The organism is Shewanella sp. Iso12 (assembly GCF_012030025.1).
Lineage (GTDB): Bacteria > Pseudomonadota > Gammaproteobacteria > Enterobacterales > Shewanellaceae > Shewanella > Shewanella algae.
This window is the reverse complement of record NZ_JAAUHW010000014.1, coordinates 57,319-147,792: the sequence shown is the minus strand read 5'-3', so window position 1 is coordinate 147,792 and position 90,474 is coordinate 57,319. Positions and strand designations below refer to the sequence as shown.

The window sequence follows — 90,474 nt, the reverse complement described above, 5'->3', positions numbered from 1 at the left end:
GCCAAGTTGCGGGGATTTTTTTAGCTAATGCTGGGGGATTGAGAGTTGCAGCGCCTGATCCAACAGCTCACATATCTCGGCGGCCGGGCGTTCAAGGTTAGCGGGCAAACATTGCAGTACCCCGCGAGCTTTGGCCCTGAGCGGGCTGCGCTGTGCCAGCCTTGCCAGGTAACTATCTGAATCGTAGTAACCAATTAGCGGGTTTCGCTGAATATTAAACAGATGAAATTCGCTGATATCCTGCCAGTCCAGCTCCAGTGTCCGCAGCAAGGAGCGGTAGCTGATGCCATGCTGATGGATGCTGAGGGAAATCGCTGCTGGCCTTAGGCCATAGAGACACATCAAGGCCAGCCAGATCAACTGTCACTGAAGTAGAATGCGGCGGCCCGCGCCATGAAAAACAGCGCCGATTGACTCCAGTATCAAAGGCTGCTGCATCTCAGAGCTGGCGGGTATAGGCCTGGCAGATATTCTGCTCACCCGTCTGCTTGGCTCGTTTCAGCGCCACTTCGGCATTACCGAGGAACTGTTCCAGACTCTGGCCCGGCAGATAGGCGGCTATGCCTATGCTGATCCCTTCTGCCAAGCCGTTTTCGCCTAAGTTGGCCAGCGCCTTGACCGCATAGTGATGCGCCTGATTGGCATCGGTTTCCGGTAGTATGATAATCAGCTTACCCAATTGCCAATGGGACATCTGATAGCTGTTGGGCAGATCCCTGAGCAGCTGCATCTCCACCTCGTGTTGGCGGTTCTCCAGCTGGCCGATATCACTCATATGGCTGAGCATGCCCTCGGGGCTGATGTCCATCAGGAGCAGACTGGCTTGTAGCTTTTCCTCTTCGGACATGGACTTGAAGTAGCGATCCAGATCCCTGAGGTTCACTAGGATGGTGCTACGGTGTGGCACCAGATCGCCACTGGCCTCAATCTTGCCCCTTGGGGTTGCCTGCTCCAGGGTGCACACCAGATATTCAATCTCGCCATCTTCATCCAGATAGCCCTTGAGCGTGGCCTGCAGGCAACTGCCGTGGCTGTGGGTGCAGAGTATTTGCCCTTGCCACTGGCCTTGCATGCTCACCAGCTGGCTAATTCTCTGCCACTGGTTGCCAAGATCGTTTTCCAGCAAAGCCGCCAGGCTGTGGCTGAGATCACCGTTGAGTTGCATCAGCTTATCAAAGGCTTCATTGACCTTGAGCAACTGCCCTGAGGGCGTGGTCAGGGCGGTGGCCACATTGCTGCCGGTCAATAGCTTGCTAAGGAAGGCTTCCTGCTGGGCTTGTTTCAGTTCGCCGATATCTTCAAAGGTGATCAGCAAATAGGTTTGACTGCTGGCGTTGTAGCGGCGGATATGCAATCTGAGCTGGGCGTTGTCCAGGGATTCGAGCTGCACTTCGCCACGCCACTCGCCGGCATCCGCCAACTGTTGTTTCATCGAAGAATAAAGCTCGTCTTCCAGCTGCAGGATCCGTTGCAAACTGCGATCCGGCAGCTCATCCTGCTCGAGTTGCAGAGTGCGGGCGGCAGTGGCATTGGCGCTGACGATACGGCCGCTGGGGTTGACCAGCACACAACCCAGGTTGGAGCGGAACAGGCCGCGGGCCAACTCGATACTGTTTTGTCTGGCGCGCTGTTCGAGGCGGAACATATGGGTCAGCAGAATAACCGCGGTTGCCAGAATGGTCAGTATGGCGGCGCAGGCCAAAAGGATGTTGCGCCACTGAAAGAAACGGGAGGCGATGTCGTGATTGCGGATATAGGAAAGCAGCAGATATTCGCGCTTGGTATCGTTTTGCGAAGCCAGTTGTACCTTGAGATAGACGAAGGTGGCGTCTTCTCCGTGGAATTGACCAAAGTTACTTCTGGCCATCTTGCTCCACAGTGCCGGATAGCTCTGTCTTATGCTGCTGCCCATGGTTTCAGGCAGCCTGGCCAAAGGGTCCAGATCCGAAGCGCCGGCATAAAGCAGGCCCTGATTGTCAAACAGCAGCAGAGGTGAGGCATTACTGGAGAAGGCGGGCTTTATCGCTTGCAGCATCTGCAACATGGAGTTGTAGGTGACCAGATAACCGCGCACGCTCTGATCCTGATTTTCCAGCCAGGCCAACTGGTAAATGTAGGGCTCGAGGCGGCCGTCAATCGGGGCAAACTCCAATGCCGAGGTATAGATTTCCTGCCCCCCCAGATTGCGCTTGTTGCCCAGGAGTGCCGGCGGCATGGACATGCTGCCGAAGGTATTGCTGGTGGCGATACGGAACTTGCCGTCGGCATCAAACAGCGCCAGATCCAGCAGTTCTGGGGTGCTGCGCTTCAGGCTGTCCCAGCTCGTCATCAGCCGTTGATATTCTTTGTGTCCCGGATTATCCAGGTACTGGCGCAGATATTCTGACTTGGCAAACATCTGGGTGCGAAACTGCTGGAAGGAGATTTTATCGGCCAGCAGGGCACCAACGGTTTGCAGCTCGCTGTATCTTTGTACCGCCCACTCTTCCTGCAGACGTCGCTCGCCCAAGGTGATCAACACATTGGTAATGAGTATCACAGTGATCACCAGCATGCTCAGCTGACTGGCAACGGCCAGCAAGCGCTGCCGGGACCAGTGAATACCCTGAGCCGAGATAAGCAGAGGTGTGTCTTTGAGTCCGGTATTCTTTTTGAACATGGAACTGTGCTGGCTCCAGAGTGAAAATTGCGCTCATGTTAACACGAAATAACCCAGTGGGCATCGGCAGTTACCGACCGCTCACCGGGCAGTTAACACTGTGGCCCGTGAAGCAGCGAACACGTCCCTATGGGGCCTGCGCGGGTTTACAGGTCCATCTGCTTGGTGCCGTCTCTTTGCTAACCCAGCTGTCCCAGGATCCTGTGCTTGAATTGACAGCCGGCGTCTTCCACTATTTTGCGACAGGCGTCGATATCCACCCCTTCCAGGCCATCGAGTGCCGATACCTGCACCTGCTTGATGTATCGGGGAGCTTCGCGAATAAAGGCGTTGACCGCATCCCAGGAACCAGCCAGACGTGGGCGACAGTGTTTAATGTAGCCTGATTCAGTGTCGGCATTGAGTGAGACCGACAGGGCATCGACGCACTCGGCCAGCTCAGGCAATATGTTGCGCCTGTGAAACAGGTTACCCAAGCCATCGGTATTGACCCTGACCTTACCGCCGCGGCGTTTTATTTCGCGGGCCACTTCCAGCAAGGTTTCGAGATTGAGCGTCGGTTCACCATAGCCGCAGAACACATATTCATCGAAGTTAGTTACCTCGCCGAGCAGCGGAATGATATCGCTGCCGCGGGGGCGAACCTTGAGATCCAGCTGATACTCATGAATGCTCTTGCTGCCGTTATGCTTGGGACAGAAGCGGCATCTCAGGGTGCAGCGGCCGGTGATATTCAGATAGCGGCTGTTGCGTATGTCATAGACGAGTGTGGGTTGGCTTTGGGCTTTGCTGCTCATAACGACTCAATAAGGCATGCAGGAGATAACTTGGAGTCTAACCAAGAGCCGCAGTGAAAAATGCTAGCAGGATCAGAAAACACCCACTTAGGAGCCACACGAGATGCGGTAGAGTTGAATTTGTTGCCTGATAAGGGAAGGGAGCCTTTGGGCTCCCTTCAATCACTTACTCAGTGTTGCGACTCGTTTAACTGGGTCTCTGCCTCTTTCGGCCGCCACCACCAGTGATAAAACGCTCGGCTCTTGTGGCTCAGATCATCGAGAATGATATAGAGCATGGGCACCAGGATCAGGGTCACCAGGGTGGAGAACAGAATACCGAATGCCAGAGAGGTGGCCATGGGGATCACTATCTGTGCCTGCAGGCTGCGCTCCATTATGATGGGCACCAGGCCGACAAAAGTGGTCAGCGAGGTGAGGATAATCGCCCGGAAACGATAACACCCCGAATCTATGGCCGCCTTAACCACTGACTGGCCCTGCTCACGGGCGCGGTTGACGAAGTCCACCAAAATCAATGAATCATTCACCACTACCCCGGCCAGAGCAACTATGCCGCAGAGACTGAGAATGCTCATGGACAGCCCCAGAATAAAGTGACCGAACAGCGCACCTATCATACCGAAGGGGATCACCGACATGATGATCAGCGGCTGGCTGTAGGACTTGAGCGGAATGGCCATCAAGGCATAGATAGTAAATATCGCGAAGAAGAAGCCTTGTAACAAGCCGACCATGGCGGCCTGTTCATCCTGGCTGGCACCATCGAGACTGGCGGAAATATGGGGATATTTACGCTCGAGTTCGGGCATAAACTTCTCCTGGATCTCCTGCACCACCTTGGAGGGCTCCACTTTATCCTTGTTGGCGTTGGCGGTCACGGTAATCGCCCTGCGACCATCCACCCGGGTAATGGAAGAGTAAGATTCCCCCAGCTCCAGTTCGGCCACGGTAGAGAAGGGCACCGCCATGCCGTTTGGCGTGCGGATCATCATGTTCTCCAAGTGGCCTATGGTGCGGCGCTGCTCCAGCGGATAACGCACCATTACCTTGACCTCTTCCTTGTTGCGCAAAATTCGTTGCGCCTCATAGCCATAGAAGCCATAACGCACCTGGCGTGCCAGATCCGATAATGTCAGCCCCAGCGCTTCTGCCTCGGGACGAATCTTGAGGCGAATTTCATGGCTGCCGGAGGAGAAGTTATCGGCAATATCATAAACGCCTTCATAGCTGGCAAGCTTCTGTTTCAGTTCTTTGGCGGCCGCAGACAATTGTTCCAGATCGGTGGAGGTAAAGCGGAAAGAGATATCGCCGCCTGCATCATTGGTGCTGGCATTGATATTGAGTTTCTTCACTGCCACCAAGTCCGGCAGCTGTTTGCGCCAGGCCTCGGCTATGGTCACACCGTCCACGTCCCTGTCTTCACCCTTGGTCAGCTCGGCAAAGATAAATGCCGAGGTGCGGCTGCTCATATTGATGAAGCTGTGCTTCACCACAGGGTAGCCGATTTCGGACTCCATCTGCTGGTTCATGGTGTAGAGGGCATTTTCAATTTTCTGCACCACATCCAGGGTGTTGAGCTCTGAGCTGCCTTCATCCATTTCCAGATTGACCTGGATAAAGTCGGACGGAATATCCGGGAAGAACACCCAGCGCACCTTGCCACTGGTGACCATGGCGACCGACAGAATAAGCACACCGATAAAGCCCGCCACCAGGGTATATCTGTGGGGGATCATCCGCTCCATAAAGTTGCGGTAACTGTGGTGGATAAAATGCTGCACTTTTTCGTTGAAGGCGCGCTTGAAGCGGCCAAATGGCCCAGGGTTGGGATTGGGTTTACTGGGCTTCATGTGCGCCAGGTGCGCCGGCAGAATGAACTTGGACTCCACCAGCGAGAAGGCCAGGCAGAGGATCACTATCATGCCGATGGATTTCCAGATGATCCCCATGGGACCTGGCACCATCAACATGGGGATAAAGGCGGCAATTGTGGTCAACACCCCGAAAGTAGCGGGCATGGCGACCTTCTTGGCGCCGCGGATCACATTGGTGATCGAGTGGCCGTGACGCTCAACCTCTGTATGGGCACTCTCGCCTATGACTATGGCATCATCCACCACTATCCCCAGCACCAAAATAAAGGCGAACAGAGTCAACATGTTGATAGACAGGCCAAAAGGTTCCATCGGCATCAGTGCCATGGCACCGAGGAAGCACACAGGCAGCCCCAGCATGACCCAGAAGGCCAGTTTCAGATCCAGAAACAGCGCCAGGATAATGAACACCAGCAAGGCACCCATAAACATGTTGGACAGCATCATGTTGAGGCGGCCCTTGAGATAGTGGGTCAGGTCGCCCCAGTAGTCCAGCTTGGCGCCGCTGGGTAGAGTGGCCTGACGCTCGGCAATAAAACCTTTGACCTGATCGGCAATCGCCAGGGCGTTTTGATCGTCTATGCTGGTGATCTCTATGATGGCCGCCGGCATGCCGTCGAAGCGGGTGTACTCGAGCCGCTCCTCAAAGTCATCCTTGATCTCGGCCACCATGGGCAGCATCACCCGGCTGCCATCGGCGCGAGTGCTGACCACTATGTTGGCAAAGTCATCTCCCGTGTAGGCCTGGCCCTTGGTGCGCAGCAGTATGTCACCGTCCTGAGCCCGAATTGAGCCACCGGGCAGATCTATCGAAGTGTTTTGTACTGCCTGCGCCACCTGAGTGAAGGTGAGGCCGTACTCTCTGAGCTTATCTTCCGAGACTTCGATACCGATTTCATAGTCGCGCACCCCGGTCACTTCGGCACGGGTCACCGCCGGCAGGTTGGTGATCTCATCACGGATCTCCTTGGCCAGCTCTTTCATGTCGTGCAGTGTCATGTCGCCATAGACAGACACCCAAATAACGTTGTTTTCCGGCTTGATCCGGTAGATATCCGGCTTTTCGATATTGGCCGGAAAAGTCGCGATGGCATCGACCCTGAGTTTGGCCTCATCCAGCACCTCTTTGGCATCATAGCCGTCTTCCACCTCTATGGTGACAGAGCCCACGCCTTCGCTGGCAACCGAGGTAACCTTCTTGATGCCGCTGATGTCTTGAATCGCCTCTTCAATCTTGATGGTGATCCCTTCTTCAATCTCCTGCGGCGCTGCGCCTGGGTAGGCGACTGAGATCCGCAAATAGTTGAGTTCGAAGCTGGGAAAGACCTCTTTATTGATCAGAAAGGCGCTGAAGATCCCGCCGATAAGCAGGATCCACATCAAGAGGTTGGCGGCAACATTGTTGCGGGCGAACCAGGCAATGATTCCTTTTTCCTGCTCCATCAGAGTTCACCCGCCGCAGCCAGACGCTGTTCCTGAGTTTCATCCTCTTCGCTGTGGGAAGCGTCTTTATCTTTGCTGTTGGCAACTCGCACCAACTGACCATTGGTCATATTGTTGAGATTGGTCTTGGAGATTCGCTCGCCATCCTTGAGGCTGTCTTTGATGTAGATATACTCAAGATCTGTGCGTACCACGTTGACGTGACGCATCTCTATCTTGTTGTCCTTGTCTACCACGGCCACATGCTGATTACGCACCATATACCTTGGCAGTTTCACCAGGCCATCGACGGTGCGGCCCTTGATCACGGCGTTGACAAAGCTGCCGTATTTCAGCGGCAGTTGGCCGGTCTGTTTCTGCTTTCGCAGATAAGGATCCTGCACTTCGGCCACCAGATAGACCATGCGGTTATCCGGATCTATCACCCCTTCACTGCGCACTACCTTGCCGGTCCAGGTCACGGTTTTACCCGCCAGGGCGGCGCTCAGGGTTACCTGAGTCTCAGGGTTGTCCACCGACTCCAGATAGGCCAGGTCTTTGTTGGCCAGCGGCAGGCGCACTTCGGCTACAGCCGTGTCGTACAGCTCACCCAGATTGGTGCCTATGGAAACGTACTGCCCCAAATCGACACTGCGGGCGCGCACTATGGCATCGAAAGGTGCCCGGATAACGGTACGTTCCAGGTTGCGTTTGGCTCTGGCGAGTGCCGCTTCGGCATACTTGACGTTGGCTTGCTCTTTCTTCAACTGAGGAACCCGCAAGCCAAGCTCGGGTGGCATACCGTTGTCATAACCGCTGAATTCTATCTTGGCGACTTCGCCGCGAGCGATTTCTTCATCCAATGCTGCCTTGGCCTGGGCCAGGGTCGCCTGGGCCTGCATCAGGTCGGCCTCATAGTCAGAAGGTTCTATCACCGCCAGCTCATCGCCTTGATGCACCACGCCACCGGCCACAAAGGCCGGGGCTATGCTGAGGATACGGCCCTGAACTTCACTGACCAGCTGAGTCTTGTACTTGGGAGTCACAGTGCCGTAAGAGGGCAGGTTGAGTGACATTGTCTGTTGTTCGACCTGAGTCACGTCGACCACAGGCAGCGGGATCTCTTCCGCTTTTTGCTCCGGCTCCTGCTTGGTCATCATCAGGAGTTTGGCGCCGAGTACGGCGACCACTATGATGAGCAGCGGCGCTATTCTTCGGAAAAATGTCTTCATATTCTTCTGCATATCCATGCTGGAGGCTTAATCTGAGCTTAAATTACCAGACAAGCAGCGGCCAATAAATGTGTTTTTGTAAATAAAATGTGTCAAAAGCTGTCGGCGGCGGGAGGGCTGTGAGGCCGGTAACAAAAAAAGGACCCAAAGGTCCTTTTTAAACGAGAAATTAAGTCGAAGCTTATTTTTTCTTCTTCTTTTTCTTGCTGTTTTTGGCACTGGCATCCTTGGCTTTGACCTTTTTCTTGGTCGGTACCTTGGCTTCTTTGTGCTTGGGGCGCAACTCTTCGATGACTCGCCGTTTCAGCTTCTGCTCGATATAGCGCTCAACTTTGCTGAGGATCCGCATATCATGGGCTTCCACCAGAGAGATGGCTGTGCCCTTGGCGCCGGCGCGGCCGGTGCGGCCTATTCTGTGCACATAGGCATCGGCAGAGCGGGGCATATCATAGTTAATCACATGGGTGATGCCTTCGATATCTATGCCGCGAGCGGCGACATCGGTAGCCAGCAGCACTTTGACTTCCCCCTTGGTGAAACGACCCAGAGCCTGGAAACGCTTCTTTTGCTCCATATCGCCGCGCATAAAGGCGGCCGGGATCCCGGCCTGCAGCAACAAACCTTCGAGGCTGCTGACCACTTCGCGGGTCTTGCAAAAGACGATGGCGCGCTTGGTTTCTTCCTGATTGAGCAGGTGACACAAGAGAGCGAACTTGTGCTCCTTGTTGTCGGCCAGGTGGATCCATTGATGGATCTTGGCTTTCTCGCTGCGTGGCGGTTCGGCCTCCACCAACACAGGATCGTTGAGCAACTCAGTGGCAAAACGGCGAACGCCGCTGCCTTCCAGTGTGGCGGAGAACAGCATGTTCTGCTTTCGTCCCTGCGCTTCTATGGCTATGGTCTGCACAACCTGGGAGAAGCCCATATCCAGCATGCGGTCGGCTTCATCTATGATAAGCAGTTCCACTTCGGTGGCTTCAAACTTGCGCTTCTCAAGATATTCGAGCAGGCGGCCCGGGGTCGCCACCAGAATATCCAGGTTACCGGCCAGGGTTTCTTCCTGTGGGGCGTAAGGGACACCGCCTGTGATTATGCCAATCTCCAGCCCAAGACCGGTCGCCAGATGACAGGCATATCTGTGAACCTGACTGGCCAGCTCGCGGGTCGGGGTCAACACCAGTACTCTGGCCTGGCCGGGACGACGGCGGGGGAAGTCAATCAGATGTTGCAGTGCCGGCAGCAGGAAACTGGCGGTCTTACCTGTGCCGGTCGGGGCATGGGCAAGAATATCCCGTTGCTCCAGCGCCAAAGGCAGAGCCAATTGCTGAATACTGGTCGGGGTCTTGTGGCCCATGGCTTTCAGTGAATCCAAAAGCCTGTGGTCCAGATCGAAATCTTCAAATAGCATGGGGAGCATCTCAAACAATAATGCGCGGGAGTATACCTTGTCTGGGTTGCCGTGCACAGCTTGTCGCTTGGGAAGCTGAGAATAAGTCCCTTGCAACCGGCAACGGCTTAGAGTTTCAGGTAAAAATCCCGGGTCAGTTGTGCCATGGCCTCCGAATAGCGGCCGTCGGCTTCTCTTATATAGAGGGAGGAATGAGCTTTTGGCGCGGCAACCGCTTCGCCTTCCTTGGCATGTTCAAGCAGCAGTAACTCTCGGTTACTGGGCTTTTGAGGCGTGCTGCTGACACTGACCCGAGCGGCCAGTCGCAAGCCTGCCTTTATTGCGGCGCACGCAAATCTGTCCAGGCTCTGAACCGGCAGAATAAGGCTCGCCTGTCCCTGTGGCTTGAGTAATTGCTTTATCGCCACACACAGTTCGTCAAAGTTCAGATGCTCTGTGTGTCTCGCTATGGCTCGTTTGGGGTCATCCGAGCGTGGGCCGGTTTCGAAATAGGGTGGGTTGCAAAGTATATGGTCGAACAGCGCTGAGTCTATCAAGGCATGCTCATCGCAATAGGCCTGAATTGAGCCTTGATACAAAGCGAGTCTGCTCGCCCAGGGCGAAGCCTTGAAGTTGGCACGGCTTGCATGGGCCGCGCTGCTGTCGAGCTCAACCGCCAGTATCTCTGCCTCACTGCGCTGCGCCGCCATCAGACTCAGTAAGCCGCTGCCGGCCCCTATGTCCAGCACCCGCTGGGCCCCGGTTAATGGCGCCCAAGCGCCCAAGAGCACCCCATCTGTACTGACCGGCATACCGCAACCGTAATCTTCGATATGAAATGCCTTGAAACTGAATGCCATTGAGTGCTCAACCTCCCAAGCATAATGCTTGGCGGGGATTTTATCCCGAAAGAGTCATCATTCGCCAAGGCTTTGGCGCCGTTTTGTTTCGGTCTGGTTCATACTTTGGCAGGGGATGCTGCTAACTTTAGGCTGGTGATGCTGGACAAGTGTTAAAGGTCGTACCAGCAAGGGCGTTGGGGAGTCGACAAATGTTTGCAAAATGCTACGCCTGTTGCCTCAATTGGGGCTGGGTGTGACCTTGGACAACTTTTTCTCATCCTGAGTTTTGCATCTGTTGTGTTTTTAGGCTGCTGTTTGGTTGGCTTGTTGCGCACTTTAAGAGGGTCTGGTATTAGTGTTCCCCCTTAATTCGCGGCATTCTGCGAATTAGATCAAGGTAAAACAGTTTTAGGATAAGCAAAGCAGCGAAAACCCCCTGCCATTTGTTCATAAACTCGCCAAGAATAGGCCAAATTTACCACGGATATCTGTAATAAAGGCTTTACACTCGAGTAGGGCGAGCGCGACGGCTATTATTTCAGCTATAGCTAAAAATGTTGCAATCACTTAAGTTTATTAGAAAAACATAACAAGATGGGGCATACAGTGCACAAGACTCAATTGACACTTGGTGACACCCTGGGCCTGGGATTCATGACCTTTGCGTTTTTCCTGGGGGCGGGCAACCTGATTTTTCCTCCTTTTGCCGGGCAGTTGGCCGGCGAAAACATGCCAATGGCCATGATTGGCTTTTTGATTACCGCCGTGGGTTTGCCGCTGGCCGGTTTGATAGCTGTGGCCAAGGCGCAGGGCAAGGTGATGAAGCTGTTGCCGGCCTTTGCCGCGACCGCTCTGGCAGTCGCTATCTATATCATTATTGGCCCAGCATTCGCGGCGCCTCGTACCGGTCTGGTGGCCTATGAGATTGGCGCGCTGCCTTTTATTCAAGACCCTGCATCGGTAGTGAACATTCTCGGGCTTGAGCTGAACAAGCCTCAGTTGCTCTACACTCTGGGATTCTTTTTGGTGACCATGCTGCTGGCACTGTTTCCCGGCAAACTGATGGATAGCATAGGCAAGGTATTGACCCCAGTGCTGATTCTGCTGCTGATGGGGCTGGCAGTGTCCGTTATCTTGCTGCCCGGCAGCGAAGTACCGGCCGCCAGTGGTGACTATATCAAGCACCCACTGACCAAAGGCATTATCGAAGGCTACAACACCATGGATACCCTGGCATCCTTGATGTTCGGTATGCTGATTATCGATATTTTGCGCAACAAGGGCGTGTCTGAGCCTGGCTTGCAGACCCGCTATCTGGTGCGCGCTGCGCTGGTAGCCGCCGCTGGTCTGGCATTTGTGTATGTGTCGCTGTTCTTCCTCGGTGCAACCGCAGGTGATATGGCCAAGGGCGCCGAGAGCGGTGGCCAAATCCTCACCAACTATGTGACTCACGAATTCGGTGATATGGGCATTATCCTGTTGTCCACTGTTGTGACTCTGGCCTGTTTGACCACGGCTGTGGGGCTGGTGAGTGCCTGCTCCGACTTCTTCCAGGAGTTGATCCCGGGCGCCACTTATCGCTTTCTGGTGGTGCTGTTCAGCGTGATCTGTGCCGTGGTGGCCAACGTAGGCCTGACCCAGCTGTTGGCTATCAGTATTCCTGTGCTGATGACCATCTACCCTGTGGCTATCGCTTTGGTGTTGGTGACCTTCCTGACGCCTTATTTCCGCAATCCGAAATTTGCCCACAGACTTGCGCTGTCGGTGGCCTTGTTCTTCGGGATTTTTGATGCTCTTAAGGTGACAGTGGCTTCACTCAAGCCGCTGACCCAAGTGGCCGAGCCCAACAGTTTGCTGCTGGCATTTGTTTCCGGTGTTGAAAGCCTGGCCCCTGTGATGTCGGCGTTGCCTCTCTACGAAGAGGGCATGGCCTGGCTGCCACCCACCCTGACAGTGATGATTATCTGTTTGTTTGTCAGCCCCAAGGCGGCGCAGGCTGTCTGAGTTACTGGAGTCCATTTCGAGACGGCGTTATCCTTGATGACGCCGTTTTTTATTGGAGTATTGTTTGTGGCCGCGACTTCTTCATCCGCTTATGTTCAGGACCCCTTGATTGAAGGTTTTCTCGATGACCTTTGGTCCAGTAAGGGCCTGAGCGACAACACATTGGCGGCCTATCGCAATGACCTGCGCCATTTTGATCAGTACTTGCAGGGAAGAGGGCTGACACTCAACTCTGCCGGGCGCGAAGCGGTGCAGGATTACCTCGGTTTTCGTGTCGATAAAGGGGTTGCCCAGAGCAGCAGCGCCAGGTTAAAGAGTAGCTTGCGGCGCTTTTATGGTTTTTTGCTGCGTCGGCAACTGATAGCGGAAGATCCCATGGCGCGTATCGCGTCCACCAAGCTCAAGCGCAAATTGCCCGGTAGTCTCAGCGAGGCCGAGGTGGATGCCTTGCTGGCTGAGCCCATACGGGAAGACCCGGTCGAAGCCAGAGACAAGGCGATGCTTGAGCTGTTATACGCCACCGGACTCAGGGTCAGTGAACTGGTGGGGTTGACGCTGGAGCAGATGAGTCTGCGTCAGGGCCTGGTACGGATCACGGGTAAAGGCGGCAAGGAGCGCTTGGTGCCCATGGGCGAGGTCGCCGTCAGCGAAATCGAGTCTTTCCTCAAGCTGGCGCGCGCCGAGCTGCTCGGCGGTAAACAGAGTGATGTGGTGTTTCCCTCCAAGCGCGCCCAGATGATGACCCGGCAAACCTTCTGGCACAGGATCAAGCTTTATGCGTTGCGGGCCGGTATCAGCACCGAGCTGTCGCCCCATACTTTGAGACACGCCTTTGCCACTCATTTGCTCAACCATGGCGCTGACTTGCGGGTAGTGCAGTTACTGTTGGGCCACAGCTCGCTGTCCACCACCCAAATTTATACCCATGTGGCCAATGCCAGGTTGCAATCGCTGCATCAGCAGCATCATCCAAGAGGCTGAATTCGGTGATCTGGCACGCAATTAGTTGCTTTCACTGACAACAGCCTGTAACTTTTCAGCCTCTGGCCCGGTCTGATGAGAGACGAAAAAAACCAATCAGGCCCAAATAAGATAGGATTTCCAATGAAGTTAACCCGTGCATTCTCTCTGTGTCTGGCGCTGGCGGTTACACCCTTTGTCGGTGTTGCCTCTGCGGCTTCCGAACCGGGTGATCAGCTGAAGCAAAAGCTCAGTGACACCTTGGGTATTGAAGTGATCTCTATGGCAGATTCACCTATCCCAGGCCTGTATCAGGCAATCACCAACCGCGGCGTGCTCTATGTCAGTAAAGATGGTTCCAAGCTGCTGCATGGCAACCTCTATGATCTGAATCAAGGGATGAAAAACCTCACCGAGGTGGCGCTTGCAGGCCCAAGACTCGAGATGCTCAAGTCCTTCGAAGACAAGATGCTGGTCTACAAGGCCAAGAACGAAAAGCATGTGGTGACTGTCTTTACCGATATCACCTGTGGTTATTGCCGTAAGCTCCATAACCAGATGCAGGAATACAACGACCTTGGGATAACAGTGCGCTATCTGGCCTATCCCCGTCAGGGCGTGCCTTCACCCAACGCCGAAGAGATGGAAGCGGTTTGGTGTGCCAAAGACCCTCATAAGGCCATGGATGACGCCAAGGCCGGCAAGAGTATCAAGATGGCCAAGTGTGATGCCAATATCCCGGGGCAGTATCAACTGGGGATGAGTTTTGGTATCAATGGTACTCCTGCGTTGATCCTCGAAGATGGCAGCCTGATCCCGGGTTATCAGCCACCGAAAGATCTGTTGAACAACCTTGAGAGTCGTAGCCTTTAATCTCAATAGCGGCAGCGCTCAATCGAAAAATCTCACTCAAAAAGGCGAGCAACCCACTCGCCTTTTTGTTATCTTGCCCGGCAAAGCCATTTTCAAGAATAGCCCATAGTGATCCACAAAATCGTCCGTCGTCCCAGGGTGGACGACAGCCATTTACCCGCTAATCTGCATCCGCTCTTAAAACAGATTTACGCCAGTCGCGGCGTTCAGGCTCCCGAGTGCGAACTGGTGCTCAATCGTCTGCTCAGGCCGGATACCATGCTGGGTTTGCAGCAAGGTGCCGAGTTGGTGGCCGATGCCATCGCCGCCAATCGCCGCATTCTGATCATGGGTGATTTCGATGCCGATGGTGCCACCTCTACCAGTGTGTGTCTGTTGGCGCTCAGAATGATGGGAATGGAAAACTGTGATTATCTGATCCCCAATCGCTTCGATTATGGCTATGGCCTCAGCCCTGAAATAGTGGCGGTGGCGCACAGCAAGGGCGCCGAGTTACTGATCACTGTCGATAACGGTATCTCATCCATCGAAGGCGTCAGGGCCGCCAAGGCGCTGGGGATGACGGTTGTTATTACAGATCACCATTTGCCGGGCAATGAATTACCAGAGGCAGATGCCATCATTAACCCCAATCAACCCGGTTGCAGCTTTGCTTCCAAGTCGATTGCCGGGGTCGGGGTGGCTTTCTATCTGATGTTGGCACTGCGGGCTGAGCTGAGAAAACGTCACTGGTTCGCCAAACACTCGCTGGCCGAGCCCAATCTGGGGGTATTACTGGACTTGGTGGCTCTGGGCACTGTGGCCGATGTGGTGTCGCTCGATGCCAACAACCGTATTTTGGTGGATGCCGGTATCAAGCGGGTGCGAAACGGCGCCTGTCGCCCGGGGATCACCGCCTTGCTGGAGGTGGCCCGCCGCAATCCGGCGCGTTTGGTGGCCGCCGATTTCGGCTTTGCGGTTGGCCCCAGACTCAACGCCGCCGGAAGGCTGGATGAAATGGCGCTCGGGGTTGAAACTCTCCTGTGTGATGACATGCTCAAGGCAAGAAGGATGGCGGCCGAGCTTGATGGCCTCAACGCCGAGCGCCGTGAGCTGGAAACCGGCATGCAGCAAGAAGCGATGAAGAGCCTGGAGGCACTGCAGCTCAAAGAGAGTGAACAGCCCTGGGGTATTGCCCTGTATCAGCCGGACTGGCATCAGGGGGTGATAGGTATTCTGGCTTCCCGGATCAAAGACAGGTTCCACCGCCCGGTAATCGCCTTTGCTGAAGCCAGCGACACTGAAATCAAGGGCTCGGCCCGCTCCATCAAGGGGCTGCATATGCGCGATCTGCTGGAGCTTATCAATGCCCGCCATCCCGGGATGATCCTCAAGTTCGGTGGTCATGCCATGGCCGCCGGGCTCTCTTTGCGTAAGGATGCCTTCGAGCAGTTTGCCGAGGCCTTTGACACCTGTGTCCGTGAGCTGCTGACCTTGGAAGATCTCAATGGCGAGCTGTTCTCCGACGGTGAATTGCCGCTTGAGTGTTTTACCCTGGATACGGCGCAGCTGCTTAGAGATGCCGGTCCCTGGGGCCAGGCCTTCCCCGAGCCGCTATTTGACGGCCATTTCAGAATTTTGCAGCAGAGACTGGTGGCAGAGAAACACCTTAAACTGGTGCTGGAGACCGAATGCGGCCGGATCATGGCCGATGCCATCGCCTTCAATGTGGATCTCAAGACCTGGCCTGATGCCAGCATCAATCATGTGCATCTGCTGTATAAGCTGGATGTGAACGAGTTTCGCGGCAACAGTAACCTGCAGTTGCTGGTCGAGCAGCTGGAGCCCCTGTGAAGCAAGCAGTAAAACTGGCAGTAAAACCAAGTGCAAGCCGGGAGTCTATTTAAGATAGGGATAGGCTGAGTAACGGGTCATATGTCGCAGGAGAGCAAGATGAACAATCTGTTTGCCAACTTACCCAAGCAGCTTGATGCCGAGCAGTTTGACGCGCTTTTGGCCACGCCGGATCTTAAAATTGAGCGCATTCTGTCCCACGGTCAGGTGACACCCGAAGGGCAATGGTACGATCAAGCGCAGCATGAATGGGTATTGCTGCTGCAGGGCGCTGCCCGGCTGCAATATGAAGATGATTCAGAAGTGAGCCTGAACCCGGGGGACTGGCTCAATATCCCCGCTCATGTACGCCACAGAGTCAGTTGGACCGCCGAGGATCAAACTAGCGTCTGGTTGGCCATTTTTTACTCTTGAGCCGACGGTTCTTGCTCTGCAATCCGCTCAATTTCCCACAAAAAAGCCGCCTGCTGGCGGCTTTTGGCATTTAAGATTTAAGGCCTACTTGATGGTTTTAACCCCTTCTGGGGTGCCCACCAGAAGCACATCGGCGCCACGGTTGGCGAACAGACCATTGGTCACTACGCCCACTATGGCATTAATCTGCACTTCCAGCTCTTTGGGGTTCAGTATCTTCAGGTTGTAGACATCCAGAATGACGTTGCCGTTATCTGTTACCACACCTTCACGATAGACAGGATCGCCACCCAGCTTCACCAGCTCACGGGCCACGTAGGAGCGGGCCATAGGGATCACTTCCACCGGTAGCGGGAAGTTGCCCAGCACATCGACCTGCTTGGTGTTATCGACGATACAGATAAACTTGTCGGCCACGGCCGCAACTATCTTTTCCCGGGTCAGTGCGGCGCCGCCACCCTTGATCATGTCCATGTGGCCGTTGATCTCATCGGCGCCATCGACATACACAGACAACTTGTCTACCGAATTGAGATCAAACACAGGGATCCCCAACTGTTTGAGCTTGGCGGTGGAGGCTTCAGAGCTGGAAACCGCGCCTTCAATATCGGCCTTTATCGTAGCCAGAGCATCGATAAAGTGATTGACGGTAGAGCCGGTGCCCACGCCAACTATGCTGTCTTTCTCGACATATTCCAGCGCTGCCCAACCGGCCGCTTTCTTCATTTCATCTTGGGTCATAATGCCATCCTGTTGATTCTGACAAATTTACTTGAACTTGCCCTAGTATACTCCGAGTTGTTGTGAAAAGTGCCGCTCAATCTTGTCCGGAAGAATAGTTCTTGAAGTGCAACATAAGTTAAGAACTTTTTACTGCGCCCGCCTGCGCCCCTGCGCTACTATACGGCCAGGCTGATGTGGCAGTACTGCGCTGAAAAAGTGCACAGGTGCCGCTTGAATATGTCGCATACCGAACCTATTTAGAGCGCAAAATTGACCTGGTTTAAGGAGATTTAAATGGCTGGAGCGAGTCTACTGACTCTATTGGATGATATTGCCACCATCCTGGATGATGTGGCGGTAATGAGTAAGGTTGCCGCCAAGAAAACCGCCGGGGTATTGGGGGACGATCTGGCGCTGAATGCGCAGCAGGTAACAGGGATCAGCGCCGAGCGGGAGCTGCCCGTGGTATGGGCCGTTGCCAAGGGCTCTTTTCGCAACAAACTTATTTTGGTGCCGGCAGCCTTGCTGATCAGCGCCTTTATTCCCTGGGCAGTTACACCTCTGTTGATGTTCGGTGGCTTGTTTCTCTGCTTTGAAGGCTTTGAAAAACTCTGGCACAAGGCCAGTCACAGCAAGGCTTCTGCCGAAACAGATGATGAAGCCGCCGCCGAGGCCGCGATGAAAGAGGTCGAGGATATTCGCGCCTGGGAAGCGCAGAAAGTCAAAGGCGCAATACGTACCGACTTCGTGTTATCGGCAGAAATCATCGCCATCACCTTGGGGATTGTGGCGGAAAAAGCCTTTATGACCCAGTTGGCCACTCTGTCTATCATTGCCGTGGTAATGACTATCGGGGTTTACGGCTTGGTGGCCGGTATCGTTAAGCTGGATGACGCCGGGCTGTATCTCTCAAGACGTAGAGGCGAGGGTTTTTGGGCCCACAACCTCAGGCGTATTGGGCTTATGCTGGTCAGTGCTGCCCCCAAACTGATGAAGCTGCTTACCATAGTGGGCACCGCCGCCATGTTTATGGTAGGTGGCGGCATTCTCACCCATGGCCTGCATTGGGTCAGTGAGCAGATAACCCATGCCGCCAACTGGGTAAGCTCTCTGGCTGTGGCCGGCCCTGTGTTGGCAGCGCTGACACCTACCTTGCTCAACGCCCTGTTCGGCATTGTGGCCGGTGCCATCGCCGTGGCCTTGATGAGTATGGTGGAGCGTTTGAGAGGCAAGAGCGAAAGCCACTAAACGTGCCAAGCCAATAAAAGATCAAAGCTAAAAAGACATTGGCTTGAATTGGATTAAAAAACGCGGCTCTTGAGCCGCGTTTTTTGTGTTTGGTGCGGCTCAGTTAATCACGCCACAGGCCATACGGGCGCCACCGCCGCCCAGTGGCGCCGGGTGATCTGAATGGTTATCGCCTCCCATGTGGATCATCAGTGCCTTACCTTTGACGTCGGCCAGTTTCAACCTTGGTGCCAGCACAGGTGTGGAAGCCATGCCATCAGCATCGACATAGAGCGCCGGCAGATCGCCCTTGTGATTGTCATTTGTCCAGGGGTAACCGTGCTTGCCGCTGCCATCAGGGTCGAAGTGACCTCCGGCCGCGCCGCCCAATACCGTCTTACCGTCTTTACTGCTGGTGTCACAACTGCCATTTTGATGCACATGGAAGCCGTGAACGCCGGGCGTGAGTTGCTTGAGGTTGGGGGTTAACACCAGGCCGTAGGCGGAATCACTGAGACTGATGCTGCCTATGGGGCTTGGGCCATCGGCCGACAGTAATGAGATACTGACTTCTTCGGCGGCCAGTTGTGATGCGGCAAACACCAGTGACAAACAACCCGGGATCAGGATGGACTTTTTCATCGCTTGTTCTCTCCTTTGAGTGGAATTCCAAAAACGACAAGGCCGACTCGGCGGCATGATAATGAGCTGCCTATATGGCTTTCAGCATAGAAGCCGCCAGGGCAGAGTGCCAGCCGGCCTAATGTCTGGTGTTAACCTGCCCTGAGATTCAAGCCAGCGCCATAAGAGGATTCGCCAATTCACCAAGATATTTCAGCAATAGCAATAACAGCCTGGAGCCAGGTCTCAGTGTTGATCCAGCTTGGCCTGCCACAGGGCGCTTTGCTCCATGGGGCTAAGGAAGGTGCGAACAAGTCCCATGTGTGCTCTGCGTCGGCTTACGGGCTTGGATGCAAGGCGTGGTTCGCAGCAAATGGCCCTAGTCCTTTGCAAGAAGCACAACACAGCAGGCAGGCCTGTAAGCCACGCCCTTCGGGGCTTTCACAGCAACCGGCTCTCTGCGTTATCCGACTTCGACAGGCCCCGGCATGCCTTCAGTCAGATGCCTTGAACGCCAATTGCTGTGTAAGCCAGAGTGCCACGAGGACTTATTCGCACCTTCCCTGAGTGAACGGCGGGCGCAGTAAAGGCTGATGCCGCAGCAAAGCGGCACTATCAGGAGATCCGAGGCATGAAAGCGCAGTAACAACCAGAGTGCCAGGCTATAAAGCAGTAGCGTAATCAGCGGAACCGGCAGCAAAAGCTGCCACTCGAAACACTTCCCCAGCCATCTGGCCCCCAGGCCCACAGCCACCGCCGGCAGCATATACAGCCAAACCAGAGTGCTGTTGCTGCCGGCCATAAATAGAAACAGCCACATAGCAAGAATGGCGCCCAGCAAGGCGCCGAGCAGCGCCTTGGGTTGTGACTGTTGCCGGCGCATATTGTGATAGGTTTCCCGCTGCATCTGCTGCTTAACCTTGGCCCGCTGGGCACTGTCTGGTCTATCAAGGCTGCGATACTGACGTGCCATACTTGCTTACTCCGCGACTTCTCTGGCTGATGTTATACCACTTTTTCGGGTCAAGATTCAGCCGTCAGAGTGTTGAAGCTATGCAGCTTGCCCGGGGTAACGATAAAGGGCAGCGGGATATCCCAGGGGGCGAGGGGCAGGGAGTCTACCAGCTGCAGGGTATGGGCAAAGCCGACGGCCAGTAATGGCACAGTTCGGGCGCTTTGCTGCGCCGCGGCCAGTGTTCTGTCGTAGAAGCCGCCGCCCATACCCATGCGGTTGCCCTGGGCGTCGAAGGCCACCAATGGCGTGAGGATGAGATCCAGCTCAGCCAAAGGCACCAGAGTACGGATATCCAGCCTGGGCTCGGGGATACCAAAGCGGTTGGTGTGCAGTTGACTGGAGAGTTGATAGCGCAGAAACAGTAAACGCCCAGGGGCAAAGGGATGAATGATCGGCAGACAGGTGGTTATTCCCCGTTGCCATAGCGCTTCGATAAGGGGAGCCGTATCCAGCTCGCCGTCACAGCTAAAGTAGAGGGCGACTGTCTTGATTGCTCTGCCCTGGGCGCTCAGTTCATCGAGCAAGGTTAGAAACTGCTCACAACCCTTGAGGGCGGCAACATGCTGCTCGGCTTCGGGAATGGCCCTGCGGGCATGGCGAATGGCTTGCCTGAGCGTCTTGCAACGCGCATCACGGGTTTGGCTGCTTGAGTCTGTGTGAGTCATAAATGAGGATGCTCCCCAGAATGTCGATGCCGGTGTAGCCCTTGAACCGTAGGTTCAAGGCGGGTAAATGATTACATCCTAAGGCTTCTCGGTTCGCGCCGAGCATGCACAATGTCAGTAAAACATTCACCCTGAGATTAAAAATATCGGCACAGGGACATTACCAGCTGTCGCACACCCCAGGGAGCAAATTCTGGGTCGAACCTGTGAGGGTTCGTGCTATTTCAGTTTAATCCTCTCTTGCGCTTCGCTCAACCAATGCGTGCTCAAGAGTGGATTGCAGCAAACGGATTCTGTCATCCATTTGGCTCATATAATCTTGATTCTTCCGCTGCTCTTCATAGAGCTCATAGCCTATGTTGAGTGCGGCCATCAAAGCCATTTCCTCGCGGCTGATGGCGTTGGTGCGGGACTTTATCTTGCCCAGTTGCAGCTCCAATTTCTGCGCCACCGCTTGCAGAGCCTGTTCCTGACCCGGGGGACAGGCGATGGAGTAGGTGCGCCCCAACAGGGTGATATCTATGGCACTGTTACTCATCTTCCGCACGGGATCCTTTTCTTTGGCTCTGTGGCGGAATATATCTAGCTCAGCGTTAAAGTGCAAGACAAGCGCCGCTTTGTTGCGTTGGCTGCTGTTTCCCTGACCAGCTTGGTACAAATCCCGGCAGTAGATAACCGGCGAAGCCTGGATACATTGCCAAATGCACGACCTGGCTCGCAGCTTGGGTAAGATTCCAGTCTTGGTCGCCTTCCCTAACTCTGCTAGCATGACGGGGGTAAATTCAATACTTGGACAGCTTTATGGCAACCCCACCCTCATTACGTATCGAAAGCCTGCGCAGTGCGCTCGACAACGCCGACATAGGTCAGCATCCGGTTGAAGTGCATGGCGCCTTGGTGGGCCTGATTTGTGGCGGCGTGCCACAGCAGGAGCAGGCCTGGTATCAGCCACTGCTCGAGCTGATGAACGACGGCCAGCGCCTGCCCGACAAACTGACACAACTGATAACCGAACTTTTTGGTGACACAGTCAATCGACTGCAGGATCCAGACTTTGGCTTCACCCTGCTGCTGCCGGAAGAGGAAGAACCTCTGACAGTGCGGGTCGAAGCGCTCTCGCTCTGGACCCAGAGCTTCCTCACCGGCATCGCCATCATTCAACCCGGTTTGAATCAGGCATCGGAAGATGTTCGTGAAGTGATCAAAGATCTGGCGGAAATTGCCCAGGTAGAGTTCGATGTTGCCGACGATGATGAATCCGAAAGTGCATATCTCGAGCTGCTGGAGTTTGTTCGCATGGCCGCCATTCTCTGCTATTCAGAGTTCGGCCCTGAGTTGCCGGATCTCGACGCCGAAACACAAGACAATAATACGCTGCATTGACAGGGCACCCGTTTGCCCTGTCATTTCTGTGACGGCACCCATTGAGCGTGCCTGAGTAGAGGAAAGATGAACCCGCAAGTTGACGCCCAAGCTGTGAGTCAGGAATGCGCTGAGCTGGATATCGCCATTGTCGGCGGCGCCATGGCCGGTGCCACCTTGGCATTGGGGCTGGCCGACCTGGCCAGGAAACTCTCCCGTCCGCTGAAAATTGCCGTTATCGAGGCCTTCGATCTCGCCAAGCAACATCCAGGTTTCGATGCCCGCTCCATCGCCATAGCCAATGGCTCAGTGTTTGAGCTCAAGCGCCTCGGCATCTGGCCTTTGCTTGAAGATCTAGGCACAGCGATAACCGATATTCATGTCTCGGATCGCGGCCATTTCGGCATGACAGAGCTCAACGCCGGGCAGTTTGCGCTGGACTCCCTCGGCCAGGTGGTAGAACTCGAGCGGGTCGGCCAGCGGCTGTTTGGCGCCATCGCCAAACGTGATATCCAGCTTTATTGCCCGGCGCGTCTCGAGAAGCTGCAAACCTCGGCTGCGGGCCATAGTTTAACGCTCAGTAATGGTCAGCGGCTTTCCTGCCGTTTATTGCTGGCGGCAGATGGGGTTAACTCCTCGGTGCGTGCCCAGCAGCAACAGGCGTTGCAGCAGTTTGAGTTTGGTCAGAGCGCGGTTATCGCCAATGTTGCTACCGACAAGCCCCATAATGGCGTGGCCTGGGAGCGCTTCACCGAGCACGGCCCGTTGGCTCTGCTGCCTATGGGCGACAGCGACGGCCAGGCCCGGCTCTCTCTGGTGTGGGCCTTGCCCCATGAAGAGGCCGAGCGGGTGCAGGCTCTGCCGCAGGCCGAGTTTTTGCAGCAGCTGCAGCAGGCCTTCGGCTATCGAGCCGGGCGTTTTGTGGCTGTGGGGGAGCGCAACCGCTACCCACTGAGCCTCTCTTACATGCCAAGACCCATATATCACCGCACGCTTTATTTGGGCAATGCCGCCCAGACTCTGCACCCGATAGCGGGGCAGGGGTTCAATCTGGGACTCAGGGATCTGGTCACTGTACTGGAAACGCTGGAGCCGGTATTGGCCGCAGGTGGCGACCCAGGCGCAGCCCAGGTGCTGCATGCCTATCATGCCGCCCGTGAGCAGGACAGACGCCAGACCATCAACAATATTGAGTTTCTGGTGCGCGGTTTTTCCAACAACTACTGGCCGCTGGTGGCCGGACGTAATCTGGGGCTCAGGATCCTCTCCTGGTGCCCACCCCTCAAGACCCAGGTGGCCCACAGAGCCATGGGGTGGCACAGGCAATCGGCTGCTTGTTTATTTTCCAGGAGTCAGTGACGATGAATTTCCAAAGCTATGATGTGGCCGTGGTGGGCGGCGGTATGGTGGGACTGGCAACGGCCTGCGGCCTGGAACAGGCCGGGCTCAAGGTGGTGGTGATAGATGCCGCCGGTGCCGCGCCGGTCGAGGGGGCGCCACGCCTGAGGGTCAGTGCCATCAACAAGGCCAGCCAGGCGCTGCTTGAACACTTGGGTGCCTGGGCCTATCTGGACAAGTCCCGTCTCGGGCCATACAGCAAAATGGATGTCTGGGAAAAAGACGGCATGGGGCGCATCCAGTTTGATGCCCAGAGCCAGTGCGAGACTTCCCTTGGCACCATAATCGAAAACGATGCCATTCACTACGCCCTGGCCCAGCGAGCCGCAGAGCTGGAACAGCTGACACTGCTGGAACACACCCGGCTTGAGCGTATCGCCTTTGGTGAGCGTGAAGCCTGGCTGACGCTGGATAACGGCGATAACCTCAGTGCCGCCCTGGTGGTGGCTGCCGATGGCGCCAACTCCTGGGTTCGCCAACAGTGCCAGATCCCGCTGACCTTCTGGGATTACGGCCATCACGCCATAGTCGCCAGCATTCGCACTCAGTTGCCCCATGGTGACTGTGCCCGCCAGGTGTTCAGTGCCGACGGCCCACTGGCGTTTCTGCCGCTTTATGAGAGCGACCTCTGCTCCATCGTCTGGTCGGTGCCGCCGCAAAAGGCCGAAGCCTTGCAGGCTTTGGATGATGAGGCCTTCTCCCGGGCGCTGACCGCCGCCTTCGATGGCCGCCTGGGCCTGTGTCAGTTGGAGAGTGAACGCCAGAGCTTTCCGCTGCGAATGCGTTATGCGCGCCATTTCGCCCGCCATCGTTTGTTGTTGGCCGGCGATGCGGCGCACACCATACATCCGTTGGCGGGGCAGGGGGTTAACCTGGGTTTCCTTGATGCCGGCGCCATAGTGGAAACCGTGGCGGCATTGCACGGCGAAGGCAAGGATATCGGCGCTTATGGCGAGCTGCGCGCCCTTGAGCGCTGGCGCAAAGCCGAGGCGATGGAGATGATAGCTGCCATGGAGGGCTTCAAGCGGCTGTTTGCCGGCAGTAATCCTCTGAAAAAGGCGATTCGCGATCTCGGTCTCAACCTGGTGGACAATGTCGCTGGGCTGAAAACTGTGTTCATGCAACAGGCCATGGGACACAAATTCAAGCTGCCGCGTTTGTGCCGTCCTGAATAATCTTCATCCCCGGTTAGCCGTATGTGAAGGAAAACGCCCAAAAACAGTCGCTTTTGGGCGTTTTTTATACATGTACTGTGATTTGCTGTAAAAAAATTACAGGCAAACCATGAGAAAAATTAATCCATAATGGTTCGGATTAGAAAAATCACTTGTATACAAATTTGTGACGCAGGGTATAATTTCGCTGCATTTTAACTCAGTGTTGCCCCTGGGTGACACTGTAAAGCCCCGACTAGAAGGGATAACAATGGCTAATAAAACTGTACTCTTTAACAAGCACTTGGAAGCCAATGCCAAGATGGTTGATTTTCATGGTTGGGATATGCCACTCAACTATGGTTCGCAGATAGAAGAACATCACGCAGTGCGTCAGGACGCCGGTATGTTCGACGTCTCCCATATGACGGTTGTTGATGTCACCGGCAGCGACGCCAAAGCCTTCCTGCGTAAACTGCTGGCCAACGATATCGCCAAACTCAAGGTCTCCGGCAAGGCGCTGTACAGCGGCATGCTGAACCATGAAGCCGGGGTGATTGACGATCTGATCACTTATTATCTCGATGACACCCATTACCGGGTTGTCGTCAACTCAGCCACCCGCGACAAAGATCTCGCCTGGATTGCCGAGCAGTCCAAGCCCTATGATGTCACAGTGACCGAGCGCCCTGAGCTGGCGATGATTGCCGTGCAGGGCCCCAATGCCAAAGCCAAAACCGCCACTGTGTTCACTGCCGAGCAAAACGCGGCCGTTGAAGGCATGAAGCCTTTCTTCGGTGTGCAGGCGGGCAGCCTGTTTGTGGCTACCACAGGTTACACAGGTGAAGCTGGCTATGAAATCATAGTGCCTGCCGAAGAAGCCGAAGCCCTGTGGCAAGCGTTGCTCGAGGCCGGTGTTAAGCCATGTGGTCTGGGTGCCCGCGATACGCTGCGCCTGGAAGCCGGGATGAACCTCTATGGTCAGGACATGGATGAAACCGTTAACCCATTGGCCGCCAACATGGGCTGGACCATTGCCTGGGAACCGAGCGATCGTGACTTTATCGGTCGTGAAGCCCTGAGCGCCATCAAAGAGGCCGGAGCCGACAAGTTTATCGGCCTGGTGATGGAGCAAAAAGGCGTGCTGCGCCACGGCATGCCGGTATTCTTTACCGACGCCAACGGCCAAGAGCAGGAAGGCGTGATCACCAGCGGTACATTCTCACCGACATTGGGCTATTCTATTGCGATGGCCCGGGTACCGAACTCCATTGGGGATACGGCCGAAGTCGAAATGCGCAAGAAGCGCGTCGCTGTTAAAGTAGTGGCGCCAGGCTTTGTGCGTAACGGTAAACAAGCATTCTAAAACACGGGAAAGGAACAAGAATAATGAGCAATATTCCAAGCGAACTGAAGTACGCTTCTTCTCACGAATGGATCCGCAAGGAAGAAGACGGTAGCTACACAGTCGGTATCACTGAACATGCGCAGGAGCTGCTGGGTGATATGGTTTTCGTTGAATTGCCGGAAGTAGGCGACACTGTCAGCGCCTCTGAGGATTGCGCTGTGGCCGAATCTGTTAAGGCCGCTTCAGATATCTATGCCCCTCTGTCCGGTGAAGTGATTGCCATCAACGAAGCGCTGGAAGACAGCCCTGAGCTGGTCAACAGCGATGCATTCGGTGATGGCTGGTTCTTCCGTATCATGCCTTCTGACCTGTCTGAGCTGGACAACCTGCTGGATGCCGAAGGATATCAGGCTGTCATCGACGAAGAATAAGCGTCGCTGAAAAACGAAGCCCTCCGGGGCTTCGTTTGTTTTACCACTAAATAAAGAGACTGGTACACCGCCTCCCTACGGCTGGATACCGGCGAACATGGAACAAGGTTAATCATGACCAAGCAAACCCTCACTCAGTTAGAGCAGCACGAACTCTTTATCCGTCGTCATATCGGCTCCGACGCCCTGCAGCAGCAAGAGATGCTGAACTATGTTGGCGCCGAGTCACTGGAAGATCTGACGGCGCAGATAGTACCGGAGTCGATTCGTCTGAACCGGGATCTGGCCGTGGGCGAAGCCTGTGGCGAAGCCGAAGGTCTGGCCTATATCAAGGGTCTGGCCAAGCAGAACAAGGTCTTTAAGAGCTACATAGGCATGGGCTACTACGGCACTGAAGTGCCTAACGTCATTTTGCGCAATGTGCTGGAAAACCCGGGTTGGTACACGGCTTATACCCCATACCAGCCGGAAATCGCCCAGGGCCGCCTGGAAGCGGTACTGAACTTCCAGCAGATGTCCATGGATCTCTCAGGCCTGGATCTGGCCTCCGCCTCGCTGCTGGACGAAGCCACAGCCGCCGCCGAAGCCATGGCGCTGGCCAAACGGGTATCCAAGGCCAAGAAAGCCAATATCTTCTTCGTTGCCGATGACGTGTTCCCGCAGACGCTGGATGTGGTCAAGACCCGCGCCGAATGCTTTGGTTTTGAAGTCGTCGTAGGCCCCGCCGAGGAAGCGCTCAATCATGAACTCTTTGGTGCCCTGTTCCAGTACAGCGGCAAGACAGGCGAGCTGAACGATCAGCATGAACTCTTTGCCAAGCTGCGTGAGCAGAAAGCGATTGTGGCTGTTGCCGCCGATATCATGTCGCTGGTATTGCTCAAGTCTCCCGGTAGCCTGGGCGCCGACGTGGTCTTTGGCAGCGCGCAGCGTTTCGGCGTGCCTATGGGGTATGGTGGCCCGCACGCCGCTTTCTTCGTGACCCGTGACGAGCACAAGCGTTCCATGCCTGGCCGTATCATAGGCGTTTCCAAAGACAGCCGCGGCAACACAGCGCTGCGGATGGCGATGCAAACCCGTGAGCAGCATATCCGCCGCGAAAAGGCCAACTCCAATATCTGTACCGCGCAGATCCTGCTGGCCAACATGGCCTCTTTCTACGCCGTATACCATGGCCCACAAGGGCTGAAGACCATAGCCGAGCGTATCCACCGCCTGACCGATATTCTCGCCGCCGGCCTCAAGGCCAAGGGCATTGAGCTGGTCAACGCTAGCTGGTTCGACACTCTGACCTTCAAAGTGGCCGACAAAGACGCCGTGCTGGCCCGCGCCGTTGCCGCCGAGAGCAACCTGCGTATCGATGCCGAAGGCACTCTGGGTGTCAGCCTGGATGAAACCACTACCGCTGATGATCTGGCGGCCCTGTTTGATATCATTCTGGGCGCCGGTCATGGCCTGGATGTGGCGGCACTGGACGCTGAAATCCTTGCCAAGGGCAGTGAGTCCATCCCTGCGGCGCTGCTGCGTGATGAGGCTATCCTGACTCATCCAACCTTCAACAGCTTCCACAGCGAAACCGAGATGCTGCGCTACATCAAGCGTCTTGAAAACAAAGACCTGGCGCTGAACCACTCGATGATTTCTCTGGGTTCATGCACCATGAAGCTGAATGCCACCGCCGAAATGCTGCCTATCAGCTGGCCGGAATTTGCCAACCTGCATCCTTTCTGCCCGCTGGATCAAGCCAAGGGTTATGAAAAGCTGCTCAATGAGCTGTCTGATTATCTGGTGGAAATCACCGGCTATGACGCCATGTGCCTGCAGCCCAACTCGGGTGCATCCGGCGAATACGCCGGTCTGTTGGCCATCAAGAAGTACCATGAATCCCGCGGCGAGGGGCACCGCAATGTCTGTCTGATCCCTCAGTCGGCTCACGGTACCAACCCGGCTTCGGCGCAGATGGCGGGTATGAAGATAGTGGTTGTGGCCTGTGACAAGCGCGGCAACGTGGACATGGAAGATCTGCGCGCCAAGGCGGCCGAAGTGGCCGACAACCTATCCTGCATTATGATCACTTATCCTTCCACCCACGGCGTGTATGAAGAAACCGTCTCGGAGATCTGTGAGGTGATTCATCAACACGGTGGCCAGGTGTATCTGGACGGTGCCAACATGAATGCCCAGGTGGGTGTGACCACTCCCGGCTTTATCGGCGCGGACGTTTCCCACCTCAACCTGCACAAGACCTTCGCCATCCCTCATGGCGGTGGTGGTCCAGGCATGGGTCCCATCGGCGTAAAAGCGCATTTGGCTCCTTTCGTTGCCGGTCATACTCTGGTTAAGCCGGGCCGCGAAAGCGACAACAACGGCGCCGTTTCTGCCGCGCCTTACGGCAGCGCCAGCATACTGCCAATCAGCTGGATGTACATCAAGCTACTGGGCGCCAAGGGCCTGCGTGAATCAACCCAGAACGCCATGCTCAACGCCAACTATGTGATGAAGAAGCTGTCAGAGCACTATCCAGTGCTGTACCGCGGCCGTAACGACCGTGTGGCTCACGAGTGCATTATCGATCTGCGTCCGCTGAAAGAAGCCTCCGGCGTGACTGAAATGGATGTGGCCAAACGCCTCAACGACTACGGCTTCCACGCTCCGACCATGAGCTTCCCGGTTGCCGGAACGCTGATGATCGAGCCGACCGAGTCTGAGTCCAAGGCCGAACTGGACAGATTTATCGAAGCCATGGTGGCCATCCGCGGTGAAATCGCCCGGGTCGAAGCCGGTGAGTGGCCTGCGGACAATAACCCGCTGCACAATGCACCACACACGCTAGCCGACATCATGGATCCCGCCTTCGACAGCCGTCCATACGATCGCGAACTGGCGGTATTCCCGAATGCCACAGTCAAGGCCAACAAGTTCTGGCCGACCGTGAATCGTATTGATGATGTGTATGGGGATAGGAATTTGTTCTGTGCCTGTGTGCCCATGTCTGAGTACGAGTAATTGCTGCTTAGACTCGCTACTGCGGCGTTAAATCTTGGCGCCAGTGCTCATTGACATTAGTCAACTGCGCGCTGGCGCCATCGATTTGCCCCCGGCTTGGGCTTACACAAAGAGTGCTTCGTCAGCAACGCAATTATGGTTTAGTGGAGCACAGTTAGTTAGGGCTTCATCCAATCATTTTCGCTGCTCATTTACTCAAGTAAACTGCGCGGCGAAAATGATCGGCTTCATTGCCTTCTCTTCGGCAGTGACGCCATTATTGCTGCTTGGACTCGCTACTGCGGCGTTGAGCCGTATCTGAAATTCCCCCTCTAGTCCTGCGAAAAATACGATGCATTGACCACACTGCAACATCTCTAGTTACCTGTGTTGCTGTCAGAATGATGTTTTCAGAAAGAACATCATTCTTTAACCTTTTGTGGACCATTCGGCTTAAAGTGAAGACAAAAGTCGAATTTAAGAGATTATTGAAATCGAACAAAGTTCGATGGAGAGAAATACTTGGGACCTCGGGGATTCAGCTAAACAACTGCTGGCCATGCAACCTTTGCTTTCGTTGTCGTTGCAGGTGAGTAGAGCCGTCCGTAAGTGCCTTCGGTATACCATCCGGCCCTTGAATAAACGGCTAAAGTCCCTGGTTAGCTTGAGCTAGTTGTCGATGGGTATTCTTAAGCAGATGGAGCGAGTTAAGTTCTTTATGGACCAGGCTTCACCATTCCCTGGTGGTGGGCATGGTCTAATGAAGGTGGAGCACAATTAGGATCACTTATTTAGGTGTCTTCAAAAGCTTTTCTGTATAGCTATGGTTTCAAAAAGCAGTCACCAACCTTTAAAAAATACAATGCTATACATATTTATCCCCTAATGTGTATTCACTCAATCTAAAGAACTTAAAGGCACTAGGGTCGACATACTTAATAAGTTGAGTCACAAGAGTTTCATGAATGAATAAACCGCCACCAGCAACTTTACTCGGGCGTATGATCAAACGGTTTTCTAATGGAATCGTATCTAGCACTTCGTTTTTTAATTTATACCGAATGACTTCGTGTATACTGTCTTCTGATGAATAATCATGTATGTCACTGCTGTTAAAGTCTATACAGTCGAGTTTGTCATAAGCATTAAAAAAGAAAAAATCTTCATGCTGCTTCTCATCGTCACCAATTAACACAGTAGGAAACAACTGAAAGCCATTAATGCTATAAGGCATGATCATGTCGGCAATTTTCTTAGAAACCACAGGAAAAAAACTATGGAGTAAAAAATCACTTACTATGAACGGCATTTCGCCTTTATCTGCATTCGTAAAAAATATTGGTCCATCAATAGCATCTAATTTAGTGAAACTGTAGCGACGGCGGCCAGTATCCAGTGATGCCTTCAAATGAAGGTAAGTTTCTCGAAATGGTACTTCAAAAACTTTGTAGTATTGTTCTTCGTAATTATTCATAAACACCTACTTTGGGGCCGCTATTTTTCCAACAGATGCTAGGGTATCTTGGCATCCCTCCGTTACACGTGCAACCTATTCAAATTCCATCCCTTTACGGTAATCGCTTAGCTTAAAGAACTGAAAAGCTTCAATATTGAACTTGGTTAGAGCTTTAACAATCTTCTCATGGAACAGTAATGCCCCACCTGTAACACCAGCTAACTTTATCATTAGCCTATTTTCTTCAGGGATCGCGTCGAGCACACTTGCATCAAGTTTGTATTGTAAAACGGTGTTGTTCTTTTTAGTTGGTGAGTAGTTCCTTACGGTACTCTTTTGAAAATCAACACAATCTATATCTCGATAAAAGTTGAAGAAATAAAAATCCTCATGCCAATGGTCATCATCATCAATAATCACAGCTGGGAATAGCTGAAACCCTTCAGTAGGGTAGCCCTTTACCGCCGATGCAACATCCTCTGATACTACTGGGTATATACTATCCATCTGAGCATTAGTAAGATGGAAAGGGATCTCACCTTTATAGCCGTTCTCAAATAAAACTGGTCCATCCCCATAATCAAGCTTTTCATAAGTATGATTGCGGGCTCCAGTGTTCTCTGTTGCTCTAAGAGATAAGAATATCTCCCGAAACTCAACACGCTTTAATATGTAATACTGTTCTTCGTATTGTCTCATATACCTCTCTCAGGCTTCCATATGCATGGGAATTTGATAACACTATCTAATTCATGCCTATATAGCTGTTCCTAAATGTAGATCACTGAGTTTCGAAAATAAAAGGGAACTCGGCTCGATTCGAGCGCTCTGCTCAATCGGCAAGCCAACCTAGTCTCACAATCCGATCAGCGACCGTGATTCTAACATTTCCAACCTGCTCTGAGAGACACCGGATACAAAAAGAATACATAAAACGAGAAATAAAGGCGAGTGCCGCCGTGGTCGTTCGACTATTGAAGTGAGTGCAAAATTCGAATTTCAGAGATCATTGAAATTGAATAAAGTTCGATTGGAGATGACCTTTCCCCGAGATTAGTACCAGGGAGCCTCGGGGATTCAGCTAAAAAGCTTCCGGCAATTAGCTGCTCCTTGCCTTCTCTGTCGTTGCAGATCCACAGCTCTGGCTTTACAAAGCGCTGTAAGTGGCTCCAGCGTACCATCCGGCCCTTTGAATACATGGCTAAAGTCGGTCGTCAGCTTGAGCCTGTTATCGATGGGTAAGCAGTTCAATATGGCTGCTGTTGTCATGGCAGACACCCGGTAGAACCTGTAGGACACAGAGGCAGGATTGATGATGTCGTTTGAGTTCATACTTTTGTTAAGAAAGCATTGCAGGGGGCTGCTTGCTGCACTTATCCTTGTTCTTACTCAAATTATATCAATACGTTACATAGCTATGTATTGAGCAAGGTTTTATACAAGGAACAGGATAAATGGAAACAGATGTGCTGGAGATTTTGCAGAACTTCCACTCTGATGGGCTTTTTGTTGCGCCCAACATACCCAGCAAGAAAGCTAAAAATGCAAGTGCATGTTATGGCATGTCATCATCGGTCGATATTTATGCCATAGTCGATTCTACGGTGTTTGGTTCTGCAAAAAATGGTCTGGCATTTACATCTGAAGGATTGTTTTGGAAAAATGACTGGACAACAACTTCTGCAAAAAACCACATGTCGTGGGAAGAGTTGATAAACACCAGTCAAGAGCATGCTGTTGACGGTTCAGATCTGTTGTTGGGGCAAGGCTGTGCTTTTGGTATGGCGGGTTCCGGTATGAAGCCCGCGGTTTTATTGAAACTATTGGAAAAACTGGCCCAAAAGATACAAGGCAATACAGGGGCGACAGAAACTGCTGAAGTTTCGAATGTGGCACAAGCCTGCGTGACTCCGGCAACTGTTGCAAATGATGAAGCTTCTGTCGGCAACACTGCTTCGACGAGCGTTACTGCTGAAAATCTTCCCCCTGAAGGCGTTACAACCGAGAGTGTTATTCCGGCAGCAGATGCAAATGGTGGCGTATCTATCACCAATACAGCTCCGGCCAGTAATACAGCACCGGCGAGCGACAAAGCTGAAAGCGCTGCCCCCGAAAGCCTTAAGCCTGAAAAGCCGGAGCAGGAATCCAGTCCCAAGCCCGCTTTTGAAGGTAGCTATCAGCGGGAATACTTGGATATAGTTAACGCCGTGGCCAAGAGGCATCGTCTATCTCAACAAATCCAAATCGCGCCGGCTATCAAAGTCCACAAAGTCAGAAAAGTCATCGAAATATCAGAGGGTAAAATCGAACCTTACGATATCCTGATGATTGTGGATAACACCTTTATGCAAACAACCAAAGATTTTTTGGTTGTGACTCCTCATGCTATTTGGGCTAAAGGTACGCTGAGAAAGGTAGAGAGTTTTTCCTTAAGTGAAATTCGTAGTATTCGCTGTGATAAAAAAACTCTCTTTATTAATGACTATGACTTCCAGTACTTGGATCAGTTCTCTGAAAATGAAGTTTTGATACTGACGAATATGCTCGAAGAGCTAGTGGTCGCATTGCGTAAGTCTGACTCCGTATCGGATACTGACGAGCAGCTTCAATTACCCGCTGCTTTGGATACTTTGTTATCCAACATATACGAAGTGGTATTGGATGATGTTGTTTCCGGCTTGAGGGATAAGGGATACCCTGAAAATAAGCAGTTGGTTACTTCGATGGCGGAATGTTGTTTTAGTATCTTTTTCATTGTTGACTCCCACTTAAAATATCGAAATCAGGATACAGCTGAATTGGTGGGGCAATATTTGCTTGCTCAAACTTTGTCTGGCTTATTTGCGTTAATGAGCATAGAACAGTTATGGAGCAATACAGAAGCGAAGTCCACCTATGTGATGATGCAATGCTCTGTGATCATTCGAACATGCCAGTACTTTGAAAGACAAGGAGTAGCGTTAAGGCCGAACCAAAACTGGTATTTGCAGCTTTTCCAAACCGTGATAGAAGCCAATACCCTGGAACAGGGGGCTGAACTCATTGACCAGGAGATGGGTAACCTCAGTGCCGATAGACAATTAGCCATTGATTGTGCGTTCAAGAGTGGTCAAGGTGTTAGGGAAATGTTTTGCGATACTCTTTGATTATTTGGCTCCAGCTATCTTAAATAGGTGTGATTAAAGTCTGGATGTGAAGCGGACAGGGCTGTTGAAATCGGCGTACAGCATTAGGTTTTTAGTGCTGTATGGCTTTTTCAGGAGAGAAGGGGTATGGGAGGTCGTTCGAGACTAAACATACCTCATTAATACTTTGGATAAACATATCGAGCTGAGAACTGAGCATGTTGTTTATCAGTCCAGGTGGTAGCCCATCAGAAAATTTGCCCGTCAAGCCGTGTTAAATGTGTGAGACAGGAATACTCAGTTAGTGCATAGCCAAATAATCTGGGGCTGGGAGATGATAGCGTCAGGGCGCTGATAAAACGGAAACTGGGCCAGATTCGTGTGGCAGACCCAGAGTTCCAGGGTTAGGAGGTGGGTGAGCTAGTACAGCTTATCAAACCAAATATCGACCGCCCCCGCCTGTTGCAGTCCAGCCAAGAAATTGGTGTTGATAACAAGTTCTTTTTTATCCCACGCCAGTGGCGTGCCTTTTGCCGTGTGCTCATCCAGTGACGCCAGCTCAGGTAACAGTGCAAAATCAATGAAGGTATACTCAGTGCACACTTTATCCAGGTCATGCTCGGTATTAGGCGCGTTAAAATCCAATTCCCCCCACCAATGGGTGAGTTGATCGAGCCATTTGTCATCGAGGTCTTCGATGATGTCGTCATAAAGATACAGCGTTTTGATTTCACCAAAATGCATATAAACATCCGGTTGTGTGAACACCAATTTCGCACGGTTTTCAGGTAGCACGGCCTCTACGGCGGCTTTTTCAAAAGGAATGAATGTCATACTGCATCCTTGTTAGGCAAACTGTTCGCAGGGTTTAAAGGTGGTGTTGATTGGATTGGTAGCCATGATACGTTCGACTATGGAGCGATGGAACAGAATGCGTGCGGATTCTGCCATCATAAAAATGAGTCGCTGATTGAGCGGGGTTTGTGCGAGCAGAGCTTCATCCAGTACCAGTTTCTCCAACCCCGTCAGCCCACCCATTGAATCTATGTATGAGTACTTGGATTTTTCAACATCGGCGCATTTAAGTTCTTGCAGATAGTTGATAAACAGATAATCGCGGCGTCCGTTGGCATTAGTTATGTGCGCAGGCACCCAGTTGATACCATAGATATATTGCAGACCCGCTTCAATCACTACGCGCTTGGACAGCGCGATCACTTTGGTGCGCACAAATTCAGGGGTTTGATATTCGTCTTCCGGTTTGTAGGTTTCATAGATACGAATGGGTTCAATCGGCGGGCGGGCGCACTCTTTATAATTGATATACCGCTTATCGTGATCACTCACCTCAGTCATCGCACAGGGACCGCTGCTGGTAATTAAATAATATTCACTCATTTCCTATTTCCAATGTCTTGCTAACCAAGGCCTTGGTCATCAATTGTCTTTTGGCATTTAATTGTGTTGGTCAGGTGGAAGTTTGTTCCAGTGTTTACATGGGGGTTTTTACTCTCGATTCACCATTGGCACACCTTCCCTAATAGCTGCGCGGCAGTTTTAGCAAAATCTGTGACAACCCAATTGAAATCATCAATATGATCTCCCCATCGTTTGCATAAGTCACGAATCTTTTGTAAAAAATTCATGATCTTGTTCGTTATGGCTACATCTGCCCGGGTTCTTAAAAGACAGATGCTTCCATTGAGGAAACATCACCTTCTAAAGTTGACCTGCTTAGGTATTGAAGTGATGGAAAAGTTGAGTTTCAGGCCGGATGAAAATCGCACTGGATTCGGCTGAGATAAGGGGTCAGCCTCTGGCTACAGGCAACGAGCAGTACCTCACTTATGTTGTTGTGCAATTCAGGTTTTACAAGTAAGTGCTGACTGACTCAGGTACCAAGTGGCCCTTTGAATAGACGACTAAAGTCCCTGTTAAGCTTGAGCTCGTCATCGATGGGATGTTTTAGCGATTCAAAAATGGCGGTTGTGGCTGCGAGAGCCAACGGGGCGAAGCTTATCTATCTACTTATTCTATTGGCGTGTCGGTGAGTTTGTTCAAACCTCTTGCATCCTATGATATCAGGCTAATTCTTTCCCCTTGGATTGTATCTTCGACCAAGTTAAGCCGAATTTTTGGAGATACTTTTGCAATCTTGTCGAGTCGTTGGTTTGGGCTTTCTTGGTTCTACTGACATCGAATAACTCTCTGCCGGCCGATGCCATACTGCCGTGTTGCTTGCAGATATTTAAAACATAGTTGAGCTGATTGGCATCAAACTGGTCCAACTGGGCAATTTCTTCATCTGCAAGATACTGCTTCAGCGTTTCTACCTGAGTATCGTGTGGAGAAGATTGCCAGAACTGCTCTAGTCGCGCGATTTCTTCTTTCACATCATCCACAGAGATCCTTGATGAGTCTGCCAATGTACACAATCTTGTGATGGCTGAACTTAGATCGCGGAAATTACCCGACCAAATAGCCCTGTTGGAAGTGGCAAAGTTTTCGAATGCAACCCTAGCCTCTTTATTGAATTGAATTCGCTGTCCGGTTTTTTGTTCGTAGAGTCTGACTTCGTAGTCAATATTGGCTGGAATGTCTTCTTTGCGATCTTTTAATGCGGGGAGTTCATAGGTCCACAAGTTGATCCTGGCCAGCAGATCTTCCCGAAAAAGGCCCTGATGGACTTGTGACTTCAGATTTCTATTTGTTCCGGCTATCAACTGAAAGTCGCTGGATACCGGTTGATCACTGCCCACAGGATGAAAAGTCTTGTTTTCAATTGCGTGCAGCAGCATGGCTTGTTCTTCCAGCCCGAGCTCACCTATTTCATCTAGAAATAACATGCCTTTATTTGCTGTCAGAAGGTATCCACGGCGTTCTTTTTGCGCCCCGGTAAAGGCTCCTTTGGTGTGACCAAACAATGCTGCCATGGCATTTTCGCCTCTCAGCGTTGCACAGTTTACCGATACCAGCTCTCCTTCCAACATTGAGCGCTTTTTCTTCAGCTGAAAAATACGGGTAGCAAGTTGACTCTTGCCGGCACCGGTTGGGCCTGTGAGCAACATAGGATCGCTGGAGCGGATCGCGACCTTTTCGATTTGCGTAATCAGCCGGTTAAATGCCGCATTTTTCGTCTCTATACCACTCTTAAGAAACTCTTTTCCTTCGAGGTGTTCCTTGTCGAAGCGTGTCGCCAGTTGGTCGTACTTGGAAAGGTCCAAATCAATGATCTGGGTTTTTCCTATAGCCTTATTTTTATTGCCTCTATCCGGTGAGGTTTGTATCAAGCGGCCGGGAAAGTGGCCGCTCTCTGTCAGCAGGAAAATACATATCTGCAGAACATGGGTACCTGTGGTGATATGGAATAGATAGTCGTTCCGGTCGGTATCGAATACCTGTTGGTGGCACCAATCATAGAGTTTTGAGTAAGCCTCTTCAAAATCCCAGGGATCATTGAAGTTCACATTGTGTAATTCGACTTCTGTTTCCGGTGAAATGCTGCCAATATCGGCCGCAACACTGCTGGCCAATCTTTTACTGTGGTTGTCATGAAGCATGTGCAGTTGGCTGACAATCAAATCTTCTTGGCTGCATAAGCTGACATTGGGGCGCCACTTGGCCCATCTATCACTTCCTTTCCCTGTGTAATCCAATTGAGTGCCAACCAAACTTACGACCACAGTGCGCTTCATTGATTGTGATATCCATATTGATATGTTTGTATCCATTTAATTACTTTTTTTGTTTTCGGTCAACCTGGTAGTAAATCAGGGTTTATGAGTTGCGAAAATTATTTATTTTTAATAATCATGGTGTTATGAATTTTGTTTTTAGTTGGTACCTAAGTTGGCACATTGATTGATATAGATAACTTGTCTGATTAAGTGGTTGTGATTCAAAGGTCACACCGGTGCGCTGAACACTGTGACTGCGTATGCCTAATCAAATGCACTATTAAGTAGCTCAGCTGGAAGAGCAGCGAAGTGGATTCGTCGGTCATGGGTTCGATTCCCATCTTAATAGGATTTAAGTAGCTCAGAGGATAGAGCAGCGGCGTAATGTCGTAGTCGAAGGTTCGAATCCTTCCTTAAATACAGGTAGCTCAAATTGGTAGAGCATCGAAGTGTTAATTCGATTGTTGTGGGTTCAAATCCCGCCCTAAATTCAAATTGCAAGAATCAAGGTTAGTGAGTCGTTTTTGCCAATGACTGATAAACGCTAAAGATGGACCAATGGTAGCCAGCAGGATGCTCCCTGCCATTTAGAAATCAGGTGCCTTTCTCAGTTAAGCAATGAACTCTTGCTAACTCCACTTACTTCCGGGTAAGTGAAAGGATAAAAGGAAATTAACTATGTTTAAAAAACTCTCAATAAGAAAAACGGTTACAGTCGCTGAAAACCAAAGGGTATTGATGTTTAAAAATCAAATGCTGGCGGATGTACTTATGCCTGGGAAGCACAAAATTTGGGATATTAAAGATGATCTGGAATTCATTACCTTTGATATCAATACGCTCTACTTTGCTGAAAAAAATGCCGACAGACTTTACCGAAGCAGCGATGCTCTGCGTAAACACATCTCGCATTGGAAACTGTCGAGCAATGAAGTGGGATTGCTCTATGTGGACGATCTGCTGCAAGGCATTGTTGCACCGGGTGAGCACCTTTACCTGTGGAAAGACGCGGGGGAATTGAGGTTGGATACCCTCTCAATTGAGGAAAATCTGCAAGTTGATGAAAAGCTGCTCTTCTTGATCAATCGTGCGGGAGCCAATACCGCTACAAGATTGATCAGAAGCAACCGTACAGTGGCGATTAAGCCGATTGCGGATATCTCTGTCACCAAAGACCATATCGGCTTGTTGTATGTAAATGGTCGATTCATACGCAGGTTGGAGCCGGGGCAGCACGCATTTTGGCAGTTCAATCACACGATTGAAGTGAAGCCCTTTGATTGCCGGACGCAGATGCTGGAGATTTCAGGCCAGGAAATCTTGAGTAAAGACAGGGTGAGCCTGCGGATTAATCTTAGCGCGAGCATTAGGTTGCAGGATGCCGAACTTGCTGCCCGCAGCGTGGATAAGGTGGATGACTTTGTCTACAAGACATTGCAACTGGCGTTGCGGGAAGCGGTTGGCACTAAGTCACTGGACGATATTCTGTTGGATAAGTTGTATGTCAATGAAACAGTTAAGGAACTGGTTTCAGATCAGCTTATTGCTATAGGTATCTCACTGGTCAATGTGGGCGTGAAGGACATTATTCTGCCCGGAGAGATGAAGGCGATATTGAATCAGGTGGTGGAAGCACAAAAAGCGGCGGAAGCCAATGTGATCAAGCGCCGCGAAGAAACATCGGCCACCAGAAGTTTGCACAACACTGCCAAGGTGATGGAAAACAATCCTACCTTGATGCGGTTGAAGGAGCTTGAAGCACTCGAGAAAGTGTCGGACAAGATAGGCAACCTGACGGTTTACGGCGGCCTGGAAGGGCTTATGAATGGCATAGTGAAAATTGCCTGACGGGAAGGGCTGCGGCGAAGAGGATGCCGCAGCCCGCTGAGAAATGGATTGGAAGTAAAGGAATCAGTAATGTGTAGTAATTACAACGTTATAGAAAGCAAGGGACGGGCAACGATTAAAGCGTGGACCAAGGGAGTTCCTTTTGAAGACAAGGCTCTGGAGCAGTTGAACAACATTGCCGCTATGCCTTTGGTACATTCACACATAGCGGTTATGCCGGATGTCCATATGGGCAAGGGGGCAACCATTGGCAGCGTAATACCATCGGTGGATGCCGTTATTCCCGCTGCCGTTGGTGTCGATATTGGCTGCGGCATGGTAGCCGTCAAAACGACCTTATCCGCCAGTCAGCTTCCGGATAATTTGGCTGGAATAAGAAGTGCCTTTGAGGCCGCTATCCCCCATGGCCGAACCGGAAGAGCCAGAGGGGCAAGGGACAGAGGTGCCTGGCACAATGTTCCTGAGCTGGTGGCCGAGGAATGGAAAAAACTGGCAACCAGGTTCGAGCGAATTTGTGAAAAGCACCCGGCAATAAAGAGGAGTAATAACCTGAACCACTTAGGCACTATGGGTACAGGCAATCACTTTCTTGAGCTCTGTTTGGACGAAAATAATGCCGTGTGGATTATGTTGCATTCAGGCAGTCGCGGTGTGGGCAACCGGATAGGTACCTATTTTATCGAACTGGCCAGGAAAGAGATGCAGCGCCATCAGATTAACTTGCCCGATATGGATTTGGCTTATCTGGAAGAGGGGAGTGAGTATTTTGATGACTATGTCGAGGCCGTAGAGTGGGCGCAGGATTATGCGGCGAAAAACCGTGAAATCATGATGTTCAATGCGATTGCAGCCTTAAGAAAGCTGATCCCGACAGAGTTTTCGACAGCGGAATTGGCGGTGAATTGCCATCACAACTATATCTCCCGGGAGCGGCATTTCGGTAAAGACTGCTATGTCACCCGTAAAGGTGCCGTTCGAGCCGAAAAGGGCGAAATGGGGATTATTCCAGGAAGTATGGGGGCTCGTTCCTTCATTGTCAGGGGCTTGGGAAACCCCGAAAGTTTCAATAGCTGCAGTCACGGTGCCGGGCGGGTAATGTCCAGAACCCAGGCGAAAAAGGTATATAAGGTCAAAGATCAAATTGAAGCCACTCAAGGGGTGGAGTGCCGTAAAGATGCGGCAGTCATTGATGAGATACCTCATGCCTACAAGGATATAGATAAGGTCATGGAAGCGCAGAAAGATTTGGTTGAAGTGGTTTACACCTTGAAGCAAGTTGTGTGCGTTAAGGGGTAAATCATGCCGTATTTAGTGATAGATGGGGCGCAGGGAGAAGGCGGTGGTCAGGTGTTAAGGACAGCATTGACCCTGTCTATTTTGACTCAGCGGCCAATCGAAATAGTCAATATTCGAGCCAAGCGTAAGAAGCCCGGATTGCTGCGCCAACACCTGACCTCGGTATTGGCGGCACAAGCGATATGTGAGGCGAGCACAGAAGGGGTGGAACTGGGCTCCAGCCGGATACGGTTTTCGCCCGGTGAGGTTTTGCCCGGCGATTATCGCTTCGCCATTGGCACAGCAGGAAGCACTGTGTTGGTGTGCCAAACCATTTTGCCGGTTTTAGCGCTGGCGAAGGCAGGCTCCAAGGTCGAGTTTGAAGGTGGCACACACAATGGAATGTCGCCCTCGCTGTGTTTTCTGGAGCAGTCCTATTTGCCGCTGTTAAAGCTGATGGGCATCGATTGCCAAATTGTGAAGTCTTCGCTTGGGTTTTACCCGGTAGGTGGTGGCAAGTGGCAGATAGAGATAAAGCCGGCAAAATTCTTGAGCCCAATTAGGCTCATGGAGCCTGGAAGTGAGTTTGCAAAAAAACCGGAAAACTGCGGGCTTCATGCACTTGTCAGCCAGTTACCTGTGTCTATTGGGCAAAGAGAAGTGGCTGCAGCAAAAACGGTTCTGGGGTGGAGCGCATCGTCAGGCATAATCACGGATGTGGACTCCATAGGGCCAGGTAATAGCTTTCAGTTAACAATCCTGGGTAAGACACATACTAACCTGTTTGAAGTGGTTGGCGAGCAGGGCCTCTCGGCAGAGCGCGTGGCCAAGCGATGTGCGGGGCGGGTAAATAAGTTTGTTAGCGCCGAAGCAGCAGTGGAAGAGCAACTGGCGGATCAGTTACTCATTCCCATGGCCTTGGCTGGAAAAGGCAGTTACACGACCAGCAAACCGAGCCTGCACACAAGCACCAATATTGAGGTCATCAAGCAGTTTATGGATATCAATATTAGGGCTGAACAGCAAAATGAGCTGTGTTGGCAAATTAGCATAAGCAGCTGAACTACCGTGGAGGCTAGCAGCCAGGCGGGTGAAAAATATAAGGAGAATAGAGCATGTCAGGTGAACGTATCACCCATGATGGTGAAAGAGAGCGTTGCCCAGTGCATGGGCATACCAGGCGCTTATCCCGCAAGGAAATCAGCGAGATCAAGCATGCTGTCGAGGTGGCCAATTCACAGGCCAAGCGCAGTGGCAACAAACCCAAGGATCCGCAAATCGGCTTGTTCAGTTGTAAATGGAACTGCTTCTACGTCAAAGTTGATTAGTCGCTGTAGCTGAGTTTGTTAAACAGCCTGGCAGCGGGACCTTTTGCTCCCGGCAATACTCGCCATATTTCTCTCACAACAACTTGAACCCACTGCCAAAGCCCACTAGGTTAGTGTGGTGCAATGGAAGGCGGGATAGTCTAGCTCGCCGGTATGCGATAACAGATAGGGAGAGGCTGTTTATGTTCAATCGAGTGTTGAGTCGGGAGTGCTTGGGAACCAGACCCTTTGGCAATAAGGTGGTCGTCAGCGCCAAGAGGTTTTGGGCTTATCTGCCTATCTATGCGTCTATCTTGGCCTCTGTGAGTTTGCTGAGCGCCTGCAATTCGGATTCACAAGAAGTGGTGCTCAATCCTGTCGACACGGCTAAGATGCAACAGACGGTGGAACAACTGGCCAAGGAGATGCTGGTTCCCGGCGCCGTGGTCATTCTGCGAACGCCTAGGGGCGACTTTAAAACCGCCTATGGGGTAACCCGTTATGGCGGCAGTGAAGCGACCGACTTTGATCAGCATGTCAGGGTGGGCTCCAATACCAAGACCTGGGTCGGTACCGTGATTTTGCAGATGGCGCAGCAAGGGCGACTGCAACTGAGTGACACTGTCTCCATGTATCTCGACAATGTGCCAAACGGTGAGTCGATCACCATAGAGCATTTGCTTACTATGCGTAGCGGTCTTTTCAATTACAGCACCACGCTCGAGTTGAATCAGACACTTGATGAGCAACCAACCAAGGTGTGGACTCAGGCTGAGCTGCTGGCAATGAGTTTTGCCCATAAGCCAGGTTTTGCCTCCGGCAGCGCATTTGAATACTCCAATACCAATACCGTCTTGCTGGGACTGATCGCCGAGCAAATCGATGGCAAGCCGCTGGCGGCTGTGATGCAGCAGAGGTTGTTTGCCCCCTTGGGTCTTGAGCGGACTCTGTTTCCCGATATCCATTCGAATACTCTTCCCACGCCCTTGGCGCGGGGTTATATGTATGGCACCAATGTGTTGACTATGGATCCGCCTTATATGCTGCCCGAAAAGATGCAGCGAGAAGCCAGAGAGGGCGTTCTGGCCCCCATAGATCAAACCGAGGCCAATCCTTCCTGGGGCTGGGCGGCCGGCGCCGGGATCTCCAGTGCCAATGAGTTGGCAACCTGGGTAGAGGCTTTGGTTGCCGGAGAATTGCTGGATGCCGATTGGCAGCGAAGGCGTCTGGATAGTGTCAGGCCGATAGATCCCGATAATCCCAACACTGCCTATTATGGCCTGGGGATCGCCAAGTTTGGCAGCCTCTATGGTCATACTGGTGAGCTGCCCGGCTATAACTCCTTTATGGGACATGATCCCGTCAACAAGGTGACTCTGGTGGTTTGGACCAACCTGGCACCGGCGGTGGATGGCAAAGATCCGGCTACCACCATAGCCGCGGCCCTAATTAACATGCTCTATATTCCATCCAGTTAGCGTTAAACCCGCGCCGGGGAAGGAGAGCCTTCCCGGCAAACCTCCGGATTAGCCTCTTCCAATTTGCGCCATAAAGCCATCGCCTGGCATGATTTTATGCCTTGCAGTTTTCTTGTGCTCCCTTGAGTTGCGGTGCTGCGCATTTTGGTAATGATTTGTTCTTAATACAAAATATCTCTATCATTGCCGCTCGGCTGTTGGTTGGAAACGTTTAGAAGGGAATCCATGAAAGAACTTGTCAGGGAAAACAAACGGCCGGACTTCAGGCTGTTGCAAAGCTTTGTTGTTCGTACTTTGGTGGGCGCTATGTTCGCCTACTATCTGGTGTATCTCGCCAATGAGCCTTTTGAGCATCAGTTGGCCTATATCGCCGTGTGCGTGCTGTTGTCGCTGCTGATGGACTATTTAACAGCCAGAAGCAAAGGCGCGTTGGAGGTCAAACTGGTTGAAGGCAAGTTAGCCTTGCTTGGGGTCACCATAGAGATAGCCCAGATAGAACAGGTACTTTACTGCCAGAGCAAGCGCTTTGAACACCAACTGAGGTTTCGTTTCAAGGATCACACCTATCAGGACTTTGAGCTATCCGAGCCGTCATTGATAGCCGATTTGCAACTCTACTATTTTTTGCTGGATAACCAATTGCCGGTGAAAATGCTGGACAATGCCGAGCGCCTCAACTGAAGCGCCGGCACCTGCCTTGGCTGCACCCTATATCAAGCCTATTACCCGTGTGAAGGGTATTATTCAGGTGAGCGCCATTATCCGGATATCGCTTCAACCGGGTCGAAAACCGCTCTGGGCTGATCGGCATCAAGCCTGATATTCATCATCAGTGACTTTTTCCATCCAGATGGCCGCCGGTGCTGTCTCCGATGCTTCGGCTACGGCCACATGGCTCATGGCCCTGTCTTGGCTGGCTCCGTGCCAGTGTTTTTCGTTGGCTGCAATCCATACGGTATCACCGGCTTCAATCATTTGTTTCGGCTCACCGGCTTTTTGGATCCAACCCCTTCCCTCCGTGACATACAAGAGTTGCCCGGCGCCGTGTGCATGCCAGGCGGTGCGGGCACCGGGCTCGAAAGTGACCAGTGCGGCACCGATACGCGATGGGCTGCCGGGTTCAAAGTGATTATCGATTCTTACCCGACCGGAGAAGGTGGCTTCCGGGCCCTGAAGGGATTGGCTGGCGGCATTTTTGATGATTTTCATGATCTGTTCCTGTGTAGATGAGGACTTGCATTCGATCTTAGTCGCGCAGATTATGTAATTTAAATGATATGTCAGTATTGGCTTTATATTTGAGATTCATATATGAGACGGGAAGAGCTGGGGGATTTATGGGTGTTTCAGGCGGTAGTTGAAGAGGGCAGCTTTACTCGCGCCGCGGCCAGGTTGGGGACATCACAATCCTCTGTCAGCCATACCATAAGGCGCCTGGAGCAGCGCCTCAATGTACAACTGTTGAATCGAACCACCCGCAGCGTGGCTGCCACTGAGGCTGGGCAGCAGTTGCTGCAGACCCTAAGGCCTGCCTTTGGTCAGATAGCCGAGCAGTTGGAGCGACTCAACAGTTTCAGGCAAGAGATCAGCGGCCACATTCGGCTTACCGCCACCAAGTTTGCCGCCGAGTCGATATTGCTGCCGGTGGTTAATCGCTTACTGGCGCAGCATCCACAGCTGCAAATCGAGGTTTCTGTGGATCAACAACTGCTTGATTTGGCCGCTCAAGGTTTTGATGCCGGGGTACGATTGGGCGAACAGGTTGCCAAAGACATGGTTGCCGTGCGTATCAGCCCGGATCTGCGTATGCTGGTGGCGGGCTCGCCGGATTACTTTTCCCGCCATGCAAAGCCGACCATCCCCCAGGACTTGACCGGGCATAACTGCATTAATCTGCGTCTTCCCACTTCGGGCGGCTTGTATGTGTGGGAGTTTGCCAAAGAGGGCCGCGAGCTGAATGTGCGGGTAAGCGGCCAGCTTATCTGCAATGAACCGGATTTGGTGACCAAGGCGGCAATAGCCGGTGCCGGGCTCTGTTTTCAACCTGAGGATGCGTTGGCGCCGGCGATAGCGGCCGGTGAACTGCTCCCGGTGTTGGAAGATTGGTGCCCGCAGTTTGCCGGTTATCACCTCTATTTTCCGAGTGGGCGTCAGCACTCGGCCGCTTTTAGATTACTGATTGATGCGCTCAAGTATTCAGGCGCTTAATTGAACCGTTACTGTATTGACCTGTAAACCAGAGTGTTGTTTTATAAGGCGAATTTTGGCGACGCCTCATTGCTGATTGGCCGGGATTACTGTGTCGGCAATCATCTGCCTCAGCCATTTGTGGGCAGGGTCTTGATTGAAGTGCTTGTGCCACAACAACACGTACGCACCGGGCACCAGATCTATCGGCACTTCCAGCGTTGCCAACTCAACATGTTGCAGCGCTTGGGCCGCATATTTGGCCGGTGCGCAGAGGATTAACTCGCTGTGGCGACACAGCTCCAGCGCAGTGGGAAAGTCGGTGATATTGGCGCGGATCCGCCGGGTCTTGTGCTTCAGCGCCAACACATCGTCCAGCAACCAATGTTCGATTCCGCCAAAGGCTACCTGCAGATGCTCGAAGCTGAGAAAACGCTCCAGGTTCCAGTCGCCCTCGAGCGCAGGATGATCCGGCGGCAGCAGGCAGATGGGTTTGTCGCGAGTCAGCTCCAGATACTCGAGTTCATCCGGCAGGCTGTTGATATGCATCAGCGAGCGCGGATCCCACTCGCGGCAGCCTATGGCAAAGTCCAGCTCGCAGCGCAGCAGCTGCTCCATGGTGCCCGGGTACCAGGTCTTGCAGTTGATATCCAGCCCGGGAGCCTGGCGCAGCAAGGAAGGCATAAAATGCGGCAGAGTGAGGGAGTAGGCGGTTTCCACCAAGTGCATACGAAACTGACGTTCACTGGCGGCAGGGTCAAACTCGTCCGGTAGCGTCAGCCGCTCGGCCAACCTGAGCCATTGCTGCAGCTCTGGCCCCAGAGCCAGCGCTCTGGGAGTGGGCTTGAGGCCGAAGGCGCTGCGTTCAAACAGCGGGTCATTGAACAACTCCCGCAGGCGATTAAGCTGCTTGCTGACGGCCGATTGACTCAGGTGCAACCGCCTGGCCGCGCCGGTAACGCTTTGTTCTTCCAGCAGGACTTCCAATACCGGAAGCAGGTTGAGATCGACTTTCATTATTATCCTGGCCGCAGGGTAGAAGCTTAAGGGAAGGTGCTAATAGGTCCTGGTGACGCTCTGGCTTGCACTATAGGACTTGTTGGCGCCTTCCCAAGTCTAACAGCTTGATCTGCCTGTCCAAAGAACAAAAGGCTGCTATTCTGGCCAGGGAGAGAGTCATCAAAGGAGTGGGATTATGCTGAGTAAATGGGGCTGGCGGCTGTTGCAATTGAGCCGAAAACTCTGGATGCGCACTGTGCTGTTTGCGATTCTGGCGGTGGTTACCGCATTGCTGGCGATAGTGGTGCAGGGAGTTATTCCCCCTTCGCTGTCGGGCATGATAGGTGCGGATGCGGTGGACAAGCTGCTCAATATCCTCGCCTCCAGCATGTTGGCCGTGACCACCTTTTCCCTGAGTGTGATGATTTCCGCCTATGGCGCAGCCACCAGTAATATTTCCCCCAGAGCCACCAAGCTGTTGATGGAAGACTCCACTGCCCAGCAGGCGCTGGCTACCTTTGTCGGCTCCTTTGTTTTCAGCATAGTGGGCATTATCGCCCTCAGTACAGGTGTCTATGGCGAAGAGGGGCGGGTGGTACTGTTTCTGGTGACTGTGGCCGTGGTGGTATTGATAGTGGCCACCATTCTGGTGTGGATCAATCATTTGTCCAAGCTAGGCCGGGTAGGGGAAACCACAGACAGGATTGAAAAGGCGGCCGGAGCGGCTATCCAGCGGCGCTGTGAGCATCCCTGGCTGGACGGGCGGCGCCTGGCATCAGAGGAGGATATTCCCAAAGGGGCTTTAGCTCTCTATCCGGCCGACACAGGCTATGTGCAGCATGTGGATCTCGGCAGCATCAATCAATGGGCCGAAGATTACGGTGCCGAAGCCTATATCACGTCATTGCCAGGTGCCTTTGTCCATCAGGGACGGCCATTGCTGTGGCTGAGTTTTCAGGCCGAGGATGGCGGTGTCGATGACGCTCAGTTACAGCCACTGCACAAGGCTTTTACCGTGGCCAATGAACGTTCTTTCGATCAAGACCCTCGCTTTGGGTTGTCGGTATTGGCCGAAGTGGCATCGAGGGCCTTGTCGGCGGCGGTGAATGATCCTGGCACAGCGATAGATGTGATTGGTCGCGGAGTCAGATTAATAGCCAAATGGCAGGTGACCGATGAGCAGAATCTGCCGGCGCCTGAGGCTATTCCCTATCCCAGAGTTTGGATGCTGCCGATACGTCTTGAAGAACTGTTCGATGACTTCTTTATGCCGATAGCCCGGGATGGTGCGGCGCTGGTGGAAATTCACATTCGGCTGCAAAAAGCCTTTCAAGCCTTGTCCAACCGGGCGGAGTTTAGCGAGGTGTGTCGCAAACACTCCGAGCTGGCGCTGGCCAGAGCCGAACAGGTACTGACGTTTGAGCCAGATGTTACACTGCTTCGGAAGCTTGCCGCCGAGCTACAGCAAGAGCCAAGTAACGGATAGCTGGCGTAGAACTCAGCTTGCGGCTATGCTATTCGCGGACTTTTTTATCAGGGAAAGATAATGAAACCTTCAAATCTATTACTTGTTGCCTCATTGGCATTGGCAGCGCCGCTGCAGGCTGCCGAAGATCCTGCCGTAGCCGAAGCCATTGAGGCCGGGTTACAACATTACCGCAAGGGTGAATTGAGCCAGGCCAGTTCACAACTGGATTATGCCTCAACCCTTATCCGGCAGCAGCGGGCCGGAGAAGTCGTAGGGGTATTTCCCGAGCCATTGCCGGGTTGGCAAGCCGATGATCCTTCAAGTGATACAGGTGGCATGATGTTGGGCGGGGGCATAAATGCCAGCCGCCACTACTACAAAGAAGACAGTGCGCAACTGGAGATAGAGCTGGTGCTCGACTCCCCCCTATTGCAGTCTGTTATGGCCATGCTGACCAATCCATCTATGATAGCCATGAGCGGCGGCAAGCTGGTCAAGGTTCAGGGGCATAACGCCATGCTCAGTAATGAATCCGGTGAGGCAGAGCTGACTGTGATAGTCAATGGCAATGCCATGTTCACTCTCTCGGGGGAAGGGGTTAAAGCCAGTGAATTGCAGGAGTTTGCCAACGCCCTGCATCTGGATAGGCTTTAAGATCCGGCTCGGAATCGAGCTAATCAGGATTTGATCATGGGCCCCTGCGGTTTAAGCTGCAAGGGCCTCTGTATTTGGGGTTATCAGCGCAGTAACTGCTGATAGAGCCAGGACTTGAGTTCGGCGCGGCGCAGTTTCAACTGGTTGAAACGTTCTTCTGCCGTGGGGACACAGTTTTCTTCCAATCCACGGATCTCATGGTCGAGGTCGTGATACTCGGCTGCCAGCTCGCGAAAGTGAGGATCGTTTTCCTTGAGTTGATGGATTTTCTGTTTGTACTCCGGAAACTCCAGGATCAGCGCATGGTTTTCGCCCAACATAAGCTCTCTCCTTCAAATAGTGCCTGGCCGAAACAGGCTCAAGCCTTGATTCCTACTCTACCCAGCGGCGCTTTGTCTGTCATCCGCAGAAAGTCGACAAATAACCATAATCCTGTTTAGTGGCAAGTGAGCAATTAACGGCCAGCTCACCATCCCTGGTTCGTGCTAATGAACTTGTCGCTTCGCAACATTTGTCCTAGTGGCAGGGCTGCCTGTGCGAAAGCTCACCGCAGGTGATGAGCCATGGCTGGAAAGCAAGCCGATATTGATAGGTGATTTCATCCATAAGGCGACAGGCAAGTCGTCACCGGGTTCCCGGATTCATTTGGCGAAAAGGCGGCTATTGGGTCTTGCGAAGGGGAAAAGAGATGTTTCTTTGGGCCCTGATTCGGGCCCAAAGCGCGCAGGCTTAGCCTTTGATGCTGAAGCTGCCTTGCATCACGGCCCAGTGGCCGGGGAAGGAGCAGAAGAAGTTGTAGCTTTCTTCCGGTGTCATGCCTTCGGTGCTGAAGCTGATGCTGACAGATTCGCCGCCACCAACCAGAGGAGTGTGGGCAATCACCCGCTCGTCACCGGCTTTGACATAGGCGGCATCGGCGCCGGCTGCCATACCATCAGTAGCAATGCCCTGCATGTCGGCGCTCTTGCTCAGAACCCAGTTATGGCCCATGGCTGTCACTGGCAGGGTGCCGGAATGAGTCAATGTCAGTTCTACCGTCTTGCAACTGGCGGGAACGCTTAATTCCTTGGTATCAAATTGCATCGCATCGTTGGCTGTGATGGTCAGGCTGCATTCGTCGGCGCTGGCAGTGCTGCTGATAACGGCGCCGGCTCCCAACAGGGCAATACCCGCGAGTCTCTTGGTTAACTTATTCATTTTCAATTCCTTTTCTGGTTTTAGGGTCGATATTTCTCTCGACAGCACGAGAGCCCCGCAGGCTCCCGCCTGGGTCAATCATAACGGCATTTCCCTTAAATGAGAATTAATCTCAGAATTTTAACTGTCAGCTGAGGTTGGAGCAGCTGACAGTCGCTTGGGCTGTGATAGACTGACAGCCGAATCAATACTTGCCACGGAGGCACTCATGAAAGGTCCTGGTTTTTTGTCATCTCTTGTTCTGGGCGGCATATTGCTCAGCAGCCCTTTGGCGTTGGCCGATGACAGCGCTCGCCGGGCTCAGGTGGAGCAGTTACTGCTGGAAATGCAGATGGACTCCATGATGGACACGGCTTATACCCAGATGGAAATGATGATTTTGGGCATGCAACAACAGTTCAATATCAAGGAGAGTGAAAAGCCTTTATTTGAAGAGTTTGCCCGCAAGAGTACGCAGATCTTCAAGCAGGAGCTGGGCTGGGACAAGCTGAAGCAGCCGTTGACCGATATTTATGTCAAGCATTACAGCGACAAGGAAATTGCCGATATGCTGGCGTTTTATGCCAGTGACACTGGGCGCTCCATGGTCGCCAAGATGCCGGCCGTGATGCAGGAGTCCATGATGGTGACTCAATCACTGAGCCAGGGGCTGCTGCCTAAGATGGAGCAGCTGCAGCAGGAGTTTGCCACCAAGCTTCAGGCCCACAGAGAGGCCAATCCAGGCGAATAATTTGAGTAGCAGTCAACATAAAAAACGGGAGTCTATGACTCCCGTTTTTGTGGCGGGTAACGGCGTGATTACAGCTCGCGGCGGTAGGGAATACCGCGCTGGGCGCCATGACGGGTCACGGCTATGGAAGCGGCCTTATTGGCAAAATCCACAGCTTGTTCCATGGCCAGTCCCTCACTTAAGGCAACCATCAGGGCACCGTTGAAGGTATCTCCTGCGGCCACAGTATCAAGTACCTTGACCGGGTAGCTAGGCACCAGGCCCTCAAACTCGGGATGACGCACATAGGCGCCGCGGCTGCCGAGGGTGATCACCACGGCGCCAACCCCTTTGGCTTGCAGAGCGGCTGCGGCTTTGGCTGCGCCGGCTTCATCTTCCACCTTGATACCGGTAAGGGCTTCTGCCTCAGTTTCGTTGGGAGTGATGATATCCACCAAGGCCAGCACATCGTCAGCCAGCGTGCTGGCGGGGGCCGGGTTGAGAATAGTCACTGTGTCTTGTTGCTTGGCCAGTTGCAGCGCGGCTTTGACCGATTCCAACGGCGTTTCCAGCTGTGCCAGCAGGTAACTGGCGCCTTCGAATAGCTCTTGATGACATTGGACATCGGCTGGCTCCAGGCTGGCGTTGGCGCCGGCGGCCACCCCAATACAGTTTTCACCGCCATCGCCGATGAAAATCATTGCGCTGCCGGTTGCCATTTCCGGCACTTTCTTCAAGCCCTGAGGATGAATGCCATCGTCCAACCAACTCTTGATCATGGTATCGGCAATGGCGTCGTCCCCAAGATGGCAGATAAAGTCCACTCGGGTGCCAGGTTGCACCAGTCTGGCTACAGCAACTGCCTGATTGGCGCCTTTGCCACCATGTTCCAAACGGTAGCTGCGGCTCATCAATGTTTGCCCTGGCTCGGGCAAGTGACTGAATTCCATCACATGATCGGCATTGGCACTGCCGATTATCACTAGTCTACTCATGTATTAATCCTGATAGGCGTAGAGGCTTTCAACCAGCAGATCCACAAAGCCTTCACGATCCAGATGCATCAGCACCTTGGCGTTGGCGGGCTTGCCGGTTAAGTGATAGCGGTCGACAACCGTCATCCCTACAGTCAGCTCGCTCTGGGTTTCGATGGCCACATGGCAGTCCAAGCCGATGAACAGCTCAGGCTTGAGCAGCCAGGCTATGGTGCAGGGGTCATGCAGCGGCGCGCCATCAAAGCCCCACTTGGGATCCTTGTGGTAGATAACAAAGAACTCCAGCAGATCGGCAACACACTTGGCAACCTTGTTGGGAATCGCGCGGAAACGGGCTACATCCTCTTCCATGATCTGCGCCTCATGGGTCACGTCCAGACCGGCCATGACGATGGGGATCCCTGACTTGAACACCATGTCGGCCGCTTCAGGATCAACAAAAATGTTGAATTCGGCGGCAGGGGTCCAGTTACCGACACCGGCGGCACCACCCATCAGCACTATCTGCTCGATACGGGACTTGAGTTCGGGATAGGCGCTCAGGAAAATAGCGATATTGGTCAAGGGGCCCGTGGGCACCAGAGTCACCGGCTGGCTGCTTTGGCGGATTTTCTCTGCCATCAGTTCCCAGGCCATCATCGGCTGAGGTTCAAAGGCGGGATCCGGCAGTTCTGGGCCATCGAGCCCGGATTCACCGTGAACACTGTCGGCAATGATCAGCTCTCTTGCCAATGGCTTGGGGGCGCCGCTGGCCACAGGAATATCGGTTCTGCCCAGCAGAGTAAGCACTCGCATGGCGTTGTTGAGTGTTTTTTCCTGGGTTTGGTTACCGGCGCTGGTGGTCACGGCCAGCAGATCCAGCTCAGGGTTGGCCAGGGCCAGGATCAAGGCGATGGCATCATCATGGCCGGGATCGCAGTCGAGAATGATAGGGCGTTTCATGCTGTTACTCCTTTAGCAATTTGCCCGAGCATAGCATGACTCTTTGGCGCGCGCAGAACCGGATGGCAAACTGTGAAGTGTTCCTCAACTGATTGCTGAAATCTGCTACAATCCGCGGCCTTAAAGGATTGAATCAAAGGGGACCCGGTGGGAAAGATACGGGCAATCTGGGAAGATCTGATAATTATCGGCCTTTTTGCGCTTGCCGGCGGGCTGTTCTCGGCTCTAGGGCTCTATTTTGTCAAAGAGAGTGTCCAATCCTGGTATGAAGTGAATATCCTGCTCGAACGAGGCGTCGAGACCCAAGGTTATATTGCCCGGCGTGAGCAACACTACGTGTCCCCTGGGCGCTGGGGTTTTGGCCGTTATGAGTGGGATTGCCAGGTGCATTATCAGTTGCCAAACGGCAGCGAGTATCAGATCTGGGATCCCCCAGGCCTGCTTTGCGATTCGAGAAGCGTCGGTGAAGCCGTGATTCTTTGGTATTTGCCTGAGGAGCCCGGCATAGTGCGCACCGATATCCAGTACTATCGAGAACAGCAAAATACCTGGCTCGAGCTGTGGGGGATTCTAATCGCGCTATTGCCGCTGGCCATTGGCGGAAAGTTTGTGGGTAAAACGGTCCAGTGTTTGCGCTTTCTTCGGGCTCGGGAGCGGTTGTCGCCAATAGTTGAGCAGTTACTGGAGGCCGATAACCCCGCCGAGTTACTGGCATTGCTTGAAGCCAACCGGGCCAGCCCGGCCAGTAGCTATTTGGGGCAGCATGCTCTTGGCTATATTGCCGCCAGGCCTGAATGGCAGACGCGTTTTCTTGCCTGGTTTGTCCCCGTGTGCCTCAAGTGGGAGCCGCCAAGTAAAGGTGAGGGCGTCTCTGGCCTCGAACTTTCACTGCAATTGGCGCTCGGCCGCCGCTACCCTGAGTTTACCCTGGCACTGCTCGATGGCATTCGCAGCCTGTTTGCTGAGCATGAGCTGGCGAAGATGGTCTTCTCCCAGCACCTGGCCGAGCTGCAACGCAAACCCTGGAGTGCTGAAATTCAAAAGCAATTCAACGCCTTGTTGCTGGAGCGGCAAATGCCTTTGAGCAACAAAGGATTTGCCCACACCGAATTGAGCCGCTTGGTTTGCCTGGAATGGCTTTTTAACAACCTGGAATCGCTGCCCGATGTTTGGTTCAGCGCCGCTGCAGCCTTGCTCAAGGCGCTCGCAGCGCAGCCGCCACTGAATCCTTTGAGCCGTAAACAGCGTAAAAAACAAGCGCTGCATTGGCGCTATATTCTTGGCAACCTGGCATCCAAGTTTAACTCAGGGGCAATAGGTCGAAAGCGTCAGACACAGCTGGCACAGATTGAAACCGATATCCAGGTGCTGGCCGCCAGCCGTGGTTTTACGCTGAGCAGATAAGATGAAAAAGCGCCGGCTGGCTGTTCATGGCTATTTATGGCTATGAATATGGCGATATTTGTAAACCAATGACGACTGACTGGGTGAGATATCTCTGATTTTGTGGCGGATGGAAGGTAAATCTCTTTTCTGTCACTTTGCAGTTCATTCAGGTATGTTAAAATTGTTTGCTGTTTCAGGGAGTAAGAAACTCTGATGAAACTTTGGTCGCCTTAAGCCATTCAATAATTGGTGCGGCGTTATCGGATCTTGGATCTGTTATTGGGAGAAAACATGGAACATTTCATCGGAGCCATCAAAAAATACGCCGACTTTACCGGTCGGGCCCGTCGGACAGAATACTGGATGTTCACTCTGTTCTATATCATTTTCAGCCTGGTTGTCAGTGCTATTGACTATGCGCTGGGTACCACAGTGCTGGGGCTGATTTATTCTTTGGGCCTGTTGTTGCCATCTATTGCGGTTGCCGCGCGTCGTCTGCACGACACTGACCGCAGTGGTTGGTGGCAGTTGTTGGCATTTATCCCTATCATAGGTTGGATAGTGTTGCTGGTCTTCTACTGCCAGGACAGCGAAGTGGGTGACAACCGCTTTGGCAGTAACCCCAAAGAGCTGGGTTAAGATAATGGAAAGGGAGCCTCGGCTCCCTTTTTGTTTTCAGGGTAAATCTGCGGCGGTCAGTCGTCGTCAAAATTAGACATTCATCCATATAGACGTCTATAATGCCCGCTCTCGGTCAGGCCGGGAATGACAGCACAGTATTTCAGTCAACCTCTCGTGGTGCCCCGGAATGAAAGACCGGGGATAATCGGGAAGCCGGTGAGAATCCGGCACTGCCCCCGCAACGGTAAATGGTGAGAGACAGGCGCGCCCAAGTGGCGTCATAAAAGCCGGGTCTTGCGCGGTCAACCGCATAGCCAAAGTCCGGAGACCGGCCCTGGAGGTATTTCGATGATTTCGGTGGGCAGATCTCGAAATGCGGCAGCCAAGGGGCTCTCCCTGCCGTGGCACTCTTGCCCCGTTTCCCTTTCAGGAGTCAAAGGAAAATGGGTTTCAAACTAAATCATCTCGCGCTGCTCTGCGGTGCATTTACCTCAGTTCCCGTCATGGCGAGTGCTACAACCCAGGCCGTGGATGAACAGCTGGTGGTCATTGGCCGTCAGGATGACACGCCGCTCAATATTGCCGCCAATGTGGTGGTCATAGATGCCGCCGATATTCAGCAAAGCGGTGCCAGTAATCTGAGCGAGTTGCTGCGTGGCCGCAGTGGCATTCAAATATCGGACAATAACTCAGGGCCTGTGCTGGCGATGCGCGGTTTCTCTTCCAGCCAGGCGGTGAATAACACCCTGATACTGATAGATGGTCGCCGACTCAACAATATCGATATTGCCGCCCCCAGCCTGAGTGCCATTGCGGTCAATCAGATTGAAAGGGTAGAGATCCTTTCCGGCAGCGCCGGGGTGCTCTATGGTGATCAGGCCGTCGGCGGAGTGATCAATATTATCACCAAGGCGCCCAGTGCCAGCGGTGGCAACCTGACCCTCTCAGGTGGCAGTTTTGACACCTACGAAGGCCGTGGGGATCTGTCCGGCGCCATCAATGACAACTGGCGCTACTATTTGGCAGCTGCTTACAACGAGAGCGACAACTACCGTAGAAACAATGCCAACGAAACCGGTTCTGTGCTGGGGCGTCTGCAATATGATTCAGAGTCGACCAACTTCTTTGTCGAAGGCAGTTACTACGATAACAAGCGCCAGACTCCAGGTTCACTGACCCAAGCTCAGTTTGAAGCCGACCCACGCCAGGCGACATCGACGCCGGGTGATTACAACCATGAGATGACTTCTGCCTGGCGTGCTCATCTCCAGCGCCAGGTGCACGCTAACTGGGCCCTGGCTGCGGACCTCAACTACAGCGATACTCTGGTGTCCAGTGTCAGCTATGGCAGCCCAGGTCGTAACGAGCGCTCGCTGTTGGAATTCAATCCCAAGGCGCTGGGGCGTTATCAGACCCGCAGTGGTGAGCTGAGCATAGTCATAGGCGCCGATATTCAACGGGGTGAAACCGAGTTCGATCTCAGTTATATGCAGCGCAGTAACACCCAAACCATGACCAGCACCTATCTGCAGGCCAATGTGCCGCTGACTAACAGCCTGAGCTATGTGGTGGGCGGGCGCTATGCCAAGGTCAAGGATGAACTCAAGGACGGTCAGATTTACCCCAATGGCATAGATTTGGATGAAGACGCTCACGCGCTCGAGTTTGGGCTCAACTATCGGCCGCTGGAAGGCCACAGATTCTATCTTCGCGGTGATGAGAGTTTCCGTTTCGCCAAGGTCGATGAGCAAGCTTATACGCCGCCAACAGTCGTCGGCCTCAAGCCGCAGACCGGCCGTTCCATTGAAGCCGGCTGGGATTGGACCTTGAGCAACCAGAGCCTGCGTCTGAACCTGTACCGACTGTCGCTGGAAGATGAAATTGTCTTTGACCCCAGCGCCGATATGCCTATCGGCGGTGCTTTCCCCGGCGCCAACGTCAACGCCGATGCTTCCCGCCGTTATGGCGCCAGCCTCGACTGGGACTGGCAGCTCAATGAAATGCTGCAGTTGGGACTTGAGTACAACTATATCGATGCCGAATTTACTGAAGGCGCCAACAAAGGCAAATCTCTCTCCTGGGTGGCCGAGCATTCCGGGCGTGTCTACACCAGTGTGGACTTTGGTCAGCACTGGCAGCTGTTTGTCGAGGGCCAGTATCTGGGTGACAGATATATGGAGGGTGACAATGGCAATCAGCACGATAAACTGGACAGCTATTGGCTGGGGAATATCGCCCTTAACTACAGCCGTGATGCCTGGCTTGCCAGCCTGAGGGTCGACAACCTGTTTGACAAGCAATACGCCAGCTCAGGTTATTTCAGTACCTGGGGCGATGGTTATTACTCGGGAAGCGGCCGTGCGCTGAGATTCAGCGTCAGCTATCGCTTCTGATAGCATAGAAAGCCGGGGTTTCCCGGCTTTTTTCTGCCCGTATTTCTATCTGTTTTAGTTGGAAAGTACTCACCGACAAGGAGGCAAGAGTCGAAATATGAAAGCTGATTTTAGATATGGTTTGAGAGGCGTGGCCATAGCCCTGTTGTCGCTGCTTTTGTTGGCTTGCTCCGAGCCCAAGCTGGCTTATATCGGCAGCAATGGCAAACTGCTGGCCTTCGGTGACAGCCTGACCCAAGGCGTTGGTGCCAAGGCCGGGCAGGATTATCCCAGCCGTCTGGCCGAGTTGTGCCGTTGTGAGGTGATCAACGCCGGAATTTCCGGTGAGCAATCTGCTGCCGGGCTTGAGCGTTTGCCGGCACTGCTGGATGAAACCAAGCCGGATCTGCTTATTTTGCTCGAAGGCGGTAACGATATTCTCCGCGGTCGTAGCCAGGCGCAATTGGCGCAAAACATTGAGGCCATGTTACTTGAGGCCAAAGCCCGGCAAATTCCGGTAGTGCTGCTGGCTGTGCCGCAAAAGAGCCTGCTGCTGTCCCCCCTGCCTTTGTATGCCGAACTGGCCGACAAGCACGGCGCCATCTTGCTGGAACAGACTCTGTCTGAGCTGCTGCGTTCAAACGAGCTCAAGTCCGATACTGTGCATCTCAATCAACAGGGGTATTCGCGTTTGGCACAAGTCATCTTCTCCAGGCTGCAGGAGGCGGGCGCTTTTTGATGCTACTTTTTGATTCTATTTGGCAAAAACCGGGCTAATTATCGATTCAACTTGACCCTGGTGGGCGTTTTATGGGTAAATTCTCTGCCATAATAAATGGCAATAGTGCCTCCATAATAAATAACAACAGGTTTAAAGAATCACATGACAGATCTTGAGCAGCAGGTTTTTACTCAAGTGCGTGCCATTATTGCCAACGAAGAGCAGGTGATAGGGCGCCGCGGCATCCTGATCCCGCTTAAGAAGGCCATTATTGCTGATGGCGATATTCGCAATGTGATCGATATTGTCGCGACCGATCCCGCTCTGGCAGCTCATCTGCTGTGGCGCAGCAATAATGCGCTCTCTCCTTCCGTTCAGCCAAACCGCAGCCTCAAGGATGCATTGGTGCGTCTGGGACAGGTCAATATCTACCGTTATGCCTTTAGCTTTTATCTCAAAGAGCGGCTCGATGAACTGCCGCAGCCATACCGTAAACTGGTACTTGGCTATTGGCGCCTGACTGAGTCTGTGGCGACCGAGTCGGTGGACAGCTTGCATCAGATGCAAGGGGTACAGATAGACGCGGATGAAGTGCAGACTCTGGCACTGTTCAGCGTCTTTGGTCAGATTATTGCCCTGACGGCGTTTGCCTATCTCAACGCCGAAGCCGAGCAGTGCTTCCCGCTGGGCATTATCAAGACCCTGATAGAGACCCAGCAGCAGACGCTGACGGTGGAAGCTTTTGAATCTCTGGGGTTGGATGATGAGCTGCAAAGCGAGTTTATGGTCGCCCATAACCTGAGACAGACCCGGGATCCCAATTCACCCGGACTGGTACTGAGAAGGGTATTGTCCCAGCGCGGTCTGTTGCTGAATCCTCTCTAGATGCTTTGTGACTGCCGCCGACTTTCAGGCGCGGTGGCAGCCGCTCAGTCAGTGTCTGTCTTGACGCTGTAATCCCTCTTTGGCAATCAATTCCAGCAGCCTTTGCAGCTGCACTCTATTGCTGCTGTCGCGGCGGTAGGCACCGAACAGCGGCCGTTTCAGGCCTTCCTGCCCCAGTTTCACCGAGGTCAGGCTCAAGCCCTGGGCTTCGGTCAGTGACCAGTTGGGCAAGGCCGCAACCCCTTCTTTACAGGCGATGCGTTGCAGCAACACATTGGTGAGATCACAGCGTTTTTGTGGGCCGGGCACCACTCCGGCCGGCTCGAGGAAGTGACGGAAAATATCCAGCCTTTCCAGCGGTACTGGATAACTGATAATAGGTTCCCTGGCCAGTTGTTGCGGCAAAATATAGCTGTTGCCTGCCAGAGGGTGATCTTTGGCCATCACCAGTCTCACTTCAAAATCAAACAGATGCTGATAGGCAAGGGCATGGCCGGGCACAGGATCTGAGGTCAGCACTATATCCAGCTCACCGGTTTCCAGCGCATTGAGAGAGTCGAACAGATGGCGGCTGGAGAGATCCAGATTGGCATCCGGATAAGACTGATGAAAGGCTTCCATTACAGGCATCAGCCAGCGAAAACAGCTGTGACACTCAATACCCACCTTCAAGGGACCGCTGCTTCCAGATAGACCGCGTTTGAGCACAAATTCGGTTTCCTGTACCCGGGGCAGTATCTCTTCTGCCAGGGTCAGCAGGCGACTGCCCTCAAGCGTGAAGGTCAGAGGTTTGCTTTTGCGAACAAATACCTGGGAGTTAATCCGGGTCTCCAACTCTTTAATCTGGTGCGACAGCGCCGATTGAGTGACAAAACGTTTCTTCGCCGCGCCGGCCAGACTGCCACTTTCTTTCAGTGCTATCAGAGTACGAAGGTGTCTCAGTTCTATCATTTCCTCTCCACATGAATGCCGCTCATGTTGCCCTTGAATTCAATTCGGTTGCCTGTGCTGAGACTAGCACAATAAACTTCTAGACGTCCAGACGCCCGGTTTGATTTGTTGTGTTTCGGCGTCGCCAGTCACTTGCTGCACAGTTTATAGAGGATGGTATACATTATGCAATTAAATAGTCTTGGCTTTCCCCGTATCGGACGTCGACGTGAACTCAAGTTTGCTTTGGAGAAATATTGGCGCGGTGAGTCCAGCGTGGCCGAATTAGAGAGTGTTGCCAGGGAGCTTAGGCGTACCCACTGGCAGTGGCAGGCCGATGCCGGGGTGGCGCAGCTGCCGGTCGGTGACTTTGCTTACTATGATCAGGTGCTGACCCTGAGTGCGACTCTGGGGGTAATCCCCGAGCGTCACCGTGACGGCGGCGCTGTCAATCTCGATACCCTGTTCCGGATTGCCCGTGGCCGAGCGCCCAGCGGCAAGCATGCGCCGGCGTCTGAAATGACCAAGTACTTCAACACCAACTACCATTATCTGGTGCCTGAGCTCAGCGAAGATCAACGCTTCGATATCGCCTGGGAACAGTTGTTTGAAGAGGTGACCGAGGCTCGGGCGCTGGGCCACACTGCCAAGCCGGTACTCTTGGGGCCGGTCACTTTCCTGTATCTGTCCAAGACAGTGGGCTCAGAGTTCGACCGTTTGACACTGCTGCCGGCGCTGCTGGAATGTTATCAAGCCATTCTGGCCCGATTTGCCGCCCAGGGTGTTGAATGGGTGCAATTGGATGAACCTGCGCTGGCACTTGAGCTGGATGACAACTGGCAACAGGCCTTCAATCAGGCCTACGGCGTACTCAAGTCGGCGCCGCTCAAGCTGTTGCTGGCAACCTATTACGGCACTGTAGCCCACCATCAAAGTCTGTTGTCGGCACTGCCGGTGGCGGGTATTCACCTGGATCTGGTCACCGCGCCCGAGCAGTTGCAGGCCTTTGTCGGTGCATTGGCGCCCGAACAGGTGTTGTCGGTTGGGGTGATCAACGGCCGTAACGTCTGGGCCGCCGATCTGGATCTTGTGGCCGAGCAGTTGGCGCCACTGGCGCGGGATCTGGGAGACAGGCTCTGGCTCGCCACTTCCTGCTCCCTGTTGCATACCCCGGTGGATCTCGAGGTGGAGACCGCGCTGGCGCCCGAGCTTAAAAGCCTGCTGGCTTTCGCCAGGCAAAAACTTACCGAGTTGCAGGAGCTCAAGGCGCTTTTGGAGGCGCCTGAGACTGAAAATGCCAAAGCCGTGGTCGCCCGTTGCCGGGATCGGCGCGCGGCCAGGGCGCAGGGGCGTAATCAACAGCTCAGTGCCAGAATCGATGCCCTGAGCGCAACCGATTACAACCGAAACCATGAGTTTGAGGTGCGCAGACAAGCCCAGCAGGCCAGGTTCAAGCTGCCTTTGTTGCCGACGACTACCATAGGTTCATTCCCGCAGACGGCAGCCATTCGTAATCTGCGTAGCCGCTGGCGCAAGGGTGAGTTGGACGATGCTGTGTACACAGAGCAACTGCAACAGGTGACCCGGGATACCATAGAACGTCAGCTCAAGCTGGGGATAGATGTGTTGGTACACGGTGAAGCCGAGCGCAACGACATGGTGGAATACTTTGGTGAACAGCTCGATGGCGTAGGTTTTACCAAACATGGCTGGGTGCAGAGCTATGGTTCCCGCTGCGTCAAGCCGCCGCTGATCTACGCCGATGTGACCCGTCCCAAGGCGATGACAGTCGACTGGGCCGAATATGCCCAGAGTCTCACCGACAGACCGGTGAAAGGCATGCTGACCGGGCCTGTGACCATATTGCATTGGTCCTTTGCCCGCGAGGATATCAGCCGCGAGCAGATAGCGACTCAGTTGGCCCTGGCGATACGCGATGAAGTGGTGGCATTGGAGCGGGCGGGCCTAGGCATTATTCAGATTGATGAGCCGGCTTTTCGGGAAGGCTTGCCGCTCAAATGCAGCGATTGGGCCCATTATCTCGATTGGGCGGTGGCCGCCTTCAAGCTCAGCGCCGCCGGTGTCAGAGACGAGACCCAAATTCATACCCATATGTGCTACAGCGAATTCAACGACACTATTGCCGCCATTGCTGCCATGGATGCCGATGTGATCACCATAGAAACATCGCGCTCGCGGATGGAGTTGTTGAATGCCTTTGAGGACTTTGATTATCCCAATGAAATCGGCCCCGGGGTTTATGATATTCACTCCCCCAATATTCCAACAGTGGAGGCCATGGTGAGCCTGATTGAAAAGGCGGCGCAGAAAATTCCTGTGCGCCAGCTCTGGGTCAACCCGGATTGCGGCTTGAAGACCCGTAACTGGGAGGAAGTCGAGCCGGCTTTGAAGAACATGGTCGATGCGACCAGGGAGTTGCGACGTCGACTCGGGTGATAAAATTCTGTGGTTAATAACAGTCAGGGGCGCACTGCGCCCCTGATGTTGATTGACTTTAACGCGGGAAAGATTCAGCCCATGCTCATGCCCAGCGCTATCAGGCCAACCGTACCCAGAATGATCAAGCCTGAAAAAGTGGTGCCCAAAATGGCGAAGATTTTCTGGCGGTCTTTTTGTACCAGGCCGCCAATGCCCAATCCCAAAGACACCAGGCAGACCAGCATCATAAAGATGATCATCAGGCCCACAAGAATGGCTTCCATCGAATTTTCATCCAGGCCGCCCGGTGTTGTCGCCTCCAGGGCTCCTGCAACAATAAAAGTGATAAACAGGGCTATCCCACTAAATATGCTGGTGGCAAACGAGGCGATCCCCAGACCTGAATGTTTTAATTGCATAGCAATCCCTTGATTTCTTCCTATGGTTATCCAACTGAGAAATATACAGAAACCAAGGGAAATATGCCATCGGCCATTTCTGTCTATACTCAGGTCACGAACCTGTGCTGGACACAGATAACTATCAGGAGAAGCCTTATGAGCCATGTGTACAAGATAATAGAACTGACAGGTTCATCCCCCATCAGCTCGGACGAAGCGGTCAAGAATGCCATCGCGGCGGCCAGTCAGTCGCTGCATAATTTGCGTTGGTTTGAAGTGATAGATACCCGCGGACATCTGGAGGCCGGTGTTATCGCTCATTGGCAGGTCACCATCAAGGTGGGTTTTACCCTGGATTAGGCTTGAATTCAGGCGTCCCTTGGCAGGCCTTTTTCCACTATCCGGATCAGGCGCCCCGTCTTGCGGGCGGGAATAGGCGCTGTGTCGTTGGCGCTGAGTTTTTCTGCCTGCTGCGCCAGTGCCCACTCTATGTGTTCTGCGACCAGTTCTGAGGCATCTGTCAGTCGCTCCTGCAAGGCGGCAACTATGGTTTCACTGCCGGGCGCATTGCCCAGTGCCACCGCAATATTGCGCAGCCAGCGTTCATGGCCTATGCGACGAATGGCACTGCCTTCGGTGTTTTTCAAAAACTCGGCCTCGCTCCAGGCAAACAGCTCCAGCAGTTTGGGTTGCTTCAATTGTGGCCTTAGATGAAAGTCAGTCTCTGCGGTCAAAGGCGCGGCGCGGTTGATGGGGCATACCAGCTGGCAGTCATCACAGCCGTAGATGCGATTGCCGAGCAGTGGCCGAAACTCCAGTGGAATGCTGCCGGCCAGTTCTATGGTGAGGTAGGAGATACAGCGGCGCCCATCGACTACATAAGGCTCGACTATGGCGCCGGTTGGGCAACTTGTGATGCAGGCAACGCAGGTGTTGCAGCCTTCGGCTGTGGCGACATCCATGGGCAGCGGCAGGTTCACCAGCAGCTCTCCGAGGAAAAACCAACTGCCGGCCTCATGGTTGAGGATCAGTGAGTGTTTACCTGTCCAGCCGATCCCGGCCTTTTCTGCCAGCGGCCGTTCCAGAATGGGAGCCGAGTCGACGAAGGGCCGAAAGCCACTGCCTTCAAGTTGCAGGGCTTTGAGCGCTTCATCTATGCGCTCGCCCAACTTTTTCAAGCGATTACGCATCAGCTTGTGATAGTCGCGGCCGCCGGCATAACGGGAGATATAGCCAAGGTTAGGGTCTTTGAGATTGAGGGCAAACCCGGCTTGTGGCGGTAAGTAGTCCATCCGTACTGAGATAACTCTCAAAGTGCCGGGATGCAGCTCGGCCGGGCGGGCCCGCATCATACCGTGGCTGGCCATATAGCCCATCTCACCGTGATAGCCCTTATCGAGCCAGGCCTGTAGCCTGGGCTCTTCGCGGCTGAGATCTGTATCCGTTATTCCCACTTGAGCAAAACCCAGCTCTTTGCCCCAGGCTTTTATGTCGCGGGCAAGCTTGCCAAGCATACCGGGATCAAATTGTGGTGGTTGAGGAGCTGACATGAACAGAGGCTGACCGGGGAAAAGCCATGATTATATCAGTAAAGCAGAATTGCTCACAGTTGCCGTAAACGGCGATTTCGACTGTTGTCGGTGCTATGCTTGAAGAAATTGAGGGGGAGAGTATATGCCGGGAATCGAAACCTTGCTCAGAGGCTGCGTGATAGTGTTCTGTTGTAGCTTTGCCAACTTGGCTTTGGCCGGTAACGAGCCTACTGAGGCCGAGTCGTCCGCACTCAGGCTTCTGACCGAAACCTGGCCTCCCATGAGCTATGAGCGCCATGGTCGCGTCGACGGTTATGCGGTGGCCTTGGTGAGGGCCTTGCACCATCAGGTAGCTGCCTCTGACAAAGAACTTGTGATAGAAGTCTTGCCTTGGGCCAGGGCGATGAATATCGCAAACCAGGAGCCCAACGTCTTGCTGTTTGCCACTTCCATTAATGAACAGCGGCGGCAGGAATTTGATTTTGTTGGCCCTATTGCCGAAACCCGCATTCAGCTCTATGCCCGCATGGATGATGATTTTACCCCGGCAGATCTGTCACAGGCGGTAGCGGCGGGTAATATTGCCCTTTATCGCAACTCCCCGGCGCAGATCTTGTTGAAGTCCGTTTCGGATGAGCAGTTACTGATCTCAGGTTTTCCTCAGTATTCGGCCAGGCAGTTGTTGCATAAGCGGGTGCGTTATTGGTGTCAGGCGGATATCGCGGTTCAGGGCGTCTTGCGGCAATTGGGCCAAACACCGGCGGCGGTGCGCCCCGTATTGGAACTGGCGCACTTGCGCCTCTATTTGGCGTTCTCCGGCGGTACGGCTCCTGAACGGGTCGAAGCCTGGCACAAGGCGCTATTGGCATTGCAGAAAACGGGCGAATTTGACGCGCTCTATCATAAGTGGTTTGGTGCCGAGCCCTCTTTACGTCAGGCGGAAGTGCTCTGGCGCGTTCAGTGATTTGCAATAACCACTGTGCTCATTCAGGCGGTTTCGACCCGGTTGCGACCTCGATTCTTGGCGCAATAGAGGGCATCATCGGCCTGTTTCAACAGCTCGGAGAACTGCAGTTCCTCACCCAGAGTCGCGACCCCGGCACTTATCGTCACTCTGGGCTCACCGACTAGCCCTTCCGGGCGTGATTCGGCTATGGTTTGGCGCAGACGCTCGGCGATTTTCAGGCACTCTTCATGGGCTGTTTCCGGCAACAACAACAGAAACTCTTCACCGCCAATCCGCCCCAGCAGATCTTGTTCACGGATCAGGGTTTGGCTCAGGCTTGCCAGATGTTGCAAGACCTTATCTCCACCATCATGGCCAAACTGGTCATTGATATCCTTGAAGTTATCGGCATCAAACAACACAAGTGAAAAAGGCGTGCCGCTATCTCGCGCCTGATTGAACATAGCTTCACCCTTGTGATAGGTATAACGCCGGTTCGCCAATTGGGTGAGGTGATCCGTATGGGCTATCTTCTGGAATTTGCGTGATTTACTGGTCTGCTTAAAGGCCATCACCGCAGTGATTATGATAATGATGCTGGCCAGAACCAGCACAGCCAACTGCAACAGACGGTTTTGCTGCAGTATCTGCACCTCTTGCTCTTTCAGGCGTTCGCTTTCCAGCAGGCGTTGGTTTTCTTTTGCCATGCGATCGGCATTGAAGCGGGTACGCATCTCTGTGGTGCGGTAAGATTGCAGTTTGTTATCCAGCTCGTGATGCAGGGCGATATACAGCCTGAGCACTTTGAGCGATTCCTGCCATAGCCCCTGGGCGGCAAATACTTCGCTCTTGAGCAGGTAGAGTTCGGCCAAGCCGCGATCATTGTTGATATTCCTGAAACTTTTTTCGGCCTTGATCAAGGGCGCCATTGCCTGTTCAGGCTGGCCTTGGCGCAACAGCACATCGGCGCTGTAGAGTTGCATAAAGCTGTAGAAGCCACCCATCTGCTCAGTCACAAATGGCCTGGCGCGCTCCAGTGCCTGTTTGGCGTCTTCGACTCTGCCCAGCTTCAACAGGGAGCCGGCCATATTGACCGAGACTCCTGCGGCTTCCACTGTGACTCCTTGCTGCTTGAGATAGTCGTATGACTGTTGGAACTTGGCCACGGCGCCTTCAAAATCACCCAGTTCTTCGAGGGCGATGGCCATTTCGCCATTGATAATATAGGCCTGTTCTTCGTGACCACTTTGGCGATAGGCCTGCTCCAGTTGGCGGTAATAATTGAGCGCACTTTGTGGATCGCCGAAACGGCGGAAACTGGTGGCGAGGTCGGCCAGGTTATACAGACCCCAATAATCCAGCTTGAGTTTTTCATAAAGTTGTTGAGCGGTCAGCAGATCTTCCAGTGCCATGGCAAAATTGCCCTGAAAGGAATACATGGCTCCGCGCAGACTGCGGGCATCGGCGATCAGGCGATGATCTTCGAGTTGATAGGCTTGCTGCAGGGCTTGGTCATAGTCGGCTTTGGCCTGTTCCATATTGCCTTTGAGTTGAGAGTACCAGCCATGGCAAAGGCGAAAGTCGGTTAAGGCTTCTGGGTAGGCTTGGTTTTCAGTCGCTTGTGCCTGATTGACGGCATAGTCTATGGCTGCATCTATGTTGGCGTTGTCGTTGGCATCAAAGCTCCAGCAGCGGGCGCGCCTGAGCCTGGCCTGCCTGTCCAAATCGTCCTTTGCCAGCAATTGGGCTATCTGATCCAGAGTTTGTGCTACTTCGGCAACATTGTTGACCTGCCCATCTTCCAGCTGTTTGAACAGCTCATCAGCCTTGGGATTATCCAGTGCCAAGGCGTGGGGAACCATGCCGGACAGAAGCAGCACTGTGATGGCTGATTTCAGAAAGTATGACTTCACGCTGACCGATAGACAGATGTTTAGATAATGTTATTAAGCATACGCACCAGGGCTCAGGCTGACCAGTAATAAATCGTTAAATTTGCAGGTAAGTAGAGCTGCATCAATCGCTTGCCGGTAGGGGATGAATTCGGTTACCGACTTGTTTTCGCCGTATTTGCTCCCCGGTTCCTTGATACCAACTTCAGATGGATTGCCCTTTATGGCCGATGCTATACTCGCCGCCAATTGCTTTTAGACGGAATACACAATGACTCAAGTTGATGCTCAATACCGGCAACAGGCGCGAAGCGCCGCCATCAATATCTGCTCTCAGGTACTGCCTATGGATAAGTTGCCCACGGCGCTGAAAGAAGCCTATGACAATCTGTTTGAAGAATTGCTGGATGATAAGCAGTCCGAGTTCAAACAGGCTTGGGACAAGTTGCCGCCAAGTGCCGCCAAGTTACTGCCGAGAGCCGATTTTCACGGCTTTTTTATCGCGTCGGCCTGGTTGCAACTGAGTTTGATGGCCCAGGATATCGCCCAGTTGGCGGATACCGACGAGGCCATTGCCGAGAAGGAGTACGGTGGCATGTTTGAGCGTATTTCACAGTCGGCGCTCAAGGAGAGTGTACGCAAGTTGAAAAAGGCCCGTACTGACAGGCGCTTGCTCAACAGTATCCGAGATGTGATAGCCAATGGCTGAATAAAAAACCGGCATAAAGCCGGTTTTTTATGGGCACGGACGCTCTTAGAAGGAAGTACGTTTGTAGCGGCGATACTCAGGCTGCCAGAAATTGCTTTCTATGGCCTGCAACAGCAGCTCATCGGAAGTCGGCAATGCATGACCCTGTTCGATGGCGACCTTGCCAACGGCAAAGGCGATGTGCTTGCTGACCTTCTGGATCTCTTCCAGCTTAGGCAGCAGAGAACCACTGCCGTTGAGCGCCAGCGGCGAGCATTCCGCCAGGGCGCGGCTGGAGGCCATCAGCATCTCATCAGAGACCCGCTTGGCACCACTGGCCAATACCCCAAGGCCTATGCCGGGGAAGATATAGCTGTTGTTGCACTGGGCGATTTCATAGGTCTGATTGTCTATGACCACAGGCTCAAAGGGGCTGCCGGTGGCAACCAGTGCCTGGCCATTGGTCCAATGCAGAATATCCTTGGGCGTGGCTTCAACCCGACTGGTGGGGTTGGACAGCGGGAACACTATCGGTCTTGGGCAGTGGCTGTGCATGGCGCGGATGATCTCCTCGCTGAACAGCCCTGGGGCGCCGGAAACCCCGATAAGCACAGTCGGCTTGCCGTTGTTGACCACATCCAGCAATGAGATGTTGTCACCGAAATTGCTCCATTGCTGCAGCTCTTCGCTCTTTTGCGCCAGTTTCTGTTGGAATGGCAACAGGTTGGGCATATTGTCCTGCAACAGTCCCCAGCGATCGACCATAAACACCTGGCGTCTGGCCTGCTCATCACTGATCCCTTCGGAAACCATCTGAGCAATAATCGCTTCGGCGATGCCACAGCCTGCGCTGCCGGCGCCGAGGAAGGCAACTCTTTGCTGGCTCAACTGAGTGCCGGCGGCCTTACAGGCGGCGAGCAGTGAGCCAACTGTGATGGCGGCGGTTCCCTGAATGTCATCATTGAAACAGCAGTATTTATCCTTGTAACGCTCCAGCAGCGGCATGGCGTTTTTCTGGGCGAAGTCTTCAAACTGGATCAAGGCCTCGGGCCAGCGGCGATGAACCGCCTGCATAAAGGCTTCAATAAATTCCAGATATTCTTCACCACCTATGCGCTGGTGGCGCCAACCCATATACATGGGATCTTCCAGCAGATGCGGGTTATCTGTTCCCACATCCAGGGTAATGGGCAGAGTGTAAGCCGGGCTGATGCCGCCGCAACTGGTGTAGAGCGACAGCTTTCCAATCGGGATCCCCATGCCGCCGATCCCCTGATCGCCCAGCCCCAAAATGCGCTCACCGTCGGTAACCACTATCACCTTCACCTTGTGACGGGTGGAGTTGTTGAGGATGTCGTCGATGCGATCCTTGTTCGGATAGGAGATAAACAGGCCGCGGTTACGGCGGTAGTCTTTGGAGAAGCGTTCACAGGCCAACCCGACGGTTGGGGTGTAGATGATAGGCATCATCTCTGTGATGTGGTTCTGAACCAGACGATAGAAGAGGGTCTCGTTGGTGTCCTGGATGTTGCGCAGATAGATATGCTTGTCCAGATCATTGCTGAAGTTCTTGAACTGATCGTAGGCACGTGAGGCCTGCTCTTCGATCGTTTCAATCACGTAGGGCACCAGGCCTTCGAGGTTGAAGAAAATACGCTCTTCCTCGGTAAATGCACTACCTTTGTTGATCAACGGCGCTTCGAGAATAGCCGGACCGGCAAAAGGCAGATATAAGGGGCGTTTATTATCGTCCATGGCTAACCTTTTATGTTCTTTGCTTGTGGATGACGGGCTGTGATCTAAATCCGCATAGGTTACCACGAAATGTGATCTTTGTTGCCTGTAGGCGAGGGCTTGAGCAAAAATTTTGTTTAAAACGCGGCAAACCGGGTTGGCCTGAGCCTAAGAGGGTAACGACACAAAACAAAGAACCAGGCGGATGCCTGGTTCCAAAGGAGATATCAGCTGTTGCTTGTTGGCTTACTTACCGCGGTATTTAAGTGACAAGCCTTTGATAAAGTTACGCATCAACTGATCACCACAGTAGCGGTAATGCTTGTGCTCAGGATTGCGGAACAGGGCGCTCAGCTCAGCCTTGCCGATGCGGAAGTTGGCCAGTTCAAGAATGGCAATAATATCTTCTTCTTTCAGTTCCAAGGCGATTCTGAGTTTCTTGAAGATGATGTTGTTGTTCAGGCTGGGGAGCGGCTGCGGAATGCCACTGCCGGGACGCAGGCCGCGTTTGTCGATGATCACGGCATCGAGAAACTGGCACAGGGTACGATCGTCACAGGGACGGAACCCTTCTTCATCTTCTTTCTTGAGCAGGCCGGCCAGCTCAGCTTCACTCATTTCACGCTTCATTTTGGCGTAGAGACGTAATACCTTGGAGTCGTTGAAATTAAAGACAAAGCGCAAGCGGCGCAGAATATCGTTGTTGGTCATGAATGTCCCTGGGCCGGTTTGACTCCCGGCTTAGTTTTAACACTGTCTGGCGATTGACTTAGGTGCGTTGGGCGCGGAGGCTCCGCAATATTGCGGCATTATACCTAAAAGCCAGGCAGATTTGCCGCTTTTTCCAGTGGACAGTTCGCGGCCGTTTCGCGCACCGCCTGTCGCAGCTTGTCGTGAAGGGCGAACACCCGGCCTATATCTTTGAGTGACCAAGAGGTGTTTTCCAGCACCACCAGATTGAAGCCCGAGTCCGGATAATAAATCGCAGTGCTGATATAACCCGCTATGTAACCACTGTGGCTGAACTCCAGGGGCAACTCAGGGCTCAGTTGTATTCCGGCGGCATAATTCAGCTCGCCCCAACGATGGGGGCGTTTGCCTCTCGGCGCCAGCAACTGCAAATAGCCGCCACGGCTAAGCAGTTGCCCCTGATGCAGGGCCTGCTGAAAATCGGCAAAGGCGGAGGCGGAGCCAATAAGGGCGCCGCTGGCCAGTAGCTTATCTGTGAGAGTCAACTGCTCGGCCACACTTTCAAAGCCGCTGTCAGTCTCGGCTCTTCCTATCGCCAGATTGGGTAACTGTTCCTGAATACTTTCAATACTGCCGGTGCGGGCCTTGAGCTCAAGCCCCTCGGCATCAAAGAAGCGCTGCAGCAATTGGGTACTGCTGCTGCCTTCACGCTTGAGGATCTCGGCCAGCAGCCAATAATTGTCATTGCTGTATTTAAAATCGCTGCCCGGGGTGAACAGCAAGGCTTGTCCTTGGATGCTTATGCCGGATGTGTGGCTCAGCAGCATGGCGACAGTGATGGCCGGATCCAGTTCGGCCTCTTTGCCGAGCAGGGCAGCGGCGCTGTCATTGAGCTTGAAATCGCCTCTTTCTATCGCCCGCATCACCAAGACGGCAAACACTTGCTTTGACAGTGAACCCAGCACAAATTGGCTATCAGAGGTGATGGGTTTGCCCTGGCTTTCTCCGGCCGCATGGCTCAGCAGTATCTTTTTACCTTGCCTCAACTCGATTACGCCGCTGAAGGGCAGGGGGTTTTGCTTGATTATCAGCAGCAGCTGTCGTGTCAGCTCTTCGCTGTGGCAGACAGATGGCGCCGAATCCTTGCCTGGTGCAGGCTCTTGTTCGGATCTCGGCGCAGCGCTTAGGCTAAGAGTGAATCCCAGCAGGCAGGCCATGCTCATGCCTTTGACTGTTGATGAGAGTTTTAGTCCTAAAAAGCGCGGCTGCGCCAGCGGTGAGGAGTTCATGCAACTTCCTTATTTGATGTAGCAATACCAATAGATAAACAGCAACGCAAAGCCAAACAGGTAACCGAGTCCCAGCCAGCCCCAAAGTTGCATGCCCCTGCCGTAACGGGCCTCAGTCGGCAGGGTTTTGGAACTCATCAGCCGTAGATTCAACCAGGCAAAGATGCAGGTGGTCATAAAGGCCTGGATCATCACCAATTCCAACAGTGATAGCAAGGCACCCTTGAAGAACAGGATCAGCAGCAAGGCCAGCAGCGACATAACCAGCATGATCCCAGCCAGGCGTTTACCGCTGGGGCGGCGCTCAAGCAGCAGGCGCCAACCGGCATCCAGGGTGCGGCTGTAACCATCGAGCACAGTGACAGTGGTGGAGAAAATACACAGCAGCGCCACCAAGGCGATAAGCATACGGCTCCACTCCCCGAGCACGCTGGCGTAGAGGGAGATCAACTGCCCGGCAAACTGGGCTCCCGAGTCGGCAAAGGAGGCTCCCGAGCCATGCATGACACCGGCACCCAGGCTGAGAAACACCAGTGCCAGCAAGGCGGTGAGCCAATAGCCGATATCGAAATCCAACCTGGCCTGGGCAGCGCTCAGAGCGGCCTGCTGTTGATTGATGCGCTGTTTCTCCAGTAGCCACAGTGAGTTCCAGGCGCTGACTTCAATCGGTGCCGGCATCCAGCCCATCATGGCGATCAAAAAACCAAGATAGGCCCATTGCCAGGGAGAGGGGGAGACGAAGTCTTTATCCAGCACAGACTCCACCCCCAGCATCATGGCAGCGGCTGTCAGAGTGCCCAGGGTCAACAGCGCCATCACAACTTTGGTCATGCGATCAAGCAGGCTATAGCGCCCAAGCAACAACAGCAGCAAACTGGTGCAGAGCACGATAAAAGACAGAATATCTATGCCGAGCGGCACAAACTGAGTCAGCATGGCGGCACTCAGCATGCTGACCCCGGCGGTGCTGGCAATGGCGGCAACAAGATTGAGCAGACTGAACAGCCACAGATAGCCTTTTCCTTGCCTGAGATAGCCCTCAAGCAGACTCTCGCCGGTCGCCGCCGTGTATCTGGCTCCGGCGGCAAAGAAGGGATATTTGAGCAGATTGACCAGCACCACCAGCCAGGCCAACTGCCAGCCAAATTCGGCGCCTGCGCGGGTTGAAGCCACCAGATGCGAGGCGCCTATGGCCGCTGCAGCCACCAGAACGCCCGGGCCCATGGCGGCCATTAAGTGCCTAAGGTGAGTGAAGGAAAAACCTTTGTTATTCAACGTAGTGTCATTCATGGCGCGCTCTTTCCCCGGGCCAGTAAGGATTCGATATTGACCAGTGAGGAGCGGATCTCCCTGAGTAACATCAGCTGCTCATGGTTGCTGTCCTGTCCATTTGAGCTGGGCTCCTTGTGATCCAAACGCTCTTTTTGTGCCAGCACAGCGGCGCGAAATCCGTCGGCATCGACTATGCCAACCAGGCTTATCAGGGCGTCATTGCCGGATTGTCCGGCGGTTTCCACCTTGAGTTTCTTCAGACCGAACAGTCGCATCAATGGCCCCTGAATAAGCGCCATGTCGGTGATTTTATCCAAGGGCACAGTATTTTCGGTACGGGTCAGCAGGCCGCGGCGCACTACTAGCTTACGCTCGGTCAGCTCGGCGCTCATGTTGGCGATATAGCGGCGTGTGCCCCACAAGCCAATGGGCAGCCATAGCAGCAACAAGGGAATGCCGACAATACTGAGGCAAAGAGTGAACACACCAGACATCAACCAATAGAGTCCGAGATTATCGGCAAAGCGGGCCTGAAGCAGTGGCGCGGCGGCTGTGGGCATGGCGACTTCCTATATCAGTAAAATCAAATTTACCCCAGTTAGAGGCATTGACTTTAGATATTAAAGAGTTAAGTTGAATTGGTAAATGTTATAAAAATATGACAACACGGAAGTTTGTAGTCGTGGTTGTTTTTCCAAAAAACAACTGAAGAAATTAGGGATGATTATGAACAGACCTCACCTCACCTTGAGTGCCTGCGCCGTGGCACTTGCCTTGACCTCTGCCGGTGAATCCTTCGCGGCCGAGGAGTCTGTGGAGCGCATCGAAGTAACAGGCTCGCGGATCAAACGTACCGATATGGAAGGCCCATCGCCCATTCAATCCATAGGCAAAGAAGATATTGCCAACATGGGCTATGACAACCTGCAACAGTTGCTGGAAAGGATGCCGGCGGCCGGTGCCGGCACTTTCTCCACCCGCGGCAACAGCCAGGACTCTACCGCCAACGGTGCCGCCGCCATCAGCCTGCGTGGTATGGGGCCGGATGCGACCCTGGTGCTGATCAATGGTCGCCGGGTTTCCATCAGTGCCTTTGCCGAAGGGGTCAGCAATTCTTTTGTCGATATCAACAGCATTCCCGTATCGGCCATTGAGCGGATAGATATACTCAAGGACGGCGCCTCGGCCATCTATGGCTCGGATGCCATCGCCGGGGTGGTCAACATAGTGCTGAGGAAAAACATCGAAGGCATTGAAGTTAATCTCGGCTATGGCGCCACAGATGGCCCCAATTACAACGAAAAGACCGCCAGTCTGGTGTGGGGCACCATGAGTGACAAGGGCAGTGCGTCTGTGATCCTGGATTATTTCAGCAACTCGACCCTGAGCGCCGATGAGATGGGGCAGTTTGGTACCGCCAATCAGTCGCCCTGGGGCGGGGAGGATTTCCGTTCTTCCCGGGGTTTTCCGGGGTATTTCTATGTCAATGGCGTCAAGACCATAGATCCGGCTTGTCCGGCCGATTCCGCCACATCGAGCGGCAGCTGCCTGTTCGATTATGGCCCCTATAACTTGGTGATCCCCGAGGCCGAGCGCATAGGCGCCATAGGTCAGTTTGAGTATCACCTGAGTGATTCCCTGACCGCCTTTTTGGAGCTGGCGGCTCAGCACAATACCTCCAAGGCCGGTGGTGCCGCCACACCGCTGGATGAAACCGCCGGTTTGACGGTTCCCGGTTCACATCCCAACAATCCTTTTGGTCAGGACATCGACATAGGCCGCTTCCGCACAGTAGATGCCGGTCCCCGCCGCTGGGATATCGAGTCCGACAGCTTGAGATTGGTGGCTGGTCTGCGCGGCAGCTTCAAGGAGTGGGACTGGGAAGTCTCAGCCCAAAAGGGGCGCAGTGAGTCGACCCAGACAGGGGATCGCAGCCAGGGCTGGGTGCGAGTGGACTATCTGCAGGAGCAAATCAATCTCGGCAACTACAACCCCTTTGGCGGCACCATCAACTCACCCGAAGTGATAGATGCCATTACCACCAGTCTGGTGCGTCAGGGCAAGTCACATATTACCGCCTATGATGCCAGCATTTCGGGGCATGCCTTTACCCTGGCAGACAGGGATATCATGCTGGCCGCCGGGATGGAATATCGTGAAGAGGATGTTAGCGATGTGCCCGATGAGCAATTCCAGCGCGGGCTTATCTTCGGGACTGAAGCGGTTTCCGCCGCGGCCGAGCGTGATCAGTATGCCGCCTACCTGGAGTTTTCCATTCCGGTGACCGACAGCTTCGAGCTGCAACTGGCGGGGCGCTACGATCACTACAGCGATTTTGGCTCCACCACCAATCCCAAGGTGGCGTTCCATTGGGGCATGACAGAAGACTTGAGCATGCGCGCCTCCTGGGCCCAGGGGTTCCGGGCGCCATCGCTGGCCCAGATAGGCCTGGGCCCTTCGGAAAAGAGTAACTTCTTTAAAGATACCTATGCCTGCACCGCTCAGGGTATCTCAGAGGCTGACTGTGAGGTGCTGGATTACAACACGGTATTTGCCGGTAACCCGGATCTGGACGCCGAGGAGTCGGAAACCTGGAACATAGGCATGATCTGGGCGCCGAGCCAGAAGTTCGATATCGGCTTCGATATCTGGAACATCACCCAGGACAACAAGATAGACGAGCAGCCTCTGGGCGATATCTATGCCGCCAACTGTAATGATCAAAACAGTGCTATCTGTGTGCGTCTGCCCCCCGCCGGTGGCGAGCCGCTCGGGGTGCTTGATGTGATTCACTCAAGCTTTGTTAACTTAAGCTCCCAGGAGGCACAGGGCCTGGATATCTCGGCTCACTACGGCCTGGAACTGGACAGCTATGGCGATCTTAAGTTTGGCCTTGAGTGGAGCTATCTGGACAAGTTTGAAAAGGACGGCCTGGATTATACCGGCGAATATGAGTATCCCCAGTACCGCTGGCTGGCCAGCACTAACTGGACCATGGGCGACTTTGCCGCCAACCTCAATGTCAGCTACATAGGCGAATTTGAAGATACGCCGGACATCAACTTCGACGGAGCCCTCGACTTTACCGAGAACAAGTCACGTATGGTGGATGCCCAGTTCCTGGTGGACTTGCAGGCCTCCTACCGTTTCAACGAAATGTTCAAGTGGACGCTCGGGGTCAACAACCTGTTGGATGAGGAGCCGCCGTTTGCCATAGGCGATGGCGATGCGGATCTCTATGGCTATGTGATGTCTGTGCATAATCCCAGAGGCCGTTTCATCTACACCAAGGTCAGTCTTAACTTCTGAGGCAGGCACCCGGCCCTTGATGGCAAACTGGCAAGGGCCGGATGCTGGAGAGTTGAGATGAGAAGTGAGAGACAAGAGCCGAGAAATAAGAGCCGAGAAATAAGAGCCGAGAAATAAGGACAGAGTGACAAGCTTGAGGCAGTGGGAGTATCTTGTTGCTGTTGACCTTATCATCATGGCGCCTGCGGGCGCCTTTTCTGCCACCATACCTGCGTTAGCCATTGCTTATGGCGACAGGGCAATTTAAGGAAAGTAATATGATTCGACTCTATGGCACGCCGCGAAGCCGGGCGCTGCGGGTTTCCTGGTTGTTGGAAGAGCTGGAACTGCCCTGGGAGTTTCACTTTGTTGATATGGCCAAGCAGCAGAACCGCACTCCTGAGTTCCTGGCGCTTAATCCCTGCGGCAAAATCCCTGTGCTAGAGGATGACGGTCTGATATTGACCGAATCGGCGGCCATTATGCTCTATCTGGCCGAACGTTACGGTGAGGGGCGTCTGTTGCCCAAGCCTGGCACGGCAGCCTCCGGGCATCATCATCAATGGTTGAGCTTTGTGATAACCGAGTTGGAGCAGCCGTTGTGGACCATGGGCAAGCACAGGTTTGCCTTGCCGGAGGAGCAGCGGGTGGCGGCGATTCAGGCCACTGCCGTATGGGAGTTCAACAAGGCCGCGGCGATTGCCGAGCAGTGGCTGCCTGATAGCCCATTTTTGCTCGGTGATGAATTGACTGTGGCCGATATACTACTGGCCCACACCCTTAACTGGGCCACCATTTTTGAGCAGCAGATCCCGCCCAAACTGGCGGCTTACCGAGACAGGCTTAACCTGCGTCCGGCAATGAAAAAGGCGCTGGACAAAGCCAGCGCCAATTTAACTGATTAATTCAAACTCTGGTTTCAAAGCCGCGGTATTTCAGGGCCGTGATATTTCAGAGCTGCGCGGCCGCCCACTTGGCGCGGCTTTCGCGGCTCTCACCCAGCCCGCCTTGCTGCTCTCTGAAGGCCTTGTAGGATTCCACATCCAATGGCACCAGGCTGATATCCACTTCCTGCACCAGTTTGCACTCTTTCTTGATCCGCCAGGCGGCGGTGTTGTACAGCTCAGTGAGTGGCAACGAGCTTAAAAACTCAGGGTTGTACTGGATGTAAATCGCCTGGGTGGGATAAACCACAAAGGCCAAACGGCGCTTGGGTTCTTTCTTGAACATGGCCTCGATACCATCACAGGTGTTCAGCACCTGCATTTCGATAATATCGTCGATTTCCAGCAGTTTTTTCTGGGCCAGTTCGCTTACCTGCGCCTCGCCCGTTTCCCAGGAGAGCAACTCGGCTTCATCGACTTTCAGCAACTCGGCGGCCTGGGCGGTACCCAAGCCAAGAGATTGGCGCAGGCACTGAAACTCGATGGCGTTGAGCGGATATTGTTTGGACATAATGCTTCCTGTTTTTTCTATGTGTCTGATGGCGGGGCGCCCTGGGCATGCCGGCCTGTGTCAGCTTTGCAGCCAGACGTCTTCGACCCATTGCCAGAATGACTCCCAGCAATCTTCTTCATCCAGGCCGTCCTGGTTCCAGAAGTAGACCACACCTTCCTGATCTATGCAGTAAAAGTCATCGCCGGTTTGGCAAATGGCAATCAGATCTCTGGGCATTCCCAGCGACCAGGCATAGGAGGTCACTTCCGGCAGATAGGTGTGGGAGTGGGGATCGGCAGCGGTCACCGGCTCCAGGCTGCCATAGATAACATCACTGGCATGCAGCAGATATTCTTTCAGCTCCGAAGGCAGAGGGATGAGTATCTGCTCTTCGATATCCACCAGATCGTCAAAGCCGGGCAGATCCAGCGGTACGGGAACCTGCTCTGACAGTTCCTGCAGTTGCTCTATGATTTCATGCATGATTTTACGCTTTGGCCGAGGGTCAATGCGCTGGAGTATAGCGGCTTGTTGGCCGCTGACAAGCTTTGTCAGGCGACTATGGTATTTTTTATACCAAGAGTCTGAGTTTGTTGGCGTTTATAACCCAACCAAGCCTTGTGGTACAGCTTGTGTGATTCCTGGCGCAGCTTCTGGATCCTTGCCAGTTCCAGCTCGCTCAAAGGCCTTTGCTCGCGGGCAGCCTTATGTTCCATCGCTTGCACCTCTTCATAGACTTGGTGCTCGGCGCCGTTTTTGATGGCGGCAATCTCCCTTAAGTGCAACTGGACTTCGGCAATCAGGCCACTTTTCGGCAGCTGCAGCAGCAGGTTGATATCCCGATAACCGGAGGCCTTGGGCTGGGCAAACCTGTCTTTGACCTGCAGCACATCGGCCTGTTGATTCAGGGTGTCAAAGGCCAGCTGCAGGTCATCAAGGTTGTCGGCTATCAGGGTGGCTCGCACCAGATCTGTCAGGGCGGCGGGGTTGTTATTCAGCTTGTGTGCCACCTTGGCTTCGGCCCGTTGACGCTCTTTCACCTTGGCCAGTTGCAGCTCGGTCTCGCTCTGATTGGCTATCTGTGACAGGAGACTGTGCAATTCATTTTGTGCCAAAGGTGCCTGCTTATAGAGGGCATTGAGGCTGGAAACGGGCTGCCTTGGGGCGCTGAAGCTTTGTTTCTTGAGGGCATTGAATGGGATGGCCGAGTTTTGGTGCAGGCTGTAACTGCTGTCTTCTCTCAGTTCAGCTTCATATTCTGAAGGCTGAGCGTAGGCGGTGCGCGCCGAAAGCAATAACAGGAAAACCAGGAAAGTGCGGAATAATCGGGTCATGGGGCCTCGCATCCAGAATGACTTCTAAGTGGCTTTGACTCCAATGTAGCACTTGGCTCTGAACCCTTGCTGAACCTCAAATGAAACTTTATTCATCTAAAAAGAAAGGCGCCTTGAGGCGCCTTTCTGAGCAAGCGTAAAATTACCAGATTTTCACGCGCTGGGCCGGTTCAATATACATGCCGTCACCTGGCTTCACATCAAATGTGCTGTAGAACTGCGGCATATTGGACAGTGAACCTATGGCGCGGAACTTGGCCGGTGAATGAGGATCTGTGGCCACTCGGTTGCGCATCGCTTCCTCTTTGATCTTGGCGCGCCAGATTTGGGCGAAGCCGAGGAAGAAGCGTTCATCACCGCTCAGACCATCGATTACCGGAGCCTCTTTGCCCGCCAAGGATTTTTTGTAGGCCTTGTAGGCTATGGTGACACCAGAGAGATCGCCGATGTTTTCACCCAGGGTCAGACTGCCGTTAACGTGCAGGTCGTCAAACACATAGTAGCCGTCATACTGGGCGATTAGCGCCTTACCGCGGGCGGCAAACTCTTTCAGATCCTGCTCGGTCCACCAGTCGCGCATATTGCCTTCGCCGTCGAACTTGGCACCCTGATCGTCAAAGCCGTGACCCATCTCATGGCCGATAACCGCACCTATACCACCATAGTTGACGGCATCGTCGGCAGCCATATTAAAGAAAGGTGGCTGCAAGATGGCGGCCGGGAACACGATTTCGTTCATGGTCGGGTTGTAGTAGGCGTTGACGGTTTGTGGCGTCATGTGCCATTCGCCTTTGTCTATAGGACTGCCCAACTTGGCCAGTTGCTTCTGATGTTCCACTTCACCGGCGCGGATCTCGTTACCGACCAGGTCGTCAGCCTTGATAGTCAGCTTGCTGTAGTCTTCCCACTTGTCGGGGTAGCCGATTTTCGGGTTGAACTTGGCCAGTTTTTCCTTGGCGGCGACTTTGGTGTCTGCGCCCATCCACTCCAGTTCATCTATGCTGTCGGCGTAGGCACCGCGCAGGTTTTCCACCAAATGCTCCATCCGCTCCTTGGCTTCAGGGGCGAAGTGGCGCTTGACGTATACTTTACCCACGACTTCACCCAGCAGGCTGTTGACCTTGGCTACACCGCGCTTCCAACGAGGTTCCTGTTCTTGCTGACCGTTGAGTGTCTTGGCGAAGAACTCGAAGTTTTCTTTATCCAGCGGCTCGCTCAGATCTGAGGCGAAGTGGGTCAACAGCTGCCAGCGCATATATGTCTTCCAGGTCGCCAGATCTGTGTCTTTGACTATCTGGTTCAGACCTTCGATAAAGCTGGGCTGATTAATGATGATATCGGCTTGCTTGTCGGCGCCAAGCGCAGTCAGGTAGGCGTTCCAGTCGATATCCGGCGCCAATGTTGACAGTTCTTTGACCTCAAATTTGTTGTAGGTCTTGGTGCTGTCACGGCTTTCAACCACATCCCAATGCTTGGCGGCAATAGCGGTTTCCAGCTTCATGATGGCTTCGGCGCTTTGTTGTGGCTCGGCAAAACCGGCCAGGGTGAACATCTTGGCGATATGCTCAACAAAGGCCTTGCGGATGTTGACGAAACGCTCACCTTCGTTGAAGTAATAGTCTTTCTCAGGCAGGCTCAGGCCGTATTGCCAGATATGGGTGGCATAGCGGCTGGAGTCCTTGGCATCAACATCGATATAGAAGGCCATGGGCGTGCCGCCACCGAGAATTTGGCTCTTGCCGAAGTAGGCCGCCAGTGCTTGCTTGTCTTTGATGGCATCTATGATTGCCAGCTCGCTCTCCAGTGGCTTGATCCCCAACTGGTTGAGCGTATCGCTGTCCATAAAGGAGCGGTAAAGATCGGCCACTTTTTGCTCGTCGCTGCCGGGCTTGAGATCTTTGCTCTGCGCCACTTCTTCAATAATGGCTTTGACATCGTCACGGGATTTTTCCCTGAGGTCATAGAATGCGCCTGTGCTGGTGCGATCTGCCGGGATCTCTGTGTTCTTGATCCAGCCGCCGTTGACATAGGTATAGAAGTCATCCTGAGGACGAACAGACTTGTCAAAGTTGGCAAATTCAATCCCCGAGCCCAGGGCTTGGCTGACGGCGGCGGCAGTTGCGGTTTTGGCGACTTCCGGCTGTTTGGCTGTTTCAGCCTGGGTCTCAGCCGTTTTGTCATTACAGGCAGATAGGCCTGCGATGAGTGAGGCACACAATCCCCCAATGAGTACTTTTCTCATGCTGTTTCCTTTTCTTTGTTCTTTGGTGTCCCGCGAGGGGACATTTTTATCAGATTGGCTGCACACCCGTTTGTTCGGGAAAAACCGCAGTGATGCCTATGTTAAGGCCTGTGTGGGAATGTAAACAAGTCCCGCAGCGATGACAGCGAGCCTCGGCGCCGCGGGAGTTGTAAGCAAAGGTTACAGGCGCTTATTTGAGTGAGCGTTTGACCCTCGCTGGATTTCCGGCCACCAGGGTGCCGGCGGGTACATCCTTGGTGACCACGCTGCCTGCTGCGACGACAGCCTCGTCACCTATGTGCACGCCTGGCAATATGATGGCGCCACCCCCGATCCAGACCCGCTCACCTATATGTATGGCGCGGGCGGTTTCCAGCCCGGCAATGCGGGGAGCTGCCTCCAGCGGGTGGGTTGCCGTATAGCACTGCACATTGGGGCCCAGCATGCTGTTGGCGCCGATTGTGATGGGGGCATTGTCCTGCAAAGTGGCGTTGGTATTGATAAATACTCCGGATGCCAGTTGCAGATTGATGCCATAACTGACAAAGAATGGCGTGCAGATCATGGCATTCGGTGCCAGATTGGGCAGTAGTCCTGGAGGAATATGGCCATCGGGATCCAGATTGGCTTTGCGGTTTAGCCCTTGTTGCTTGGCACGAAAACGCAGCAGTTCAGGATCCACACAGCAATATTCCTCGCCGCTGATCATCCTGTGATAAATTTTCGCCAAGGCCGGGTTGTCGGTTTCAGCCAAGGAATTATTGGCGGCTTGAGAGTCTTGAATATCGGTCTGCATATTGGGCTAGATGGCCTTATCGTGAGGCGGATATCCCGAGTCTGCCGCCGGTGTAACTGGTACGCAAGCAAGTCTTTGCCCTTTAGCCCGTCAGGCTCCATAATGGCGCGCAATTGACACGGCATAAACTCAAGAGGTTGGATAGCCAAGTGCGTTTAGATAAATTTATCTGTGAGTCTACAGAGCTGACCCGTTCCATGGCCAAGAAGGCGCTGCACCGCGGTGAAATCAGTGTCGATGGTGAAATCGTCAAGGACTCCAGCTTCAAGGTGCGTGATGGCATGAGAGTGTGTTTCGATGGTGAACCTATCAGCTTGATAGGCAACAGATATCTGATGTTGCATAAGCCGGTCGATACCATCTGCTCAACCGTGGATGAGGTCTATCCTTCGGTCATCAGTCTACTGGAGATAGAAAAGCCCGAGAGCCTGCATATTGCCGGGCGCCTGGATGCCGATACCACAGGTCTGGTGTTGATTACCGACGATGGCCAGTGGTCGCACAAGCTAACCTCTCCCAAGAAGGAATGCGGCAAACGCTACCGGGTGTGGCTGGCCACCCCTGTTACTGAAGACTTGATCCCGCAATTTGCCGCCGGCCTGGCGCTGCACCGGGAAGAGGGGCTGACCCGGCCGGCGCAGTTGCAGTTAATTAGCCCGACCGAAGTCTTGTTGACCATTACCGAAGGCAAATATCATCAGGTGAAACGTATGTTTGCCGCTGTGGGCAATAAAGTGGAAGCCCTGCATCGTGAGTCAATCGGCGCCATAGAGCTGGATAGTGAACTGGAACCCGGTGAGTGGCGTTATCTGACCGAAGCCGAGATAGCCTCGGTAGGCTGAAGAAAAGGCACCAAGGCCAGCCGGAGGCCTTGGTGCGATACAGCTGATTATTGCTGCAGTTTAATCCGGCCACTGATGGTGTTGATACTGACATCGGCCTGGCCGGAACCGCTTTGGAACTGCAGCGATTCAGCCTTGGTGTACTTGGCTTTTTTCGGTGAGTCCTGAGTCAGTTGGTTGTCAATCTTGCCACCTGGGCCACCGCTGATATCAAAGGCGGCATTCGGCAGTTTGGCAAACTTGAGTTCAATATCGCCACTGACGCTATCGACATTGGCATTGCCGGCCAGGCTTTGCATGGCAATACTCAAGTCGCCACTGACGGTTCTGGCCTTGAGCGACTCGGGAGCCTTCAGGGTCAACTGACTCTTGCCCGAGACCTGATCCAGCTCCACTTCAATGGCATCACTCTCCGCGTTCAGTTCGCCGCTCACCAGGCGATAACTCACCTTGCCCAGACTCTGTTTATCCTCAATGTCGCCGGAAACGGTTTCCAGATACAGTTCACCCTGGCTCCTCTGGGTGTGGATACTGCCGGAAACCGTGGTCAGTTGCAGATTGCCTTTGAGATCCAGGCCCTTGATATCACCACTGACATTGGCCGAGCTGATCTCACCCTCCAATCCTTGCAGGTCATAATCGGCGGAAACGCCTTTAAGCTTCATATTGACTGTGGCGGGCAGAAAGATCTCCAGCTTTGAGCCGTCTTTGTCCCGGCTGTTATAGCTCTTTGGCAGCTTGTCTTCGATAACAAAGCTGCCGCCCTGCTGACCAAACACCAGGCCTTCACTGAGCTCATCCAGCTTGCCCTTGATGGCGACTTCAGCCTTGTCCCAACTGCGGATCTTCACCTCTCCCCGTTGGATCTTGATATTCAATTTGGCTCCGGACTCCAGCGCCGCGCTTTGATCGACCTTCTCGGCCGCATGCAATACCGGGCTCAGCAGCAGCGCTGAGGAGAGTAGGGTTAGTGATATCTTGTTCATATGCTGATTCCTTGTTGGTCGAGTTGAGTGGGCAGTTGTTCACCCCGGGTGAGCAGCTCTATCTCCCTTTGCTGTACCCAAAGCCAGAGTTGCCAAAGTTGTTGATCGGTCGGGTCTTGTTTTAGTGCCTGGAATATCTGCGTTGCGGCTTCCCTGAGTTCATCTATGCCGCGACTGAGCGGCGTGGTCATGCTGACCTTTTGCCATTGGCCGAAATTGACACTGGCTTCCAGTTGTTTCACCTGTTGTTGGTGTTGATACTGCAACTGCTCCAGCATGGCCAGCATCTGTGGGTCGACACGGCTTTGGGTTTGCTGCAATCCCTGATAGCCGAGCAGGGACACCAACAGCAGGCTGCAGGCGATAGCCAGATTACGCCAGCCGTTGCTGGATTTTGCGGCCTTGGGTGGCTGAGATTGTTCCAGCCTGGCGGCGATTTCAGGCCAGAGGTCGCGCTCGGGTGTTTTTTCCCGTGGCAGTTGTTCTATCAGTTGTTCCAATGTTGGCTGCTTGTTCATGACAACATCTCCTGAAGCAAGTTTCTTGCCCTGTGGTACTGCGCCTTGCTGGTGCCGGTACTTGTGCCCATCATGGCGGCTATCTCTTCATGGCTGTAGCCCTCAATGGCAAACAGCACAAACACGACTCTGGCCCGCTCGGGTAACTTGAGGATCTTGCGCTCCAACACAGAGGTTTCCTCCGTGTGGGTTGTGGTCGACTCTTCTGTGTCTGCCTCTGTGGTCACAGGCAGAAATCTGGCCCAGAAGCTGCGCTGCTTTTTCAAACTGCTCAATGCCTGATTGACGCTCAGGCTGTGCAGCCAGGTACTGAATTTGCTTTCACCGCGGAATTGGTCCAGCTTCTCCCAGGCACGGATAAAGCAGTCCTGGGTCATCTCTTCTGCCAGTGGCACCTGGCCGGCCAGGTGCAAACACAACGCATAGACTCTGCCATGGTGCAGACGGTAGAGCTCGGCGAAGGCAAGCTTGTCCCCCAAACGGGCACGCTGCACCAGCGGGAAGTCCACTTCTTGCTGGTATCTGGTTTCTGTCAGCTGCGGGCTGGCATTCACTGGGCTGTCCTTAATGGTTTGGGCGAGTCATGGTAATTGGATAGTTTGACCCGCTTAAAAGGTTTAAAAAAGAATTAAAAAAATCCTCCAGTATTTTGCTTACTGAAGGATTCTATTTAAAAGTCATTGTTAATCAATCTATTAGATTTTATTGTTAACTGTCAATTATAGGCTGTTTTCTACGCTTTATTCTGTTGCAGTTATTTGGCCGAGTCCAATGACCGGGAGCGGGCAGATTCAAGTGTTATCGCCTGGATACAGGGTGCGATACACCAGATTGGCGGCCGATAAATCTCCCAAGGCGCTGCCAACACTCTTGAACAGGGTGATTTCCTCGCGGTTTTGTCTGCCGCTGTGTTCTACGCGGCAAAGCTCGGCCAGCTCGGCGCTAACCTGCTCCAGTTGGAATACGCCTTCGGCCTTGGGGAGCAGCAGTTCTCCGGCCTCGGCAAACACATTGCTGCGGTTATCGACAAAGACCTGAGATCTGAGCATCAGCTCGGTATCGCACTCCCGCGCATCCTGATGATGATTGCCTACCAGATCGACATGGGTGCCGGGTGTTACCCAGTTGCCATCAAACAGAGGCACGGGGCTGCCGGTGGCGCAGCTGATGATATCGGCGTTGGCAACATCCCGCTCTATCTCCTCGCAAAAACTGAGTCGGATATCCGGGCGTTTAGCGCCTATCTGTTCCATTACCTTGGCAGCCTTATCCCGGCTGCGGCCCCTGATAGCGATTTCGGTTATCGGTCTGACGGCGGCATGAGCCAGTGCCATATAGCTTGCCAGATTACCAGTGCCGAACAGCAGCAGGTGATTGGCATCTTCCCGTGCCAGTGAAGCAGCGGCCAAGGCCGAGACGGCCGCTGTACGCCAGTAGGTAATGCTGGTGCCATCAAGTAAAGCCAAGGGTTCCCCTGTTTCCCGGCTGAATAACAGTATCTGCGAGTAGAGGCTCTTGAGCTCGGCGTTGCGACTGGGGTTTTCCGGAAAGTAACTGAATGCCTTGACGGCAATTGCCGAATCATCCCAAGCCGGTAGTACGGCGAAGGCATCCTTGCTGCTCTTGTCCAGCGGGTAAAGGTTTCGCTTGGGAAGATCGGGGGCGTTGGCAAAGCTATGTTTGAGGGCGGTTATCAGGGATGGGAAATCCAACACCTGCTGGATTTGCTCTGCTGGAATGATTTTCATGGTGTTGCGCTTCCTTGTGTGCATTTTAAAGTTTTGAATACTGTATGCAATTGTTGTTTGAAAGGCAAAAACCCTCATGAAAGACAGATGCTTGGCGCTTTCGGTTTTTTTGACTCAGTTAATAGAATTTTTTTAAGTTTTTTTTGCACTGTGACAAGGCTAGTGACTGTTTTTCAATAGGTTAATCATTGACAATATAAGGTGACATTTTTGTTACCGGATTAACTCAGCTAACACGGCAACAGAATTGCGACTATTTTTTTAGAGTGACTGTTTTTTATTGAGGTAACACCATGCTTATTCGCCACAAGTTGTTACTGAGTGCCGCTGTTTCGATAGGCGCCTTGGTATTGATGTTTGCACTGCAGCAATATTCCAGCTCGGTGCAGACTGAACTGTCCATCGCCATCCAGAAAGTGGTTGAGCTGGACAAAGAAGTATTAAGCATGCGCAAGAATGAAAAGGATTTTTTTGGCCGCCAGGATCTCAAGTATGTCGAGATACATCAGCAGGAAGCACAGGCCACGGCGCAGTTGATGCAAGAGTTGGCGGTCATCTTCAAGGAGTATGATCTCCCCGAGGCACCGATAAACAGCTTTAACCGTGATTTGGCCAGCTACCGACAGTTGTTTGCCGGTGTGGTGAAATTGCAACAGGAGATAGGCCTGGATCCCAAGAGTGGCCTCTACGGTGAGTTACGCTCTGCTGTGCACAATGTCGAAAGCTTGGTGGCAGAACATAACGTGCCAGAGCTTATGGTGTTGATGCTGCAACTGAGGCGTAACGAGAAAGACTTTATGTTGCGGCGGGATCTCAGCTACCTCAATAAGTTTGATAGCAATATTGAACGCTTCAATGAAGCCTTGAGCGCCAGTTTGCTGGACTACAGTGTTCGTAGCAATATTGAGCAACTGATGAGCAAGTACCAGCAAAGCTTCAAGAGTTTGGTGGCCAAGGAACAGCAGCTGGGACTCGACGAGTCCAAGGGCATGATGGGGCAGCTGCGAGAGGCGATCTTTGCCACGGAAACCTCATCCACCAAGCTGAGAGAGTTGGCGATAGCCAAGGTGGAAAACGAGCAGCAGAACAGCTTCATGCTGGGGTTGGCGCTGTTTGGCCTGATCGCCTTGGTGCTGGTGATTAGCACTGTGGTGATTATCCGCAGCATCATGGGGCCGGTCGAACGTATCACAGGCGTTATTTCCCGCATCGAGCAGCAAAAAGATCTGTCACTACGCTGCGATGTGGGCTCCAACGATGAACTGGGCATGATAGGACGTCATTTCAACAGCATGGTGGAGAGTTTCCAGAAGCTGATCGAGCAGGTTATCGAATCTGTTGATGCCATGCGCCAGTCCTGTGAAGAGCTGTCCCGCAATGCCATCAGCGCCTCGGAAGGTGTGTCCAAGCAGCTGAATGAAACCGATATGGTTGCCACAGCGATCACCGAGATGGGCGCCACCATAGACGAGATTGCCAAGAATACCGAACTGGCCGCCGGTAAGGCGGAGCAGACCCACCACAACGCCCAGGAAGGCCAGATTGGCGTTGAGGATACCATCAGCAAGATCCAGTCTTTGGCACAGCAGTTGGATGACTCGGCCAATGTGGTGGCCGAGCTTGAAAAAGACAGTCAGACCATAGGCAGCGTACTGGATGTGATCCGCGGTATCGCCGAACAAACCAATCTGTTGGCACTGAACGCTGCCATTGAGGCGGCCAGGGCCGGAGAGCAGGGCAGAGGCTTTGCTGTGGTGGCCGATGAGGTGCGCAGTCTGGCGATGCGAACTCAGGAGTCGACCGAAGAGATTGCCAGCATCATTCAAACCCTGCAGAGCCGTACCCATTCGATTGTGGATATCATGGAGCAGAGTCAGAAGCAGGGCGGTGAGAGTGCCCAACAGGCGGCCAGTGCCGGCACCTTGCTTGCGCAGATCAATGCCGATGTCACCAATATCATGGACATGAGCACTCAGATAGCCGCCGCCATTGAAGAGCAGAGTATGGTGGCCGCCGAGGTGAACAAGAACGTGGTGGTGATCCGCGATATTGCCGAGGAATCGGCTCAGGCGGCAGAAGAGAATGCCACTGCATCCGATGAGGTTCGCCACCGCGCCGATTACCTGCATCAGGCGGTGAGCCAATTCAAAATCTAGCTTTCCAGGCACAGGCGAAAACCGCGGCATGTCCGCGGTTTTGTTTTAGTTGCAGTCGTAGTCTTTAGCGGTTGTGGCACTTTTTTTGCTCTGCTGTGCAGACGGCTTTTTTCGAGGAATCTGTCAGGAATGGCGGCAAAAGGTTTTTGGTTCACAAAAGGCTTGGAACTGGCAGGAAATAAAAAATAGGCCCCGAAGGGCCCTCAGAGAGTTAGAGACGGAAGCGGGCCACTTCGGCGCGCATGTTTTCCGCCAGATGGCTTAAGTTGCTGACCGACTCGGTCAACTCGTTGGCTGCCTGGGCCGATTGTTGGGTGATGTCGCTTATTGCCATAATGCTGCGATTGATATCCTCCGCCACACTGCTTTGCTCTTCGGCTGCGGTGGCGATATGAGTATTGAGCTGGGCGATGGAGTCGACTGACACCACTATCTCTTTCAAGGCCTCGCCGGCCATATTGGCCTTGCTGTTGGCCTGCTCGACCTGAGTGATGCCTTGCTCCATGGCTGTCACCGCCTCCTGCACACCTGTCTGCAGGGTGGCTATCATGGACTCAATCTCCTGGGTTGAGCTGTGGGTGCGACTGGCAAGGGTTCTTACCTCATCGGCCACCACGGCAAAACCCCGGCCCTGCTCGCCGGCCCTGGCCGCTTCAATGGCGGCGTTCAGTGCCAGCAGATTGGTCTGCTCGGCAATTCCCTTAATCACATCCAGTACCCTGCCTATGTTTTGGCTTTCATTGGCCAGATGGGTGATCACCTGCGCCGTACCCTGAATTTGCGCTGAGAGTGCCACCATGCTGGCAATCGACTCCTGCACTATTGAATCGCCATTGGCGGCACTGGCATCGGCGCTGTGGGCCGAGTCGGCAGCGGCCGTGGTACTTTGGGCTACTTCGGAGACTGTGGCGGTCATTTCATTCATGGCGGTAGCCGTCTGCTCTGTCTCGGCCTGTTGTCTGTGCATGCGCTCGTTGGTTTGTTGGGTGAAGCTTGAGAGCTCGGTCGCCGAGTCGCTGACCGTATTGGCGGCATTGGCAATGTTGTTGAGTATCCCCCTGAGGTGAGATATCACATCTCTTAAGTTATCGGATATCTGCCCCAGCTCGTCGGCGTTGAAGGTTTTGAACTGCACGGTTAAGTCTGAGTCGCTGCGAATTTTCTTCAGCTGGGTGAGAATATCGCCTATGGGTAACATGACGCTGCGATTGACCCAAACACTGAGCAGCAAGCTGGCGATAATTGCCACACTGACCAGAGAGATAAACAGCACAACGGAAGAGGAGTAAAGGTTCTGAGCCTGATCTCTTTCCTGCCTGGCGACATCCAATTGCAGGGTCACCAACTCGGCAATCTTGCCACTGATGGGGTCTATCACCTGATAGAGAGGAATAATTTCCTGGCTGAGCTGGCCCTGAATATTACCGCTCATGGTGGCCAATTTATTTTGCAGACGTTTTATTTGCTCATCGGCGGGAATAAACAGCCGCTTGGCCTCATTGACCAGTTGTGACTCTCTGGCGGTTAACTGAGTAGCTGTGTAGTCCTGCCATCTCTGTTTGATGCTCTTGTCTGCTTCATCCAGTGCGGTTCTGGCTTGTTCGGCACTGAAATCTCCGGCATTGGCCTTATTGATGGCATCTATGACAAAGACGGCATAATCATCGCCAATGCTTTTGAGATCTTTGAGTGGTACAACCCGGTCGCTGTAGATATTTTCTACCCCTGAGTCGATTTTGTTCATGATATTGATGGCGATACCACAGAGTAGCAGCATCAAGAGAAGAGGCACGGCCATACCGAGCAACATCTTGTGTTTCAGTTGTAACTTCATGCTTGAGAACCTTAGTCCAGAGGGTAATACATCCTTGGATCAGGCTCTGTCATTCCAATTTGTTGAGCCATACAAAAGGTATAGCAAAAAAGTATGAAGCGCGTGAGACGAGAGAGAGGCAAATTTTGGATACAAAAAAACCTCGCATCGCGAGGTTTAAATGATTGGTACAGGTGAGAAGACTTGAACTTCCACGCCCGTGAGGGCACCAGCACCTGAAGCTGGCGTGTCTACCAATTCCACCACACCTGCACTGTTTTCATTTCGACTCTTTATGTGTTAATTGGTACAGGTGAGAAGACTTGAACTTCCACGCCCGTGAGGGCACCAGCACCTGAAGCTGGCGTGTCTACCAATTCCACCACACCTGCACACTTAGAGTCTAACGTACAGCTAACTATTATTGCAAAGTGGTACAGGTGAGAAGACTTGAACTTCCACGCCCGTGAGGGCACCAGCACCTGAAGCTGGCGTGTCTACCAATTCCACCACACCTGCACTGTACTGCCTTGCAATTTCCTCAGTCGCCTGAGCACCTTAAAGTTGAAGGTGGTGCCCGAACCCGGAATCGAACCAGGGACACGCGGATTTTCAATCCGCTGCTCTACCAACTGAGCTATTCGGGCGACGGCGTGCATTAAAAGACTTTTACGGTTTTGAGTCAACTCTTTTCTGAGAAATATTTCAAAATATCGCGTGTTTGAGCAAGTTTTACTCGAAAAGGCGCATATTGCTTAGCTTTTGAGCGAAAGCCGCGCCATTACTGGGCTAGGGGTGAATTAGCCAAATCGAAAACTCGACCTGTAAAGCCGGGATCCTGAGGCTTAAGGGGGCTGGGCTTGGTCTTGCCCTGAAAACAAAACGCCCCACGTTAAAGTGGGGCGTTAAGGGATTAATCCTTGAGGAGGTCATTCCCCGGATAGTTGGCACGCATGACAGTGAGTACGTGCTG

Annotated in this window: 79 protein-coding genes, 6 tRNA genes, 1 other RNA gene and 1 riboswitch (1 of these 87 only partly in view); of the genes, 38 read left to right on the top strand and 48 right to left on the bottom strand. The window is 53.3% G+C overall.

All coding sequences use genetic code 11. The annotated features are described in order from the left end of the window. Positions 1–24: 24 nt before the first annotated feature. From HCX89_RS19620 to HCX89_RS19590, 7 genes are all read right to left on the bottom strand, one after another. Entirely contained in the window at positions 25–360 is a 336-nt protein-coding gene (locus HCX89_RS19620; RefSeq protein WP_144191242.1) for a hypothetical protein, read from the bottom strand. Positions 361–439: 79 nt separating this feature from the next. Further along, a complete protein-coding gene (locus HCX89_RS19615; protein ID WP_025008993.1) occupies positions 440–2,659 on the bottom strand; it encodes a PAS domain-containing protein in 2,220 nt (739 codons plus the stop codon). A 179-nt stretch (positions 2,660–2,838) separates the two neighbouring features. Continuing rightward, the gene (locus HCX89_RS19610) at positions 2,839–3,456 is read right to left on the bottom strand and encodes a TatD family nuclease-associated radical SAM protein (RefSeq protein ID WP_045282991.1); all 618 of its coding nucleotides are present in this window, start codon (positions 3,454–3,456) and stop codon (positions 2,839–2,841) included. A gap of 170 nt (positions 3,457–3,626) precedes the next feature. After that, positions 3,627–6,776 carry an efflux RND transporter permease subunit gene (locus HCX89_RS19605; RefSeq protein WP_144134202.1) on the bottom strand — a complete coding sequence of 1,050 codons (3,150 nt, stop codon included), beginning with the start codon at positions 6,774–6,776 and terminating at the stop codon, positions 3,627–3,629. Beyond that, positions 6,776–7,987: an efflux RND transporter periplasmic adaptor subunit gene (locus tag HCX89_RS19600; protein WP_025889338.1), complete on the bottom strand. Its 1,212-nt coding sequence runs from the start codon at positions 7,985–7,987 to the stop codon at positions 6,776–6,778. The genes HCX89_RS19605 and HCX89_RS19600 overlap by 1 nt, the downstream gene beginning before the upstream one ends. A gap of 181 nt (positions 7,988–8,168) precedes the next feature. Further along, a complete protein-coding gene (srmB, locus tag HCX89_RS19595) occupies positions 8,169–9,395 on the bottom strand; it encodes an ATP-dependent RNA helicase SrmB (RefSeq protein ID WP_045283068.1) in 1,227 nt (408 codons plus the stop codon). Positions 9,396–9,502: 107 nt separating this feature from the next. Then, positions 9,503–10,234 (bottom strand): tRNA1(Val) (adenine(37)-N6)-methyltransferase, encoded by a 732-nt coding sequence (locus tag HCX89_RS19590; protein WP_096140944.1) that lies wholly within the window; start codon positions 10,232–10,234, stop codon positions 9,503–9,505. Positions 10,235–10,822: 588 nt separating this feature from the next. Between HCX89_RS19590 and brnQ the strand changes: the two genes are divergently transcribed. The 5 genes from brnQ (at position 10,823) to HCX89_RS19565 (ending at position 16,300) form a co-directional block, all read left to right on the top strand. Beyond that, entirely contained in the window at positions 10,823–12,220 is a 1,398-nt protein-coding gene (brnQ, locus tag HCX89_RS19585) for a branched-chain amino acid transport system II carrier protein (protein ID WP_099049568.1), read from the top strand. A 36-nt stretch (positions 12,221–12,256) separates the two neighbouring features. After that, a complete protein-coding gene (gene xerD, locus HCX89_RS19580; RefSeq protein ID WP_082052670.1) occupies positions 12,257–13,201 on the top strand; it encodes a site-specific tyrosine recombinase XerD in 945 nt (314 codons plus the stop codon). 123 nt (positions 13,202–13,324) lie between these two features. Next, positions 13,325–14,053: a bifunctional protein-disulfide isomerase/oxidoreductase DsbC gene (dsbC, locus tag HCX89_RS19575; RefSeq protein WP_167717119.1), complete on the top strand. Its 729-nt coding sequence runs from the start codon at positions 13,325–13,327 to the stop codon at positions 14,051–14,053. 108 nt (positions 14,054–14,161) lie between these two features. Continuing rightward, positions 14,162–15,886: a single-stranded-DNA-specific exonuclease RecJ gene (gene recJ / locus HCX89_RS19570; protein ID WP_167717117.1), complete on the top strand. Its 1,725-nt coding sequence runs from the start codon at positions 14,162–14,164 to the stop codon at positions 15,884–15,886. Between the two features lie 99 nt (positions 15,887–15,985). Beyond that, positions 15,986–16,300, top strand: a complete 315-nt coding sequence (locus HCX89_RS19565; RefSeq protein WP_167717115.1) for a cupin domain-containing protein — start codon at positions 15,986–15,988, stop codon at positions 16,298–16,300. Between the two features lie 84 nt (positions 16,301–16,384). Here HCX89_RS19565 and rpiA read toward each other — a convergent pair whose 3' ends face one another. Then, entirely contained in the window at positions 16,385–17,041 is a 657-nt protein-coding gene (gene rpiA / locus HCX89_RS19560; protein ID WP_025008999.1) for a ribose-5-phosphate isomerase RpiA, read from the bottom strand. Between the two features lie 276 nt (positions 17,042–17,317). Here rpiA and HCX89_RS19555 point away from each other — a divergent pair, with 276 nt between their 5' ends. Then, positions 17,318–18,271, top strand: a complete 954-nt coding sequence (locus HCX89_RS19555; RefSeq protein ID WP_109248931.1) for a DUF808 domain-containing protein — start codon at positions 17,318–17,320, stop codon at positions 18,269–18,271. Between the two features lie 99 nt (positions 18,272–18,370). On the opposite strand, the gene sodC is transcribed toward HCX89_RS19555, so the two are convergent. The 5 genes from sodC to zapA form a co-directional block, all read right to left on the bottom strand. Further along, a complete protein-coding gene (sodC, locus tag HCX89_RS19550) occupies positions 18,371–18,892 on the bottom strand; it encodes a superoxide dismutase family protein (protein WP_025009001.1) in 522 nt (173 codons plus the stop codon). A gap of 442 nt (positions 18,893–19,334) precedes the next feature. Next, positions 19,335–19,844, bottom strand: coding sequence for a hypothetical protein (locus HCX89_RS19545; RefSeq protein ID WP_167717113.1), 510 nt, complete (start codon positions 19,842–19,844; stop codon positions 19,335–19,337). 50 nt (positions 19,845–19,894) lie between these two features. Further along, the gene (locus HCX89_RS19540; RefSeq protein ID WP_167717111.1) at positions 19,895–20,551 is read right to left on the bottom strand and encodes a 5-formyltetrahydrofolate cyclo-ligase; all 657 of its coding nucleotides are present in this window, start codon (positions 20,549–20,551) and stop codon (positions 19,895–19,897) included. Positions 20,552–20,559: 8 nt separating this feature from the next. Then, positions 20,560–20,740: non-coding RNA, 6S RNA (gene ssrS, locus HCX89_RS19535), on the bottom strand. Positions 20,741–20,780: 40 nt separating this feature from the next. Beyond that, positions 20,781–21,089, bottom strand: a complete 309-nt coding sequence (zapA, locus tag HCX89_RS19530) for a cell division protein ZapA (RefSeq protein ID WP_025009004.1) — start codon at positions 21,087–21,089, stop codon at positions 20,781–20,783. 263 nt (positions 21,090–21,352) lie between these two features. Here zapA and HCX89_RS19525 point away from each other — a divergent pair, with 263 nt between their 5' ends. The 6 genes from HCX89_RS19525 to gcvP all read left to right on the top strand — a co-directional run bounded on the left by HCX89_RS19525 (position 21,353) and on the right by gcvP (position 29,247). Then, entirely contained in the window at positions 21,353–21,934 is a 582-nt protein-coding gene (locus tag HCX89_RS19525) for a UPF0149 family protein (protein ID WP_144221264.1), read from the top strand. Between the two features lie 66 nt (positions 21,935–22,000). Then, positions 22,001–23,272 (top strand): 2-octaprenyl-6-methoxyphenyl hydroxylase, encoded by a 1,272-nt coding sequence (ubiH, locus tag HCX89_RS19520; RefSeq protein ID WP_167717109.1) that lies wholly within the window; start codon positions 22,001–22,003, stop codon positions 23,270–23,272. 2 nt (positions 23,273–23,274) lie between these two features. Further along, the gene (locus HCX89_RS19515; RefSeq protein WP_037474072.1) at positions 23,275–24,486 is read left to right on the top strand and encodes an FAD-dependent monooxygenase; all 1,212 of its coding nucleotides are present in this window, start codon (positions 23,275–23,277) and stop codon (positions 24,484–24,486) included. A 250-nt stretch (positions 24,487–24,736) separates the two neighbouring features. Further along, on the top strand, positions 24,737–25,831 hold the full coding sequence (gene gcvT, locus HCX89_RS19510; protein ID WP_167717107.1) for a glycine cleavage system aminomethyltransferase GcvT: 1,095 nt from the start codon (positions 24,737–24,739) through the stop codon (positions 25,829–25,831). A 23-nt stretch (positions 25,832–25,854) separates the two neighbouring features. Next, entirely contained in the window at positions 25,855–26,244 is a 390-nt protein-coding gene (gene gcvH / locus HCX89_RS19505) for a glycine cleavage system protein GcvH (RefSeq protein ID WP_025009008.1), read from the top strand. A gap of 114 nt (positions 26,245–26,358) precedes the next feature. After that, positions 26,359–29,247 (top strand): aminomethyl-transferring glycine dehydrogenase, encoded by a 2,889-nt coding sequence (gene gcvP / locus HCX89_RS19500; RefSeq protein WP_167717105.1) that lies wholly within the window; start codon positions 26,359–26,361, stop codon positions 29,245–29,247. Positions 29,248–30,091: 844 nt separating this feature from the next. On the opposite strand, the gene HCX89_RS19495 is transcribed toward gcvP, so the two are convergent. Both HCX89_RS19495 and HCX89_RS19490 read right to left on the bottom strand, forming a co-directional pair. Then, positions 30,092–30,700 carry a DUF1629 domain-containing protein gene (locus tag HCX89_RS19495; RefSeq protein WP_144134207.1) on the bottom strand — a complete coding sequence of 203 codons (609 nt, stop codon included), beginning with the start codon at positions 30,698–30,700 and terminating at the stop codon, positions 30,092–30,094. A gap of 75 nt (positions 30,701–30,775) precedes the next feature. Beyond that, positions 30,776–31,381 (bottom strand): DUF1629 domain-containing protein, encoded by a 606-nt coding sequence (locus tag HCX89_RS19490; RefSeq protein ID WP_071237632.1) that lies wholly within the window; start codon positions 31,379–31,381, stop codon positions 30,776–30,778. Positions 31,382–32,136: 755 nt separating this feature from the next. Here HCX89_RS19490 and HCX89_RS22775 point away from each other — a divergent pair. Next, positions 32,137–33,828, top strand: coding sequence for a hypothetical protein (locus HCX89_RS22775; RefSeq protein WP_217351539.1), 1,692 nt, complete (start codon positions 32,137–32,139; stop codon positions 33,826–33,828). A 399-nt stretch (positions 33,829–34,227) separates the two neighbouring features. Here HCX89_RS22775 and HCX89_RS19480 read toward each other — a convergent pair whose 3' ends face one another. From HCX89_RS19480 to rtcR, 3 genes are all read right to left on the bottom strand, one after another. Beyond that, a complete protein-coding gene (locus HCX89_RS19480; protein ID WP_167717102.1) occupies positions 34,228–34,641 on the bottom strand; it encodes a hypothetical protein in 414 nt (137 codons plus the stop codon). 12 nt (positions 34,642–34,653) lie between these two features. Next, complete coding sequence (locus tag HCX89_RS19475) at positions 34,654–35,205, bottom strand: hypothetical protein (RefSeq protein ID WP_167717100.1); 552 nt, start codon at positions 35,203–35,205, stop codon at positions 34,654–34,656. A gap of 683 nt (positions 35,206–35,888) precedes the next feature. Then, complete coding sequence (gene rtcR, locus HCX89_RS19470; protein ID WP_129978746.1) at positions 35,889–37,502, bottom strand: RNA repair transcriptional activator RtcR; 1,614 nt, start codon at positions 37,500–37,502, stop codon at positions 35,889–35,891. Between the two features lie 260 nt (positions 37,503–37,762). Between rtcR and HCX89_RS19465 the strand changes: the two genes are divergently transcribed. The 8 genes from HCX89_RS19465 to HCX89_RS19430 all read left to right on the top strand — a co-directional run bounded on the left by HCX89_RS19465 (position 37,763) and on the right by HCX89_RS19430 (position 44,073). Further along, positions 37,763–37,833, top strand: a tRNA-Pro gene (locus tag HCX89_RS19465). A 1-nt stretch (position 37,834) separates the two neighbouring features. Continuing rightward, positions 37,835–37,904, top strand: a tRNA-Leu gene (locus HCX89_RS19460). Positions 37,905–38,162: 258 nt separating this feature from the next. Beyond that, on the top strand, positions 38,163–39,332 hold the full coding sequence (locus HCX89_RS19455; protein ID WP_167717098.1) for a slipin family protein: 1,170 nt from the start codon (positions 38,163–38,165) through the stop codon (positions 39,330–39,332). Positions 39,333–39,401: 69 nt separating this feature from the next. Then, positions 39,402–40,628 (top strand): RtcB family protein, encoded by a 1,227-nt coding sequence (locus tag HCX89_RS19450; protein ID WP_144132846.1) that lies wholly within the window; start codon positions 39,402–39,404, stop codon positions 40,626–40,628. A gap of 3 nt (positions 40,629–40,631) precedes the next feature. Next, a complete protein-coding gene (rtcA, locus tag HCX89_RS19445; protein WP_167717096.1) occupies positions 40,632–41,669 on the top strand; it encodes an RNA 3'-terminal phosphate cyclase in 1,038 nt (345 codons plus the stop codon). 53 nt (positions 41,670–41,722) lie between these two features. Next, positions 41,723–41,935 carry a hypothetical protein gene (locus HCX89_RS19440; protein ID WP_167717094.1) on the top strand — a complete coding sequence of 71 codons (213 nt, stop codon included), beginning with the start codon at positions 41,723–41,725 and terminating at the stop codon, positions 41,933–41,935. A gap of 182 nt (positions 41,936–42,117) precedes the next feature. Further along, complete coding sequence (locus tag HCX89_RS19435; RefSeq protein ID WP_167717092.1) at positions 42,118–43,392, top strand: serine hydrolase; 1,275 nt, start codon at positions 42,118–42,120, stop codon at positions 43,390–43,392. A 225-nt stretch (positions 43,393–43,617) separates the two neighbouring features. After that, on the top strand, positions 43,618–44,073 hold the full coding sequence (locus HCX89_RS19430) for a hypothetical protein (RefSeq protein ID WP_062793597.1): 456 nt from the start codon (positions 43,618–43,620) through the stop codon (positions 44,071–44,073). 129 nt (positions 44,074–44,202) lie between these two features. Here the strand turns inward: HCX89_RS19430 and HCX89_RS19425 are convergent, their stop codons facing one another. After that, complete coding sequence (locus HCX89_RS19425; RefSeq protein ID WP_025009023.1) at positions 44,203–44,601, bottom strand: cupin domain-containing protein; 399 nt, start codon at positions 44,599–44,601, stop codon at positions 44,203–44,205. 102 nt (positions 44,602–44,703) lie between these two features. Between HCX89_RS19425 and HCX89_RS19420 the strand changes: the two genes are divergently transcribed. Then, entirely contained in the window at positions 44,704–45,600 is an 897-nt protein-coding gene (locus HCX89_RS19420; protein WP_167717090.1) for a LysR family transcriptional regulator, read from the top strand. Positions 45,601–45,666: 66 nt separating this feature from the next. Here the strand turns inward: HCX89_RS19420 and HCX89_RS19415 are convergent, their stop codons facing one another. Next, positions 45,667–46,602, bottom strand: a complete 936-nt coding sequence (locus HCX89_RS19415) for a LysR family transcriptional regulator (RefSeq protein WP_167717125.1) — start codon at positions 46,600–46,602, stop codon at positions 45,667–45,669. 172 nt (positions 46,603–46,774) lie between these two features. Between HCX89_RS19415 and HCX89_RS19410 the strand changes: the two genes are divergently transcribed. Both HCX89_RS19410 and HCX89_RS19405 read left to right on the top strand, forming a co-directional pair. Continuing rightward, on the top strand, positions 46,775–48,064 hold the full coding sequence (locus tag HCX89_RS19410) for a DUF2254 domain-containing protein (RefSeq protein WP_167717089.1): 1,290 nt from the start codon (positions 46,775–46,777) through the stop codon (positions 48,062–48,064). A 60-nt stretch (positions 48,065–48,124) separates the two neighbouring features. Next, complete coding sequence (locus HCX89_RS19405; protein WP_144215803.1) at positions 48,125–48,700, top strand: hypothetical protein; 576 nt, start codon at positions 48,125–48,127, stop codon at positions 48,698–48,700. Between the two features lie 83 nt (positions 48,701–48,783). Here HCX89_RS19405 and HCX89_RS19400 read toward each other — a convergent pair whose 3' ends face one another. Both HCX89_RS19400 and azu read right to left on the bottom strand, forming a co-directional pair. Beyond that, positions 48,784–49,020 carry a YdcH family protein gene (locus HCX89_RS19400; protein ID WP_144379908.1) on the bottom strand — a complete coding sequence of 79 codons (237 nt, stop codon included), beginning with the start codon at positions 49,018–49,020 and terminating at the stop codon, positions 48,784–48,786. 409 nt (positions 49,021–49,429) lie between these two features. Then, positions 49,430–49,897, bottom strand: coding sequence for an azurin (gene azu, locus HCX89_RS19395; RefSeq protein ID WP_037436164.1), 468 nt, complete (start codon positions 49,895–49,897; stop codon positions 49,430–49,432). A gap of 208 nt (positions 49,898–50,105) precedes the next feature. Here azu and HCX89_RS19390 point away from each other — a divergent pair, with 208 nt between their 5' ends. Next, positions 50,106–50,627: a DUF2059 domain-containing protein gene (locus HCX89_RS19390; protein ID WP_051472831.1), complete on the top strand. Its 522-nt coding sequence runs from the start codon at positions 50,106–50,108 to the stop codon at positions 50,625–50,627. A gap of 68 nt (positions 50,628–50,695) precedes the next feature. On the opposite strand, the gene rbsK is transcribed toward HCX89_RS19390, so the two are convergent. Then, the gene (gene rbsK, locus HCX89_RS19385; RefSeq protein ID WP_045282971.1) at positions 50,696–51,601 is read right to left on the bottom strand and encodes a ribokinase; all 906 of its coding nucleotides are present in this window, start codon (positions 51,599–51,601) and stop codon (positions 50,696–50,698) included. A gap of 3 nt (positions 51,602–51,604) precedes the next feature. Continuing rightward, positions 51,605–52,543 carry a pyrimidine-specific ribonucleoside hydrolase RihA gene (gene rihA / locus HCX89_RS19380; RefSeq protein ID WP_025009032.1) on the bottom strand — a complete coding sequence of 313 codons (939 nt, stop codon included), beginning with the start codon at positions 52,541–52,543 and terminating at the stop codon, positions 51,605–51,607. A gap of 147 nt (positions 52,544–52,690) precedes the next feature. Here rihA and HCX89_RS19375 point away from each other — a divergent pair, with 147 nt between their 5' ends. From HCX89_RS19375 to HCX89_RS19355, 5 genes are all read left to right on the top strand, one after another. Further along, on the top strand, positions 52,691–53,947 hold the full coding sequence (locus HCX89_RS19375) for a DUF3592 domain-containing protein (RefSeq protein ID WP_167717087.1): 1,257 nt from the start codon (positions 52,691–52,693) through the stop codon (positions 53,945–53,947). 273 nt (positions 53,948–54,220) lie between these two features. Continuing rightward, positions 54,221–54,568 carry a DUF805 domain-containing protein gene (locus HCX89_RS19370; RefSeq protein WP_025009034.1) on the top strand — a complete coding sequence of 116 codons (348 nt, stop codon included), beginning with the start codon at positions 54,221–54,223 and terminating at the stop codon, positions 54,566–54,568. 140 nt (positions 54,569–54,708) lie between these two features. Then, positions 54,709–54,902: riboswitch (cobalamin riboswitch) on the top strand. A 91-nt stretch (positions 54,903–54,993) separates the two neighbouring features. After that, the gene (locus HCX89_RS19365; protein WP_167717085.1) at positions 54,994–56,943 is read left to right on the top strand and encodes a TonB-dependent receptor; all 1,950 of its coding nucleotides are present in this window, start codon (positions 54,994–54,996) and stop codon (positions 56,941–56,943) included. Between the two features lie 97 nt (positions 56,944–57,040). Then, positions 57,041–57,661, top strand: coding sequence for a GDSL-type esterase/lipase family protein (locus tag HCX89_RS19360; protein WP_093982170.1), 621 nt, complete (start codon positions 57,041–57,043; stop codon positions 57,659–57,661). Between the two features lie 144 nt (positions 57,662–57,805). Next, positions 57,806–58,528 (top strand): HDOD domain-containing protein, encoded by a 723-nt coding sequence (locus HCX89_RS19355; RefSeq protein ID WP_025009036.1) that lies wholly within the window; start codon positions 57,806–57,808, stop codon positions 58,526–58,528. Positions 58,529–58,576: 48 nt separating this feature from the next. Here HCX89_RS19355 and HCX89_RS19350 read toward each other — a convergent pair whose 3' ends face one another. After that, the gene (locus HCX89_RS19350) at positions 58,577–59,479 is read right to left on the bottom strand and encodes a LysR family transcriptional regulator (RefSeq protein WP_025009037.1); all 903 of its coding nucleotides are present in this window, start codon (positions 59,477–59,479) and stop codon (positions 58,577–58,579) included. Positions 59,480–59,644: 165 nt separating this feature from the next. On the opposite strand from HCX89_RS19350, the gene metE reads away from it, so the two are divergent. Continuing rightward, positions 59,645–61,915: a 5-methyltetrahydropteroyltriglutamate--homocysteine S-methyltransferase gene (gene metE / locus HCX89_RS19345; protein ID WP_167717083.1), complete on the top strand. Its 2,271-nt coding sequence runs from the start codon at positions 59,645–59,647 to the stop codon at positions 61,913–61,915. Between the two features lie 74 nt (positions 61,916–61,989). On the opposite strand, the gene HCX89_RS19340 is transcribed toward metE, so the two are convergent. After that, positions 61,990–62,316: a hypothetical protein gene (locus tag HCX89_RS19340; RefSeq protein WP_025009039.1), complete on the bottom strand. Its 327-nt coding sequence runs from the start codon at positions 62,314–62,316 to the stop codon at positions 61,990–61,992. A 138-nt stretch (positions 62,317–62,454) separates the two neighbouring features. Here HCX89_RS19340 and HCX89_RS19335 point away from each other — a divergent pair, with 138 nt between their 5' ends. Further along, positions 62,455–62,658, top strand: a complete 204-nt coding sequence (locus HCX89_RS19335) for a dodecin (protein WP_025009040.1) — start codon at positions 62,455–62,457, stop codon at positions 62,656–62,658. An 8-nt stretch (positions 62,659–62,666) separates the two neighbouring features. Here HCX89_RS19335 and queG read toward each other — a convergent pair whose 3' ends face one another. Beyond that, positions 62,667–63,848 carry a tRNA epoxyqueuosine(34) reductase QueG gene (gene queG / locus HCX89_RS19330; protein ID WP_071237062.1) on the bottom strand — a complete coding sequence of 394 codons (1,182 nt, stop codon included), beginning with the start codon at positions 63,846–63,848 and terminating at the stop codon, positions 62,667–62,669. A gap of 124 nt (positions 63,849–63,972) precedes the next feature. Between queG and HCX89_RS19325 the strand changes: the two genes are divergently transcribed. Further along, complete coding sequence (locus HCX89_RS19325) at positions 63,973–64,794, top strand: ABC transporter substrate-binding protein (protein ID WP_167717081.1); 822 nt, start codon at positions 63,973–63,975, stop codon at positions 64,792–64,794. A 23-nt stretch (positions 64,795–64,817) separates the two neighbouring features. Here HCX89_RS19325 and HCX89_RS19320 read toward each other — a convergent pair whose 3' ends face one another. Further along, positions 64,818–66,689, bottom strand: a complete 1,872-nt coding sequence (locus HCX89_RS19320) for a tetratricopeptide repeat-containing diguanylate cyclase (RefSeq protein ID WP_167717079.1) — start codon at positions 66,687–66,689, stop codon at positions 64,818–64,820. A gap of 250 nt (positions 66,690–66,939) precedes the next feature. On the opposite strand from HCX89_RS19320, the gene HCX89_RS19315 reads away from it, so the two are divergent. Next, positions 66,940–67,377, top strand: a complete 438-nt coding sequence (locus tag HCX89_RS19315) for a DUF3069 domain-containing protein (RefSeq protein WP_025009044.1) — start codon at positions 66,940–66,942, stop codon at positions 67,375–67,377. Positions 67,378–67,422: 45 nt separating this feature from the next. Here HCX89_RS19315 and HCX89_RS19310 read toward each other — a convergent pair whose 3' ends face one another. From HCX89_RS19310 to HCX89_RS19290, 5 genes are all read right to left on the bottom strand, one after another. Further along, positions 67,423–69,111 carry an NAD-dependent malic enzyme gene (locus HCX89_RS19310; protein WP_044735067.1) on the bottom strand — a complete coding sequence of 563 codons (1,689 nt, stop codon included), beginning with the start codon at positions 69,109–69,111 and terminating at the stop codon, positions 67,423–67,425. Positions 69,112–69,336: 225 nt separating this feature from the next. Continuing rightward, positions 69,337–69,801 carry a DUF1456 family protein gene (locus HCX89_RS19305; protein ID WP_025009045.1) on the bottom strand — a complete coding sequence of 155 codons (465 nt, stop codon included), beginning with the start codon at positions 69,799–69,801 and terminating at the stop codon, positions 69,337–69,339. A 104-nt stretch (positions 69,802–69,905) separates the two neighbouring features. Then, positions 69,906–71,069, bottom strand: coding sequence for a serine hydrolase (locus tag HCX89_RS19300; protein WP_109248879.1), 1,164 nt, complete (start codon positions 71,067–71,069; stop codon positions 69,906–69,908). 9 nt (positions 71,070–71,078) lie between these two features. Further along, complete coding sequence (locus HCX89_RS19295) at positions 71,079–72,302, bottom strand: Nramp family divalent metal transporter (RefSeq protein ID WP_243756884.1); 1,224 nt, start codon at positions 72,300–72,302, stop codon at positions 71,079–71,081. A 53-nt stretch (positions 72,303–72,355) separates the two neighbouring features. Beyond that, positions 72,356–72,901 carry a PH domain-containing protein gene (locus HCX89_RS19290; RefSeq protein ID WP_054744554.1) on the bottom strand — a complete coding sequence of 182 codons (546 nt, stop codon included), beginning with the start codon at positions 72,899–72,901 and terminating at the stop codon, positions 72,356–72,358. Positions 72,902–73,067: 166 nt separating this feature from the next. On the opposite strand from HCX89_RS19290, the gene HCX89_RS19285 reads away from it, so the two are divergent. After that, on the top strand, positions 73,068–75,650 hold the full coding sequence (locus tag HCX89_RS19285; RefSeq protein WP_107353165.1) for a TonB-dependent receptor: 2,583 nt from the start codon (positions 73,068–73,070) through the stop codon (positions 75,648–75,650). Positions 75,651–75,907: 257 nt separating this feature from the next. After that, complete coding sequence (locus HCX89_RS19280) at positions 75,908–76,534, top strand: glutathione S-transferase family protein (protein ID WP_107353149.1); 627 nt, start codon at positions 75,908–75,910, stop codon at positions 76,532–76,534. A gap of 46 nt (positions 76,535–76,580) precedes the next feature. On the opposite strand, the gene HCX89_RS19275 is transcribed toward HCX89_RS19280, so the two are convergent. From HCX89_RS19275 to HCX89_RS19255, 5 genes are all read right to left on the bottom strand, one after another. Then, complete coding sequence (locus tag HCX89_RS19275) at positions 76,581–77,084, bottom strand: DUF4447 family protein (protein ID WP_054744555.1); 504 nt, start codon at positions 77,082–77,084, stop codon at positions 76,581–76,583. Positions 77,085–77,144: 60 nt separating this feature from the next. Then, complete coding sequence (locus tag HCX89_RS19270) at positions 77,145–77,549, bottom strand: SMI1/KNR4 family protein (protein ID WP_025888807.1); 405 nt, start codon at positions 77,547–77,549, stop codon at positions 77,145–77,147. A gap of 68 nt (positions 77,550–77,617) precedes the next feature. Further along, the gene (locus HCX89_RS19265) at positions 77,618–78,400 is read right to left on the bottom strand and encodes a RelA/SpoT domain-containing protein (protein WP_167717075.1); all 783 of its coding nucleotides are present in this window, start codon (positions 78,398–78,400) and stop codon (positions 77,618–77,620) included. Positions 78,401–78,542: 142 nt separating this feature from the next. Continuing rightward, the gene (locus HCX89_RS19260) at positions 78,543–80,642 is read right to left on the bottom strand and encodes a M13 family metallopeptidase (protein WP_071237054.1); all 2,100 of its coding nucleotides are present in this window, start codon (positions 80,640–80,642) and stop codon (positions 78,543–78,545) included. Between the two features lie 190 nt (positions 80,643–80,832). Further along, positions 80,833–81,351 carry a sugar O-acetyltransferase gene (locus HCX89_RS19255; RefSeq protein ID WP_223828995.1) on the bottom strand — a complete coding sequence of 173 codons (519 nt, stop codon included), beginning with the start codon at positions 81,349–81,351 and terminating at the stop codon, positions 80,833–80,835. A gap of 284 nt (positions 81,352–81,635) precedes the next feature. Between HCX89_RS19255 and HCX89_RS19250 the strand changes: the two genes are divergently transcribed. Then, positions 81,636–82,280, top strand: coding sequence for a pseudouridine synthase (locus HCX89_RS19250; protein WP_229799909.1), 645 nt, complete (start codon positions 81,636–81,638; stop codon positions 82,278–82,280). A gap of 47 nt (positions 82,281–82,327) precedes the next feature. On the opposite strand, the gene HCX89_RS19245 is transcribed toward HCX89_RS19250, so the two are convergent. The 4 genes from HCX89_RS19245 to HCX89_RS19230 form a co-directional block, all read right to left on the bottom strand. Beyond that, entirely contained in the window at positions 82,328–83,266 is a 939-nt protein-coding gene (locus tag HCX89_RS19245) for a DUF4097 family beta strand repeat-containing protein (RefSeq protein ID WP_167717073.1), read from the bottom strand. After that, positions 83,263–83,784, bottom strand: a complete 522-nt coding sequence (locus tag HCX89_RS19240) for a hypothetical protein (RefSeq protein WP_025009055.1) — start codon at positions 83,782–83,784, stop codon at positions 83,263–83,265. Before HCX89_RS19240 ends, HCX89_RS19245 begins: the two co-directional genes overlap by 4 nt. Next, positions 83,781–84,320 carry an RNA polymerase sigma factor gene (locus HCX89_RS19235; RefSeq protein WP_028780880.1) on the bottom strand — a complete coding sequence of 180 codons (540 nt, stop codon included), beginning with the start codon at positions 84,318–84,320 and terminating at the stop codon, positions 83,781–83,783. Before HCX89_RS19235 ends, HCX89_RS19240 begins: the two co-directional genes overlap by 4 nt. Positions 84,321–84,575: 255 nt before the next feature. Then, positions 84,576–85,532: an ornithine cyclodeaminase family protein gene (locus HCX89_RS19230; protein ID WP_144380044.1), complete on the bottom strand. Its 957-nt coding sequence runs from the start codon at positions 85,530–85,532 to the stop codon at positions 84,576–84,578. Positions 85,533–85,825: 293 nt separating this feature from the next. Between HCX89_RS19230 and HCX89_RS19225 the strand changes: the two genes are divergently transcribed. Beyond that, entirely contained in the window at positions 85,826–87,688 is a 1,863-nt protein-coding gene (locus HCX89_RS19225; protein WP_144380045.1) for a methyl-accepting chemotaxis protein, read from the top strand. Positions 87,689–87,899: 211 nt separating this feature from the next. Here the strand turns inward: HCX89_RS19225 and HCX89_RS19220 are convergent, their stop codons facing one another. From HCX89_RS19220 to HCX89_RS19195, 6 genes are all read right to left on the bottom strand, one after another. Then, complete coding sequence (locus HCX89_RS19220) at positions 87,900–89,522, bottom strand: methyl-accepting chemotaxis protein (RefSeq protein ID WP_028780878.1); 1,623 nt, start codon at positions 89,520–89,522, stop codon at positions 87,900–87,902. Between the two features lie 165 nt (positions 89,523–89,687). After that, positions 89,688–89,774: transfer RNA gene (locus HCX89_RS19215), tRNA-Leu, on the bottom strand. A gap of 32 nt (positions 89,775–89,806) precedes the next feature. Next, positions 89,807–89,893: transfer RNA gene (locus tag HCX89_RS19210), tRNA-Leu, on the bottom strand. A gap of 40 nt (positions 89,894–89,933) precedes the next feature. Beyond that, positions 89,934–90,020 (bottom strand) — tRNA-Leu (locus HCX89_RS19205). 52 nt (positions 90,021–90,072) lie between these two features. Continuing rightward, positions 90,073–90,148: transfer RNA gene (locus HCX89_RS19200), tRNA-Phe, on the bottom strand. A 266-nt stretch (positions 90,149–90,414) separates the two neighbouring features. Then, positions 90,415–90,474 carry the end of an outer membrane protein assembly factor BamD gene (locus tag HCX89_RS19195; protein WP_025012059.1) on the bottom strand. It continues 702 nt past the right edge of the window, so the window shows 60 of its 762 coding nt (coding positions 703–762); the start codon falls outside the window, past its right edge — the gene reads right to left on this strand; it ends in the stop codon at positions 90,415–90,417.

Coding starts and splice junctions, on each gene's coding strand:
- HCX89_RS19615 (WP_025008993.1), bottom strand. CDS start 2,659: ATGTTCAAAAAGAATACCGGACTCAAAGACACACCTCTGCTTATCTCG.
- HCX89_RS19610 (WP_045282991.1), bottom strand. CDS start 3,456: ATGAGCAGCAAAGCCCAAAGCCAACCCACACTCGTCTATGACATACGC.
- HCX89_RS19605 (WP_144134202.1), bottom strand. CDS start 6,776: ATGGAGCAGGAAAAAGGAATCATTGCCTGGTTCGCCCGCAACAATGTT.
- HCX89_RS19600 (WP_025889338.1), bottom strand. CDS start 7,987: ATGAAGACATTTTTCCGAAGAATAGCGCCGCTGCTCATCATAGTGGTC.
- srmB (WP_045283068.1), bottom strand. CDS start 9,395: ATGCTATTTGAAGATTTCGATCTGGACCACAGGCTTTTGGATTCACTG.
- HCX89_RS19590 (WP_096140944.1), bottom strand. CDS start 10,234: ATGGCATTCAGTTTCAAGGCATTTCATATCGAAGATTACGGTTGCGGT.
- xerD (WP_082052670.1), top strand. CDS start 12,257: ATGACGCCGTTTTTTATTGGAGTATTGTTTGTGGCCGCGACTTCTTCA.
- dsbC (WP_167717119.1), top strand. CDS start 13,325: ATGAAGTTAACCCGTGCATTCTCTCTGTGTCTGGCGCTGGCGGTTACA.
- HCX89_RS19565 (WP_167717115.1), top strand. CDS start 15,986: ATGAACAATCTGTTTGCCAACTTACCCAAGCAGCTTGATGCCGAGCAG.
- rpiA (WP_025008999.1), bottom strand. CDS start 17,041: ATGACCCAAGATGAAATGAAGAAAGCGGCCGGTTGGGCAGCGCTGGAA.
- HCX89_RS19555 (WP_109248931.1), top strand. CDS start 17,318: ATGGCTGGAGCGAGTCTACTGACTCTATTGGATGATATTGCCACCATC.
- sodC (WP_025009001.1), bottom strand. CDS start 18,892: ATGAAAAAGTCCATCCTGATCCCGGGTTGTTTGTCACTGGTGTTTGCC.
- HCX89_RS19545 (WP_167717113.1), bottom strand. CDS start 19,844: ATGGCACGTCAGTATCGCAGCCTTGATAGACCAGACAGTGCCCAGCGG.
- HCX89_RS19540 (WP_167717111.1), bottom strand. CDS start 20,551: ATGACTCACACAGACTCAAGCAGCCAAACCCGTGATGCGCGTTGCAAG.
- zapA (WP_025009004.1), bottom strand. CDS start 21,089: ATGAGTAACAGTGCCATAGATATCACCCTGTTGGGGCGCACCTACTCC.
- HCX89_RS19525 (WP_144221264.1), top strand. CDS start 21,353: ATGGCAACCCCACCCTCATTACGTATCGAAAGCCTGCGCAGTGCGCTC.
- ubiH (WP_167717109.1), top strand. CDS start 22,001: ATGAACCCGCAAGTTGACGCCCAAGCTGTGAGTCAGGAATGCGCTGAG.
- HCX89_RS19515 (WP_037474072.1), top strand. CDS start 23,275: ATGAATTTCCAAAGCTATGATGTGGCCGTGGTGGGCGGCGGTATGGTG.
- gcvT (WP_167717107.1), top strand. CDS start 24,737: ATGGCTAATAAAACTGTACTCTTTAACAAGCACTTGGAAGCCAATGCC.
- gcvH (WP_025009008.1), top strand. CDS start 25,855: ATGAGCAATATTCCAAGCGAACTGAAGTACGCTTCTTCTCACGAATGG.
- gcvP (WP_167717105.1), top strand. CDS start 26,359: ATGACCAAGCAAACCCTCACTCAGTTAGAGCAGCACGAACTCTTTATC.
- HCX89_RS19495 (WP_144134207.1), bottom strand. CDS start 30,700: ATGAATAATTACGAAGAACAATACTACAAAGTTTTTGAAGTACCATTT.
- HCX89_RS19490 (WP_071237632.1), bottom strand. CDS start 31,381: ATGAGACAATACGAAGAACAGTATTACATATTAAAGCGTGTTGAGTTT.
- HCX89_RS22775 (WP_217351539.1), top strand. CDS start 32,137: ATGGAAACAGATGTGCTGGAGATTTTGCAGAACTTCCACTCTGATGGG.
- HCX89_RS19480 (WP_167717102.1), bottom strand. CDS start 34,641: ATGACATTCATTCCTTTTGAAAAAGCCGCCGTAGAGGCCGTGCTACCT.
- HCX89_RS19475 (WP_167717100.1), bottom strand. CDS start 35,205: ATGAGTGAATATTATTTAATTACCAGCAGCGGTCCCTGTGCGATGACT.
- rtcR (WP_129978746.1), bottom strand. CDS start 37,502: ATGAAGCGCACTGTGGTCGTAAGTTTGGTTGGCACTCAATTGGATTAC.
- HCX89_RS19455 (WP_167717098.1), top strand. CDS start 38,163: ATGTTTAAAAAACTCTCAATAAGAAAAACGGTTACAGTCGCTGAAAAC.
- HCX89_RS19450 (WP_144132846.1), top strand. CDS start 39,402: ATGTGTAGTAATTACAACGTTATAGAAAGCAAGGGACGGGCAACGATT.
- rtcA (WP_167717096.1), top strand. CDS start 40,632: ATGCCGTATTTAGTGATAGATGGGGCGCAGGGAGAAGGCGGTGGTCAG.
- HCX89_RS19440 (WP_167717094.1), top strand. CDS start 41,723: ATGTCAGGTGAACGTATCACCCATGATGGTGAAAGAGAGCGTTGCCCA.
- HCX89_RS19435 (WP_167717092.1), top strand. CDS start 42,118: ATGTTCAATCGAGTGTTGAGTCGGGAGTGCTTGGGAACCAGACCCTTT.
- HCX89_RS19430 (WP_062793597.1), top strand. CDS start 43,618: ATGAAAGAACTTGTCAGGGAAAACAAACGGCCGGACTTCAGGCTGTTG.
- HCX89_RS19425 (WP_025009023.1), bottom strand. CDS start 44,601: ATGAAAATCATCAAAAATGCCGCCAGCCAATCCCTTCAGGGCCCGGAA.
- HCX89_RS19420 (WP_167717090.1), top strand. CDS start 44,704: ATGAGACGGGAAGAGCTGGGGGATTTATGGGTGTTTCAGGCGGTAGTT.
- HCX89_RS19410 (WP_167717089.1), top strand. CDS start 46,775: ATGCTGAGTAAATGGGGCTGGCGGCTGTTGCAATTGAGCCGAAAACTC.
- HCX89_RS19405 (WP_144215803.1), top strand. CDS start 48,125: ATGAAACCTTCAAATCTATTACTTGTTGCCTCATTGGCATTGGCAGCG.
- HCX89_RS19400 (WP_144379908.1), bottom strand. CDS start 49,020: ATGTTGGGCGAAAACCATGCGCTGATCCTGGAGTTTCCGGAGTACAAA.
- azu (WP_037436164.1), bottom strand. CDS start 49,897: ATGAATAAGTTAACCAAGAGACTCGCGGGTATTGCCCTGTTGGGAGCC.
- HCX89_RS19390 (WP_051472831.1), top strand. CDS start 50,106: ATGAAAGGTCCTGGTTTTTTGTCATCTCTTGTTCTGGGCGGCATATTG.
- rbsK (WP_045282971.1), bottom strand. CDS start 51,601: ATGAGTAGACTAGTGATAATCGGCAGTGCCAATGCCGATCATGTGATG.
- rihA (WP_025009032.1), bottom strand. CDS start 52,543: ATGAAACGCCCTATCATTCTCGACTGCGATCCCGGCCATGATGATGCC.
- HCX89_RS19370 (WP_025009034.1), top strand. CDS start 54,221: ATGGAACATTTCATCGGAGCCATCAAAAAATACGCCGACTTTACCGGT.
- HCX89_RS19365 (WP_167717085.1), top strand. CDS start 54,994: ATGGGTTTCAAACTAAATCATCTCGCGCTGCTCTGCGGTGCATTTACC.
- HCX89_RS19360 (WP_093982170.1), top strand. CDS start 57,041: ATGAAAGCTGATTTTAGATATGGTTTGAGAGGCGTGGCCATAGCCCTG.
- HCX89_RS19355 (WP_025009036.1), top strand. CDS start 57,806: ATGACAGATCTTGAGCAGCAGGTTTTTACTCAAGTGCGTGCCATTATT.
- HCX89_RS19350 (WP_025009037.1), bottom strand. CDS start 59,479: ATGATAGAACTGAGACACCTTCGTACTCTGATAGCACTGAAAGAAAGT.
- metE (WP_167717083.1), top strand. CDS start 59,645: ATGCAATTAAATAGTCTTGGCTTTCCCCGTATCGGACGTCGACGTGAA.
- HCX89_RS19340 (WP_025009039.1), bottom strand. CDS start 62,316: ATGCAATTAAAACATTCAGGTCTGGGGATCGCCTCGTTTGCCACCAGC.
- HCX89_RS19335 (WP_025009040.1), top strand. CDS start 62,455: ATGAGCCATGTGTACAAGATAATAGAACTGACAGGTTCATCCCCCATC.
- queG (WP_071237062.1), bottom strand. CDS start 63,848: ATGTCAGCTCCTCAACCACCACAATTTGATCCCGGTATGCTTGGCAAG.
- HCX89_RS19325 (WP_167717081.1), top strand. CDS start 63,973: ATGCCGGGAATCGAAACCTTGCTCAGAGGCTGCGTGATAGTGTTCTGT.
- HCX89_RS19315 (WP_025009044.1), top strand. CDS start 66,940: ATGACTCAAGTTGATGCTCAATACCGGCAACAGGCGCGAAGCGCCGCC.
- HCX89_RS19310 (WP_044735067.1), bottom strand. CDS start 69,111: ATGGACGATAATAAACGCCCCTTATATCTGCCTTTTGCCGGTCCGGCT.
- HCX89_RS19305 (WP_025009045.1), bottom strand. CDS start 69,801: ATGACCAACAACGATATTCTGCGCCGCTTGCGCTTTGTCTTTAATTTC.
- HCX89_RS19300 (WP_109248879.1), bottom strand. CDS start 71,069: ATGAACTCCTCACCGCTGGCGCAGCCGCGCTTTTTAGGACTAAAACTC.
- HCX89_RS19295 (WP_243756884.1), bottom strand. CDS start 72,302: ATGGCCGCCATGGGCCCGGGCGTTCTGGTGGCTGCAGCGGCCATAGGC.
- HCX89_RS19290 (WP_054744554.1), bottom strand. CDS start 72,901: ATGCCCACAGCCGCCGCGCCACTGCTTCAGGCCCGCTTTGCCGATAAT.
- HCX89_RS19285 (WP_107353165.1), top strand. CDS start 73,068: ATGAACAGACCTCACCTCACCTTGAGTGCCTGCGCCGTGGCACTTGCC.
- HCX89_RS19280 (WP_107353149.1), top strand. CDS start 75,908: ATGATTCGACTCTATGGCACGCCGCGAAGCCGGGCGCTGCGGGTTTCC.
- HCX89_RS19275 (WP_054744555.1), bottom strand. CDS start 77,084: ATGTCCAAACAATATCCGCTCAACGCCATCGAGTTTCAGTGCCTGCGC.
- HCX89_RS19270 (WP_025888807.1), bottom strand. CDS start 77,549: ATGCATGAAATCATAGAGCAACTGCAGGAACTGTCAGAGCAGGTTCCC.
- HCX89_RS19265 (WP_167717075.1), bottom strand. CDS start 78,400: ATGACCCGATTATTCCGCACTTTCCTGGTTTTCCTGTTATTGCTTTCG.
- HCX89_RS19260 (WP_071237054.1), bottom strand. CDS start 80,642: ATGAGAAAAGTACTCATTGGGGGATTGTGTGCCTCACTCATCGCAGGC.
- HCX89_RS19255 (WP_223828995.1), bottom strand. CDS start 81,351: ATGATCAGCGGCGAGGAATATTGCTGTGTGGATCCTGAACTGCTGCGT.
- HCX89_RS19250 (WP_229799909.1), top strand. CDS start 81,636: ATGGCCAAGAAGGCGCTGCACCGCGGTGAAATCAGTGTCGATGGTGAA.
- HCX89_RS19245 (WP_167717073.1), bottom strand. CDS start 83,266: ATGAACAAGATATCACTAACCCTACTCTCCTCAGCGCTGCTGCTGAGC.
- HCX89_RS19240 (WP_025009055.1), bottom strand. CDS start 83,784: ATGAACAAGCAGCCAACATTGGAACAACTGATAGAACAACTGCCACGG.
- HCX89_RS19230 (WP_144380044.1), bottom strand. CDS start 85,532: ATGAAAATCATTCCAGCAGAGCAAATCCAGCAGGTGTTGGATTTCCCA.
- HCX89_RS19225 (WP_144380045.1), top strand. CDS start 85,826: ATGCTTATTCGCCACAAGTTGTTACTGAGTGCCGCTGTTTCGATAGGC.
- HCX89_RS19220 (WP_028780878.1), bottom strand. CDS start 89,522: ATGAAGTTACAACTGAAACACAAGATGTTGCTCGGTATGGCCGTGCCT.